This is a genomic window from Collinsella sp. CLA-ER-H3 (genome assembly GCF_040092425.1).
Taxonomy (GTDB): domain Bacteria; phylum Actinomycetota; class Coriobacteriia; order Coriobacteriales; family Coriobacteriaceae; genus Collinsella.
Genome location: NZ_JBBNLP010000007.1, coordinates 1 through 115343, shown reverse-complemented (window position 1 = coordinate 115343; position 115343 = coordinate 1). Strand labels below are relative to the sequence as shown.

At 59.7% G+C, this 115343-nt stretch carries 94 protein-coding genes, 1 tRNA gene, 1 rRNA gene and 1 other RNA gene (1 of these 97 running past the window's edge); 34 read left to right on the top strand and 63 right to left on the bottom strand.

The annotated features are described in order from the left end of the window. The 9 genes from AAAX32_RS07155 to AAAX32_RS07115 all read right to left on the bottom strand — a co-directional run. Nucleotides 1-6, bottom strand: partial view of a type II toxin-antitoxin system RelE/ParE family toxin gene (locus AAAX32_RS07155; RefSeq protein ID WP_022094268.1) — the start only. It extends 390 nt beyond the left edge of the window; the window shows 6 of its 396 coding nt (coding positions 1-6); the start codon lies at nucleotides 4-6; its stop codon lies beyond the left edge, outside the window. A gap of 75 nt (nucleotides 7-81) precedes the next feature. Next, nucleotides 82-1356 carry a HemK/PrmC family methyltransferase gene (locus AAAX32_RS07150; RefSeq protein ID WP_349100378.1) on the bottom strand — a complete coding sequence of 425 codons (1275 nt, stop codon included), beginning with the start codon at nucleotides 1354-1356 and terminating at the stop codon, nucleotides 82-84. A gap of 634 nt (nucleotides 1357-1990) precedes the next feature. Next, nucleotides 1991-3058, bottom strand: coding sequence for a peptide chain release factor 1 (gene prfA / locus AAAX32_RS07145; RefSeq protein WP_138340512.1), 1068 nt, complete (start codon nucleotides 3056-3058; stop codon nucleotides 1991-1993). A gap of 248 nt (nucleotides 3059-3306) precedes the next feature. Then, entirely contained in the window at nucleotides 3307-4722 is a 1416-nt protein-coding gene (locus AAAX32_RS07140; protein WP_138340511.1) for a M20/M25/M40 family metallo-hydrolase, read from the bottom strand. Nucleotides 4723-4794: 72 nt separating this feature from the next. Then, nucleotides 4795-5580 (bottom strand): amino acid ABC transporter ATP-binding protein, encoded by a 786-nt coding sequence (locus tag AAAX32_RS07135; protein WP_117821441.1) that lies wholly within the window; start codon nucleotides 5578-5580, stop codon nucleotides 4795-4797. A 22-nt stretch (nucleotides 5581-5602) separates the two neighbouring features. Further along, nucleotides 5603-6751 carry an amino acid ABC transporter permease gene (locus AAAX32_RS07130; RefSeq protein WP_171025215.1) on the bottom strand — a complete coding sequence of 383 codons (1149 nt, stop codon included), beginning with the start codon at nucleotides 6749-6751 and terminating at the stop codon, nucleotides 5603-5605. Nucleotides 6752-6760: 9 nt separating this feature from the next. Next, entirely contained in the window at nucleotides 6761-7687 is a 927-nt protein-coding gene (locus AAAX32_RS07125) for a transporter substrate-binding domain-containing protein (protein WP_349100377.1), read from the bottom strand. Between the two features lie 278 nt (nucleotides 7688-7965). Next, nucleotides 7966-8859, bottom strand: coding sequence for an aldose 1-epimerase family protein (locus tag AAAX32_RS07120; RefSeq protein ID WP_138340509.1), 894 nt, complete (start codon nucleotides 8857-8859; stop codon nucleotides 7966-7968). 113 nt (nucleotides 8860-8972) lie between these two features. After that, the gene (locus AAAX32_RS07115) at nucleotides 8973-9842 is read right to left on the bottom strand and encodes a hypothetical protein (protein WP_349100376.1); all 870 of its coding nucleotides are present in this window, start codon (nucleotides 9840-9842) and stop codon (nucleotides 8973-8975) included. A 261-nt stretch (nucleotides 9843-10103) separates the two neighbouring features. Here AAAX32_RS07115 and AAAX32_RS07110 point away from each other — a divergent pair, with 261 nt between their 5' ends. Both AAAX32_RS07110 and AAAX32_RS07105 read left to right on the top strand, forming a co-directional pair. Next, a complete protein-coding gene (locus AAAX32_RS07110) occupies nucleotides 10104-11345 on the top strand; it encodes an MFS transporter (protein ID WP_249934396.1) in 1242 nt (413 codons plus the stop codon). Between the two features lie 45 nt (nucleotides 11346-11390). Further along, the gene (locus AAAX32_RS07105; protein WP_271759400.1) at nucleotides 11391-11837 is read left to right on the top strand and encodes a low molecular weight protein-tyrosine-phosphatase; all 447 of its coding nucleotides are present in this window, start codon (nucleotides 11391-11393) and stop codon (nucleotides 11835-11837) included. A gap of 140 nt (nucleotides 11838-11977) precedes the next feature. Here the strand turns inward: AAAX32_RS07105 and AAAX32_RS07100 are convergent, their stop codons facing one another. Both AAAX32_RS07100 and AAAX32_RS07095 read right to left on the bottom strand, forming a co-directional pair. After that, on the bottom strand, nucleotides 11978-12307 hold the full coding sequence (locus AAAX32_RS07100; RefSeq protein WP_212746010.1) for a TIGR04076 family protein: 330 nt from the start codon (nucleotides 12305-12307) through the stop codon (nucleotides 11978-11980). Then, entirely contained in the window at nucleotides 12300-13124 is an 825-nt protein-coding gene (locus tag AAAX32_RS07095) for a PfkB family carbohydrate kinase (RefSeq protein ID WP_138340507.1), read from the bottom strand. Before AAAX32_RS07095 ends, AAAX32_RS07100 begins: the two co-directional genes overlap by 8 nt. A gap of 424 nt (nucleotides 13125-13548) precedes the next feature. Here AAAX32_RS07095 and AAAX32_RS07090 point away from each other — a divergent pair, with 424 nt between their 5' ends. The 4 genes from AAAX32_RS07090 (at nucleotide 13549) to AAAX32_RS07075 (ending at nucleotide 19398) form a co-directional block, all read left to right on the top strand. Beyond that, nucleotides 13549-14055, top strand: a complete 507-nt coding sequence (locus AAAX32_RS07090) for a MarR family winged helix-turn-helix transcriptional regulator (RefSeq protein WP_349100375.1) — start codon at nucleotides 13549-13551, stop codon at nucleotides 14053-14055. Further along, nucleotides 14048-15862: an ABC transporter ATP-binding protein gene (locus AAAX32_RS07085; RefSeq protein ID WP_349100374.1), complete on the top strand. Its 1815-nt coding sequence runs from the start codon at nucleotides 14048-14050 to the stop codon at nucleotides 15860-15862. Before AAAX32_RS07090 ends, AAAX32_RS07085 begins: the two co-directional genes overlap by 8 nt. Continuing rightward, on the top strand, nucleotides 15855-17774 hold the full coding sequence (locus AAAX32_RS07080) for an ABC transporter ATP-binding protein (protein WP_349100373.1): 1920 nt from the start codon (nucleotides 15855-15857) through the stop codon (nucleotides 17772-17774). Before AAAX32_RS07085 ends, AAAX32_RS07080 begins: the two co-directional genes overlap by 8 nt. Before the next feature lie 532 nt (nucleotides 17775-18306). After that, nucleotides 18307-19398: a GGDEF domain-containing protein gene (locus tag AAAX32_RS07075; protein WP_349100372.1), complete on the top strand. Its 1092-nt coding sequence runs from the start codon at nucleotides 18307-18309 to the stop codon at nucleotides 19396-19398. Nucleotides 19399-19441: 43 nt separating this feature from the next. Here the strand turns inward: AAAX32_RS07075 and AAAX32_RS07070 are convergent, their stop codons facing one another. Then, nucleotides 19442-20320, bottom strand: coding sequence for a LysR family transcriptional regulator (locus AAAX32_RS07070; protein WP_226790700.1), 879 nt, complete (start codon nucleotides 20318-20320; stop codon nucleotides 19442-19444). Between the two features lie 233 nt (nucleotides 20321-20553). Here AAAX32_RS07070 and AAAX32_RS07065 point away from each other — a divergent pair, with 233 nt between their 5' ends. The 4 genes from AAAX32_RS07065 (at nucleotide 20554) to AAAX32_RS07050 (ending at nucleotide 26435) form a co-directional block, all read left to right on the top strand. Then, on the top strand, nucleotides 20554-21435 hold the full coding sequence (locus AAAX32_RS07065; RefSeq protein ID WP_217108343.1) for an SDR family oxidoreductase: 882 nt from the start codon (nucleotides 20554-20556) through the stop codon (nucleotides 21433-21435). A gap of 65 nt (nucleotides 21436-21500) precedes the next feature. After that, on the top strand, nucleotides 21501-22757 hold the full coding sequence (locus AAAX32_RS07060; RefSeq protein ID WP_117646283.1) for an MFS transporter: 1257 nt from the start codon (nucleotides 21501-21503) through the stop codon (nucleotides 22755-22757). Nucleotides 22758-22826: 69 nt separating this feature from the next. After that, nucleotides 22827-23867, top strand: coding sequence for a Gfo/Idh/MocA family oxidoreductase (locus tag AAAX32_RS07055; protein WP_217108344.1), 1041 nt, complete (start codon nucleotides 22827-22829; stop codon nucleotides 23865-23867). A gap of 420 nt (nucleotides 23868-24287) precedes the next feature. After that, nucleotides 24288-26435 carry a Tex family protein gene (locus AAAX32_RS07050; protein ID WP_349100371.1) on the top strand — a complete coding sequence of 716 codons (2148 nt, stop codon included), beginning with the start codon at nucleotides 24288-24290 and terminating at the stop codon, nucleotides 26433-26435. Between the two features lie 381 nt (nucleotides 26436-26816). Here the strand turns inward: AAAX32_RS07050 and AAAX32_RS07045 are convergent, their stop codons facing one another. The 5 genes from AAAX32_RS07045 to AAAX32_RS07025 all read right to left on the bottom strand — a co-directional run bounded on the left by AAAX32_RS07045 (nucleotide 26817) and on the right by AAAX32_RS07025 (nucleotide 30826). Next, a complete protein-coding gene (locus tag AAAX32_RS07045) occupies nucleotides 26817-27521 on the bottom strand; it encodes a transaldolase (protein ID WP_349100370.1) in 705 nt (234 codons plus the stop codon). A 324-nt stretch (nucleotides 27522-27845) separates the two neighbouring features. Continuing rightward, nucleotides 27846-29237, bottom strand: a complete 1392-nt coding sequence (locus AAAX32_RS07040; protein WP_117635569.1) for a PTS ascorbate transporter subunit IIC — start codon at nucleotides 29235-29237, stop codon at nucleotides 27846-27848. Between the two features lie 71 nt (nucleotides 29238-29308). Beyond that, nucleotides 29309-29584 (bottom strand): PTS sugar transporter subunit IIB, encoded by a 276-nt coding sequence (locus tag AAAX32_RS07035; RefSeq protein ID WP_022094539.1) that lies wholly within the window; start codon nucleotides 29582-29584, stop codon nucleotides 29309-29311. 75 nt (nucleotides 29585-29659) lie between these two features. Continuing rightward, the gene (locus AAAX32_RS07030; protein ID WP_089573145.1) at nucleotides 29660-30106 is read right to left on the bottom strand and encodes a PTS sugar transporter subunit IIA; all 447 of its coding nucleotides are present in this window, start codon (nucleotides 30104-30106) and stop codon (nucleotides 29660-29662) included. 9 nt (nucleotides 30107-30115) lie between these two features. Then, nucleotides 30116-30826: a transaldolase gene (locus tag AAAX32_RS07025; RefSeq protein WP_349100369.1), complete on the bottom strand. Its 711-nt coding sequence runs from the start codon at nucleotides 30824-30826 to the stop codon at nucleotides 30116-30118. 348 nt (nucleotides 30827-31174) lie between these two features. On the opposite strand from AAAX32_RS07025, the gene AAAX32_RS07020 reads away from it, so the two are divergent. Continuing rightward, nucleotides 31175-31966 carry a DeoR/GlpR family DNA-binding transcription regulator gene (locus tag AAAX32_RS07020; protein ID WP_158548938.1) on the top strand — a complete coding sequence of 264 codons (792 nt, stop codon included), beginning with the start codon at nucleotides 31175-31177 and terminating at the stop codon, nucleotides 31964-31966. Nucleotides 31967-32011: 45 nt separating this feature from the next. Here the strand turns inward: AAAX32_RS07020 and AAAX32_RS07015 are convergent, their stop codons facing one another. Further along, nucleotides 32012-32839, bottom strand: a complete 828-nt coding sequence (locus AAAX32_RS07015; protein ID WP_349100368.1) for an HAD-IIB family hydrolase — start codon at nucleotides 32837-32839, stop codon at nucleotides 32012-32014. Nucleotides 32840-32914: 75 nt separating this feature from the next. Here AAAX32_RS07015 and rlmKL point away from each other — a divergent pair, with 75 nt between their 5' ends. Then, nucleotides 32915-35482, top strand: a complete 2568-nt coding sequence (gene rlmKL, locus AAAX32_RS07010; protein ID WP_349100367.1) for a bifunctional 23S rRNA (guanine(2069)-N(7))-methyltransferase RlmK/23S rRNA (guanine(2445)-N(2))-methyltransferase RlmL — start codon at nucleotides 32915-32917, stop codon at nucleotides 35480-35482. Nucleotides 35483-35577: 95 nt separating this feature from the next. Here rlmKL and AAAX32_RS07005 read toward each other — a convergent pair whose 3' ends face one another. The 5 genes from AAAX32_RS07005 to AAAX32_RS06985 form a co-directional block, all read right to left on the bottom strand. Further along, nucleotides 35578-36291, bottom strand: coding sequence for a response regulator transcription factor (locus AAAX32_RS07005; RefSeq protein ID WP_349100366.1), 714 nt, complete (start codon nucleotides 36289-36291; stop codon nucleotides 35578-35580). A 4-nt stretch (nucleotides 36292-36295) separates the two neighbouring features. Next, nucleotides 36296-37921 (bottom strand): ATP-binding protein, encoded by a 1626-nt coding sequence (locus AAAX32_RS07000; RefSeq protein WP_349100365.1) that lies wholly within the window; start codon nucleotides 37919-37921, stop codon nucleotides 36296-36298. 112 nt (nucleotides 37922-38033) lie between these two features. Further along, on the bottom strand, nucleotides 38034-38228 hold the full coding sequence (locus AAAX32_RS06995; protein WP_349100364.1) for a hypothetical protein: 195 nt from the start codon (nucleotides 38226-38228) through the stop codon (nucleotides 38034-38036). 69 nt (nucleotides 38229-38297) lie between these two features. Then, on the bottom strand, nucleotides 38298-40325 hold the full coding sequence (locus tag AAAX32_RS06990) for a KUP/HAK/KT family potassium transporter (RefSeq protein ID WP_349100363.1): 2028 nt from the start codon (nucleotides 40323-40325) through the stop codon (nucleotides 38298-38300). 159 nt (nucleotides 40326-40484) lie between these two features. After that, nucleotides 40485-41357: a nitroreductase family protein gene (locus AAAX32_RS06985; RefSeq protein WP_349100362.1), complete on the bottom strand. Its 873-nt coding sequence runs from the start codon at nucleotides 41355-41357 to the stop codon at nucleotides 40485-40487. 213 nt (nucleotides 41358-41570) lie between these two features. Between AAAX32_RS06985 and AAAX32_RS06980 the strand changes: the two genes are divergently transcribed. Further along, nucleotides 41571-43871: an LTA synthase family protein gene (locus AAAX32_RS06980; RefSeq protein WP_349100361.1), complete on the top strand. Its 2301-nt coding sequence runs from the start codon at nucleotides 41571-41573 to the stop codon at nucleotides 43869-43871. A 174-nt stretch (nucleotides 43872-44045) separates the two neighbouring features. On the opposite strand, the gene AAAX32_RS06975 is transcribed toward AAAX32_RS06980, so the two are convergent. From AAAX32_RS06975 to AAAX32_RS06930, 10 genes are all read right to left on the bottom strand, one after another. Then, the gene (locus AAAX32_RS06975) at nucleotides 44046-44744 is read right to left on the bottom strand and encodes a hypothetical protein (RefSeq protein WP_349100360.1); all 699 of its coding nucleotides are present in this window, start codon (nucleotides 44742-44744) and stop codon (nucleotides 44046-44048) included. Nucleotides 44745-44746: 2 nt separating this feature from the next. After that, nucleotides 44747-45316 (bottom strand): hypothetical protein, encoded by a 570-nt coding sequence (locus AAAX32_RS06970; protein WP_349100359.1) that lies wholly within the window; start codon nucleotides 45314-45316, stop codon nucleotides 44747-44749. After that, nucleotides 45309-50804: a hypothetical protein gene (locus tag AAAX32_RS06965; protein ID WP_349100358.1), complete on the bottom strand. Its 5496-nt coding sequence runs from the start codon at nucleotides 50802-50804 to the stop codon at nucleotides 45309-45311. The genes AAAX32_RS06970 and AAAX32_RS06965 overlap by 8 nt, the downstream gene beginning before the upstream one ends. A gap of 3 nt (nucleotides 50805-50807) precedes the next feature. Further along, a complete protein-coding gene (locus AAAX32_RS06960; RefSeq protein WP_349100357.1) occupies nucleotides 50808-51455 on the bottom strand; it encodes a hypothetical protein in 648 nt (215 codons plus the stop codon). Between the two features lie 92 nt (nucleotides 51456-51547). After that, nucleotides 51548-52261 (bottom strand): SipW-dependent-type signal peptide-containing protein, encoded by a 714-nt coding sequence (locus tag AAAX32_RS06955; protein ID WP_349100356.1) that lies wholly within the window; start codon nucleotides 52259-52261, stop codon nucleotides 51548-51550. Nucleotides 52262-52332: 71 nt separating this feature from the next. Then, entirely contained in the window at nucleotides 52333-52890 is a 558-nt protein-coding gene (locus tag AAAX32_RS06950) for a signal peptidase I (protein WP_349100355.1), read from the bottom strand. A gap of 883 nt (nucleotides 52891-53773) precedes the next feature. Then, the gene (locus AAAX32_RS06945; protein WP_349100354.1) at nucleotides 53774-54331 is read right to left on the bottom strand and encodes a TetR/AcrR family transcriptional regulator; all 558 of its coding nucleotides are present in this window, start codon (nucleotides 54329-54331) and stop codon (nucleotides 53774-53776) included. Nucleotides 54332-54456: 125 nt separating this feature from the next. Beyond that, nucleotides 54457-55008: a flavodoxin family protein BilS gene (gene bilS, locus AAAX32_RS06940; protein WP_349100353.1), complete on the bottom strand. Its 552-nt coding sequence runs from the start codon at nucleotides 55006-55008 to the stop codon at nucleotides 54457-54459. A gap of 299 nt (nucleotides 55009-55307) precedes the next feature. After that, the gene (locus tag AAAX32_RS06935) at nucleotides 55308-57167 is read right to left on the bottom strand and encodes an ABC transporter ATP-binding protein (protein ID WP_349100352.1); all 1860 of its coding nucleotides are present in this window, start codon (nucleotides 57165-57167) and stop codon (nucleotides 55308-55310) included. After that, entirely contained in the window at nucleotides 57168-59021 is a 1854-nt protein-coding gene (locus tag AAAX32_RS06930; protein WP_196033426.1) for an ABC transporter ATP-binding protein, read from the bottom strand. A 216-nt stretch (nucleotides 59022-59237) separates the two neighbouring features. On the opposite strand from AAAX32_RS06930, the gene AAAX32_RS06925 reads away from it, so the two are divergent. Both AAAX32_RS06925 and AAAX32_RS06920 read left to right on the top strand, forming a co-directional pair. Further along, nucleotides 59238-60305, top strand: coding sequence for a hypothetical protein (locus AAAX32_RS06925; RefSeq protein ID WP_117877194.1), 1068 nt, complete (start codon nucleotides 59238-59240; stop codon nucleotides 60303-60305). 300 nt (nucleotides 60306-60605) lie between these two features. Next, nucleotides 60606-61619, top strand: coding sequence for a hypothetical protein (locus AAAX32_RS06920; RefSeq protein WP_117877192.1), 1014 nt, complete (start codon nucleotides 60606-60608; stop codon nucleotides 61617-61619). A 350-nt stretch (nucleotides 61620-61969) separates the two neighbouring features. On the opposite strand, the gene ffs is transcribed toward AAAX32_RS06920, so the two are convergent. Next, an RNA gene (gene ffs / locus AAAX32_RS06915) (signal recognition particle sRNA small type) lies at nucleotides 61970-62065 on the bottom strand. 453 nt (nucleotides 62066-62518) lie between these two features. Further along, entirely contained in the window at nucleotides 62519-64300 is a 1782-nt protein-coding gene (tadA, locus tag AAAX32_RS06910) for a tRNA adenosine(34) deaminase TadA (RefSeq protein ID WP_196034067.1), read from the bottom strand. A 51-nt stretch (nucleotides 64301-64351) separates the two neighbouring features. On the opposite strand from tadA, the gene AAAX32_RS06905 reads away from it, so the two are divergent. Beyond that, nucleotides 64352-64441: transfer RNA gene (locus AAAX32_RS06905), tRNA-Ser, on the top strand. A gap of 3 nt (nucleotides 64442-64444) precedes the next feature. Here the strand turns inward: AAAX32_RS06905 and AAAX32_RS06900 are convergent. Next, nucleotides 64445-65029: a TetR/AcrR family transcriptional regulator gene (locus AAAX32_RS06900; protein ID WP_158557017.1), complete on the bottom strand. Its 585-nt coding sequence runs from the start codon at nucleotides 65027-65029 to the stop codon at nucleotides 64445-64447. A 211-nt stretch (nucleotides 65030-65240) separates the two neighbouring features. Here AAAX32_RS06900 and AAAX32_RS06895 point away from each other — a divergent pair, with 211 nt between their 5' ends. Then, nucleotides 65241-65792 carry a LemA family protein gene (locus tag AAAX32_RS06895; RefSeq protein ID WP_082421874.1) on the top strand — a complete coding sequence of 184 codons (552 nt, stop codon included), beginning with the start codon at nucleotides 65241-65243 and terminating at the stop codon, nucleotides 65790-65792. A gap of 325 nt (nucleotides 65793-66117) precedes the next feature. Here the strand turns inward: AAAX32_RS06895 and AAAX32_RS06890 are convergent, their stop codons facing one another. Continuing rightward, complete coding sequence (locus AAAX32_RS06890) at nucleotides 66118-67170, bottom strand: branched-chain amino acid aminotransferase (protein ID WP_035138743.1); 1053 nt, start codon at nucleotides 67168-67170, stop codon at nucleotides 66118-66120. 289 nt (nucleotides 67171-67459) lie between these two features. Next, entirely contained in the window at nucleotides 67460-68107 is a 648-nt protein-coding gene (locus tag AAAX32_RS06885; protein ID WP_117848562.1) for a VTT domain-containing protein, read from the bottom strand. Between the two features lie 223 nt (nucleotides 68108-68330). On the opposite strand from AAAX32_RS06885, the gene cysE reads away from it, so the two are divergent. Next, entirely contained in the window at nucleotides 68331-69035 is a 705-nt protein-coding gene (gene cysE / locus AAAX32_RS06880; RefSeq protein WP_035138740.1) for a serine O-acetyltransferase, read from the top strand. A gap of 110 nt (nucleotides 69036-69145) precedes the next feature. Here the strand turns inward: cysE and AAAX32_RS06875 are convergent, their stop codons facing one another. The 4 genes from AAAX32_RS06875 to AAAX32_RS06860 form a co-directional block, all read right to left on the bottom strand. Next, complete coding sequence (locus AAAX32_RS06875; RefSeq protein WP_117848563.1) at nucleotides 69146-71161, bottom strand: ABC transporter ATP-binding protein; 2016 nt, start codon at nucleotides 71159-71161, stop codon at nucleotides 69146-69148. Between the two features lies 1 nt (nucleotide 71162). After that, nucleotides 71163-72887 carry an ABC transporter ATP-binding protein gene (locus tag AAAX32_RS06870; RefSeq protein WP_117848564.1) on the bottom strand — a complete coding sequence of 575 codons (1725 nt, stop codon included), beginning with the start codon at nucleotides 72885-72887 and terminating at the stop codon, nucleotides 71163-71165. After that, nucleotides 72887-73387: a MarR family winged helix-turn-helix transcriptional regulator gene (locus AAAX32_RS06865; RefSeq protein WP_117848565.1), complete on the bottom strand. Its 501-nt coding sequence runs from the start codon at nucleotides 73385-73387 to the stop codon at nucleotides 72887-72889. The genes AAAX32_RS06870 and AAAX32_RS06865 overlap by 1 nt, the downstream gene beginning before the upstream one ends. A 180-nt stretch (nucleotides 73388-73567) precedes the next feature. Next, on the bottom strand, nucleotides 73568-73858 hold the full coding sequence (locus tag AAAX32_RS06860; protein ID WP_006235631.1) for a hypothetical protein: 291 nt from the start codon (nucleotides 73856-73858) through the stop codon (nucleotides 73568-73570). 294 nt (nucleotides 73859-74152) lie between these two features. Between AAAX32_RS06860 and AAAX32_RS06855 the strand changes: the two genes are divergently transcribed. Beyond that, on the top strand, nucleotides 74153-74674 hold the full coding sequence (locus AAAX32_RS06855) for a nitroreductase family protein (protein WP_349100351.1): 522 nt from the start codon (nucleotides 74153-74155) through the stop codon (nucleotides 74672-74674). Nucleotides 74675-74729: 55 nt separating this feature from the next. Here the strand turns inward: AAAX32_RS06855 and AAAX32_RS06850 are convergent, their stop codons facing one another. The 3 genes from AAAX32_RS06850 to AAAX32_RS06840 form a co-directional block, all read right to left on the bottom strand. Then, nucleotides 74730-75305: a hypothetical protein gene (locus tag AAAX32_RS06850; RefSeq protein WP_349100350.1), complete on the bottom strand. Its 576-nt coding sequence runs from the start codon at nucleotides 75303-75305 to the stop codon at nucleotides 74730-74732. An 84-nt stretch (nucleotides 75306-75389) separates the two neighbouring features. After that, nucleotides 75390-76607 (bottom strand): helix-turn-helix domain-containing protein, encoded by a 1218-nt coding sequence (locus AAAX32_RS06845; protein ID WP_349100349.1) that lies wholly within the window; start codon nucleotides 76605-76607, stop codon nucleotides 75390-75392. A gap of 266 nt (nucleotides 76608-76873) precedes the next feature. Then, complete coding sequence (locus AAAX32_RS06840) at nucleotides 76874-77908, bottom strand: YeiH family protein (protein WP_349100348.1); 1035 nt, start codon at nucleotides 77906-77908, stop codon at nucleotides 76874-76876. A gap of 193 nt (nucleotides 77909-78101) precedes the next feature. On the opposite strand from AAAX32_RS06840, the gene AAAX32_RS06835 reads away from it, so the two are divergent. Then, on the top strand, nucleotides 78102-78803 hold the full coding sequence (locus tag AAAX32_RS06835) for a GntR family transcriptional regulator (RefSeq protein ID WP_226790702.1): 702 nt from the start codon (nucleotides 78102-78104) through the stop codon (nucleotides 78801-78803). Nucleotides 78804-78918: 115 nt separating this feature from the next. On the opposite strand, the gene glmS is transcribed toward AAAX32_RS06835, so the two are convergent. Then, a complete protein-coding gene (gene glmS, locus AAAX32_RS06830) occupies nucleotides 78919-80766 on the bottom strand; it encodes a glutamine--fructose-6-phosphate transaminase (isomerizing) (RefSeq protein ID WP_349100347.1) in 1848 nt (615 codons plus the stop codon). 315 nt (nucleotides 80767-81081) lie between these two features. Here glmS and AAAX32_RS06825 point away from each other — a divergent pair, with 315 nt between their 5' ends. After that, nucleotides 81082-82194, top strand: coding sequence for a LacI family DNA-binding transcriptional regulator (locus tag AAAX32_RS06825; protein ID WP_035138733.1), 1113 nt, complete (start codon nucleotides 81082-81084; stop codon nucleotides 82192-82194). Between the two features lie 113 nt (nucleotides 82195-82307). Here AAAX32_RS06825 and AAAX32_RS06820 read toward each other — a convergent pair whose 3' ends face one another. Beyond that, nucleotides 82308-82958, bottom strand: coding sequence for an HAD family phosphatase (locus AAAX32_RS06820; protein WP_055286235.1), 651 nt, complete (start codon nucleotides 82956-82958; stop codon nucleotides 82308-82310). A gap of 173 nt (nucleotides 82959-83131) precedes the next feature. Between AAAX32_RS06820 and AAAX32_RS06815 the strand changes: the two genes are divergently transcribed. Then, nucleotides 83132-84010 carry an ATP-dependent sacrificial sulfur transferase LarE gene (locus tag AAAX32_RS06815; RefSeq protein WP_349100346.1) on the top strand — a complete coding sequence of 293 codons (879 nt, stop codon included), beginning with the start codon at nucleotides 83132-83134 and terminating at the stop codon, nucleotides 84008-84010. A 295-nt stretch (nucleotides 84011-84305) separates the two neighbouring features. On the opposite strand, the gene AAAX32_RS06810 is transcribed toward AAAX32_RS06815, so the two are convergent. Continuing rightward, a complete protein-coding gene (locus AAAX32_RS06810) occupies nucleotides 84306-86000 on the bottom strand; it encodes an ATP-binding protein (RefSeq protein ID WP_349100345.1) in 1695 nt (564 codons plus the stop codon). Between the two features lie 477 nt (nucleotides 86001-86477). Between AAAX32_RS06810 and AAAX32_RS06805 the strand changes: the two genes are divergently transcribed. Continuing rightward, nucleotides 86478-87461, top strand: a complete 984-nt coding sequence (locus tag AAAX32_RS06805; RefSeq protein WP_349100344.1) for a DNA/RNA non-specific endonuclease — start codon at nucleotides 86478-86480, stop codon at nucleotides 87459-87461. A 128-nt stretch (nucleotides 87462-87589) separates the two neighbouring features. Here the strand turns inward: AAAX32_RS06805 and AAAX32_RS06800 are convergent, their stop codons facing one another. The 4 genes from AAAX32_RS06800 to AAAX32_RS06785 form a co-directional block, all read right to left on the bottom strand. Then, entirely contained in the window at nucleotides 87590-89665 is a 2076-nt protein-coding gene (locus tag AAAX32_RS06800; RefSeq protein WP_349100343.1) for an elongation factor G, read from the bottom strand. A 310-nt stretch (nucleotides 89666-89975) separates the two neighbouring features. Then, nucleotides 89976-90740, bottom strand: coding sequence for an amino acid ABC transporter ATP-binding protein (locus tag AAAX32_RS06795; protein ID WP_349100342.1), 765 nt, complete (start codon nucleotides 90738-90740; stop codon nucleotides 89976-89978). Continuing rightward, nucleotides 90733-91371 (bottom strand): amino acid ABC transporter permease, encoded by a 639-nt coding sequence (locus tag AAAX32_RS06790; protein ID WP_118206397.1) that lies wholly within the window; start codon nucleotides 91369-91371, stop codon nucleotides 90733-90735. The genes AAAX32_RS06795 and AAAX32_RS06790 overlap by 8 nt, the downstream gene beginning before the upstream one ends. A 153-nt stretch (nucleotides 91372-91524) precedes the next feature. Next, on the bottom strand, nucleotides 91525-92385 hold the full coding sequence (locus AAAX32_RS06785; protein ID WP_349100341.1) for a transporter substrate-binding domain-containing protein: 861 nt from the start codon (nucleotides 92383-92385) through the stop codon (nucleotides 91525-91527). Between the two features lie 351 nt (nucleotides 92386-92736). Between AAAX32_RS06785 and rlmD the strand changes: the two genes are divergently transcribed. From rlmD to AAAX32_RS06755, 6 genes are all read left to right on the top strand, one after another. Continuing rightward, nucleotides 92737-94485: a 23S rRNA (uracil(1939)-C(5))-methyltransferase RlmD gene (gene rlmD, locus AAAX32_RS06780; protein WP_349100340.1), complete on the top strand. Its 1749-nt coding sequence runs from the start codon at nucleotides 92737-92739 to the stop codon at nucleotides 94483-94485. Between the two features lie 1043 nt (nucleotides 94486-95528). Continuing rightward, complete coding sequence (locus AAAX32_RS06775) at nucleotides 95529-95750, top strand: helix-turn-helix domain-containing protein (protein ID WP_349100339.1); 222 nt, start codon at nucleotides 95529-95531, stop codon at nucleotides 95748-95750. 12 nt (nucleotides 95751-95762) lie between these two features. After that, nucleotides 95763-97628, top strand: coding sequence for a phage/plasmid primase, P4 family (locus tag AAAX32_RS06770; protein WP_349100338.1), 1866 nt, complete (start codon nucleotides 95763-95765; stop codon nucleotides 97626-97628). A 3-nt stretch (nucleotides 97629-97631) separates the two neighbouring features. After that, complete coding sequence (locus AAAX32_RS06765; protein WP_349100337.1) at nucleotides 97632-97952, top strand: hypothetical protein; 321 nt, start codon at nucleotides 97632-97634, stop codon at nucleotides 97950-97952. 301 nt (nucleotides 97953-98253) lie between these two features. Next, on the top strand, nucleotides 98254-98712 hold the full coding sequence (gene mobC / locus AAAX32_RS06760) for a plasmid mobilization relaxosome protein MobC (protein ID WP_349100336.1): 459 nt from the start codon (nucleotides 98254-98256) through the stop codon (nucleotides 98710-98712). Further along, nucleotides 98712-100238: a hypothetical protein gene (locus AAAX32_RS06755; RefSeq protein ID WP_349100335.1), complete on the top strand. Its 1527-nt coding sequence runs from the start codon at nucleotides 98712-98714 to the stop codon at nucleotides 100236-100238. The genes mobC and AAAX32_RS06755 overlap by 1 nt, the downstream gene beginning before the upstream one ends. A gap of 39 nt (nucleotides 100239-100277) precedes the next feature. Here the strand turns inward: AAAX32_RS06755 and AAAX32_RS06750 are convergent, their stop codons facing one another. The 4 genes from AAAX32_RS06750 to AAAX32_RS06735 all read right to left on the bottom strand — a co-directional run bounded on the left by AAAX32_RS06750 (nucleotide 100278) and on the right by AAAX32_RS06735 (nucleotide 103392). After that, complete coding sequence (locus tag AAAX32_RS06750; RefSeq protein ID WP_349100334.1) at nucleotides 100278-100556, bottom strand: hypothetical protein; 279 nt, start codon at nucleotides 100554-100556, stop codon at nucleotides 100278-100280. Further along, on the bottom strand, nucleotides 100549-100902 hold the full coding sequence (locus tag AAAX32_RS06745; RefSeq protein ID WP_349100333.1) for a hypothetical protein: 354 nt from the start codon (nucleotides 100900-100902) through the stop codon (nucleotides 100549-100551). Before AAAX32_RS06745 ends, AAAX32_RS06750 begins: the two co-directional genes overlap by 8 nt. Before the next feature lie 390 nt (nucleotides 100903-101292). After that, entirely contained in the window at nucleotides 101293-102441 is a 1149-nt protein-coding gene (locus AAAX32_RS06740; RefSeq protein WP_349100332.1) for a hypothetical protein, read from the bottom strand. Next, nucleotides 102442-103392 carry a hypothetical protein gene (locus tag AAAX32_RS06735; protein ID WP_349100331.1) on the bottom strand — a complete coding sequence of 317 codons (951 nt, stop codon included), beginning with the start codon at nucleotides 103390-103392 and terminating at the stop codon, nucleotides 102442-102444. Between the two features lie 190 nt (nucleotides 103393-103582). On the opposite strand from AAAX32_RS06735, the gene AAAX32_RS06730 reads away from it, so the two are divergent. The 3 genes from AAAX32_RS06730 (at nucleotide 103583) to AAAX32_RS06720 (ending at nucleotide 106185) form a co-directional block, all read left to right on the top strand. Beyond that, nucleotides 103583-103921: a helix-turn-helix transcriptional regulator gene (locus AAAX32_RS06730; RefSeq protein ID WP_152067543.1), complete on the top strand. Its 339-nt coding sequence runs from the start codon at nucleotides 103583-103585 to the stop codon at nucleotides 103919-103921. A 158-nt stretch (nucleotides 103922-104079) separates the two neighbouring features. Then, a complete protein-coding gene (locus AAAX32_RS06725; RefSeq protein ID WP_349100330.1) occupies nucleotides 104080-104367 on the top strand; it encodes a helix-turn-helix domain-containing protein in 288 nt (95 codons plus the stop codon). Nucleotides 104368-104385: 18 nt separating this feature from the next. Next, nucleotides 104386-106185: a recombinase family protein gene (locus AAAX32_RS06720; protein WP_349100329.1), complete on the top strand. Its 1800-nt coding sequence runs from the start codon at nucleotides 104386-104388 to the stop codon at nucleotides 106183-106185. 82 nt (nucleotides 106186-106267) lie between these two features. On the opposite strand, the gene AAAX32_RS06715 is transcribed toward AAAX32_RS06720, so the two are convergent. The 5 genes from AAAX32_RS06715 to tilS form a co-directional block, all read right to left on the bottom strand. After that, nucleotides 106268-107089 (bottom strand): phosphatase, encoded by an 822-nt coding sequence (locus AAAX32_RS06715; RefSeq protein ID WP_349100328.1) that lies wholly within the window; start codon nucleotides 107087-107089, stop codon nucleotides 106268-106270. A 159-nt stretch (nucleotides 107090-107248) separates the two neighbouring features. After that, nucleotides 107249-108439, bottom strand: coding sequence for a pyridoxal phosphate-dependent aminotransferase (locus AAAX32_RS06710; RefSeq protein ID WP_349100327.1), 1191 nt, complete (start codon nucleotides 108437-108439; stop codon nucleotides 107249-107251). A gap of 189 nt (nucleotides 108440-108628) precedes the next feature. After that, on the bottom strand, nucleotides 108629-110704 hold the full coding sequence (ftsH, locus tag AAAX32_RS06705) for an ATP-dependent zinc metalloprotease FtsH (protein ID WP_349100326.1): 2076 nt from the start codon (nucleotides 110702-110704) through the stop codon (nucleotides 108629-108631). Between the two features lie 61 nt (nucleotides 110705-110765). Further along, nucleotides 110766-111314: a hypoxanthine phosphoribosyltransferase gene (gene hpt / locus AAAX32_RS06700; RefSeq protein ID WP_006235600.1), complete on the bottom strand. Its 549-nt coding sequence runs from the start codon at nucleotides 111312-111314 to the stop codon at nucleotides 110766-110768. Nucleotides 111315-111462: 148 nt separating this feature from the next. Next, on the bottom strand, nucleotides 111463-113001 hold the full coding sequence (gene tilS, locus AAAX32_RS06695; RefSeq protein WP_349100325.1) for a tRNA lysidine(34) synthetase TilS: 1539 nt from the start codon (nucleotides 112999-113001) through the stop codon (nucleotides 111463-111465). A gap of 48 nt (nucleotides 113002-113049) precedes the next feature. Here tilS and AAAX32_RS06690 point away from each other — a divergent pair, with 48 nt between their 5' ends. Further along, nucleotides 113050-113859, top strand: coding sequence for an MBL fold metallo-hydrolase (locus tag AAAX32_RS06690; RefSeq protein ID WP_195544770.1), 810 nt, complete (start codon nucleotides 113050-113052; stop codon nucleotides 113857-113859). Nucleotides 113860-113941: 82 nt separating this feature from the next. On the opposite strand, the gene AAAX32_RS06685 is transcribed toward AAAX32_RS06690, so the two are convergent. Beyond that, nucleotides 113942-114373, bottom strand: coding sequence for an Hsp20 family protein (locus tag AAAX32_RS06685; RefSeq protein WP_055310182.1), 432 nt, complete (start codon nucleotides 114371-114373; stop codon nucleotides 113942-113944). Between the two features lie 277 nt (nucleotides 114374-114650). Here AAAX32_RS06685 and AAAX32_RS06680 point away from each other — a divergent pair, with 277 nt between their 5' ends. Beyond that, entirely contained in the window at nucleotides 114651-115118 is a 468-nt protein-coding gene (locus AAAX32_RS06680; RefSeq protein WP_148331335.1) for a hypothetical protein, read from the top strand. A gap of 129 nt (nucleotides 115119-115247) precedes the next feature. Here the strand turns inward: AAAX32_RS06680 and rrf are convergent. After that, a 5S ribosomal RNA gene (gene rrf / locus AAAX32_RS06675) occupies nucleotides 115248-115343 on the bottom strand; the annotation flags it as partial.

The following is a 115343-nucleotide window of genomic DNA, read 5'->3' as shown; positions in this document are numbered from 1 at the left end:
TGACATACCTTTCTCCTTCTATAGTAGAAGTTTTACGGTATATTGCAAGGACAAACTTGCGCAAATGTCTATTTATTCAGCTTAAATACGCTGTTTGGGCTCGGTGACGATGGCTCGAACGATGCGGGGACGATCGGTGAGGTCGTGGACGATACGCACGTCCGAAAGGCCTGCTTGACGACAGAGCTCGGCCGCGGCGTCGAGCGCGCCCTCGTAGAGCTCGCAGGCAAACAGGCCGCCGGCACGCAGCATGTAGGGCGCCGCGTTGAGCAGGCGGCGGAAGATATCGAGACCGTCGGCACCGCCCTCGAGCGCCAGATCGGGCTCAAAGTCCTTGACCTCATGCGGCAGCGAGCGCATGACATCGGTGGGGATGTAGGGCGGGTTGGAGACGAGTACGTCAAAGGTGCCCCACTCTTCGCGGGGAATGGAGCTCACCAGGTTTGTGAGGCTGAAGGCGACCTCGTCGGACGTGAGGCCAAGCGCATCGCGGTTTTTGGTAGCAAGGTCGATGGCGCGCGGCTCGATATCGGTAGCAGTGCAGGTAACGTGCCCGCGGCGCTCCCAGGCAAGGGAGAGCGAAATGCAGCCCGTGCCGCAGCCGACCTCGAGAACGCGGGCAGTGCGGGGCTCGGCTGGGGCAGATACGTTGGCCTCGGCGGCATCTTGCGCGGGAGTCGCCTGTTGGTCGTTGTCCTCAATGGCGATGCCGTATTCGTCGAGCTCGGGCTCGGGGGTTTCCATGGCCTCTGCTTCTGCCGCTTCGGCTTCTGCTGCCTGCGCGGCGGCTTCCTCGGCCTCGCGGTCGGCCAGTTCCTCGGCATAGGCGCGGCTACCCAGTACGTCGCCGCCTAGCGCCGCCTCATCGGCAGCCGTCAGGTTAGCGGCGCGGCGCTCGGCGGTCGCCCGTTCGTCTGCCAGCGCGGCCTCGGCCTTGCGTGCCTCCTCGACCTCATCGTTCCAAGGCAGCTCCACGCGCTGGCGGGCAGCGGCCTCGGGGCTCAGCACCTCGGCATCCAGATAATTGAGGACTTCCTCGACGAGCATCTCGGTCTCGGGACGCGGAATGAGCACGCCGGGGGCGCACGCGACGTCAATCATGCGAAACTGCGTGCTGCCGGTGATGTACTGTAGCGGTTCACCTTTAGCGCGACGAACAACGGCCGCGTGCATGGTCTCGAGCTGGGCCGCGTTAAGCGTCTCGTCCATGCGCATATATAGGTCGATGCGTGTCAAACCCGTGGCAGCGCAGAGCAGCCACTCGGCAGAAAGACGGGGGTGCTCCTCGCCGCGCTCGGCCAGGTACTCCTTGGTCCACTCGAGACAACGCTTGATGGTCCAAATCTCGTTTGCCATGGGGCCCTCCCCTCTTAAGCGCCGGGCGGCGCGCGAATGTCGGAGCAGATTGTACGCGAGGCCAGCGCTTGGCAAGGGACGATTAAAGGCAATTATCGAGAATCAGCCCAGATTTTTGTACCGGGCTTGCTCAAAGTGTTCATTCGCTGACGTCTAAATTTGCATTCGTCAAGCTTTTGGCAAGGTTGACCCAAAACTGACCAATATCTAACCAAGAACTTGCCACATCGCTTGACGCACGACCCATCAAAAATCGCTCCGCGACTTCTTGAACGATATTCTGAGCAATATTTTCAATAGCAGATGCATGCTATTAATTACTTTGAGCAGGTAGACAGCTCAAATGCCATCACAGCTGATTGAATAACATCTCAAAGCAATGTGCCCAACCTAGTCATTTAAGAACGTCCCCAATGACTACCTCTAAGGCGCCGCAGGTTGAGCATACCGCATCCGGAGCAAGGCAACGCCGCAGGTAGAGAACGGACAGCGAGCGACGTCCAGAGCGAACAAGTTGGCATGAAAAAGGCAGGGCATAGACCTTCTGGTCATGCCTTGCCTTTTGAATGACAAATTGTCGCTCTGGGCGGCGCGCAGCGTCGAGCCGTTACGGCGTTTGGTAAAACGCCGTAACCTAAACCGCCTGTGCCAGCTTCTCGGCTCGCTCGGCGGCGGCGAGTGCCTCGATGACGGTGCCGAGCTGGTCGCCCAGGAGGACGCCGTTGTAGGTGGAGTTGAAGCCGATACGGTGATCGGTCACGCGGTCCTGGGGCTGGTTGTAGGTACGGATCTTCTCGGAACGGTTGCCGTGGCCGATCTGGCTCTGGCGCTCGGCACCGAGCTCGGCCTGCTGCTTCTCGAGTTCCATCTCGTACAGACGGGCGCGCAGCATCTGCATGCAGACCTCGCGGTTCTGGATCTGGGAACGCTGCTCCTGCGACTGCACCACGGTGTTGGTGGGCAGGTGGGTGATGCGCACGGCGGAGTAGGTGGTGTTAACGCACTGACCGCCAGGGCCGGAGGCGCAGTAGGTGTCGATGCGCAAGTCGGACTGGTTGATCTGGACGTCGATTTCCTCGGCCTCGGGAAGCACGGCGACGGTAGCCGTTGAAGTCTGGATGCGGCCCTGGGACTCGGTCTTGGGGACGCGCTGGACACGGTGCACGCCGGACTCGTACTTCATAACGGAGTAGACGCGGTCGCCCTCGACCTTGAACTCGATGGACTTGAAGCCGCCGGCCTCGCTGGGGCTGGAATCGAGCACGGTGGTCTTCCAGCCACGCGACTCGCAAAAGCGCTGATACATCTTGTACAGGTCGCCGGCGAAGATGGCCGCCTCGTCGCCACCGGCGGCGGAGCGAATCTCGACGATGGTGTTCTTGTCGTCGTTGGGGTCGCTCGGAATGAGCATGTACTTGATGTCTTCCTCGAGCTGGGGAAGCTTGTCCTCGTTCTCGGAGATGTCCATCTGGAGCATCTCTTTCTCGTCAGCATCGGTGGTATCGTGCAGCATTTCCTTGGCAGCCTCGATGTCATCGAGCGCGCCGATGTACTCGCGCGAGGCGGCGATGAGGTCGGACTGGTGCGCGTACTCCTTGTTGAGACGCGTGAACTCCTTGATATCGGAGGCGACGGCCGGGTCGGAAAGTTTCTTCTCGAGTTCCTCGTAGGCCTTGATGATCTTTTCGAGCTTGTCGCGCATGGCGGGACTCCTTTATATGCGTGAAGGTGAAAATCGGCAGAGTTGATGGGGCGCGGGGCGCCGCTGCGGGGGTAAGCCCGGCTAGAACATGTCGATCTTCAGATACATGCGCATCCCTTCGCGTATGGGGTACATAATTGCGGTCTAACCCATACATGATAGCGTGCGCAGGCAAACCTGCATATAACCCGCACGGAATGAGTGGACGTCCCCAACGGCTAACAAAGGGACTATCGCCTTGTCGCATTCTAGAGCGTATGGAGCAGGGCGATGAGGAAGCGGACACCCTGGAGGTAGGCGCGGCGGGTAATGCGCTCGTTGGTGCCGTGGACGCCGCGATCGCACTCGTCATCGTCGACCACAAAGGCCGAGAAGCGAATGCACTCGGAGCAAATGCGCTGGTAGTTGGCAGCGTCGGTCGCGCCGATCACGGTCGAGGGGACAATCGCCAACGGCTCGGATGATCCGTTTTCCTCCGTCCCCTTTGGATCACGGAAATAGCGGGCGGCGATGGAGCGAACCGCCTCGAGTCCCGGTCCGCCGATGCGCGGAGACGGCGAGGGTTCGGAGCTGCCAGGGCCGAGCTCGACCTCGACACGGTCGGCGAGCCCCGCCTCGGCAACGGCGACGCGGCAGCGGGCCACGACATCGGCCACGCTCGTGCCCTCGAGCATGCGGAAGTTGATATTGGCCCACATATCCTGCGGCATCACGTTGGCGCCGGTACTGCCGCCCTCGATTTGGGTCGGTGCACAGGTGGTCGTCACCAGCGGATAGAGCTTCTTGCTGGCGAGGCACTCGCGCACGATGGTGTCCTTGTTGGAGGCAATCTCGTCGGCCGTGTAAAGCCCCAGCTCGACGAGCTGTGCGGCAAGCAGGTCCGTGACGCGCGTCGGCCATTCGATATCGCAGATTGCGGTGATGGCACGGCTCAGCACCTCGAGCGATGTGCCGCCGTAGGGGTTGGACGAATGCCCGCCCTCACTCTTCGTCTTGAGCACAATATCGGCGTAGCCCTTCTCGGCAAGGTCGGCATGCATAAGCCAGCCCTCGCCCGCGCCGTACTCGGCAGCCGAAACGATGCGGTAGTCACCCTCGTCGATCAGGTACTCAAGCTCAATGCCGCGCTCCTCGAGCGCGCGGCCGATGGCGCCTGCGCCGTACTGCGTAGTCTCCTCGTCCTGGCCAAAGGCCAGGAGCAGCGTGCGCTCGTGCCGCCAACCGTGCGCCAGCGCATACTCAACCGCCTCGAGAATGCCTGCGACTTGGTCTTTCATGTCGATGGCGCCGCGGCCCCAAATGTAGGCATCGTCCACATGTCCGCCAAAGGGGGCGTGCGTCCAATCGTCCTCGGTGCCCGGCACCACGGGAACCACGTCCATGTGACCCATGAGCATAATGGGCTTGAGGGCAGGGTCGGAACCGCTAAGCGTCACCAATAGCGAATGATCGATAAGCTCGACCTCGCCCGCCGCGAACACGTGCGGCCAAGCCTGCTGCATATACGCGCGCAGGTCGTCGAACGGCTGCCAGTCCACCGCCTCGGCATCCATGCTCGAAATGGTCGGAAACGACAGCACACGGCCCAGGCGCTCGCATGCGCCGGCCTTGTCCAAATCGGCAAAATCATCCTCATGCGCAAAAAAGCGCCAAACCTCGGCCATGACATCCTTTCGATTGTGATGACGAGGGCCGCCCCACCGGAGCGGCCCTGCCACATAAGCGTTTGCGGTCGGTTATTTGTCCTCGAGATAACGCGAGAGGAACTCGCGGGTGCGCTGGTGTTTGGGATTGCCGAAGAGCTCCGCCGGCGCGGCATCCTCGAGCACTACGCCCTTGTCCATAAAGACCACGCGGTCGGACACCGTGCGGGCAAAGGCCATCTCGTGCGTGACGACGACCATGGTCATGCCGTCGGCAGCGAGCTTGCGCATGACCTCGAGCACCTCTCCCACGATCTCGGGGTCGAGTGCGGAGGTCGGCTCGTCGAACAGCATGATCTGCGGATTCATACATAGGGCACGAGCGATGGCCACGCGCTGTTTTTGACCACCGGACAGGCGACCCACGGCGGCGTGCGCGAACTTTTCGAGTCCCACGCTCGTCAGATGCTCCATCGCTATTTTTTCAGCCTCGGCCTTGCTCATCTTTTTGAGCGTGACGGGCGCGAGCGTGCAGTTGTCGAGCACATCCATGTTGTTGAACAGGTTAAAGCCCTGGAACACCATGCCGATGTCCTCGCGCAGCTTGTTGATGTTGCAGCGCTCGGCCGTGAGGTCCTGGCCGTGGAACCAGATGTGGCCCGCGTCCGGGGTCTCGAGCAGGTTGAGGCAGCGCAGGAAGGTCGACTTGCCCGAACCCGAGGCGCCGATAATGGTGACGACTTCGCCGGGGTTAACGGACAGGTCGATGCCCTTGAGTACCTCGAGCGAGCCAAAGCTCTTGCGCAGGCCCTCAACGCGGATGAGCGGCTCATTGGTCTGTGCGGCGGCCGCAACGCCGGTAATGGCGGTATCTGCCATGATAATTCTCCTCGTCTTGAGCCTAGTTGGAGCTGGGCAGCGTGACCGGAGCCTCGGCGCCGAGCTTTTTGCCAAAGGCCTCGAGCAGGCGGCTCGCCACGAGCGTCAGGATCAGGTAGACCACGAGCGCCACGCAGTAGACCTCCATCTGGCGGTAGTACACGCCGGCGACGGTGGTGGTGGCGTACATGAGGTCAAACACGCCGATGACCGAGAGCACCGACGAATCCTTGATGTTGATGATGAGCTCGTTGGTGAGCGCCGGAATCGCGTTTTTAATGCCCTGGGGGAACACGACCTTGCGCATAGCCTGCCACTGCGAAAGGCCCAGCGAGCGCGCCGCCTCGGCCTGACCGGGATCGATGGACTCGATGCCGCCGCGCAGGACCTCCATCATGTAGGCGGTGGAGTTGAGCGAGATGGTAACGAGGCCGGCGGTGAAGGTGCTCCAAATCTGGTTGGCCTGAGCGGTCTCGAAGCCCATGCCGCGCAAAACGGTGAAGCCCGCGTAATAGATGAGCAGGCCCTGGACCATCATGGGCGTGCCGCGCACGATGGTGGAGTAGATGGTCGCAAAGCCGCGGCCGATACTCTTAAAGAAGCGCACCAGGTCGTTATCCACGCGGTCGAAGGTCTGAATACGCAGGAACACAAAGAGCAGTGCCAGGAAGAATGCGATGACGGTGCCGAAGGTGGCAAGCGCGATGGTGATCTCGATACCGCGAATGAAGAAGTCGCCGCTCTTGTAGGTCATGTAGACCAGGCTCGACAAAAAGTCGCTGGGGTTGGAATCCGAGACAATGCTCACCTGCACCAGGTCGATAAACGACATGACGCAGCGGTCGATAAAGAAAACTGCCGCGATGGCGACCACGACGTAGCTGCCTAAACGTGCTCCACGACGGAAACGCTCGGATGCGAACGGCGACTTTTCGCGATAGTCGCTCCAGTGCATAAGCTTGGTGACCAGCGCCGCCGCCGACACGACGAGCCACGCCCACAGGATTGCCCAAAGGCAATCTTGAAACACGCCCGTGGGAGCCAAGAAGCTCAGCGGTGTGGGGTTGCGCTGGCTAAACGCCAGGCCGAGCGCCGCGATAACGCTCGTGCCCAGGTACACATAACGGTGGTCGGCCTTGATAAAGGAGGCCAGACGATTGATGGTTTTCATGCTGCCTCCCTATGCCGGCTGGCGGTCGAGGCACGCGTCCCACATTTGGTCGCGCTCCTCTTGTCTAATGCCCTTGAGTGTCTTGTCGATGAGCTTAAGGAGCTTGTCCGAGCCCTTGCGGCAGCCGACGTTTGCCGCGACCTCCTGCTTAAAGCCCTCGCCCTCGGCAAAATGAATGGGGACGATGCCCGGGTTTTGGGCCATATAGCCCTTCTCGTTCTCGGTGTTATAGGTCACGGCGTCGCACGTGCCCTGCAGCAGGTTCGAAAACACCGTGGGAACCGAATCGACCGGGTTCTTGTGGACAACGCCCGGAATCTCGTCGATGACGGTATCGAGCATGGTGTCCTTTTGCCCGAGGACCGTAGCGCCGCTAAAGTCGCTGAGCTTGGTCGCATTCTGGTAGGGCGAGCCCTCTTTTACGAACAGGCCAAAGTAACCGATAAAGTACGGGTCGGAAAAGCCGACAGACTCCTCGCGCTCGGGCGTGGCGCTCATACCGGCGATGATGAGGTCGATCTGGCCGTTGTTGAGCGAGTCGATAAGGCCCGAGAAGCTCTGTTTGACGGCAACGGGCTCGCCGCCGAGGGCCTTGCAGACGATCTTGGCGATCTGCACGTCGTAACCATCGGCATAGGCGCCCTGCACGTTGTCGATGGGGATGGTGTACTCGCTGGCTTCGGAGACCTGCCAGTTGTACGGGGCGTAGGCCGCCTCCATGCCGATACGGATCTTGTCCTTGCCGATCACGGAATCGGACAGGTCGTCGCGACCGCCGCCCGTCGTGGGCTGAACTACTTCCAGCGTGGAGGGACGCTGGCAACCGGCAAGTGCGCCGGCGACGACAGAAGCGCTCGCAGCGAGAGCGCTACCCAAAAAGATGCGACGGCTGCATACCGGCTGGACATGCGTGCCGTGTTGTTGTCGAGATTGCATCTGGTGCCTTCCCTATTTCGTTTTGCTGACAACAAGACAGGATATACGCCAGCGACCAGCAGCGCAGTACAAGCTCGAAAAATTAATAGACACACGGTAGTCATTGGGAGCGTCGATGTTTTGGCAATGCCAGCGAGCGCCGCCCAGAGCAAACAAGTTAGCATGAAAAAGGCAAGGCATAGACCTTCTGGTCATGCCATGCCTTTTGAATGACAAATTGTCGCTCTGGGCGGCGCGCAGCGTCGACCGGCCCGCCGTTCGTCAGAACGGCGGAACCTCTAGAGCAAGGTGACGCTAAAGCTACGTTTGTCGGTAGCGCCGGGAGCCAAGGTGATGGTGTTGACCTTGTGCTCAAAGACGTCGTCCTCGGTGTCCATGGTGGTATGACCGGTCCAGGGCTCGAGCGCCACAAACGGGGCATCGTTGGCGGCAGACCACACGCCAATGTACTTAAAGCCCTCAAAGTCGATCTTGACGCCGTGGCCCGACTTGCGGCCGCGCAGCGTGAGCGTGGAGCCCGGGGTATCGGTGAACATGATGGCGTCGTTATCGAAGCTGCGGTGCGTGATGGGCAGCACGTCCGAGTTATCAGGAGCCTTGTAACTACCCTCGAACGTCATAAGACCGTCGGGCGTGATGATGGGAGCCTCGTTCGTCCAAGCCTCGGTAAACGCCAGCTCGTAATCCTCGAATGCCTCGTCCTCGGCACCGGGAGCCGGTACGTTAAACGCGGGGTGGCCGCCCACCGAGAACGGCAGGTCCACGTCGCCGGTATTGGTGACGGCAAAGGTCTGCGTGAGGGTGGAATCGCCGGTCAAGGCATAGGTCATGTTGAGCTTAAAGTGGAACGGGAACGCCTTGAGCGACTCGGGCGTATCGGTGATCTCGTACGTTACCGAGGAGCCGTCCTCCGAAACCTCGACCAGCTTGTGCTCGACAATGCGCGCGAGTCCGTGGCGCGGCATCTCGCAGGTGCCGGCCGCAGACGTTGCCGTGTTGTTGCGCAGCGAGCCCACAATGGGGAACAGGATGGGCGCGTGCTTGCCCCAAAAGGCGGGGTCGCCCTGCCACAGATACTCGTTGCCGTTGAGGGCAAGGCTCGTGAGCTGGGCGCCCATGGAATCGATGGCCGCGGTGAGGCCGCCGCGCTTGATAGTAGTGACGGTAGACATGCTACTTCCTCCAAAGGTAAACAATAGTGTCGAGGGCTATTGTCCCACTCTTGGCGGCGGGACGGGACGGCAGGCGATTATTGAGTAGCCATAGCGGAATGAGCGGCGAGCGCCTACTGGGCATCTACGTAAAGGTCGAACCCGCCCTGCGGTGTGGTGTCGACCGTGTCGGGCGCCTGTGAGTTAAAGTTCACGGGGACCATGCGCTTTGAGGCACGGAAGCGCGTGCCGTCGGTGGCGACGGGCGGTTCATCGACGGTGAGCTCGTAGTCGCCGGGCTTGAGCTCGATGCCGTCACCAGCGGAATTGACGTATTGATACTCGTCAATCGTCTGCCCTTTGAGCGTGCGCCCCACGATATGGATGAGCATTTGGCTGTCGCCGCGCGCGGTGTCCCACGTCGCGCCGTCCTTGACCTCGACCGACACATGTACCGAGCGCGTGCGGCTGAGCGATTGCTCGACAGACATCTCGACCTTGGCGGCGTCTTTTCGCTGTTGTTCGACATGGCTCCAGACGTTTCCAATTACCGAGCATGCGATAACGCCGGCCATAAAGGCGATAAGGATGGGGCCAAGCGGCGAGCGACGTCCTGCATCTTCCTCGCGAGACAGATTGGGGCGACGTGTGGGTGCGGGCGCCTGAGCGCCCTGCGAGGGCACGTCGAGAATACTGAAGGATGCCGTGCTGTCGGGGTCGATAGTGTGACGCGGCTGCGGGGTCTTTGCCGGCGAGATCGACATGTCGGCTGGCTCGCCGAGCGTGGCCGTAGCGTCGGCCTTGGCCTCGTCTGCCTCGGCCTGGGCCCAGGCTTGTTCGAAGGTCAGAGGCTCGACGGGGTCGAGGGCGGCGTCCGAGTCGGCGGCGACGTCGTTGCCGGTCTCGTCCTCGTCGCTCGACACGTCACGCGGCGTGGGTTCGTCCCACTCCTCGTCCGGAGCCTCACCCTCGCTATACCACCATTCAAAGTTATCGATATCCATACGGGGCGCCCCTTAGGCCTCGCAAATAAACACTTGCTAGCCTTATACCCTCAGATGACGTGGAAGCTCACCCGCGCCAAACACGAAAACCGTCACAACATTCGACGCTTTTCTTCGATTTCGAGATTTTCATCGAATGTTGTGACGGTTTGGGCGACTGGCCGGCAGCGCAATGTGACAAAGGAACTGCCCCTTTGTCACATTCTGCTAGAGTTGCAGGGATTGAATCCCGCTTATTCATGCGACATTGGAGTGACAACCTTGACCGCCGCAACCACGCCTAAAAGAAAGTCAACCGCCGCCGCGCTCTCCCCCGCGCGCACCAAGCTCTGCCTGGCGCTGCTCGTGCTGTTGGGATTCTCGCTCGGCTGCTCCGAGTTCGTGGTCATCGGCATCGAAAGCGACTTGGCAACGGAACTCGGCGTATCACTTGCCACTGCGGGCCAGCTCATCAGCGTGTTCGCGCTCGTCTACGCCATCGCTACGCCGACGCTTGCGCTCAGCACGGGCCGTTTTCGCCGCTACCAGCTGCTCGTGTGCTATAGCATCGTCTTTGTGCTTGGCAATTTGTTTATGGCACTGGCGCCCAACTTCCAGGTGCTCTTTATCTCGCGCATTGTCCTGGGCTCTGTCTCGGGTGCGCTGCTCGCCGTGGGCGTGACGTACATCCCTGAGCTTCTGTCCCCACAGCAAACTTCGCTTGCCATCTCGGTAGTATATGGTGCGTTTTCCGTGGCGATGGTCTTTGTGACCTCGATCGGTAAGTTTGTGGCCGACACGCTCGACTGGCACGTTGCCATGTACGGCGCGCTGACCTTTGCCGTTTTGATCTGCGGAGCGCTCGTGGCGTTTATGCCGCGCGCTGGGCAAACCGACGAGCCCGCCACCTTTCGCGAGCAGGCGAGTCTGCTGCGCGAGCCGAGTATCATCACCGGCATGCTTATCTTTTTGTTTGGCGTGGGCTCGGTCTATGTGTTCTACGGCTACGTGACGCCTTATCTTGAGCAGGTGCTGGGCATGGGCACGGTCGAAGCCAGTACCACGCTTATGGCCTACGGCGTGTTCTGCCTGATCTCGAACATCCTGGGCGGATGGATCGATGCGCGCTTTGGCATGAAGGCGCTGCTTGTGACGTTTGTGCTGCAGGCGGTGGCATTGTTTGGGCTGTTTGCCGTAGGCGCTGCCATGCCGCTCGCACTTGTCTTTGTCTTTAGCCTGGCGATGCTCATGTACCTGTTCTCGGTGTCGTGCATCACGCACTTTATGGACGTGGCTCGCAGCCGCCATCCCAAATCGATGGTGCTCGCGAGCTCGGTAGAACCCATGGCGTTTAATGTCGGCATTTCGTTTGGCACCGCAGTGGGCGGCGCCGTGGTAAGCAGCATTGGTATTGCGTACGTGGGCGCAGTGGGCGCCGCGTTCTCGCTTGTGGCCTGGGCGCTCACGCTGGTGACGATTAAGTTGGCTCGCTGGGAGCGCAAGCGGGCGAGGGTGCAGGCGTAGATGCGATACTCGAGCTCGATGATGGCGATCGAAAGGAAACCACATATGCAACGTGTACTGTTTATCTGTTATGGAAATATCTGCCGCTCGACGATGGCTGAGTCCGTGTTTACCGAGCTCGTGCGCCGCGCTGGGCGCGAGGCGGAGTTTGCCATTGATTCCGCCGCGACATCGACCGAGGAGATCGGCAATCCGCCGCATCGTGGCACCGTTGCCAAGCTGCGTGAAGTCGGGATTCCCGTCGTTGCGCACCGCGCCCGCCAGGTGCATCGCGCAGAGTATGGTGACTGGGACCACATTGTCTATATGGATGCCGAGAACGCGCGAGGTCTGCGTCGCATTTTTGGCAGCGACCCCGATGGCAAGATCTCGCGTCTGCTCGATTGGACCGATCGCCCCGGCGACGTGGCCGATCCCTGGTACACCGGCAACTTCGATGCCACCTACCGCGATGTGCTCGCCGGCTGCATGGCCATGCTCGAGCAGTTATAGGCAAGCGAGCACGCGGACGCACGTGCCACGCCATCGGCATAAAACGAGCGTTGATAATCTCCCACTTTGAGCGTTCAAGCGCGCTCTAAACGGGAGATTATCCACGCTCGTTATCTTTGAGGGAGAAAAACCTCGCTCGATTACTCGTCGACGATCTCAGCAAGCCAGACGTTCAGCGTATCGACCTCGGGACAGCAGAACTTTGCCGTGCCGGGCTCGTTACCGGGCACGGTTCCGCCGTAGCGCAGGATGTCGATATAGGGAAAGCCCACGTGACATGCCATGGAACACATCTTGCCGCGGTCGCGGTCGAAGTCGAAGACGTCACCCGGCTTGTGCCCGTGATGGCAGCGGCATGTGCCCAGCTGGTCCACGCAGCTAATGCGAATACGTGGGCGCCTGCCGCGCGGGGCACCGAGCGGCTTGTTCTCGCCCGCCGCCTCGGTGCTGCTCTCGTCGGCGTTACTCATGGTCAACCACATCCAGGCAGGCCTCGATGGGAAGGCCGGCCGACTTGTCCTCTTGGTCGGCATTGCGCTCGATAAGCTCCGCCACCACGCGCATGGCATCGCCCGTCGCGCGCTGCAGGCTCCAACCGGCCATAACGCGGCCGACGAGCACCGCCGAAAACGTGTCGCCCGTGCCCGGGAAATACACCGGAATGAGCTCAAAGGGAATCGTGAAGTACTCCCCCGCTACATGGTCGTAACCGATAACCGCGTTCGTGCCATTGACCACGGCGCTCGTAATGACCACCGACTTGGCACCCAGCTCGCGCACGGCGTCCACAAGGGCGCGGGCCTCATCGGGCGTAATTTGCTCGGCGATAGGCCTATCGGCAAGCAGGCACGCCTCAGTATAGTTGGGCACCGCGTAGTCTGCGCACTCCAGCAGGTGCTGCATAAGGCCAATCGTGGACTCGGGCACACCCGCATAGAGCCTGCCGTTGTCGCCCATGATGGGGTCAACGAACACCTTGGTGCCCTTTTGCGCGCGACGGTGGCAAAAGTCCGAGATGACGCGCGTCTCTTCCTCGGTCACGATAAAGCCGGTCGAGATGGCGTCGAACTCAAAGCCGAGCTCCTCCCAGATGGCGAGGCTCTGGCGCACGTACTCGGTGGTGTCGTGGATGTAGAACTTGGGATAGTTGAGCGTATCGGAAACGAGGGCCGTCGGCAGGTTGTGGATGCGATAGCCCATGTGCGACAGCACCGGCAGCATGGCGGAAAGCGCAACCTTGCCGTAACCGCACATATCGTTGATCAGCAGCAGCTGAGTGTTCTTCATGAGAGTCTCCCTTGGTTCGGGCACGGCGCGGCGGCGCCACAATGCGACTAAGTGTAGCGCAGGGAGCGCTGCGGACGGAAGTTTGCACCAAAGCCTTGACAAGGAGTGTCCCTAGGTGCCGACAGAAAAGGAACGTCCCCAAGTGCCAACAAGGGCAACGCCGCAGGTTGAGGACGGACAGCGAAAGCGTTCCTAAGCGAGCAAGGTGGCGTGAAAGAGGAGGGCATAGGCCTTGTGGCCATGCCCGACGATTGAACGCCAGATTGCCGCCTAGGAACGTTTGCAGCGTCGAGCGGTTACGGCGTTTGATAAAACGCCGTAACTTAATAAGTTTGGTACCTTGACATTGATTTCTCACGCTCCTAAATTGGTTAGGCACAAAACAATTCCACTACCTAACTAAAGAAAGGAGCAACACTAATTCATGTGCGATGAACCTCTTAACCTTTGTTCGCACGAGCCCGGCGGTGACCCGTCGCAACCGGTAGACATACCCGAAGCGGTCAGCGCCGAAGACAAACTCGCCAAGCGCATCCTGAGCGGCCTGGGTTTTTGCGGCCATTACATGCATTTTCATGGCGGAGGCGTGTCCGGCAAGGCGCCCATCATCTGCCTGCTGGCCAAGCAGCCCGGCGGCGAGATGTCGCAGCAGGAACTCGGCATGCACTTTGACCTCAAGCCGGGGTCGCTTTCCGAGATCCTGTCCAAGCTCGAGGTCAACGGCCTCATCGAGCGCAGCCGTAACCCCAAGGATCGACGGCAACTCACCATTCGCCTGACCGAAACCGGCCGGGAAAACGCCCGCATCGACCAGGCGGCCCGCATCCGCTTTAGAGAACGGGCCTTTAGTGCCCTCACTCACGACGAGCGCGAGCAGCTCGCCGAAATGCTCGATAAAATCCGCGTAACCTGGGAGGAACTGGATGATTAAAACCCTCATGGGCAGCATCCGCGACTATATGAAGGTCACCGTTGCCACGCCGTTGCTCGTGCTTGGCGAGGTGCTCTGCGAGATGCTGATTCCATTTATCACCGCCAACTTAATCGACGCCATCAAAGACGGCGCCACCGTAGCCGAGATGCTTCCCACCGCAGGCTTTTTGGTGCTCATCGCGCTAACATCGCTTGCTTTTGGCGCCGCGGCCGGCGTCACCTGCAGCCATGCAAGCTGCGGGTTCGCCAAGAACCTGCGTCACGACCTGTTCTACAAGATCCAGACGTTCAGCTTTGCCAACATCGATGAGTTCTCGAGCTCCTCGCTCGTCACGCGCCTGACCACCGATATCAACAACGTGCAGCAGGCCTTTATGATGATCATCCGTATCGCCGTGCGCGCGCCGCTGGTATTGATCTTCGCCTTTACCATGGCGTTTATCATGGGCGGCAGCGTCGCCATGGTCTACCTGGTCATCATTCCGCTGCTGGGCTTTGGACTGTTCTTTATCATCTTTAAGGTGCGCCCCATCTTCTCGCGCGTGTTCCACAAGTACGATGCCCTTAACGAGTCCGTCGAGGAAAACGTCACCGGCATGCGCGTGGTCAAGAGCTACGTGCGCGAAGACTTTGAGAAGGAGAAGTTCGCCACCGCCGCGCGCGACGTCCAGATGGACTTCACCCGCGCCGAGAAGCTGCTCGCCTTTAACAACCCCATGATGAACATCTGCGTCAACGGCGCGTTTGTCGTCATCATCTACCTGGGCTCCAAGCTCATCATCACGAGCCAGGGCACGCTGTTCGACGTGGGCCAGCTCTCCTCGATCTTTACCTATGGCTTCCAAATCCTCATGAGTCTGATGCAGCTGTCGATGATCTTTGTCATGGTGACCATGGCCGACGAATCGGCGCACCGCATCACCGAGGTGCTGGCCGCCGAGCCCACGATCGCCGATCCCGCCGAGCCCGTGCTCGAGGTCGCCGATGGCTCCATCGACTTTGACCACGTGAGCTTTAAGTATTCCGCGCATGCGAAGCGCCAGGCGCTCGACGATATCGACCTGCACATTAAGAGCGGCGAGACCATCGGCATCATCGGCGGCACCGGCTCGGCCAAGTCCACGCTTGTAAACCTCATCGCCCGCCTGTACGACGCCACCGAAGGCACCGTGCGCGTGGGCGGCGTGGATGTGCGCGACTACGACTTGGACGCCCTGCGCCACCAAGTGGCCATGGTGCTGCAGAAAAACGTGCTGTTTAGCGGCACGATTGCCGAGAACCTGCGTTGGGGCGACCCGAACGCCACCGACGAAGAGGTCCGCGAGGCGGCACATCTGGCCTGCGCCGACGAGTTTGTCGATGGCTTCCCCAAGGGCTATGACACCTGGATCGAGCAGGGCGGCTCCAATGTTTCCGGCGGTCAGAAGCAGCGCCTGTGCATTGCGCGTGCCCTGCTGCGTCGCCCCAAGATCTTGATCCTGGACGACTCCACCAGCGCCGTCGACACCAAGACCGACGCCAAGATCCGCGCAGGGCTGGCAAGCTATCTGCCCAACACGACCAAGCTCATCATCGCCCAGCGCATTAGCTCCGTGCAGGATGCAGACCGCATCATCGTCATGGAGGGCGGCCGTATCGCTCAGATCGGCAGCCATGACGAGCTACTCAAGACGAGCGAGATCTACCGCGAGACCTTCACCTCGCAAAACAAGATGTCTGCCGAGGGCGAAGAGGCCGTCGAAGCCGACACCGAGGCATCCGCAACACAAGCTCAGACCCAGGAAGGAGGCGAGGCACATGAGTAAGGCAACGACCGCCGAGCGCGCGCTCAACCGCAAGGGTGGCACCATGTCGCGCCTCATCAAGACGCTCTTTGGCTTCTACCCCGTGCTTTTGCCCCTCGTCGTCGTCGGCGTGGTGCTCTGCGCCATCATCAACTCCATCGGCGCGACCTTCCTTCAGAGCGCCCTGCAGATTATTAGCGAATCGTGGCAGTCGGGCGATTGGGAAGCTGCACAGCCCAAGATCGCACAGCTCGTGACCACCCTCGCCTGCATCTACGGCGTCGGCATCCTGTCCTCGCTGTTCTGGAACCGCGCCATGGCCATCGTCACGCAGGGCTCGCTCGAGAAGCTTCGCGAGAAGATGTTCAACCGCATGCAGGACCTGCCGATCCGCTACTTCGACACGCACCAGCGCGGCGACATCATGAGCCACTACACCAACGACATCGACACGCTGCGCCAGATGATCAGCCAGTCGCTGCCCAACCTGCTCATGACGATCATCATCATCGTCACGGTGTTCTTTATCATGCTGTACTACAGCGTGTGGATGTGCCTGGTCATCATCGCCGGCGTCGCCTTTATGACCTTTATGACCAAGCTGCTCGGCTCCAACTCCGCGCGCTTCTTCATTGCGCAGCAGACCGAGCTCGGCGTGGTCGAGGGCCATATCGAGGAGGTCATGAACGGCCAGAAGGTCGTCAAGGCGTTCTGCCACGAGTCTGCCGCCGAGGCCGATTTTGACGAGCGCAACGAAAAGCTCTTCGAGGTCTCCCAGAAGGCCAACATGTACGCCAACATCCTCATGCCCATCCTTATGAACCTGGGCAACCTGCTCTACGTGCTGGTCGCACTGGCGGGCGGCATTTTCCTGGCGCTGGGCGTGCCCAACCTGAGCATCTCGGGCATGGCGCTGTCCATCGCCGTCGTGGTGCCGTTCCTCAACATGACCAAGCAGTTCTGCGGACAGATCGGCCAGATCTCGCAGCAGATCAACGCCGTGGTCATGGGCCTCGCCGGCGCCGACCGTATCTTTGAGCTTATCGACGAGGAGCCCGAAGCCGACGAAGGCTATGTGACGCTCGTCAACGCTCAGGTGAACCCCGACACCTGGCAGCTCGAGGAGGCCGACCACCACACCGGCATGTGGGCGTGGAAACATCCGCACCGCGCAACCGGCGAGATCGAGTACGTGCCGCTGCGCGGCGACCTGGTCATGGACAACGTCGACTTTGGCTACACGCCCGACCACGAGGTGTTGCACGGCGTGTCCGTGTTTGCCAAGCCGGGCCAGAAGGTCGCGTTTGTCGGCGCCACCGGTGCCGGTAAGACGACCATCACCAACCTCATCAACCGCTTCTACGACATCGCCGACGGCAAGATCCGCTACGACGGCATCAACGTCAACAAGATCCGCAAGGCCGACCTGCGCCGCTCGCTGGGCGTCGTGCTACAGGACGTGAACCTGTTCACCGGCACTGTGATGGATAACATCCGCTACGGCAACCTGGACGCTACCGACGAGGAGTGCATCGCGGCGGCCAAGCTCGCGGGCGCGGACGACTTTATCACCCGCCTGCCCGACGGCTACGACACCATGCTCACCGGCAACGGCGCGCAGCTGTCGCAGGGCCAGCGCCAGCTGATCTCGATCGCACGCGCCGCCGTCGCCGATCCGCCGGCGATGATTCTGGACGAGGCCACGTCGAGCATTGACACCCGCACCGAGGCCATCGTGCAGGCGGGCATGGACAAGCTCATGGAGGGCCGCACGACGTTTGTCATCGCGCACCGCCTGTCCACCGTGCGCAACTCCGACGCAATCATCTGTCTGGACCACGGCCGCATCATCGAGCGCGGCAACCACGACGAGCTGATCGCCAAGCGCGGGTATTACTACCAGCTCTATACCGGAGCGTTTGAGCTGGAGTAGTTCGGCTCGCCGAGATGGCCGATTTGCCGCTCATTCGTCGGGCATGACCCTAAGGTCAATGCCCTCCTCTTTCGGGGCAAATCGACTCATCTCAGCGACCCAAACACAATGCGCCGCAACGAATAAAGCCTCCGCAGCCACACGAGCTGCGGAGGCTTTTTCATGCCGGCCGGAAACCGTATCCCACTTTTCGGGCCCAAAATGGGATGCCGTTTCCCGCTGGACCCCCTCCGGGAAACGGCATCCCATTTCAAGGGGGTAAACCGGGATGTGATTTCCCCTAACGGCACCTTTGGGAAGCCGCATCCCACTCTAGACGCACAAAACGGGATGAGCTTTCCCATGGTGATCCAAGACCAGAAGCATGTCCGATAGCGCAGCCAGGTCAAGAACAACAAGGCAAGCGTCACGCCAATTTGGACGAGCGTCTGCTGCAGTTTGAGGCTGCTGGCCCATATGGTAGAGTTAACCACCCATGAATTTCAGCACACTGCGTGCTACCTGCTCTTTTGTCATTTAGGGGAGTGAACTTGTGAATACTTCTGTCGCCAAGAAGGCCAGCCAGGCGGTGCGCCTGCTCATGATGGTGCTCACGGCAGTTCTCATCTTCTTCTTCATCAATGTTATGCTGCTCGTCTCCGATATCCAGGGCACGGCGCGTGTGGTCAACTACGCCGGCCTGGTGCGCGGTACCACGCAGCGAATCGTTAAGCTCGAGGACGCGGGCCAGCCTCAAGATGACCTGCTCAAAGCCGTGGATTCATACATCAACGGTTTGCGTTACGGAAGTGACGACCTCAACCTCGTCCGTCTCGATGACGACGAGTATCAGGCAAAGATGACCGAGCTTGCAAATTATTTTGATGAGCTTTGCGCCGAGATCATCCGCGTGCGCGAAGTCGGCTATGAGAACACCGACATCATCCCTATGAGCGAGGAGTTCTTTGGCATTTGCGACGATGCTACGCGACTCGCAGAGGACTACTCTCAGGAGAAGGCGTCGGCGCTCAACTATCTCGAGGGCTTGGTGATCATCGACATCATGGGCTTGGTGGCGACCTTTGCGGTCGAACTTGTTCGCGCGGTGCGAACTGCCGCGCTCAATCGCGAACTGCAGAGCAAAGTCTATCTCGACGAAGCCACGGGACTGCCCAACAAGAACAAGTGCGAGGAGGTCTTGGGGCAGGAGCAGCCTGTCTCCGCGGAGGCGCCCGTTGCGATGTGCGTCTTCGACCTTAACAATCTGCATACGGTCAATAACAACTTCGGCCACGAGAAAGGCGACGAATACATCCGTTCTTTTGCCCAGCAGCTGGGGCGTGTGGCGTCCGAGACGTGCTTTGTGGGTCGCGACGGCGGCGATGAGTTTATCGCGGTGCTGCGGGATACCGATCGAGCTGCCGTGGAGTCCTGTCTCGCTCGGGTTCGTGCGAACGTGAACGAGTATTCCGAGGCTCACCCCGACATGCCCATCAGCTATGCGGTGGGCTATGCGCTTTCCAGTGATTTTGACGAGCCGCCTACCATGCGCGAACTCTTTTCCCAGGCCGACAAAAACATGTACATCGACAAGAACCGCGTAAAGGCAGCCGAGGCAGCCGGGCTGCCACGCGAGGAACGCTAAACCCGTAGCAAAGGGTAGCTAATTTGGGACGGGGCTCTTTTGGCTACTTGAGAAGCTGGGCCATGGCGTTGACGAATTTTTGGACTTGGAGGGTGGGCTCGAGCGGGTAGTGCAGAAAGACCGGCACCTCGCGGCCGCACAGGAACGGTACGCCCACAAAGGCCGGGTGCACCCCCGACCATGCGCCGCAGGTGAGCACCGCGTCGCCCTTTTCCTCCGCCTCGTTAAAGAGCGCAAAGTCGAAGCTATCCACATCGATCACGTCCACGCCGCCGTCGGCCAACAGGTCGATGCGCAGGCTGTCCATGGCATCGTTGCCGTGACGCAGCACGCGCAGACGCATGCCCTCCAAGTCGGCAACCGTGATGCGATTCTTGCGCGCCAACGTACTCGTGCGCGGCAGGTCGATATAAAACGGCACGTTAACGATGCGGAGCTTTTGGCAGGCGTCGCCCCAGCGTGGGGTAGAAAAACTCGACTGCACCACATCGACCTCGCGGCCCAAGCTGCGCATGACGGTCTCGCGCTCGTCGTAGAGGTCGCTTACCGGCACAATCTCAAATCGCAGCGACGGCTCCAGATCGTGGATGCCCGTCCACATCGAAAGCGTTTGGCGCCCCGGGCACATCATCGACACACCCAGGCGCACGGCACCGCCATCGCCCGCCGCGCGTCGGGCGCGGCGCAGCGCGTCCTCGGACTGCCGCATGATCGAGCGCGCGTCATCCACCAGCAGAGCGCCCGCCGGCGTCACCTTAACACCCGAATGCGAGCGCTCGAACAACGTGATACCAAATTCGGCCTCAAATCCCGACACCTGTTTGACGAGCGCCGGGGTCGACACGCGCAATTTTGCCGCCGCACGCGAGAAGCTTCCCAGCTCCGCGGCGGCCGATATGGCCTCAAGTCGTCGATCGTACACGTCAATCTCCCGTTTTCGCGCCCGTGGCCACATGGTGCCATAGGGGGTTGTTTTCGCAGGTCACGCGCTCAATTGAGAATAAACTGCATCGCACAGTGTAAACCTACGATTAACGCCATTCTAACAAATATGCAATTCACCTGCGCAAATGCAAAGCATACGATAACCAGCAAAAACCACGTGGGTCGGTTAACGGGAGCGACCCACCGGGAGGCACAAGAAGGGAAGTTCCTATGAGCAACTGGCTTAAGCTCGAGGGCGATGTCTGCGCCGTGACTGGCGCGCTCGGCGGTATGGGCGTCGAGATTTGCCGCGAGTTCGCCCGCAACGGCGCCAACGTCGTCCTGCTCGATCTGGACGAGGAAAAGGTCAAGGCCGCTGCCGCCGACCTCGCCGCCGAGTTTGGCATCCACGCCGAGGGCTACAAGATGAACGCTACCGACGAGGCCGAGGTTCAGGCCGCCGTCGACGCCACGATCCGCGACTTCGGCCGCATCGACGTTCTCGTCAACACCGCCGGCATCCTGCGCTTCGCCGCCATGGAAGACCTGCCGCTGAGCGACTGGGAGCAGGTGCTCAACGTCAACCTCACCGGTTACTTCATCACCTCGCAGCGCTTTGGTCGCGAGATGATCAAGGCCGGCCAGGGCCGCCTGGTGCACATCTCGACCGTTGCCAGCCACTCCCCCGAGACGTTCTCGGGCGTGTACAGCTCCACCAAGGCGGGCGTCAACATGATGTCCAAGATGCTCGCCGCCGAGTGGGGCCCCTACGGCGTCCGCTCCAACTGCGTCGAGCCTTGCTTCGTTAAGACCCCGATGTCGGCCAACTTCTACGCCGACCCCGAGGTCGAAAAGAGCCGCAGCCGTCTGATCGCCACGCGCCGCATCGGCGAGGTCAGCGATATCGCCAACGCCGTCATGTTCCTGGCGTCCAAGCGCTCGGACTTTACCACCGGCGACGCCATCAAAGTCGACGGTGGCTTCTCCAATATGATGGGCGACCTCACCGCCAAGCCCGGCGGCCGTCGCGCCTATGCCGACAACTACCTCAAGAACAAGGGTGTCGAGCTTTGGTCCGATGAGTCCGGCGTCGCCAAGCCGACTGACCAGTAAACCAACCTAACAGGGAGGTCCGCGAATACGCCCGCTCCTCCCCCGTATCGATCAGAAAGAGTCCAATGGCTTCCACCAACTCCAACAAGGGTCGCGCCGTCGTGCTTTCCGCCGCGTGCGTCACCATGTTCTTCATCAGCTCAATCGCGCTGTACTCCGTCGTGAGCAAGAACCTGCTCGCCGTCTACCCCGAGTGGTCCAGCGCCCTTACCTGGGCGTTCCCGGTCTTTCAGACCATCATGGCCGTGACGGGCATCTTCGCCGGCCGCATCTCCGATAAGATCGGCCCGCGCAACGTCGTGATCGCCGCCGCTGTGTGCTACGGCCTGGGCTGGTTCATGTCCGGCACCGTCACCGAGCCGTGGCAGTTCTACCTGTGGTTCTCGCTCGTCGCCGCCATCGGCAACGGCCTGGGCTACAACCCGGCACTCACCACCGGTCAAAAGTGGTTCATCGACAAAAAGGGCCTTGCCTCCGGCATCACCCTGGCCGCTTCGACCGCCGGCCCCGCCGTGCTCTCCCCGGTGCTCGCCTCGTTGCTCATCCCGAGCCTGGGCATCTTTGGCGCCCTTAAGGCGCTCGGCGTCATCTTCTTTGTGACGATTGCTGCCTCCGCCCTGTTCCTGAAGGCCCCCGAGGCCGGTTGGCTGCCCGAGGGCTTCGAGGCCCCCAAGGGCGGCGCGCACGCCGGCACCTTCGGCGACCTCACCCCGGGCGAGATGGTCAAGACCCCGCGCTTCTGGGTCCTCATCGTCACTTTCGCCTTTGCCGCCACCGCGGGCACCCTGCTCGTGGGCAAGGTTGCCTCCATCGCCGCCGTCCAGCTCTTCGCCGACCCCACGAGCGCCGCGGCCGTCGCCCTCGGCGGTGTGGTGGTCTCCGTCAACACCTGCGCCAACCTGGTCGGCCGCCTGTCCTTTGGCCAGATCATCGACAAGCTCGGCGCCTATAAGTCGCTGCTCATCAGCCTTGTCGTCACCATCGTCGCCCTCGTCATCATGTCGATGAGCTTTACGCAGAGCATGTTCTTTGTGGCGCTCGCCCTGCTCGGCTTTAGCTTTGGCGCTCTGCTCGTCATCTACCCGCCGCTCACCGGTGGCGCCTTTGGCACCAGCAACATCGGCGTCAACTACGGCATCATGTTTTTGGGCTACGCCGCTTCCACCTGGATCAGCCAGCCCATCACCGCCGTGCTGTATCACGCCGAGGCCGGCAGCGCCGCCTACCAGCAGTCCTTCTACGGCGCTATTGTGATCGCCGCCATCGCCGTCGTGCTCACCGTCTACATGATGGTCTCCGACAGCAAGAAGAAGTCCGCCTAGTTTTACCGATGCGACGAAGGGACAGCCCCTTTGTCGCATTCCACCGGTCACCGGTATTAAGGAGTCGAAATGTCTGAGCTCAACCCCGTCCGCATTGCCGTTATCGGCGCCGGCGCCATGGGCCGCAACCACATCCGCTTTGTCACCGAGGAGCCCGAGGCCGAGCTCGTCGCCATCGCCGACGCCTTTGAGGGCGCCCGCGCCACGGCCGAGGCCGCCGGCGTGCCGTTTTACACCGATCCCGCCCAGATGATGGACGAGATCAAGCCCGAGGCCGTCATTATCGCTACCCCCAACGACCTGCACCTAGGCGTTGCTCGCGAGGCTGTGAAGCGCAACATCGTGCCGCTGGTCGAAAAGCCGATCTCCAACGATCTCGAGGATGCCCAGGCCTTCGCCGCCGAGGCCGAAACCGCCGGCGTGCCCGTGCTCGTGGGTCAGCACCGTCGCCACAACCCCTTCGTCAACAAGGCCAAGGAGATCATCGAGTCCGGCGAGCTGGGCAAGCTCACCGTGTCGAGCTTCCACTACATGATCTATAAGAATGACGAGTATTTCGATGTCGAGTGGCGCCGCAAGAAGGGTGCCGGCCCGATCCTGGTCAACCTGGTGCACGACGTCGACCTGCTCCGCTACCTGCTGGGCGAGCCCGTTGCCGTCCAGGGCATGCAGTCCAGCGCCGCCCGCGGTTTTGAGACCGAGGACTCCGCCGTGGTCAACGTCCGTTTTGCCGACGGCGCGCTCGCGAGCATGACCATCTCTGACGCCACCGCCAGCCCCTGGAACTGGGAGGCGACCGCTCGCGAGGATCCGCAGTACCGCCCCTTCGACGCCGACGCCTACTTTATCGGCGGCACCAAGGGCGCCCTTTCGCTGCCCCGCCTGCACCAGTTCTCCTACGACGGCGCCTCTAACTGGCACAAGCCGCTGCAGATGGAGATTCCGGCCGTCGACCCGGCACTGCCGCACAAGATGCAGCTCAAGCACTTTGTGAAGGTTGTCCGCCGCGAGGTCGAGCCCGTCGTGACCCCCGCCGATAACGTCAAGACGCTCACGCTTCTCAACGCCATCAAGGAGGCCGCCGAGACCGGCCAGCTCGTTGAGCTGTAATGCCTTAAGAGCGGGCCGCGGCAAACTCCCCGCCGAGCGCCTCGGCCCGCCACCAACAAGCCCCTCTTCTTTGCCCCGCGAGCAGCCTCCTGCCCGCGGGGCATTTTGCTACTTCGCTGACGATTTTTCTGAGACGGGGGGGCTTTTTGCACCTCAGCTTGATTCGCTCGCCATGAAATGTGCCTATCTACTACGTTCAACCGATCACCCTCAACCATGCCAAATTTCCCGGAATAAAAACCGCAGGTAGACGGGTTGCGCATTTTCGGAAAACCGGGGGATGGTCGACCCACACGGTTCAAACGTAGTAGATAGGCCGCTTTCGTGCTTCCGCGCCAAAACAGTCTTTTTTGAGCGAAGTGGCAGGTGGTATCCTTGGTAGCTCTGTGCTGCAAACGCACCTTTACCGCAAGGAGTTCCATGGATCTTATCGCCCAGCTCGCCCACGAGCTCAACCTTAAGGCCGCCAACATCGAGGCGGCCGTCAAGCTCATCGACGAAGGCAACACCATCCCCTTTATCTCGCGCTACCGCAAGGAAGCCACGGGCGGCATGGATGACGTCGCCCTGCGCGCCCTCGACGAGCGCCTGTCATACCTGCGCAATCTTGAGCAGCGTAAAGAGGACGTCATTCTGCTCATCGACGCCCAGGGCAAGCTCACGCCCGAACTCGAGCAGCAGATTCGCGAGGCCACACAACTCCAGCGTGTCGAGGACCTCTACAAGCCCTACCGCAAAAAGCGCATGACCCGCGCGCAGAAGGCCCGCGAGGCAGGCCTGGAGCCGCTCGCCAACATGATCATCATGCAGGCCTCGGCCAAGGGCAGCGCGCTCGACGCCGCCGCGGCATACATCAACGAGGAAGCCGGCTTCGGCACGTCCGAGAAGGCGCTTGCCGGCGCCGCTGACATCGTGGCCGAGACGGTAGCCGAAGACCCCGAGAACGTCGCCGACCTGCGCGCCTTTACGCAAAACACCGCCGACATCGTCGTCGAGGCCACCGACCCCGCCGAGAAGACTCCCTACGAGCCGTACTACAGCTATGACGAGCCACTGCGCCGTATACCCAACCACCGCGTGCTGGCTATCGACCGCGGTGAGCGCGAGGGCAAGCTCCGCGTGCGCGTGAACGTCGACGGCGCCGCCGCCACGGCGCGCCTCGGCAGCCGTTGGCCCCGTCGCCAGGGCGTGTTCGCGCCCGTCTTCGATGCCGCTATTGCTGACGGCTACAAGCGCCTCATGGCTCCCTCGCTGGAGCGCGAGGCCCGCGCCAAGCTCACCGTCCGCGCGCAGACCGAGGCCATCAACGTCTTTGCTAAGAATCTTGAGGGCCTGCTCTCGGCCCGCCCCGTCCGCGGCGCCCGCGTGCTCGCGCTCGATCCGGGCTACCGCACCGGCTGCAAGGTCGCCGTCATGGACGAGACCGGAAAGCTGCTCGACCACGGCGTGGTCTACCCTACCAAGCCACGCCACGACGTCGCCGGCACCAAGCGCGAGCTCGCTCGCCTCGTCAAGAAGGATGGCGTCAACACCATCGTCATCGGCAATGGCACCGCTAGCCGCGAGACCGAGGAAGTCGTCTCGGAGTTCATCGCCGAGCAGGCGCCCGGCCTTCGATACACCATCGTCAACGAAGCCGGCGCGTCGGTGTACTCCGCCTCCGAGCTCGCAAGTCAGGAGTATCCCGACCTGGATGTCACCGTGCGCGGCGCCATGAGCCTGGGCCGCCGCCTGCAGGACCCGTTGGCAGAGCTCGTCAAGATTCCGCCCCAGTCCATCGGCGTCGGCCAGTACCAGCACGACCTTGACCAGGCCGAGCTCTCGCGAACCCTAGGCCACGTGGTGGAGGACGTCGTCAACCGCGTGGGCGTCGACGTAAACACCGCGAGCGCGAGCCTGCTGGGATACGTATCGGGCATCACGCCGAGCGTGGCCAAGAACATCGTGGCCTACCGCGAGGAAAACGGCGCCTTTACCGATCGTCGCCAGCTTAAGAAGGTCCCCAAGCTAGGACCCAAGGCATATCTCAACGCCGCGGGCTTTTTGCGCATCAGCGGCGGCAAGAACCCGCTCGACGCGACGAGCGTCCACCCCGAGAGCTACGAGGTAGCCACGGCCGTCCTGGAGCGCGCCGGCGTTGCGGCAAGCGAGCTCAGCCGTGGCGGCGTGCCCGATATCGAGCGCCGCCTGGGCAGCATCTCGACGCTGGCAAGCGACCTGGACTGCGGCACCCTGACGCTCATCGACATCGTCAACGAGCTCAAGAAGCCCGGCCGCGACCCGCGCGACGACGCGCCCGAGGTGGTCTTTAGCCGCTCGGCACTTTCCATCGACGACCTGGAACCCGGCATGGAGCTCAAGGGCACGGTGCGCAACGTCGTCGACTTTGGCGCCTTTGTCGACGTGGGCGTGCACCAGGACGGCCTCGTGCACATCTCCAAGCTGGCCAACCGCTTTATCAAGCACCCGAGCGACGTCGTGCGCGTCGGCGACACGGTCAAAGTGTGGGTCGAGAAGGTCGATCGCGACCGCAAGAAGATCTCGCTCACCATGGTGCAGGGAAAGTAAACCGCCAAAGCAAGGGTACCCCCTCTCGCGACGTGCAAAATCGCGAGTATTCTGCAAATTCCACCGTTCCGGATGCCCCTCAGAGACGAAAAAGTAAGAAACAGCCCCCGTTTTAGCGTTTTTAGAGACAAAACGGGGGCTGTTCCGTGCTTCAGCTAGCTGGTAAAAGCCTTTACCTTGCTGAATACTCTCAATTTTGCACGGCGCAGGCAGGGGTACCTTTGTCCACGGCAGAATATGGAAGCCAATCACCAACCTACCGGCAAGTTCGTGTCGGCAGCCCCGGCCTTTCCTTTGCCTAGCGCGACCCTCGCGAAGCGCGTGAGCGATAGGGAAAGGAAAAGCCGGGGCGAACAACCCGCGATGTAGCCAGCGTTCGCGTTACGGCAGGATGTGGAATCCGAGCGAGGCGATATCCTTGGCAAAGCCGCGGACGGTGTCGAGCGAGACCTCGTACGGATCGCGGCCGATGTTCTTGCGCTTGGCCAGGATGCTGTTGGGCACCGTAATGATCTGGCAACCGCATCCTTCCGCCTGGTAAATATTGATAAGCTCACGCGTGGACGCCCACAGGACCTCGCAGTTGGGCTTGGCGGCGGCCTTCTTGACCGACTCCGTCATAAACGGAATGGGGTCGACGCCGGTGTCGGCGATGCGGCCGGCAAAGAGCGAGATGATGGACGGCGTCTCGGCGTCAACGGCCTCGACCATCTCGTCGACCTGCGTAGGCGTAAAGATGGTAGTGATGTTGACCTTGATGCCATCGGCCGAAAGCTTGCGGACCAGCTCGGCGGTGGACTCGCCCTTGGTAGTCACGCACGGAATCTTGACATAGACGTTATCTGCCCAGGTAGCGATCTCGCGGGCCTCGACCTCCGTGGTCTCGACGTCGTCGGCAAAGACCTCAAACGACACGGACACATCGGTGATGCGGGTCAGGACCTCCTTGGCAAACGCGCGGTAATCCGTCACGCCGCCCTTCTTCATAAGGGACGGGTTGGTCGTGAAACCCTGAACGTTGCCGTTCTCGTACATGTCGAGCATGCCCTCGAGGTTTGCACCGTCAGCGAACACCTTGATTGCCATCTGCCTGATTCCTTTCGTTTGCACAAGGCCGGTAAACTGCTAAACACTTTACCTACGTTTATCAAGGCGTGAGCTGCGGTTTTTTATCTTCTCGGCGAACGGTTTTGCAGTTTTACCATTTTTATATCGGCACCCCAGCGGCAAAACGTTTTTGCTGATCATCGCGGTTGATTCCGTTCGCGGCGCAGAGACAGCACTTCACCGGTGCGTTTTCACAACCACTCCAAAACAAAAAGCGGTGACGCCTCATTTGAGACGTCACCGCTTCCGTGTAGGAGCCGGTTATCGGAGCTCCGCCCGATTAGGGCTTAACGTATGCCTGGATTACTCTTCCTCAACGTGATTGATCACAGCGCCCTTGGTGTGGATAAAGTTGGGGACGAAGGCGACGATCAGAAGGACAGCGAGAATCGCGTAGACACCGGTGGTACCGAAGGCCTCGGCAGCGCGGCCAAGCGTAATACCAATGACGGAGAAATCGAAGTCGCCGAACGTAGTGTTCTTGAAGCCAAAGACGTCAAGAACGGGAAGGAGCAGGGCCGGGGCGAAGGTGATGAGCAGGCCGTTGACGAAAGCGCCAAGAGCTGCGCCCTTGCGACCGCCGGTAGCATTGCCGTAGATGCCTGCGGTAGCACCGCAGAAGAAGTGGGGAACCATGCCCGGGATGATGAAGATGCCCAGGGTAGCGCCCACGATGAACATACCGACCACGCCACCGATAAAGGAAGCGACAAAGCCGAGGATGACGGCGGTGGGAGCATAGGGGAAGAATACGGCGCAGTCGACGGCGGGGATGGCACCGGGGATCAGCTTGTTGGAGATGCCCTGGAAAGCCGGGACCAGGTCGGCAAGGATCATACGAACGCCGTTATAGACGATGGTGACACCAACGGCGAAAGACAGAGCGCAGGTCAGGGCATAGACAATCACGTTGTCGCCGCCAGCGGTCTTGGTAACGACCGCAGGATCTGCGATGTAAGCGGCGAAAGCGGTAACCAGGTAGAAGAAGGCCATGGTAAGAGCCGTGGAGATGGTAGTGTCGCGCAGGAAGGCGAACTTCTCGGGAACCTCGATCTTCTCGGTGCTGTTCTCCTCGGCGTCCTTAGCAAAAAGCGTACCGACTGCAGCGGAGATGTAATAGGCGAGTGAACCGAAGTGGCCCATGGCGATTTCATCGCCATCGGTAACCTTCTCGGTGAAACGCTGACCAACGGCGGGAAGCATAGCGCTCACGAGGCCCAGGAACATACCGCCCACGATGACAAGCTGGACATCCTGGAAGCCAGATGCCTGCAGAACGGCAGACAGCAGGCAGGCCATAAACATGCTGTGGTGGCCCGTCAGGAAGATGTACTTAAACTTGGTAAAGCGGGCAATGATAATGTTCACGACATAGCCGAGAATCAGGATCATCATGGTCTGAACGCCGAGGACGCTCTGAGCCATCGAAACGACGACCTCGTTGTTGGGCACGACGCCGGTGATGTGGAAACCGGTCTCGATGAAGGTGCCCAGCGGAGCAAGGTTCTCCTGAACAACAGCGGCGCCGGCAGACAGCATGATGTAACCAAGAATGGGCTTCAGGGTGCCCGTCATCACCTTGTGGGCAGGACGCTTAAGCGCGACAAGGCCCACAAAGGCAAATAGACCCATAATCCACGCTGGCTTGGTCAGAATCGATTGGATAAACTCAAGTATGGGAAGGATGGCTTGCATCTGCGCTTCCTTTCTCTCTAACGTGGGCGCGTTTCCCTCTTCCACAGGGAACCGCCCTTTTTTGTGCCGCTTTAGGCGTTAGCGGCGGCCGCTTTGATTGCCTCGAGGGCGTCTTCGCGGATCTTCTTCTTGTTCACATAGCTGCGAACGATCACAACGTTGCCGTGGAGCTCGGGGGCGAGTTCCTTAACGGTGATGAACAGATCCGGATTTGCGGAAGAAGCACCGTTCAGGTCCATAGACTCAACGTCGGCCTTGATGCCCTCCTCCTCGCAAAGCTCCTCGACTTTGCCAGCGAGCATCAGGCTGGACCCGATGCCGTTTCCGCATACGGTGATGATATGCATGGCAACCTTCCTCTCCTACACGTGACGGTTTTCCGTCTATCCAAAAGCGGCGACGCATCGCCGTGCCATTAAGGCCTAAAAGAATGAACGCATGGTCTCCAAAACCTGCTCGGGCGTATCGCATGCGCTGAGCTTGGCAACGCAGTCCTCGTCCTCGAACATCTGCGAAAGCTCCGCCAAGCAGCCAAGATGAGCCTTGGGGTCGGGTGCGCAAATACCCACGAGCACGTGAACCGGATCGAAATCCTCGTGTCCAAACGCAATGGCAGGATCAAGCGTGACGATACAGATCCCCGCTTCACTCACATTGCCATCTGCCTGAGCGTGGGGCATGGCGATGCCCTCTTCCAAGACCATATAGGGGCCGAATTTGTGAACCGATGAAATCATGGCATCGACATAGCTCTGATCGCATTTGCCAGCGTCTACGAGCAACTTACCGCATGCCCTGATCGCTTCCTCCCAGTCGGAGGCCTCGACGTGGCAGGCAACAAGCTCGGGCTTAAGAAGATCGGTCAGCATGCTCGTCCCCTACTCCTCGGGCAGGATATGAAAACCAAGCGCCTGAATGTCGCGGGCAAAGCCTTTGACCGTATCAAGCGAGTACTCAAGCAAATCTTTCCCGAAATTCTTGCGCTTGGCAAGAAGGGCATTGGGGACCGTAATAATCTGGCATCCAACGGACTCCGCCTGGAAGATATTGAGGACCTCGCGCGTAGACGCCCAGAGAACCTCGGCAGCAGGCTTAACGGCAGCTTTCTTTACGGACTCCGCCATGAGGGGCAGCGGATCGACGCCGGTATCGGCAATGCGACCGGCAAAGATGGACAGAATAGAGGGGGTCTCGGCAGAGACGGCATCGACGAACTCGTCGACCTGCTCGGGCGTGAAGATAGTGGTGACATTCACCTTGATGCCGTCGGCAGAAAGGCGCTTGACCAGCGCGGCAGTGGACTCGCCCTTGGTGTTGAGCGCCGGGATCTTAACATAGACGTTGTCTGCCCAGGTTGCGATCTCGCGAGCCTCGGCTTCCATACCCGCCTCGTCGTCGGCGAATACCTCAAAAGAAACCGGCACATCGGTAATGTGCTCAAGAACCGTCTTGGCAAAAGCGCGGTAGTCAGTCACGCCACCGGCCTTCATAAGGGAAGGATTGGTCGTGAAGCCCTGAACGTTGCCATTGTCATGCATGTCAAGCATGCCTTCGAGGTTAGCGCCGTCGGCAAACACCTTAATCGCCATGTTCGGTCCTTTCTCATCTAGCACTATTGCTATCGAAAGCCTTCTTCTTTGTTTCAAAAGCTTTTCGGCTTTCTTTTATAAACTATTTCAAAAGCTATCGAAAGCTCAATTGTCAACTTTCCGTGAACGGTCAAATATCGGGCGTGAACGTACTTCTTTTGGGCGGCATCTTCAGAATGAGACTCTTTATAGCCCGTCTACGTGCGAATTATCTGCTACGCATGCATTTGTGACATGCCATTCCGTTCTTTTGATTCATTCGAATTCGCCTTGTTCTTTTCATATCGATACGTTATATTTCGATTACGAAAGGCGCATCTTTTACCTTTTGTTCAAAAGGAGCGGCATATGGCATCTACTTCAGACCTTTCACCGGCCGAGCGTCAGCGATTTATCATGAATTGGCTGGCCGAAAAGCCAAATATCTCGGTATCCGACATCGTTCGCCGTTTTTCGGTTTCGGAAGTCACCGCACGACACGACCTCATCTCGCTGGAATCCGAAGGCAAGCTGCGTCGCGTACGCGGCGGAGCGGTATCGCTTTCTCGCTCCAACGCAATCTCGTATCCCGAGGAGCGCATCAATGTCCAAGTCGAGGCCAAGGAGGCCATCGCCGCAACCGCAGCAACTCTTGTTGATGATGGCGATGTTCTGGTAATTGATATCGGCACCACAGGCTTTTACTTCGCTAAGGCCCTCATGGACAAGCGTGAGATCACCATTATCACCGGCGATCTTGCAATCGCGAACTACGCCAGCTTCAATCTCCCCAATGCTTCGGTAGTGCTGCTGGGCGGCTCTGTGCGCAAGGGCCACCTCTATCTCGCGGGCGCACTAACGCTCGACTGCATGAGCAAACTACATGCCGACAAGGCGTTTGTCAGTGCCGACGGATTCCACCCCGACCATGGTTTTACCGTCGAGCACGACTTCTCGGCCATGATCAAGCATATGTACCTGACCAACTCAAACCAGGGCTACATGATGGTTGACCAGGGAAAATTCAACAAGACCAGTTTTTATCAGTCCGCGCAGATCGATGACCTCGATGGCATCATCGTTGATGGAGACGACGAGGGCATCATGACGGCGGCGATCGAGAGCAGCCGCAGTCATCCCAAGCTCTATATTGCAAAATAGCTCAAATGGCCGGGTCGCCCCCACTGCGGGCGACCCGGCCATTTATTAAATCAACCCAAAGTGGCGCATCGCTGTGACGGTGCCATCGTGTGCGACATCGTCGGTCACGTAGTCGGCGAGCGCCTTGACCTCGGGCATGGCGTTGCCCATGGCGACAGCCGTCTCGACCGCAGCGAGCATGCCCAGATCGTTGCCCGAATCGCCAAAGCCAAAGGTGCGCGCATTTCCCTCGCGGCCCAGATACTCCAGCGCTCGCGCCACACCCACGCCTTTGTCAATACCCTTGGGGCTCAGCTCGCGATTCTGGCCACCGGTATTGCACAGCTCAAAGTTGCGGTCGATAAAGCCATCGTCGTTGGCCACGCGAGCCAAGCCGGGCGCGTTAAGGCACACCTTGCCCACGCGCAGACGACCGTCGATGCGCATTTCCTCGGCGCTGTGCACCGCAGCAGTGCCGATCAAAGACGACTGCTCAACGCCCGCGGGTTCCAGGGCAAAAGTAGCCACGTTGGTCTCGAAAAAGGCTTCAATCCCTGCCGCGGCCATACGGCGTGCAAGCTCCTCAATAACGTCCTCGTCAAAGCAGTCCTCATGCACCACGCAGCCCTCGACCTCGAGCGTCGCTCCCGCCATGGCAACGACACCCGCCGGGTTCAGCGCGCGCAGGCCATCGGCAATCAGCCACAAGGGACGACCCGTGCAGATAAATGCATGGTGTCCCGCGTCGCGCAGACGATGAAACGCCTCGACGACCGCCTGCGAGGGGTGAACCGCCGAAAAGTCCTTGTCGGTCATGTTGTCGGGATCGAACGACGTCAGCGTGCCGTCCACGTCAAAAAAGAGCACGGCGGAATCGGGGCACGCATCAATCATATGGGTTCCTTTCGGGGGCGAGAGTAAACGAAGTATCCATCATATAATGGAGCGACGCAACCAGAGAGGTCACCCATGGAATTTTACGCAAGCTGCCCCGAGGGCTTTGAGTCCGCACTCGCCGATGAGCTTAAACGCCTCGGGCTTTCGCATGTTCGCCGGCTGAAGGGCCGCGCTACATTTGAGGGCGAGCTCGAAGAAGGCTACCGCGCCTGTCTGTGGTCGCGCCTGGCGAGCCGTGTGTTCGTGGTACTCGGGCGCTTTGAGGCGCAGGATGCCGATGAACTGTACGATAGCGTTTACGACATCGCCTGGGAGACCATCATCCGCCCCGGCGCCACCATCGCCATCACCGCCCGCGGCGTGACCGAGCAGCTGCGCAACACGCGCTTCTCGGCCCTGCGCGCCAAAGACGCGCTGTGCGACCGTCTGGCCGAGACCACGGGCCGTCGCGCCGACGTCGATGCCGCCGACCCCGATGTTCACCTGTTGCTTTCGCTGCGTCAGCGCCGCGCGAGCATCAGCCTGGACCTTTCGGGCGACCCGCTGTTCAAGCGTCTGCCGCCCGCTGCGACTCGTGCCGGCGAGGGCGCACACGTGTTGCGCCCCGACTACGCCGCCCTGGTGCTGGCGCAGGTCGGCTGGACCGCACTATGCGAGCGCGAGCTGACGGCCGACGATTACGAAAACGAAGCCCTTCCCACGCTGATCGATGCCTCGTGCGCCGGCGGCGGTCTGCTGCTGGAGGCCGTGAACATTCTGACCGACCGCGCCCCGGGCGCCGCACGCGAGCGCTGGGGCTTTGAGGGCTGGCAGCTGCACGACGCTGTCCTGTGGGAGCAGCTGCTTGCCGAGGCGCGCGAGCGCGAGGCGGCAGCGCGCGAGCGCCAGGCGCGCATCGTGGCCGTAGACATCGACCCCGCCGCCCGCAAGACTGCCGAGCGCATGGTCAAGTGCGCCGGCTACAAGCGTTTTGTCGACTTTTGTGCCGCCAAGCCCGCCACCGTGCTGGACCATGCGGGCGCCGTCGCCGGTGCCGCCCTGGTCGCGGACACGACCGAGACCCCGCTTTCGCTCATGCACGATGCCATGACGCTCATCGGCGAGCTGCGCCGCGCCCCCGAGCTCGCTTCGGCGCCGGTCGCCGCTCTCACCCGCGACGGCTTGCTGGCCCGCGCGCTCCACGCCGAGCCCGAGCGCTCGATCGCCGTCATGCCCAATAACGAGGAGGCGGCTCTTGAGGTTTGGCCCTCACTCGACCACGCCGCTGCAGCGTTTGAGGCTGCGACCAGCGCGGATGCCGAGGCCGAGGTTGCGGATGCCAACGAAGCCAACGACGAAGCCGCCGCTTCCTCCATGCCCGAACCTGCCGCCACGCTCGACCTGGGCGACGGCAAACCGCTGCCCGTGCTCATCCCCGAGTCCGAGCAGTTCGCCAACCGCCTGCGCAAGAATGCCCGTCTGCGCCGCAAGTGGGCCAAGCGCGAGGGCGTGAGCTGCTACCGCGTCTACGATGCCGACCTACCCGACTACTCCGCCGCCATCGACCTGTACGAGGGCTGCCCGCAGACGCCGGGCCGCTGGCTCGTCATTGCCGAATACGCCGCGCCCAAGACCATCGACCCCGCGCTGGCCCAGGCCCGTATGCTCGACATTCTGGCCATCGCGCCGCGTATCCTTGATGTTCCGGCCGAGCATGTGCACGCCAAGGCCCGCATGCGTTCGCGCGGCGGCTCGCAGTACGGCAAACAGGGCGCCGGCAAGGGCGCATCGGGCGAGCGCGCCAATATCGCACGCCGCCGTCTGCCGCTCATCGAAGAGGGCGGACTCACCTTCGCCGTCAACTTTGACGACTACCTGGACGTCGGTATCTTCCTGGATCACCGCGTCACGCGCAACCTGGTGCGCGAGCACGCCAAGCAGGCGCGCCGCTTCCTCAACCTGTTTGCCTACACCGGCACCGCCACCTGCTACGCGGCCGATGGCGGCGTCGAGGAAACCGTGACGGTCGACCTCTCCAACACCTATCTGGACTGGGCCGAGCGCAATATGCGCCAGAACGGCTTTGTTGGTCCGCAGCATCATTTTGTGCGCGACGACGTGCTCGCCTGGATTCGCGACCAGCGCCAGACGCGCAACCGCTGGGACCTGATCTTTGTCGACCCGCCCACGTTTTCGAACTCGTCAAAGATGGGCCGCCGTACCTGGGATGTCCAGCGCGACCATGTTGAGCTGTTGGTCGGCGTATCGCGCCTGCTCGCACAGGGCGGCCACGCCATCTTTAGCTGCAACCTGCGCGGCTTCCGCCCCGAGACGCGCAAGCTCGCGCGCGCGGGCGTCGTGCTGGAGGACATTACGACGCAGACCATTCCCGAGGACTTCGCGCGCAACCAGAAGGTGCACCACTGCTATATCGTGCGCCGCCTGCCCATCGAGGACGCCATGGCCGAGGTCGGCTTTAGCGCCGAGGAGATTGCCGAGCGAACCGAGGAGCTGCGCAACCCCGAGGCCCGCAAGCCTCGCGCGGCAGCGCCCGCGCACGCGCAGGCCGGAGACCGAGGGCCGCGCGGCGACGGCAAACCCTCCCCCGCCGGCAAGCCCAAAAAGAAGAAGTTCTACGCCAGCAAACCCAGGGGCAAATAAACAAAGTTGCGGTGGAATATGGACTGTTTGGCCGCCAAATAGGCCATTTCCGTCCGTATTTCACCGCAACTCATATTGGGACGGTGGTTGGCGATCTAGCCTTGGGTGACCAATCGGTAACCGATGCCCACGTGTGTTTGGATGTAGCGCGGATGCGCGGGGTCGGACTCGATCTTCTTGCGCAGCGTGCCCATAAAGACACGCAGGCTCGCCAGGTCGCTCTTAGTTGCCGTGCCCCAAATCTCGTGCAGGATAAACTGGTGCGTTAGTACCTTGTCGGCGTTATGTGCCAGCAGGCACAAGAGCTTGTACTCAATCGGCGTCAGATGCAGCTCCTCGCCATCCATCGTGGCAATGCCGGCATCAAAGTCGATATGCAGCTCACCGGTATCGAACGAGCCCTCGGAGGCAACACCACCCGTTTGCGCATACGAAAGGCGCCTGAGCGTCGTGCGAATGCGTGCAAGCAGTTCCTCGACCGAAAACGGCTTGGTCAGGTAGTCATCGGCGCCGGCATCGAGCGCGCGAATCTTGTCCGCGTCCTCGCTGCGCGCCGAGACCACGATGATCGGCATGCCCGACCATGCGCGCACCGACTCCACCACCTTGACGCCGTCCATATCGGGCAGGCCCAGATCGAGCAGCACGATGCTCGGTGCCTGCGATGAGGCGGCGGCGATGGCGGCATGGGCGGTCTCCACGGCCATATGACGCAAGCCGTGCGCCTCGAGCGCGGCAACAATAAGGTTGCGGACGGCGGGATCGTCCTCAACGACCAGGATGAGCGATTTTACGGCAGAGTTCGGCACAGCGCTACTCCTTATCAAACGAAACGTCGGCGACGGGAAGCTCAATCGTAAAGACCGAGCCGTGCGGGTCCGCCGCGGCAACCTCTATGCTACCGCCATGCGCCAGCGCAATGGAGCGGCAGAGCGAAAGACCCAGGCCCACGCTGCGATGGCTGTCGGCAAGACCGTGGTTGGCGGTGTAGAACGACTCAAAGATTCGCTCGCGGTCCTCGGGCGCAATGCCCGGGCCGTCATCGGCCACCGAGCACGCCACGCGTCCATCGTCGACGCTAATCGAAATCATGATATGCGAGCCTGCGGGCGTATAGGTGATGGCGTTGTTCACCAGATTGACCACCAGCTGCACCATCAGGCGCGCATCGACGTTGACGAGCGCCGGCTCATCGCACGCCACCACCTTAAGGTCGTGCTCGCGCACGGCAGGGTTCACGTGGCGCAGCGCCTCCTCCACGATATCGTCCATGAGCTCGAGCGTGGTCGACAGACGCATACCGCCGCCCTCGAGCTTGGTGATGGCGAGCAGGTTCTCGACGGTGGCGTTGAGCCATTGCGCATCCGAGCGAATGGACAGGAGCAGGCCGCGGCGCGTCTGGGCGTCGAGCACGGCGGTGCCGGTCGAGCCCTGGTCGAGCAGCACATCGGCATTGCCCGAAATACTGGTGAGCGGCGTGCGCAGGTCATGCGAGATGGAGCGCAGCAGGTTGGCGCGCAGCTGCTCATTTTTGGCAAGCACCGCCGCCTCCTCGCGGGCCTCCATGGCGCGGGCGCGATCGAGCGCCAGCTCGCCTTCGCTCACGATGGCATCGGCAAGCGTCCGCTCCTCGTGCGTCAGCACGTCGGGCTCGGCAACGATAGCCAGCACGCCCACCACCGAGGTGGGGTCGCCCGAGCGCACGAAGCCGTCGCCTGTGCGAACCGTCAGGTAGATGCCATAAAACGCCGAGCCGCCATAGGTGGCATCGAGCGGCGTTCCCACATAGGCGGACGCCGAGAGCCGCGGCGGCATCTGCGGCGCCAGCTCGTGCACCGGGGCGGCATCGCCCACGGCTGTGTACGTCGCACGCGGCAGCAGGTCATCGCCCTCGGCGTCGGCGCTGTACCACACGACCGGACAGCCCGAAAGACGCGCCAGCTGCGTGGCCATGGCGTGAACGATCTGCTGCTGATCGGCGCACCGCTGCAACATGCGATTGGTCTCGAGCACCATATGCGTGCGGCGGTCGCTAGCGGCAGCCTGTGCCAAGGCGCGGCGCAGGGCCAACGCAATCGAGCTCGACACAAGCGAGACCACGAACATGATGAAGAACATGCCGGGATAGCCGCGGTCGATAAGCGACAGCGAGTAGCGCGGGTCGACAAACAAAAAGTTGTAGAGCGCCACGGCGGCAGCCGAGCTCAACAAGCAATACAGGCGACTCCAGGTAAAGAATGCGCACAGCTGAACGGCGAACACATAGACGATCATGATGCTCGGCGCGAGACCCGGATGGTCGAGCAGCGCGCCCACAATCGTCGCCGCGACCAGCAGCCCCACCGATACGCAGGCGTCATACAGAGGAGTGCGGCGCGTCAGCGTTGTGCGCCGCCACCAAAAGCTATCGGCAATATCGCCGTCCGTACGGACGTCCATCAGCGTCCCGCCCCTCTCTCAAAAACAAAAACCACCACAAAGGGGACAGGCACCTTTGTGGTGGTTTCCCTTGTGGTGGTTCCAAGTGTAAAGCCTTTGCAACCTGCGGTCGTTAGACAAACAGCACGTGCGCGAGCAGTGCGCACACGCACGCCGCGACAAGCACCGTCACCACGATCGAAATCACGCGGTCGGCCATGTCCATGTTGGCCCGATTCGTAAAGAACCGATCTTCGGCGGCGTCGACGCGCGCCTCACGCACCAGCTCGGTCGCAAAATCGCAACCGTCAAGCACCTTTGCATCCATGGTTTCCTCCCAGGACTCAATCCCCGTCAATACAAACCCGCCCGTTCGCAGGCAAACCTCAAGCGTCGACTACGGCCGCTCGTTGGGGGCAAGGCGCTGCATCTTGCTCACGGCCTTAAACTTGGTGAACAGCGGCACGTACTCAAAGCTCACGTTGGAGTTCTCCAGGCCGTACCAGCGCGCGGGCGTGCCGGCGGCGCGGCGGATGATGTACTTGAGCGTGATGGCCGTGCGCTCGCTCGGCTCCACGTCGCTTTCGGGCGCCAGCAGCTTGCGGATCATGACGAACTTGAACGTGCCAATGTTGCCCGGATCCTTATAGACCGAGTAGTCGTGCGTCTGCGACGGCAGCTCGCCGGTGGCAGCCAGGTCCTGAACAACTTGGCGCAGGTAGGCGTTGACGCGTTGGTTAATCTTGTAGCCCAGGTACAGATGCACGCGGAAAACATAGTCGGTGCCGAACGTCTCGACCGAATAGGCAAAGGTATGCGGCTCGTCCATGGTCTCGACGTTCACGAACCACCAGGCGCGAGCGCGCTTGGGATGCTTGTCCAAGATCGAGTAGACGATATCACGGTCGATGTAGTCGGTATGGGTGTCCTTGGTCAGGTACACGATGTTGTCGCTCATGCGCTCGTAACGGTCGTCGTCGCGCAGGCGCTTGAGCTGCGGCAGATAGCTGCGCAGCGGCAGCAGCGTAAACTGGCGCTGTTCGACCGCCGTGCCGTTGTACCAGCACACCATAATGCCCATGATGAGTGCAGCCATGAGGATAGTGAAGTAGCCGCCGTGGAAGAACTTGGTGAGCGAGCTCACGAAGAAGAAGCCCTCGAGCAAAAGGAAGAAGGCCGCGAAGATCCACGGAGCAACCTTGAGCTTGCGCTCCTCGTGCAGGTAGAAGAAGAGCAGCAGCGTGGTGCACATCATGGTCAGCGTAATGGCAAGGCCGTAGGCGGCTTCCATATGCGCCGAGTTCTGGAACAGCAGCACCACGATGACGCAGCCCACGAGCATGACGTTGTTGACCATGGGGATATAGAGCTGGCCCTTGGTCTCGGCAGGGTAGAAGACCTGCATGTGCGGCATGAGGTCCAGACGACTGGCCTCGGACACCAGCGAAAACGCGCCGGTAATGAGCGCCTGCGAGGCAATGATGGCCGCGATGGTGGAAAGGCCGACGGCAAACGGGCGCAGGCCCGGGGCGAGCATCTGGTAGAACGGGTTGAGGTCGGCAATGCCCATGAGCTCGGGGTTGGCAGCGTTGTTGATAAGCCAAGCGCCCTGGCCCATATAGGACAGCAGCAAGCAGCACTTAACGAACGGCCAGGTGGCGTAAATGTTGCCGCGACCCACATGGCCCATGTCGGAGTAGAGCGCCTCGGCACCGGTGGTGGCGAGGAAGCAGCTGCCCAGAATCATGATGCCCGCGTGGTTGTTGGGGCTCAGCAAAAAGGCGATGCCGCGCACCGGGTTGAGGCACAGCAGCACGGCGGGGTGCTGGAAGACAAAGAACAGACCCGTGCCGCCCAGGAACAGGAACCACAGCGTCATGATGGGGCCAAAGGCGTGACCGATCTTGGCCGTACCGATGCGCTGTACCAAAAAGAGAACGATGATGATGGCGAGCGTAATGGCGACGACGCGGCCCTGGTCATCGCCCAGCACGGCATGGACCGCCGGGATGGTGCGCAGGCCCTCGATGGCCGTGGTAACGGTAACGGCCGGCGTCAGGATGCCGTCAGCGAGCAGTGCGGCGCCGCCCAGCATGGCGGGGATGATAAGCCACTTGCCGCAGCGCTTGACCAGGCTGTACAGGGCAAAGATGCCGCCCTCACCATGGTTATCGGCGCGCAGCGAGATGAGCACATACTTGATGGTGGTTAGCAGCGTGACCGTCCACACGACAAGGGAGAGCGCGCCGAGCACGAACTCCTCCGTCACGCTTCCGATGCCGCCGTTGCCGGCAACGAGCGCCTTGGTTACATACATAGGGCTGGTGCCGATATCGCCGTACACCACGCCCAGCGTGACGAGCATCGCCGAGATGCTCACAGGAATCGCAGCGTGCGAGGCTGCCTCCTTGGCCTTTTGTTCCATAAGCCGGTTTCCTCCCAACTTTAATGTTCGAAGGAATTATAGGTAATCGGCCTGCACTTGCACGGCACCGTTTTCCCAGCTAGATAAACATTTATACGGCCTTTAGGCCACCACGGCGATATGGAATGTGGCAAAGGGACTGTCCCTTTGTCGCGTTCGTCATTTTCCGAGCCAGTTTTTGAACCACCACTCCATGGAGCGGCTCATCTCGGCCATAAAGGGGCTCGTGTGCTTGCGGGTGTAGATATCCACGACGCGCTCCCCCACCTCGCGGGCATGCGGGCGAAACATCTTGTCCATCTCGGCCACCTGCGCGTCCATGGTCGCGGCATCCGCACGGCAGTAGCGCTCCTCGTGTACCAGGTTCACCACGGGATGCGCAATGGCCGGGCGCTCCTTACGGGGCGTGCCGATGATGAGCATCGACAGAGGCATGGTATAGGGCGGCAGATCGAGCAGCTCGGCGACTTCCTCGGCATTCTCGACGATATCACCGATGTAGCAGCTCCCCAGCCCCAGGGCCTCGGCGGCAACCACGGCGTTTTGCGCAGCGATCACGGCGTCCTGGGCCGCGATGGCAAAGTCGCCCAAACCCGGCGCGCGGCGGGGCGCCTTGCCCGTGCGCTCGACAAACTCGGGCTCAAAGCAGCCCACGTGCTCAAACAGATCGATCCACTTGGCATAATCGACCACAAATATAAGTGCCCAGGGCGCCTTGGCGATCATGGGCTGGTGATCGCACAGGTCGGCCAGACGATCCAGCGTAGCTTGCTCGCGAATGCTCACGATGGAATACATCATCATGGCGCCCGCCGACGGCGCGCGACTCGCCGCATGCAAAATCGCCGCCCGCTGCTCGTCGGTCACCGCTGCGGGACGGTCGTTGTCATCACGCGCGAAGGCACGCGTGGAGGAACGGTGCTCCAAGATGTCCAGTACCGCGTTGCCCGTAGTCTCGACCGGATAGCCGTATGTATCCACGACCGCCGCTCCGTCGCCGCCCATGTCCGCCTTGCAAACCTGCTCGCTCATCGCCCTACCCTCGCCATTTCTTTAAGAAGCCTTTACGTTTCCGTGTAATTCCCGTCCATTATCGCGCAGGTCGCCGCTACATTGCGCAACACCGCCACGCACGCGCGTTATTATGGCTGGTTGTTGTGCGCAGTCACCAAATGCAGCGCATATCTTGGTAACAATCGGGTAAACCCCCGCTTTCGTAGGTTTTAGTTTGTGAGGAGTCTCAGCATGTTCGCTGCCGCCATCTCGCTCGTCGGTCTTGCGGCGACCGTCTACTTTGTCTTGCGCGAGGCCAAGGCCATTCGCGCACAGTCGGGCGCCGTCGCCAAAGGCGCCATCGCCTGGAGTGTCGCCTTCGGCCTGTTCCAGCTCTTTTTGACCGTCTGGGGCGCCGTGGGCCTCGTCGCCCAAAACGAGCCGCTCGCCTTTGTGATGCTCATCCTGACCAATGCCATCCTTACCGGATGCGCTTGGGCCAGCATCGCCCGCGACCGCATCGCCCCGCGCGTCTTTGCGTTCGCCGCGCCCGACGCCCCCGTCCCCACCGGCAAGCTCGCCCGCCTGCGCGGAGCCTTTGTGGGCAAACCGCTCGTCGCCGCCGTCCTGTGCCTGCTGCTCGCCGGCGTCTTTGCGCTGCTGGGCATGGAGGTCTCGTCCAACCACGACTTTACCTGGGTCTACCCCCTGTGCATCCTGCTCGAATGGGCCATTATCACCGTGCTCATGACCGGCTTGTTCTTCCTATTCCAGCGCCACGGCGCAGCTCCCGCGGTCCTGGCCTTTGCCCTCTTTGTCCTGGGCATTGCCGAGTTCTTCGTCATCACGTTTAAATCCATGCCCATCCAGCCGGGCGACCTTTCGGCCATCTCCACCGCCGCCGCAGTCGCCGGCACCGGCTACACCTTCTCGATCTCGCTGTTCTGCGTGCTATCCATGGGCTTTACCGCCATCGCCATGCTGCTGTGCGAGTACGCCGGCCTGGTCGCGCCGCACCGTCAGAAGGGCGCCGCCAACGCCAAGCGCATGCTGCTCACTAACCTGCTCGTGGCGGTGCTGTGCCTGGGCGGCGTGACCGCGCATGTCACGCTCATCGACTACTACAACACCCTCGGCATCACCGTCTACACCTGGCGTCCGCTCGAGAGCTACTGGCGCGAGGGCTATCTGCCTGCCTTTATTAGTGCAGCACAGTCCATCAAGCCGCCCAAACCCGCCGACTATTCTGTCGATGACGCCAAGGCCACGCTCAAAAAGTACGCCAAGGCCTACGACAAGTCCGACGCCGCCAAGAGTGACGAGCGCACCGCCGCAAAGGAGCAATTCGACAGCGAGAAGCCCACGGTCATCGCCATCATGAACGAGACGTTCTCGGATCTGTCGATCTACCAGAACATGCGCGCCGGCTACGAGGGCCCGCAGTACTTTAAGAGCCTGTCCAACTGCCTCAGCCGCGGCAAGCTCTATGTGAGCGCCTACGGCGGCGGTACCGCCAATACCGAGTTTGAGTTTATGACCGGCAACTCCATGGCCAACCTGGGCTCGGGCGTGTACCCCTACACCATCTACAACATGGAAACGACCGGGAACCTGGCAGAGCAGTTCAAGTCGCTCGGATATTCCACCACGGCCATGCACCCCAACCACGCGACCAACTGGAACCGCGAGAACGTCTACAAGGACTTTGGCTTTGACCAGTTCCTGTCCATCAACGATTTCCAGGGCGCCGATACCCTGCGCGGCATGGTGACCGATCAGGCGACCTACGACAAGATTCTGGAGCTGCTCGACCAGAACGCCGATCCGCAGTTCATCTTCGATGTGACCATGCAGAACCACTCGGGCTACGACACGGGCCTGCTGCCGGTCGACAAGCAGATGCACCTGAACATCGACACGACCGACCTGGACGCTAAGACCATCGAGGACGGCACACTCTCCGATGTCGACGAGTATGTCTCGTGCATCGAGCAGTCCGACCAGGCGCTGCGCTACTTCCTCAACGCCCTGAGCAAGCTCGACCGCAAGGTGGTCGTGGTGTTCTGGGGCGACCATCAGCCGTTCTTCCCGTCCAAGTTCAATGACAAGTGGTTTACCAACGAGGACGACGCCACCCACCAGGAACGTCTGTGGCAGACCGACTACATCATTTGGGCCAACTACGACGTTGCCGGCTGCGACCAGACGAGTGAGACCGACGACCTGTCCACCAACTACCTGTCCACTCAGCTGATGCAGCTGATCGGCGCCCCGCTGACCGACTACCAGAAAGCGCACATGACGCTGCGCGAGTCGCTGCCCGCCATCAACTCCGTCGGCTACGAGGACGCCAGTCTGCGCTGGGCGCTCTCCTCCAACGTCACCGGTGACGACGCCGCTGCCGCAGCCGCCACCAAGGCGCGCGAGGATTACGCCAAGATGCAGTACTACGAGATGTTCCGCGACGGCAAGAACGTCTATACGGAGCACTTCCAGACCGAGGCCAACGAGACCGACCCCAACCTGGCGCCGGGCACGACCAAGATCAAGTAGCGACTAGCTGCGAGTTCATAACTGAAACGTCTGTCCGGGCGGAGGCATATAAGGTTCATCGCGAGTTCCGCATGCAAAGAAGGCCACTTAATGTGGCCTTCGTCTTGCGCAGGACTGTAGAGCAGGGAACTTCGTGCCCGCCGCCCGGGAGGGCGTTGCGTTTAGAAGATGGACCTAGCGCTTATCCCTCCGGGACAAAAGCAACGCGGCAGTAAAAGCGACGATTGCAAGCGCCAGCAACACCAAGAGCAATGTGAGCGTGCTGTCGCCGGTTGCCGCCAGGCCAAACAGGCCGGGGCTCTTACTGCCAGCAGGTCGCACGGGAATCTTCTCGCCATCGTCCTCGGCGGTAATCTCCCAGCGAATGGTCTTGCTTGCGTCGGCAAGCTCGTTGCCCACCGACGTCGGAACACTCAGCTGCAGATTGAGCACCGTGCTGCCGTCGCTCGTAAACGTTGCGACCTGCGTGGGGTAAGCAAACACACTGCCCGGCGTTCCCGTCTGGAGCCAGCCTGCAGACGCATCGCCTACCGACGCCGTTAAGGTAATGGGCGACAGCAGGTGTGCCGTCTCGTGATCGACAACGGCCCGCACAAACACGCGTACCTGGGACTTTACGCCCGTGGCACGAACCTCGATCTGCTGCTCGCGCGCATCGCCGGGCATTAGATCTTTAAAGGCGGGAAACAGATCGGGCTCCCCCGAGGAGCCCGTCGCCCCCGTTACCGTCAGCTGGCGCGCATTTCCGTCATAGGCAATCGCGGGACTATCGGCAAACGCGCGGGCGGGAACGGAGAGCGCGACCACGCAGAGAATGGCCGCGACCACGCAACACACGGAGCGCGCAACGCCTTTGCGAATCGGGAACGCCATACTTACGCACCTCCGTGCGGCGGCACCAGCACGCCATCTTTGACCGTACAGTTCCATGCCTCGGTGACCGCATCGTCGGGCGTGGACTGAATCGCCTGGGTCGAAATGTCGACGACTAGGTTTTTACCATCTGCCTTCTTTTCGGACACGCTCTTGATGAGCACGCCCGTCTTGTCGAGCGGCTTAACAGAAGACGTCCAGTAGTAGAACCCGTCGCTCGCAAGAACCCAAGACGAAGGTCTGTTAGTGGCGGAGGCATCGCCTTTATCGCCCCACTCAATGGTGTAGTCGGTGCCGGCAACCGGCTCATCCCACAGGCGCGCGCCATCCTTATCCTGCCAGTAGATATCTACCGCGACACGCAGGTATGCCGGAGCCGAGCCCGTGTTTTTTACCGAGACATCCCTTTTCACGTTGTCCTTGAGCGTCTCGTCCACCGAAGGCGACACCGAGCCAAAGCCAAACTCGTTGACGAGCACGCCCGTAACCGAAAGCCACGCAAAAGTGCCGGCAGCGCCGGCCAAAAGGAGAACGCCGGCAAGGAGGGCGACGATCCGCTTGCGCTTAGTCATCCTTGTCCTCCCTCCTCAGCGTACCGTTTTCCCAAACATTCTTGGCACGCGAGCCGCCATCGACCCACTTGTCCTTCGCGCGCGCGTTGACGCACGTCACCACGGTGTCGCCCGCGCTCGAGGCGGACGAGATGGTCAGCTCGGCAGATTTACCGGGCGCCTTGCCCGGCGTGCTCAGCTCGCCCTCGTAGCGCCATGCCCAAGCCGTATCTTCCTCGACGGTATAGAAACCCGTCGGCGCGGCAAATTGCACGCTGCCGACATACCAGGTCTCGCCGTCTTCGTCGCGCCTCTCGCTAACTTTCACCTCGACCATGCGCGTCTCGGCAGGAGAATCCTCCGACGCCTTTCGCGTTACCTTAAAGCGGAACGTTTGTCCCATGGCGCTGGCGTCGGTAGTCTTTTTAACGATCGTCAGCGCATGAGTCTGGGCAAAGTTGAACACGGCATTACCGGGATCTTGCTCGCCTTCGCCTGTCTTCTTGGACTCCAGACGGTTGGCCAAGTCGAACGAACCGTTACCCGAGCCCAAGCTGTAGAGCGAGACATACTGGTCGTTAACGGGTTCCTCCGCCATGGACGCACCAGGACCGTAGCTCGCCCGCTTAACGGTAACAGTCAGCTGCGTCCCCATAAACGGCTCGGCGAAGCAGACCTTAAACGGCGCCTTGTCGGCACCGTCATCGACGGTGTTGGCGGCGGCGGGATCGAGCAGCCATTTAAGCTGCGCGGTCATAGTTACGGGGCTCGCGGGATCAGACGTATCGTTGGCAACCACGCGATACGTCACGGGATACAGGTCCATGTCACCCTTGACTGGCTCGCTCTTAAACTCATCCCAAGACTTCGCATTGCCATCCGCATCCACATATCGCCACTCCAAGAAGAGCTCACGCTTATCGCCATTGGCAGCAGCCTGTTCATCGAGCAGCGCGACGATCTTGGAGTGGGCGTCCGGATCGTACGCCACGGATTTTTGCTCCATCACAGGATTGCCGTCGTTGTCGTAGACAGGGTTGCCGCTCTCGTCCATTTTGGGAACATCGACCGTGTAGACAAAGCCAGGCTTACCGTCCTGCGCACGCTCGTCGCCCGAGTCGACCGTCGCCGTAAAGATGACCGCCCCGTCGACGCCGTGATAGCGCACCTTATACGGCGTGACCTTGTACACCGCGGTATACGTCGCGCCCTTAAAGGGTTCACTACCCTCGAGGGGATACTTATCGTCTTCGGTCATCAGAGTGTATTTACTATCGGATTCATAGTCACGCGACCAGCCGACAAAGTCGTACTTGGTGCCATCCTTGCCGACAACCTCAGCTGTAGCTCTTACTTCCAGCGAAATTTGATCGCCAGAGTCGGTGCGCGAAAGAAAACGCACGGAATCGGGGTTATCCAGTTTGGCATCGATATTCGATTGGACAATTACCGCGCTGGCACGGTAGACCGGGTACAGCTCCATGGGGGCGTTAACCACAGTGTTTGTATTCACCATGGGGAGGCCGTCCGACCAAACGACATAACCGTTGCCGGATGCCGGTTTAGTTTCCGTCCAGCCTACGAAGGCATTGTATGCGTTCGTTGCAGCATCGATGTCGCCAACGTTATACGTCGGCAGCGGGATGCCGTCCTTAAGGCTGCCGAGCGTATTGCCCTCCTGCGCGAGCTTGCCATCGATATCGGTATCGTTTAGGTGATACACCACCGCAATGGGCGTGTAGTAGGCCACAAACGTATAGGGTCTGCCCGGCTCCACCGGATAGGAATACGAGTTATTGCCGTCAGATTCGAGCTCCTTAACCTCACCGTTCGGGAGTTCGATTTCGACCTTATTCAGCTTGTATAACTCGCCGCCGGACTTGTATACCGTCGTTTCGATATCAGGAGTCACCGTTGCCGTAGCAGGATCGGTGTCCGCATTGAGATTAGGGGTGATGTCATACCTAGGAACATTCACCTCGGAAGTACCCTCAAAACCGGCGCGGTGCAGATTCGTTGTGTAGTTGACGTCGTACTTTACGTACACGGGATACGCATCCTGCCACCGCGTGACCACGGACTCTTTTGTCGCTAGATACGGCTTGGCCTTGTCCGGATCAGACGTAGTAAAGGAATCGCCCTTGACATCGTAGATATAGTCCCAGACGGCAGAGTCTTTCTGGACCTCAGCCGTAGAGATCCAGCCTAGGAACTTATAGCCCGGCACCGCCATCTCGGCATCGGTCGGAGAGGCTTCGAGCGTCAGATTGGGATTGACGTCACCATCCTTTCCGTCGTAGGGCTTTGTATTAACCGTCCTATCCTTATAGAGATGCGGATAGCAATACAGGAACGTCGGATCTTTACCTTCCGCCGTTTTCTGCTGAAGCAAGTTGCTTTCATAGCGTCGAGTAGCAGCCTGCTTGACGTTGCCACTCTTGTCATAGAAGTTGACGTCCGTGGTCACCATAGCACGGACATAATATTGCTCCGTCGTTTTAACAAAACTCGAAAAAGGATTCTTTATATAAGTCCAGGAACCGTCGTCGGGTCTTTCGAGCGTCCAAAAACTGAAGTGGTACCTATCATGCGCGGGGGTAAATTGAACTTTAATACTTGAGGCTTTCCACTCATCACTCAGTTTACCGGCTCCTGGAAAATCAGTGTCGGCAATCATATCCTTGATAGTATTTGCGCCAGTGTCGTTACGCACATTATGCGAGTAGGCGTTAATAGGCGCAACGATTTGCGTCGCATCAGAGAGAGCAGTAGTGCACTTGTCCGCTGGATTCTCATCGTTGTGTAACACGTGAGCGGAGTCATCCGTACCAGCACCCCAATGGACAATGTTTTCACGAACATATGTCGCACCAACGTTTTCCTCAAAGGGCGACTTGTACTTATTCCAAACCGAGCAGAGGAGCTCGCTGTTCGTTAGACCGCTATTTGTGAATGCCCGGACGTAATAATCCACGCGGTACTCAAAGCGCGCCGTATAGGTATGTGGGACGGTCAGATCGACGTTTGCGGGAAGCTTATAGCTGGGGTCACGGCTTACGCGGACCTCAACCGTGGACCCGTCGGCGGCCTGCTTGTTTTCATACCAACCTAGGAAGCGGTAGCCATCGGGCAGCGAGCCGCCTTCGGACAAGGGCTTGTTGTCCACGCCGCGCACCTGCACCGTGTAAACGCTGGCCCCATCCTCGGCAGTCTGGACATCGACATGAGTGTTGCCCACGTCTACGCGCTGGGTCACATCATCAAGCGAATCCTGCTCATTGCCTTCGAACACCGTCATGATGTTCGACACGTAGTCGCTGTACACGGGATAGAAGTCGGTTGGACGGACAACAGTGATCTCGCTACCCGCAGGATAAAAAGCTCCCTGATTTTTAAGCTCGGCTAACTGAGTCGAGGTGATGGCGGCATAGCCACCATTCATCCCCGCCTCGCTGCTAGGCTGCGTGGTCCAGCCGATAAATGTCGCGGTAGGCTTCAAGTTGCCGCGATCCACGGGGGCAGCGGGCGTCAAACCCACGCCGTAGCGGTACCAATCAGTGGACTTGTCGTGCGCAGCACCGGTTTTCCAATCAAGCGTCTTGCCCTTAACGTTATAGAACAGCACCTGCGCCTCGTATGAAGCGATAAAGAGGTCATTGCCCTTGAAGCCCTCACTCTCGGCATGATCCTTACCGTTGTCGGCAGTATAGGTCGACGTTTTGTCGTTTGCCTCGTTCTTCTGGACCTGCTTGCCAGCAGCCACAGCATCGGCATCGGTCTTGCCGTCAAACCAGCTGTTGTCTTGTCCAATTCGGTTCACACGCACATCGGGCTCGCGGAACCAGCCCATAAAGCGGTAGCCGCCGTTCGCCTCGCTCAGGTCGGCAGGCTTTGCAGAGGTCTCCTGCTTAAACGTTACCGAGGTATCGCCATGGGCCAAGCCCTGAGCAGTTCCCGCCAGCACGGCACTCACCGCAAAGGTGTACGGATCCGTGGTCGCCTGGTCTTTGCCAAGTTTGGTCTTCTCGATTGTTGCCGTACCCGCACCGGGAAAATCAATCGTCGCCTTAACGCTCTGGCCATGCACGGGGATATTCAGCCTGTAGTCCATCGCCCACTCGTTGGCATGCGGACCGCCCAGGGTCTCATCGTTATCGGTCGAGCGCATGGTGCCGGCACAGAAGTCGTAGTCGTGCTCCTCCCACAGCTCACGCGTGGTGTAGCGCTCGTCATCCCACGGACCGTAGCTGCCACCCGCGGTAGTGCCGTCGCCGCCAAACGAGGGGATCTTCTTTTTGGCAGGGTTACCCTGGCTGTTGCCAGAAAGGCTCACACTCGGTTTAAAGTAGCACTCGGTGACCGTGGCGTCGCCCTTGTTAGCGCGCGCAGCAATGCCGCCCAGGTTCACGTCGTTTTGGATGATGGGGATCACGGCGATGGGGTTGTACTGACGCGAGCTCAGATCGCCCGCAAAGTGGCTGCGGACGAGCTCGTTGCCCTTTTCAGTCAAAATACGGCCCGCCAGGCCGCCTGTCCACGCTCGCGTCACGGCGACAACTCCCACGTACGATGCGGCATAGCTGTAGCACTGCGCCGTCGAGAAGCAGTCGATAATCTTGGCGTTGCCCGCCATGCAGCCCACAAAGCCCGAAGCGTACACGTTGTTGCCGCCCAGGGCGCCGATGGCCACATCGTACTTATTGGTGACGTCGGTCATGCCATTCTCGGCAATCGAGCCATCCTTTTTGCGCGTAGGCGTCACGCGGCAGTACTCGATGGTCGAGTTCTTGACGTAGCCGGCAAACGCCGCCATGTACAGGCCCTCGCCACCGATTGCCTGTACGCCCGAAGTCGTGTTGTTGACGGCGCGGCCGCCACGGACCTCGCAGTTGTAGAGCGTGCAGCCGTTGAGCTCGCCGGCAATCAGGCCTCCCTCAAAGCCCGCGTTGGTAATCACATTGAGCATGTTGTTGGCACACGTAACGTGCAGGGTGCTCTCCATGACCATGACGTTTTCGAAGTGGGTGTTGACGGCCTTGCCCACGATAATGCCGCCGCGGAAGTCAGCCCAGATGTTGGCATCCTTGACCAGGAAGTTCTTAATGGTGGCGCCATCGGTCTCGGCAAAAAAGCCCGTATCGCGCTCGGGATCCAAGACCTTATTCTCGTAGTTCAGGCCCTTCACGGTATGGTTTTGACCGTCAAAGACGCCCTTAAAGGGATGTTCTTTGTTGCCAAAGGAGAGGTGCTTGACCGTATCCTCAACAATGGCGTTCATATCATCATCGTTAAGAACGATATCGTTATCGAGATAGACGCGCCACTGCGACGTGTCGCGCTGTCGCGACAGCGCGACACACGCCAGGAAGTCGTTCCTGTTTGTGATATGGAATTCGGTCTGATCCTCGGCATGCGCCACCGCCGGCAGCGCCACAACGCAGCAAAGGGCGATCGCCGCAACGGCGATCAGCCTGCCGAGCACGCCTCGGTTTCTGTTCTTGATCTCCATGGGCTAGTTCGCCTCCGGCCAGCCCACGACGTCGAGCACGTCGAGGACGGTATCGTTTGCCTGCTGGTTTTTGGCCTGCACGGCCTGGACGTCGATATCGAGCCTGTATGAGCCGCCGCGCGCGGCATCGTGGTAGTCGCCCACAAATCGCAGCGAGTCCATGAGGCTCTCCGTCATGGCGCCGGAATCGAGCACGCCCCCGCGTCCGGCCAATCCGCGGTAGTAGTACCACCCATCGCCGCCATCGATCCACGGGGACCCCTCGCCCGCGTTCACGTGAAAGGCGACGTTGCCCGAGGCGTCCGCACTCGTACCGTCGGGTGCCACCGACGTCATGCGCAGGCGAGCGCGAACGTACTCAGGCTGCGCGCCGGCGTTCTCCACGCGCACGATGCGGCTGATGTCAGAGCCCCCGGCCTCGGTGTCGGGATAGTCCCCGTGCTCGTCGGCCTCAAACGGAATCTCCTCGCCCCGCTCGTTTAGGGTGTATTCGCAGACTCGTACCTTCACGCTGCCAAACGATAGGACGTTGTTCGCCGGAACCATATCAACGGTAAAAGCCAGCGTGCCACACAGGCACGCCAGGGCCAACAGCGCCATCGCGGCAAGCGCCAAGGTGCGTTTCTGATTGTCGGAAAGATTGTTGAGCATTACGTTCGCCAATCGTCGATCAAAGGGGGACCGAGATCCCGACCCGAAAATGGGGATGGGGGCGGGCCGGGATCTCGGTGGGGGTGTGGCTACTACTGGTTCTTAATGGTATTAGCCCAAGTCTTGGCCTGAGTGACGGCGTTGTCAGCAGCGCTGGTGTTGCCGTCCGTCTGGTCGGCTCCGAAGATGTAGGCGGAAACCTTCATCGTGGGGTTCGTGGCGACCATGGAGCCCTCCAGGGTGCCCGGGAACACAACCTTGCTAAAGAGCTCGCCGGTGTAGACGTCATCAGTAGCGCTCTTGGCGGGGAGGGCAACAGGTTTGTCATCGGTAGCACCCTTGGCGTACATGAACAGACCGCTCAGGTACTGGCCGTCGGCAGAGGAGGTCACCTGTCCATCAACCGGCTTCCAGTTGCTGTTGAGGGCGAAGTACGGGGTGTTCTCGGCAGCGGTGCCATCCTTGACCATGGCGTTCTTCACGTAGATGAACACGTAGGCGTCGTCTGAGCCCTTCGCGATGCCAACGTTCGGGTTCTTATCGGTGCTGGAGCCGGGAACAATCTTGGAGCTGTCTTTCCACTTGGTCTCGAACAGATAGGCTTTGTCGGTATTATCATCGGTGCCAGGCTTATCGGGCTGGCCGGGATCGGGCTTCTTTTCGGGAATGTTGATGCGGCCCACCGTAAACACGTTGTTCAGCGTCTGCGTGGCTGTCAGCCATGCATAGGTGCCCACGCCGGCAGCCAGCACCAGCAGCAGCAAGGCGGCAACGATGCCGTAGCGCTTTTTCTTCTTGTTTTCCATCGTTCTCTTCCTTTCGAGAATCGTCTTCCCCGACGGCAGCCCCAACTGCCGCCGACACCTCTCCCCTGCCGCTATGAACGCCGCTCCCTCGCATGCGCGCGGGTATGCTTGCCCGCAGGCTCGTCGGAAACCATCCGATCGAGCACTATCGACGCCGCGACCAGCAGCGCCAGAACGGCCCCCACAACAAGCAAACCGGGCATCGTCGTGCAATATGCGTTAACGAAGCCCAGATAAGGGACACAAAAAGAGACGACGCCGATCACGCGTGAAAAAGGCGTCTGCTCGGCGTCGTGCACGATGGTTCCATCTGCATTTTTGTTTGCGATTCCCTGCGTGCTGATCGTCTGCGCCACAGGGTCGACCTCGTACACCTGGTGGGTCACTACGGCGCCGTCCGATCGGTAAAAAGTTGCATTGTCGCCCACGGCAATATCCGATGGCTCAACCTGGCGAACAAACACCATGGAGCCAACGGGAAGCTCGGGCTCCATAGAGCCCGAAAGCACTGCATAGGGCGTGTATCCAAATGCACGAGGGGCAAAAGAAACGACGGCAAGGGCCATGACGAGCACAAGCACCAAGCTACTAAGAAGCGCAATAAATCGTTTGAGTCCGCGCGCCGCCATAATGATTAATTCATCCCCATCGAGGCCTTATTCGATCCCCTGAAGGGTCAGTCGCTTTCCTCGGGCACCGCAAGGCACTAAAAAGTGAGTTCGAAAAAAAGCCAATTTGAATTCTTTTCGTAACAAAAACGTTAGCGATGTCCTGCATTTTTATCAAGCTCTCAGCGCCAAACGCTACCAATTTAGGCGTAAGCGGTCATTTATCCCCATACCGGACCGCCATATCCAATATCTACTACTAACCCCCTACGCATCTTCTTCATAGGGGGTCTGTTTTTTTGAATATCTAAAAGAATGTGCCCCCCCCCAACATTAAAACATACTGCCCTATGTCTCATTTATTTTTACCCCCCCCTTGCGGGTTTAAGGCAGCCCAATGTAGTTCGCAGCCCATACCTTCTGGAAGGCGTGACCCGATCTTCAGGTCCGGAGTGGGATGCGGTTTCCGCTTGTGGCCCCGTTGGGAAACTTCATCCCACTCCGATCACAAATTCCGGGTCGCATTTTCCGCCAAGGCCTTCAACTGGAAACTGCATCCCATTCCAAAGGCAAATTCCGGGACGGGCTTTCCGAAACCCCGCCCATCCGGAAAGCCCATCCCACCGTGCCTACATCCGGGCATGAAGCTATCAGCCCTCTTGCTAGGCCTAGGTTCTGCAACGTGGCGCCTGCCCGGCGGCGGAATATAAGGTTCATCGCGAGTTCCGCACGAGCCGGAGAGCACTTAATGCGCTCTCCGTGCGAGCAGGACTGTTCGAACAGGGAACCTTATATTCCGCCAACGGGCAGGCGTTACATGCGCACCGAGCGCCCAGCACTATCTCCATAACATGAACGCTGTTCACTTTCTTACCGTAAAAATCCCCGCCTTGCGCGGGGACCGTTAGTAGAGGGTTCGACGCGTGATCTCGAGCACGGCGCTCGGATCAAAATCTTGCCGGATCACGGCAGAGAGCATGAGCGAGAACAGGACCTCGGCAAATTGCTCGGCAGAAAACTGATCGGTAAAGGCGTCCGGGCGCACCCGAGAATCACGCTTGAGCACCACGCACAGCTGGTCGAGAATGTGCTGCCAGGCATGATGCATGCGGCGCTTACCGTCGGCAGCATCCTGCTGCATGAATCCCAGCGAATGGTGCGTAAAGAAGCCCGGATACGTTTGGCAGCCGTACTCCATCTGGCGATACATCCAGCGAATGCACGCGAGCGTGTCGTCCAGAACGGCCTCGTCATCGGGGTGATGGAAAATGTCGCCCCACACGCTTACCACGGTCGCACCCACGAGCGCTGTTTTGGAATCAAAGTAGTTGTAGATGCATCCGACCGACACGCCGCATGCCGCAGCAACTGAGCGAATGTTGACGCCGGTCCAACCGTTTTCCTGGATGAGCTTGCGGCTCGTCTTCAGGATTTCCTCCTTAGACGTCGCTGTGTTATTCATGCCCTCACCTCCAATGTGAACACTGCTCATTTTGCCACGGCGCGGTCGCCAGTCATGAAAAAGCCTCGAGAATCTCGAGGCTTTCACACTTGTATTATGGGGCGCTCGGCACCGCGAGCAGCGAGCTACTCGCCCAGCACGGCCTTCTTGGCCGCTGCCGCCATATGGTCCAGATCATCCTTGGTGGGGTGATCCTTTGCGGCAACCCAGTTGTCGAGCAGCAACTTAGCGCGGGCGTTGTCGGGATCTTGCTCGAGCATGGCCTCGTAGCGCTGTTTGACCGCGGGGCCCATCTTGCCCTGGCACATTGCCCAGCCCACCAGCTCGGCATCCCCAGCCAAATTGGAAGTTACGCGGTCGATAATCTGCTGGTAATAGCTCTGGTCGGCGCCAAAACCGCAGGTGCCAAACAGGAACACGCGCTTGCCGTGCAAGGCGGAGAGCAACGCCGCGACCGAAGGGGTACACGCGCCCTTGTCGCACCAAAAGCCAACGAGCACCGTATCGGCAGCGCAGGCACCCTGCGCCTCGAGCGCAACCTGATCTGCATCTGCATCGTCACTCAACGCCGCGGCATGGACAAACTCAACGCCCGCAGCCTGCAGAGTGCGCTTGATCGCACCCGAAACCATCCTGGTATTACCGCTCTTGCTGTTGACCACCAAAGAGCATGTCATAGTCACGTTGCTCGTTTCCCCCAAAACTAAAGCCACTAATGCAATTTATTAGATGAATATCTTAGTACTAACGTGACAGATGTAAACCACCTTCTGTCGATTGGCGACGCAGACGACATCTTTGGACAGATTTCGAACAGTATGTACTTCGGATTGAAACCGCCGCAGAGCGTTTCACGAATGGCCGAAAAACTGTTTCACAAAACGCCGTCAAATTGTTTCACGCGCTGGTAGAACGCTATATAACACGATCGCTCTGTGGGACAAACAAACCTGATTAATTTGCCCCACGGGCTTGCTTACTGGGCGAATTGGCTGCGGTAGAGCTCGGCATAAAAGCCGTCTGCCGCCAGCAGCTCGTCGTGTGTGCCACGCTCGATAATCTGGCCGTCGCGCATGACCAGGATGCAATCGGCGTTGCGAATCGTCGACAGGCGGTGTGCCACGACAAAGCTCGTGCGGCCAGCCATGAGCTCGTCGAATGCCGTCTGCACCTGCAGCTCGGTACGCGTATCGATGCTCGACGTCGCCTCGTCCAGCAGCAGAATCGCCGGATCGGTGAGCATGACGCGCGCGATGCACAGCAGCTGTTTTTGACCCTGGCTAAACGTGCCGCCGTCCTCGCCGATCACCGTATCGTAGCCGCCTGGCAGCTGCACGATAAACTTATGCGCATGAGCGCGCTTGGCGGCCTCGACAATCTGCTCGCGCGTGGCATCGGGGCAACCGTAGGCAATGTTTTCGGCCACCGTGCCCTCAAACAGCCAAGTGTCCTGCAGCACCATGCCAAAGGCACGGCGCAGGCTTGCGCGCGTGTAGTCACGCGAGGAGCGACCATCCACCATGATGTGCCCGGCATCGATATCGTAAAAGCGCAGCAGCAGGTTGATGAGCGTCGTCTTGCCACAGCCCGTGGGACCGACGAGGGCAAAGCGCATGCCGGGTTTGGCGTCAATGCAAATGTCCTGCAGCAGCTTGCGGTCGGGCACGTAGCTAAAGTCCACATGCTCAAAGGCGACCTCGCCCTGCGGGGCAGTGAGCTCAATGGCATCCACAGCGTCGGGCTCCTGCTCGCGCGCATCGAGCAACGCGAACATGCGGCGCGCCGAGGCGTACGCGGTCTGGATTTGCGTGATGACGTTCGTGACCTCGTTGAACGGCTTAGTGTACTGGTTAGCGTAGGACAGGAAGATCTGCACGCCGCCCACCGTGAGCGCCGCAGGCACGCCCGTGATCACGCCCGCGCAGCCGATCACGGCGACCACGGCGTAGATGATGTTATTGATAAAGCGCGTGCCGGGGTTAGAAAGCGAACCCATAAACTGCGCGCGCTCGCCCGCCGTATAGAGCTCGGCGTTGAGGGCATCGAAGCGCTGTTGAGCGTGCGGGCCGTAGGCGAAGGCGTCGACAAGTTTCTGCTCGCCTACGTACTCCTCGATATGACCACCGAGCTGCCCTTGAATACGCTGCTGCGCCGTAAAGCTTTTGTTGGAAAGCTTGGCGATAGCACCGGCTGCAAAAATGGAAAGCGGCGTGACGAGTACCACCACGAGCGTCATGGTCAGGTTGATGGAAAGCATAAACGCGAGCGTACCCACGATGGTAATAACACCGGTGAAGAGCTGTGTGAAGCCCTGCAGCAGACCGTCGCCCACCTGATCGACGTCGTTGACCACGCGACTCATGAGGTCGCCGTGGGCATGGCCGTCGATAAAGCTGAGCGGCATGCGGCTGAGCTTGTCGCTCGCCTCCACGCGCATGTCGCGCACCGTCTCGTAGGACAGACGGTTAACGCAGTAGCCCTGCAGCCACTGGAAGGCCGCAGCACCTACGACGACAATCGCGAGCTTGGTGACAAGCGGCAGCAACGCATCGAAGTCCACCTGTCCGGCGGCGACGATAAGGTCGATGCCCTCGCCAATGAGGATGGGCGTATAGAGTTGCAAGATCACCGAGATTGCGGCGCTCACAAACGATGCCGTAAACGAGACGCGGTGCGGGCGAACATAGCCCAGCAGGCGGCGGGTCACCGCACCCACGGGATAGCGCTCGGGGTCGCCAGGCTGGCGCGGGCCGTCGCCCAGGTCGTTGAGGTTATCGTTACCGGACACGTTGGCCGTCATCGTGGCGACCGAACCGGAGGAAGTGTACGGATTCATTTAGCAGCCCTCCTTTGCGCAGACGGATGCGGGGGCGGTCGGGGCACCTGGGGCGAGCGCGGGCGCTGTGCTCCCCCGCTGGCCCTCAAGCTCCTCGCGGCGCAGCTGCGACTGGCAAATCTCGCGATAGAGCTGACAGGTCGCATAGAGCTCGTCATGTGTGCCCAGGCCGGCAACCGAGCCGTGGTCGAGCACGCAGATCACGTCGGCATCGCGCACGGTCGAGACGCGCTGGCTCACAATCACCGTGGTCAGCGGCAGCCCGCCCTTGGCGGCACCGCGCATGCTGCGCTCGCGAATGGCATGGCGAAGCGCCGCGTCGGTCTTAAAGTCGAGCGCCGACGCGGAGTCATCCATGATCAATATCTGAGGCGAACCAACCAAGGCACGCGCGATAGTCAGGCGCTGACGCTGGCCACCGCTAAAGTTCTTGCCGCCCGCCTCGACCGGGGCGTCTAAGCCCTGCGGCTTGTTGCGCACGAACTCGCTGGCCTGCGCCATGTCGAGTGCCGCCCAGAGCTCCTCGTCGGTCGCAGCTTCATCGCGCCAGGTCAGGTTGCTGCGGATGGAGCCGCTCACCAGCGATGCGCGCTGCGGAACGGTCGCGACCACACGGCGCAGCTGGTCGAGCGGCCAGGTGCGCACGTCGGCGCCCATCACGCTCACGCTGCCGGTGCTCGCATCGTACAGGCGCGGGATGAGCGAGACGAGCGTGGACTTGCCGCTACCCGTACCGCCGATAATGCCGAGCGTCTTGCCCAGCGGGAGTTCCAGCGTCACATCGTTGACAGCATTGGCCGCGCCAGCGCCAAACGAGAAGCTCGCATGGCTCAAGCTCAGCGCGGGAACTGAAGCGACATTGCCCGGCTTGGGCAGCGCGACCGGCTGGTTGCCCTCGTCGGTGATGCCCGGCACGCAATTGAGCACCTCGTTGATACGCGACGCGCTGGCGCTCGCCTTGGTAAAGACCACGACCAGGTTGGCGACGTACACGATGGAGGTCAGGGTCTGCGTCATGTAGTTCACAAACGCCATGACCTGGCCCTGCGTAAGCTCGCCCACGCTGACCTGGATGCCGCCCACCCACAGGATGGCGCACACGCCCAGGTTCATCACCAAAAACGTGACGGGGTTGAGAATCGACGAGAGCTTGCCCACCGCGATGGCAGTATTGGCCTGGTCGTCGGCGGCCTGCGCAAAGCGCTCGCGCTCGTGATCTTCGCGCACGAAGGCGCGAACCACGCGGGCGCCCGAAAGGCCCTCGCGGCAGATAAGCGCGATGCGGTCGAGCTTTGCCTGCAGCTGCTTGTAGTACGGAATGCAGCGCGCCATGACAACCCAGAACACCAGGCCAATGGCGGGCGTGCAGATCAAAAAGATGATGCCGAGCTTAAGGTCGATGGCAAGGGCCGCGCACATGGAGCCCACCGCTAGAAAGGGCCAGCGGATGAGCATGCGCACGCCCAGCGCCACAGCGAGCTGGACCTGGTTAACGTCGTTGGTAATGCGCGTGATGAGCGACGGCGTGCCAAAGCGGTCGAGCTCGGCATAGCTCAGCTTGTTGATGTGCTTGTAGAGCGCGCCGCGAATGTCGGTGCCCATGCCCTGCGATGTCAGCGCCGCCATCTTTTGGCAGACAAGCGTAAACGAGATGCCAATCACAGCCATGGCGCCAAGTACCATGCCGTAGTGGATAACGGCGCTGACATCGTGTGCGCCAATACCCTTATCGATCATCTGGGCAATCACGAGCGGTGTAAGCAGGTCAAAGATCACTTCGATCAGCTTGCACGCAGGGCCAATCACCATATAGCGGCGAAACTTGCCACCAAAACGCCTGAGCAGCTCAATCATGTATAGGCGCTCCCTATCATCATTCACACTCAATTCGAATCATGATAGTACGGTGAGCCCAAAAGAAGCGTAAACAACTCGTCATTTCTAATGGGATTCGGTTTCCAAAGAAGCGGAAAGGCATGCGCACACCCAGCCAGTGTCGGGTCAACTAGCATGGTATATTTACATTAGTGCTACCAAGTTAGTCGCCGACCCTTGAAATGAGGTGCCGAGATGAACGACATTCTCGCAAGAAGAGCAAGACGAGCAACTGTGGGCATCGCCCTTTCCGCGGCACTTGTCGCGGGAATCGCCCCCGCAACGGCGATCGCGGCAGAAACCAGTTCCCCCACCGGTGCGGCCGTTTCGCAGACGAGCGCCACCAACGGCAATTCGGGCGCCCCGCAGACAGAAGACGCGGCCGCCGCAAAAGAAAAAGCGTATGCAGCCATGCAGGAAGCGCTCAAAAACCTCGAGGCCGCAAAAAACGCCGCAAGTCCCGAGAAAATTGCGAGATTCAATGATGACATTACCCGTTTTCAAGAGTACCGCGAAAAGATGGCGGCGCAAGCCGCCGAAGGGAGGGAACTCCTTCCCACCATGCAAGCGGACGTCGATGCTGCCCAAGCCAAATACGACGGGGCCATCAACCGGGTAAGCGAGCTCCAGGCAGAATTAGAGAAGAAACATGAGATGCTTAAGACACTCGAAGCACTCGGCTACGAGGAGTTTGTCGAAACTACTAAACAGCAAATAAAGCAGTTGCACAGTGAGATCATATCGGCAAAAACGCACGTAAACTATTGCGAAACGGAGCTCCGCGAGTTCCAGTACCGCCTCAGAAGAGAGGAAAGACGAGTTAATGACTGTGAACGTGCTGTAGAGAAATATAAAGCCGATATCGACCGGTTCACAGCCTGGCGAGATGCGCTCCTCGACAATTTGAAAAAAGCGCAAACGGCCTATGACGACGCCTGCAAGGCATACGAAGAGGCAAAGGCCGCGGCAGACAAGGCCGCCTCGCCCGAGATAACGAAACCGACCGAGACAGTGCCTCCCTCCGGCTCGACGCAACCCGCCGAGGCGACACCGCCCGTTGCCTCACCTGCAACCGGCAAAGACGCCCCATCGAGCTCCACCAAGCAGGCGAACACGAGCAGCGGCAAGCAAGCAGATACGACCGCCGGCAAGCTCGCGAACACGGGCGATGCAGCGCCGAGCGCAATCGCACTCGCAGCAGTCGCCGCCGCAGGACTCGGAATAACCGCCACGGCCACACGCCGCCTCAGGAACCCAAAATAGCTGCCAGCGGTTATTGTCTTCGCCAATCCACAAGCCAAGAGACAAAAAGAGGTCCGTTTCCCCAACCCAGGGAAACGGACCTCTTTACTTGTAAAAACAGATGGTAATGCCGCCGTCTCTTGAACCACGTAGCCATCAATGCCCAGACAACACTAGCAAGCCGCGTTCCTTAAGGGATAGATTTAATGGCTGTTAATCAAGGGGTATACGCGCACGCCCGATCAATGGCGGGCAAACCGCCTGATATACTTACAGTAGTGCTACCAAGTTAGTCGCCGACCCTTGAAATGAGGTGCCGAGATGAACGACATTCTCGCAAGAAGAGCAAGACGAGCAACCGTGGGCATCGCCCTTTCCGCGGCACTTGTCGCGGGAATCGCCCCCGTAACGGCAATTGCGGCAGAAACCAGTTCCCCCACCGGTGCAGTTGCCTTGCAGACGGAAGATGCGGCCGCCGCAAAAGAAAAAGCGTATGCAGCCATGCAGGAAGCGCTCAAAACCCTCGAGGCCGCAAAAGTTGCCGCAAGTCCCGAGAAACTTGCGGCAATCGATGATGACATTGCCGCTTTTCAAGAGATCTACGACATGGTGGTGACGGAAGCCGCCAAACGGAGGGAACGCCTTCCCGCCATGCAAGCGAACGTCGATGCAGCCCAAGCCAAATACGATGAGGCCCACAGCCGGACAAGCGGCCTTCAGGCAGAATTAGATAAGGCACTTGAAGCACTCGGCGACGAGGAGCCCAGCACAGCTACTAAAGAGCATATTAAGCAGTTGCGACGTGAGATCATGTCGGCAGAAAGGCGAGAGAAATCTTGTGAAGATGATCTTCACTCCTACCGACGCCGGCTCGAAAGCCAGGAAAGACAGGTTCAGGATTCCGAAAGTGAGGCGGAGGAAGCTAAAGCCCACATCGATGAGGACATAGCCAAGCGAGATGCGCTCCTCGACGATTTGAAAAAGGCGCAAACGGCCTATGACGATGCCTGCAAGGCATACGAAGAGGCAAAAGCCGCAGCAGATAAGGCCGCCTCACCCGAGATAACAAAACCCACCGAGACAACACCTCCCTCCGGCTCAGCGCAACCGACCGAGACGACACAGCCCACCGGCTCGTCCGCGACCGGCAAAAATACCCCGCCAAGCTCCACCAAGCAGGCGAACTCGAGCAGCGGCAAGCAAGCAGATACGACCGCCGGCAAGCTCGCGAACACGGGCGATGCAGCGCCGAGCGCAATCGCACTCGCAGCAGTCGCCGCCGCAGGCCTCGGAATAACCGCCACAGCCACACGCCGCCTCAAGAACTCAAAATAGCCGCCAAAGCATACTACCTTCGCCAATCCACAAACCCAGAGACAAAAAGAGGCCCGTTTCCCCAACCCAGGGAAACGGGCCTCTTTAACTGTAAAAATTCAAGCAACAGCACCGCCGCCTCTTGAACCACATAGCCTTCAATGCCCAGACAACACCAGCAAGCCGCATTCCGCAAGGGATAGATTTAATTAGATAAACGCGCCTTTACGGGTGATTTTTGAACGACGGGGCCCGACCGGCGGCGAGGTGTTTGGTAGTCGAGCGATCCCGCAGGCGAAGCCGAGGACCAGCGAGACACCAAATACCTCGCCGCCGGCCGGGCCATGTCGCGGCACCAAAAAACGCCCGTGCGCTCGATGGATTCGGATGCCCGACAGAGGCTCCTTATGGCTGCTTCCTTCCGGACCTGACCAGATTCGGAACATGTCGTCATCCGAACCCATCGAACGCGCTAGGCGCTCGGTATATCTTACCTGCTCCCGCCCGCCAGAGCAAGGTAGCTAATTTGGGACGGAGCTTTTTTGACTACTTTTGCAGCCCGATTGCCAGAGCAGCCAATGAGTAGTCAAAATAGTCCCATCCCAAAATGACCGGCTTGGTGCCGCACCACAGAAAGGGCCCATCTACTACGTTTAGGCCACAGGGGTCAACCATAGCCGACTTTTTCGAAAATCGGCAAGCTTTCTACCTGCGGTTTTGTTTTGCAAATTCCGGAATGGTCGAGGGTGGCCGGTTTAACGTAGTAGATGGCCACGTTTCGTGGCAGGCGGTCCGACCCAAGGCACAAGGCAGCCAACCTCGAATGGACATTCTCGAAGTTGCGGTGGAATACGGACTGAATTGGCACCTTAAAAACAAAAACACTCCGTATTTCACCGCAACTTATAGGGAGATAGGCCTTAGAGGCGAGCGAGGTCGTAGGATTGGGCGGCTGCCTCGCCGGCACAGATGAGGTTGGTTGTGGCTTCTTGCGAATCGAGTGCCCGTTCCAGGTCCATGGGCTTGCGGCAAATCGGCAAAACCAAGTCAATACCCTGCCCATATACCGCGTCCAGGTTGACGGCGCGACCGCCCACGACGGCGACCACCGGCTTGCCATATCGCTTCGCACGACGAGCCACACCCACCGGTGCCTTACCGGCGGCGGATTGCTCGTCCATATTGCCCTCGCCCGTTATGACCAGGTCGACATCGCGCACGCGCTCGTCAAACCCCACGAGGTCGAGCACCGTCTCCACACCCGAGCGTAGCTCCGCGCCGAGCGCCAGCAACGCCGCGCCCAAGCCACCGGCAGCGCCCGCGCCGGGTACACCGAGCACCGAGCCAAATGTCCGTGCGCCCTCGGGTGTGCGCAACAACCCCTGGGCTCGAGCTCTGGCAATCGCCGCATCGAGCAAGCGACCGTAGCCGACCATCCAGCCGTCGTATCTGCGCAGCACCTCGACATCATCCGCCGGCAGGCCCTTCTGCCCGCCAAACACCGCCAGTGCGCCTCGACGCCCCACGAGCGGATTCTCGACATCCGAAAGCACAACGATGCGAGCATCATCCAAAGCCTGCAGCGCGGGCGCCAAATCAACGCTCGCCACCTGCTCAAGGCCGGCAAGACCGGGGGCGACATCGCAGTCCTGATCATCGACCACACGCGCGCCCAGCGCCTGCAGCATGCCGGCGCCACCGTCGTTGGTGGCGCTGCCGCCCAGACCAATATAGAGTGTCTTTGCGCCCATGCGAACCGCGCGAAGCATGAGCTCGCCCACGCCATAGGTTGTGGCCGCCAACGCCGCCGACTCCGTACAAGGCGAATACCCAATGCCGGCCGCCTCGGCCATCTCGATGACCGCGGACTTGTGCTCGACATCAACCAGCATCCGGGCAGACACGCGGTCGCCCAAGGGCCCTGCGACCTCGCAGGTTGAGAGCTCGCCACCGCAGGCGGCAACGGCATCGAGCGTTCCCTCGCCACCATCTGCCAGCGGCAATGCGCGCACCTCGGCATCGGGCCAAACGCGGCGCACGCCTTCGGCAACCGCCGCCTCCGCCTGCGCGCTCGAAACGCTGCCCTTAAAGGAGTCGATCGCCAACAGCACACGGCGGGGTCGGCGGCACGCAGGACCAAAGTCAACCGCCGTGCCAGCATCCTCACCGGCACCTGCAAGCGCTGCGGCGTGAGCGGCGTGTGCTTCAAGATCGGCCCCACAACCGCAATCAGCGCCGCCCGCTCCGCGCAGACCGCCAAAATAGCTACTCAGCAGCTCGCGGCATTCATCCGCCAGGACCCCAGCCGTCACGTTAAACCGATGATTCAGGCGCGAGTCGGCATTCAGGTCATACAGCGAACCCAGCGCGCCCGCCTTGGCATCACTCGCGCCATACACGCAGCGCCCCACGCGCGCGTTGACCATAAGGCCCGCGCACATGCAGCAGGGTTCCAACGTCACATAAACCGTACAGTCGAAAAGGCGCCAGCGGCCAAGCGCCTGGGCAGCGGCGCACACGGCCGCAAACTCGGCATGAGCCGAAGGGTCCTGGTCGAGTTCGCGCCGATTGTGCGCCCTCGCGACGATCTCACCGTCGCGCACCACTACGGCTCCGATGGGCACCTCGCCCACCGCAGCAGCGGCGCGCGCCTCCGCCAACGCCTCGCGCATGAACTTCTCGTCGATTTCGGTGATCGTCATCGTTCGCCTTCCCTGTTGCAAATTCAAAACGATGCTATCATTACGACTCACGGAGAGATGGCAGAGCGGTTGAATGCGGCGGTCTTGAAAACCGTTGAGCGCGAGAGCGTTCCGGGGGTTCGAATCCCCCTCTCTCCGCCACTCCTAGTGATGCACCGGTGTCATGGTCCGCTCAAACAACGCATCGACCACGTCGGCTATCTCAGGTCGACGCTCAAGATCGTGGCCCGATTCCCACCATATCGTGAAAAGTCGAATAATACCGCCGGCGACAAACTCAGACGTCGTCTCGAGTGACACGGGGGCCAGGGCATCCTCGGCAAGCACGTTCATCACACGCTCGCGGATGGAGCGGGCAATGCGGTCGCAAATAACGTTGGTCAACATGCCCGACATGCTGCTTGCCAAAATGTTATCCATGAGCCGCTCGTGCGTCAGAATCAAATCCATGGCATCGTCCAAAATCGCGTGGCGAAGCGCGCGCACGTCCTCGGCAGACACTGCGCCGGCCTCATCGGGCTGTTTTTGCGGCAAGCCCGACATGAGCTCATCGATATAAAAGGCAAAGTAATCGTTCTTGTCGCGAAAGTGCTTGTAGAACGTCGTGCGGCGAATCATGGCCCGGTCGCACAGCATGGCAACCGTCAGGTCCTCAAAACGATGCTCCTCGAGAAGCTCGGTGAAGGCATCGAAAAGGGCGCGGTAGGTTTTCTTAATGCGAAGGTCCACTGGTATCGCCATCCTCAGGGCAAAGACAACACTCGTCAATCTGTCGCATATCTTACACCTGTACCTCGCGCGCTTTGCCCCGGTGCCGGCCCCGCCGAAAACACAACGCTTACCGGAAAGTTCGGCACGGCAAAACGTTGCGGGTATACTAGTAGCGTTATACCAACGGCAGCTGGCGCATGCCGCCGCGGCCATTCGAAACGGAGACATCATGATTACCGTCATCATCGGCATCGTTGTTGTCATTGTGATTGTCTGCGCCATCGCCGGCATCTACAACAACATGGTCACCAAGCGTAACCGCATCGATAACGCCTGGCAGAACATCGATACGCAGCTGCAGCGCCGCAACGACCTGATCCCCAACCTGGTCGAGACCGTCAAGGGCTACGCCAAGCACGAGCAGGAGACGCTCTCCGCCGTGATCAGCGCGCGTAACACCGCCGTCAAGGCCACCACGCCCGAGGCCAAGATGGAAGCCGACAACGTGCTGACCGGTGCGCTGCGCCAGCTCTTCGCCGTAGCCGAGGCCTATCCCGATCTTAAGGCAAACACCAACTTTACGCAGCTGCAGGCATCGCTCGAGGATACCGAGAACAAGATTAGCTATGCACGCCAGAGCTACAACGACTGCGTGCTCAGCTACAACAACGCCATTCAGACGTTCCCGGCTGTCATCTTTGCCGGCATCTTCCAGTTTAAGGAGCGCCAGGGCTTCGAGGCCGCCGAAGCAGCCCGCCAGGCCCCGACCGTCAAGTTCTAACAATCACGGCCGAGTCTTAAGCCAGTTCATCAACCCTTTAGGGTCCAAGGCACAAACCTTGGGCCCTTTTCTTATCCACGCACAACGCGCGGCCAATAGACCGCGCACCATCTTTTTTCAGATTAATCATTGCCCGTTGTGACATCGCCGAACCCGTAGGGCAGAGAGCAAGTTCCCCCCCCCCCCCCCCCCCCCCCCCCCCCCCCCGGCGCACTCCGCAGGACGCAAGAAGCCCTCGCCGCACGAAGTGCGCAGCGAGGGCTTCTTGCATGTCCGAGGACGCGCCGGGGGGGAACTTGCTCTCTGCCCGGATAGGTAAGACAGCTTACGCGACGGTGTAAACCCAGTTGTGCTTATCCTCGACAGCACCAGACTGGATACCAGTCAGGGTCTCGCGGAGCTTCTTCATCACAGGGCCAATCTCGGTGTAGCCAGCCGGGAAGGTCACAGTCTCGTCGGCGCCGTAAACCTTGTTGTCGATCTCGCCAACCGGGGAGATGACGGCAGCGGTGCCGCACAGGCCGCACTCCACAAAGGTGCCGGCCTTGACCTCGGCCCACTCGACGGGACGCTGGTCAACGGTCATGCCCAGGTCCTGAGCAACCTGAACGAGCGAACGACGGGTGATAGAGGGCAGGATGGAGTCAGTGTGCGACTGCGGAACGACGAGCGTGCCGTCCTCCTTCACGAACAGGACGTTGGCACCGCCGGTCTCCTCGACATAGGTGCGGGACTCGGAGTCGAGATACAGGTTCTCGGCATAGCCCTCGCGGTGAGCCTCCATCGTGGGCTTGAGGGACATGGCGTAGTTCAGGCCGGCCTTGATGTTGCCGGTGCCGTGCGGCGCGGCGCGGTCGTACTCGGAAACGCGCAGTTTAACGGGCTTGAGGCCACCCTTAAAGTACGGACCGACCGGGGTCACGAGAATGCGGAACGTGTACTCAGGAGCGGGAGCCACGCCGATCACGTCACCGGAGCCGATCATAAACGGACGCACGTACAGGGTCGCGCCGGAACCGAAGGGCGGAACCCAGGCGGCGTTGGCAGAAACGACCTGCTTGACGGCCTCAACGAACTTGTCCTTGGGGAACGGGGGCATCTCGAGGCGCTGCGCAGAGTTGTACATACGCTCGGCGTTCATATCGGGGCGGAAGCAGACGATGCTGCCGTCCTCGGCGGTGTAGGCCTTCAGGCCCTCAAAGACCTCCTGGCAGTAATGGAAGATGCCGCCGCACTCGGAGACATGCAGGGTGTGGTCGGTGGTCAGGCCGCCTTCGTCCCACTCGCCGTCCTTCCAATGGGCCTCGTAGCTGTAATCGGTCTTCATGTAGCCAAAGCCGAGGCTACCCCAATCGATATCCTTCTTCTCGACAGTCATATGTCGCTCCTTACATACACAGTTGCAAACTCGCGAACCCGCACGCAAGGACCGAGGCCGGCCGCGTCGCAACGTCGCACGCCCGGAGCGTAGAGCCGGACGGGACACGCGAACAGCGCCAAAGCCGATGGCACGTCGATTCGCATGCACGAGATTGTACTCCCCGTACGCGTCTGATAAAACGCTTTTCTTTAACTAAGTAAAGTATTTTCATTTGACCGAAGCTGAAGAGGCCCGCCACCGTAAACGGGGACGGGCCTCAACTGCACGGTTTGCGCGTTGGCTCGAGCTATGCGTTCTTTTTGCCCAGCTTAGCCTTGACCAGACCGACCACGGTCGGGATGATCGACACGGCAACGATGCCAACGATTAGCAGCTCAAAGTGCTCCTGTACAAAGGGAATGCCACCAAAGAAGTAGCCCAGCAGTGTAAAGAGCGTTGACCAGGTAATGCCACCCAGCACGTTAAAGATGACAAAGTTGCGCCAGTGCATGCCGCCCATACCGGCAATAAAGGGCACAAAGGTGCGGATAAACGGGAAGAAGCGACCCAGGAAGATGGCCAGGTGGCCCCACTTGTCCAAGAAATCCTCGGACTTTTTGATGCGCTCGGGCGTCATAGCCTTGACCTTGCCCGAAGCGATGATCTTTTTGCCAAAGAAGTGACCGATCATAAAGTTGCACTGATCGCCCAAAATGGCAGCGGCCCATGCGGTGGCCAGAAGCGCCACAATGTTAAAGCCGCCATTGTGGGCAAAGAAACCCGAGGCGAACAGCAGCGAATCACCGGGAAGGAACGGGAAGAACACCACGCCCGTCTCGATAAAGATGATCAGGAACACGCAGCCGTAGGCCATAAGCGGGCCGGCGGCGATCCAGCTGGCGATCGCGGTGCGCGGGTCCTTAAGCAGCTCGGCAATAAAATTGATGAAACCCATGAAGTAAAACCTCTCAGTTGTGGGCGCGGATACGTCCAAGTTGACCAGTATACGGTTGCGGTGCCCCCTCGTGCGCAACCCCACAAAAGCATGACTCCATTACCAGCAAGTTTGCATAACTGACACCTGTCGCGCAATGCCGCCAAGATTGTCCTTCCTAATCCCTAGCGAATCGCTATACTTTATTGAATCGCATTGCCATGGCGCTAAGGGAGGGCGGCCGGTGAGCTTTATCAATACCATTCGCGAGGACATCAAGACCGTCCAAGCGCAGGACCCCGCCGCGCAAAACGGTCTGGTCATCTTCCTTTCCTATCCTGGCCTGCACGCCAAGTGGAACCACGTGCCCGAGCACTGGCTGTGGGAGCATGGACATCGCTCGCTCGCCCGCGTGCTCTCGCAAATCACCCGCCACATCACCGGCGTCGAGATTCACCCCGCGGCACAGATCGGCAAGCATTTCTTTATCGACCACGCCATGGGCGTCGTCATCGGCGAGACCACCATTGTGGGCGACAACTGTGTGCTCTACCAGGGCGTCACGCTCGGCGGCACCGGCAACGAGACCGGCAAGCGTCACCCCACCCTGGGCAACAATGTCACGGTGGGCACGGGCGCCAAGGTGCTCGGCAACATCCGCATCGGCAACAACGTCAAGATCGGCGGCAACTCGGTCGTCGTTAAGGACGTCCCCGACAACTGCACCGTCGTGGGCGTGCCGGGACGCATCATCAAGCGCAACGGCTGCCGTGTGTTCGAGGAGAGTTTCGACGCCAAGCAGCATCGCGAGTACATGCCCGATGACGCCGCCGAGCAGTCCGCCCTCAACCGCCAGGGCATCACCGAGAATGCCCGCCGCGTCAAGGAACTCGAGCGAGAGGTGGCCGAGCTCAAGGCCCTCGTCGCCAAGCTCGTGGACGAACGCTAGGAACGCAAGCGGCACAAAACGACATCGGCATCAACGCAAAGGCGCGCCAGGGAATTCACCCCCGGCGCGCCTTATTTGTGATGTGGCAAAGAGACTGTCCCTTTGTCACATTATGCGAACTGGCTCAGATAGAGGTCGGCGTAGGCACCCTCGGCTGCGAGCAGCTCCTTATGCGTGCCCTGCTCGATGATGTTGCCGTGGTCCATGACCAAGATCAGGTCGGCGTCCACGATCGTCGACAGGCGATGCGCGATCACAAAGCTGGTGCGCCCGCGCATGAGCGCGTCCATGGCGCGGCCGATGGCAAGCTCGGTGCGCGTGTCCACGCTTGAGGTCGCCTCGTCCAGGATGAGAATCGCCGGGTTATTGAGCAGCACGCGTGCGATGGTCAGCAGCTGACGCTGGCCCTGGCTGATGCTCTCGGCATCGTTGGCCACGCGCGTGTCGTAGCCCTGCGGCATGGTGCGCACAAAGAAGTCGACCTGCGCGGCACGAGCGGCCGCGACAATCTCCTCGCGCGTCGCCTCGGGGCAGCCGTAGGCGATGTTTTCGGCAATCGTGCCATCGAACAGCCAGGCGTCCTGCAGCACCATGCCAAACTGCTGCCGTAGCTCGCCGCGGTCCATGCGGCTCGTATCCACGCCGTCGAGCGTAATACGCCCGCCGTCAATCTCGTAGAAGCGCATGAGCAGGTTGATGAGCGTCGTCTTGCCTGCGCCCGTGGTTCCCACCACGGCAATCTTCTGGCCCGGCTCGGCGGTAAACGACACGTCGCGCATGAGCGGCTTGTCGGGCGCGTAGCCAAAGCGCACATGCTCAAAGGCGACGTGGCCCTCCACCTTGCCCGGCAGCTTGGCGGCGACCGCCGGCAACGGATCGGCTTCCATCTCGGACTCGTCGAGCAGGTCGAACACGCGCTCCGCGCTTGCCAGCGCGCTCTGCAGCGAGTTAAAGGTAAACGACAGCTGCGTCATGGGCTCGGATGCCTCGTAGATAAACTGGAAGAACGCCTGGAACACGCCGACGGTCATATGTCCGGCAACCAACATGCTGCAGCCCACAAGCGCAATCACGATTTGCGCCAAACGGCCGATAAAGCGCACCGCAGGGCCGACGGCATTGATCATAAAGTCGGCCTTGGTGCTCACGCGCGCCAGCTCCTTCGAAGCCTCGTGCACCTCGGCAGAGCTCTGGCGCTCGCGGTTGAACGCACGGATTACCAGACGGCCCGAGTAGCCTTCCTCGACCGCGCTCGTAATCTTGGACACCCACTCCTGGCGCTCGCCCGTCACATCGTGCGTGCGGCGCGAAACGACCTTCGTCACCAGCAGCGAAAGCGCCGTAAAGAACAAAAAGACGAGCGTGAGCGGCACGCTAAACACGAACATCACGCTCACGGCACCCACCACGGTACCGATCGACACCAGAAGCTGCAGCAAGCCGCGCTGCATGCTCTCGGACATCTTGTCCAAGTCGTTGGTCGCACGGCTGACGACCTCACCGGGACGATGTGCGTCAAAAAAGGCAAGCGGCAGACGGTTGAGCTTTTGTGCGATGCGGTTGCGTAGGCGCAGGTTGAGGCGCTCGGCAACGCTCGACATCAAAAAGCTCTGGAGTGCGTAGAACGAGGCGGCGGCCGTCCAAATCATAAAGTAGATGAAGATGGTCCTGCCGCAGTTCTCCCAGGTGATGCTGAAGGTGGTATCGTTGGCAAACGCCACCTGAATGTGGCCCCACAGCTCATCGATCACACGGGCGCTATATGCCGGCGCAGCGGTGTTAAAGATGGCATAGAACACAATGCTCGCGAACACGATATAGAAGCGCCAATGGTCGCCGGCAGCCTCGCTCCACAGGCGGCGCACCGTCGCCCAGGTGTCGCGGGGTTTCTCGTCCTCGTCCTCGTCGTCCACATCGCGCATGCGCTCTGCCTCAGCGCGGGCGCGCTCGTCCTCGGCGCGCTCGTTTTCCTCGTAGAGCGCTTGGCGGCGAGCCTCGCGCTCGGCTGCAGCCTTGGCGGCGTCATCCAGCTCGGTCGACATGGCAGCCCGCTCGACCGCTTCCTCGGCAGCGTCCGCAGCGGCGGCATCGACAAGGCCGCCCTGCTTCTTGAGCTCCTCGGTCATGCTACTCACCTCCCTTCATCTGCGATTCCGCGATGGCGCGGTACACCTCGCAGGTTTCCATAAGCTCGCCATGCGTGCCCAAGCCCACAACCTCGCCATCCTTGAGCACGACAATCTGGTCGGCATGCAGAATCGTCGAGATGCGCTGCGCGATGATGAGCACCGCGGCATCGCGCGTCTCGTCTTGCAATGCATGGCGCAGGGCCGCATCGGTCTTAAAGTCCAGGGCCGAAAAACTGTCATCGAAGATGTACAAATCGGCCTGCTTCATGAGCGCGCGAGCTATGGCCAGGCGCTGGCGCTGGCCGCCCGAAAAGTTCGTACCGCCCTGGGCAACCGGGGTATCGAGCCCCTGCGGTTGGTCGAGTACAAAGGTGCTCTGGGCAACCTCAAGCGCGTGAAGCATGTCGCCCTCGGTCGCGCCTTCGTTACCAAAGCGAAGGTTGCTCGCTACCGTGCCCGAGAACAGCCACGCCTTCTGCGGCACATAGGCAATGCGCCCGCGGATTTCGTCTTGCGTAAGCTCGCGCAGGTCCACACCATTCAGGCGAATGGAGCCCTTGGTGGCATCGTGGAAGCGCAGCAGAAGCTTTGCCACCGTCGATTTGCCCGAGCCTGTCGAGCCAACGATCGCAGTCGTCTGACCGCGACGGCAGGCAAAGCTCAGGTCGCACAGGGTGTCCTCGTCGGCATCGTCAAAGCGAAACGACATGTGGTCGAACACGGCCACCGCATCGGCTTCGTCTTGGGGCTCGCGCGCCCCGTCATCCAGCGTGCGCTCGCCATCGACGATGCTCGGCTCAATCTCCAACACCTGCTGCGCACGGTTCAGGCACGCGGCAGCACGCGGAAGCGTCAGCACCACCATCTGGGCCATCATCACAAAGAACAGGATCAGAATTGCATACTCCAGCACCGCCGAGATACTCGCAATCTGCATGGCGTGGGCGCCTACGCGGTTGCCGCCCACCCACAGCACCGCCACCTCGGCGATGTTCATCAAAAAGAAGCTTGAGCTGTCGAGGCCCACAAACAGGTGGTTGACTTTGATGGCGTTGGCGGCGTATTCGCTAAACACCTCGTCCAGACGCCGTTCCTCGTGGCGCTCCTTGTTAAACGCACGGATGACGCGCACGCCCACAATATTCTCGCGCAGCACCACGTTCATGCGGTCGATAAAGCCCTGTAGGCGCATAAAAATCGGCGCCGCGTTGGCAACCGTAAAGACCGCCGCCACCAGCACAATCGCAACGACTACGCCCAGAAGCGTGCCCATGGCGGGATCGATAAACCAGGCGAAGATGATGCCCGCCACAGCCAAAAACGGCACGGGCAGCACCAGCTGAATCGTCTGCAGAATCGCCTGCTGAATCACGTTGATGTCGTTGAGCGAGCGCGTGATCATCGATCCGGTGCCAAAGCGCTCAAAATCGCTGGCCGCGAGCTCGAGCGATTTGTCGTACACGGCATTGCGAATATCGCAAGCCACGTTGGCGGCCAGGCGCGCCGAAAGATAGCAGCCCAGCACCGTGCCGCCGCTAGCCATGCTGGTTGCGATAAACATGTATAGGCCGTTGCGTAAAATGTAGTCGACATCGCCCGTGGTAATACCGGTGTTGACCATGTTCGCCAGCATCGTGGGAACCAACAGCGTACCGACGTTATCCACCAGCAGCACCAGCAGCGTCACTGCGACAAGCCCTCGATATGGCTTTAGAAACCTCATTAACAGTCGCACGACTCCCCCTCACCTTGATTCTCGGCTTGGCTCTCGGCAGCGATATGCTGCTTAAAGGCATCGCACTCATCGCCGAGCACCTGAGAGAATTTGCCGATCAAGCGCATAATCTCGCGCTGCTCACATGGCTCAAGCGCGCCAAAGGCTCGCTGTTCGGCCTTGAGTGCCGGCAACGCATAACGCTCGGCAAATCGCCTGCCCTCTTCGGTCAGGCTCACAACCTTGCTCTTACGACTGCCTTCGGCAAACTCCAACGTTGCGAAGCCCCGCGCCGTCAAGGTTTTAATTGCCGAGTTGATGGTCTGCTTGCTGTAGAACCATTCGCTTGTCAGACGGCTTACGGCAATACTGCCGCCCGCCGTGCTGGTGTCGACGAGCATCCAATAGGCGCAGTCCGAAAGGCCGCAGGCGCGCGAGAACTCCGAATAGATATGGTCGAGTCCATTGAGCAACCGATCGAAGTCGACCAGCGTAACCGCACTATTCATCTATCCCACCATTCGATTGTCCGATTTTTGACCAATTTTGTGTCTCTAGATTAGTCCGAGTTTTGACTATCGTCAACAGGCTCTCCGCAAATGCGCGCATTTTATGGCCTATCGGCAGAAAAAGACCGCCGGCGCGGGGGCGGCGCCAGCGGTCACGTGAAAATCGGGTTTTATTGCCTGTTAAGCGGCGACGGCCTCATAGACCGTAGCACCCGAGAAGCTGTCATGCAGGCTTTTGCCGGCAATCCACGGCAGCTCGACGACCTCGCAGACCGTGTTGACCAGCTCGGAGCAGTCAGTAAAGTGGCCCTTGTCGTTGAGGGCCTCGCAATCCTGAACACGCCAATAGCCATCGGTGTGCGTGATGTAGTACTCGTGATCGTTGATCGACACGAAAGCGCGCGTCTTGGAACGCAGCAGCTTCAGAAATCCTTCGAAATCGGTCTCGACGACATCTCCAGCCTGGAACATGATGTTACCTCCTGGCCCGGCGCCACCACGGCGCATTGATAAACGTTGGTACTCCTTTAGTAAAACCTTTATCAAAGGTTATGCGTTCGTCATTTAGGCAAGTGGTAAAAAACCGCAGGGTAGACGGGATAAAACGTTTAACCATCCCATTTGTTTGTCACATTCTGAAGGTACTTTTATGCAAACCTACTTTCCCAATTGGAATCTATCCTTTTGGCTGGGTAATTGACCGTCTATCGTTTAAGCCCGACGGGTATGAACGGGGCATCTGCAACGCCACCGCAAGGAGACACCATGGAGACTATCGAAGCACTCATTCACCGTCGCAGCTGCCGCAACTACAGCGATCGTCCCGTCGAGGCCGAAAAGCTTGCACGTATTATCGAAGCCGGCCAATATGCACCGAGCGGCATGGGCCGCCAACCGGTAACGTTTGTCGCCGTCACCGACCCCGCGACCGTCGAGCGTCTTTCACAGCTCAACGCCCAGGTCATGGGCAGCAACAGCGACCCCTTCTATGGCGCCAAGACCGTTGTGGTGGTGCTGGTTGACCGCAGCGTGCCCACACATCTGGAAGACGGCTCGCTCGCTATGGGCAACTTGCTCAACGCCGCCTATGCACTGGGTGTCGATTCGTGCTGGATTCACCGCGCGCATGAGGTCTTTGACTCGCCCGAGGGCCTGGAGCTGCTGGCCAGCTGGGGACTGCCCGCCGACGGCAGCCTGCGCGGTGTCGGTAACTGCATTCTTGGCTACGCCGAGGACACGCTACCCGAGCCCAAACCCCGCCGCGACAACGTGGTATACGTCAAGTAGCGCAGGAGTGTCCCAAACTGCCGGCAGAAAAGGAACGTCCCCTTCTGCCGGCAAGCTATGTTGATATTTGAGTAGTCGTCGTTTCGTTCGTCTGGGCCGTTTCGGCGTCGTCGCCTTGCTTATCTTCGTCCTTTTGCGCGTCGGCGATGGTGGAGGCCGCCGCGACGATACCGCGCTGGGGTGCGACGCCCGTCTGGGTCTGAGCGCCCTCGACAACTTCTGTGCCTGCATGCGCGAGCTCGGGCGATTTAAACACTGCGTCCAAGTTGGCGCCACCGCCGGCGTAGCCGAGCGCGGCGAGTGCGATGACGATCACTGCAACGGCGGCCACGATCGGCACGTAGCGATGCCAGCCGGCGGGATTGAGCCCGCTGCGGCGAGCCGCCCCGCGGCTGATGTAGCCGAGCGTTCCGTCGTGCTTGAGCTTTGAGCCCACCACGCGTTTGCGGCCCCACAGCGAGGACTCTGCCTGCATTGCCAAGCGGGCGCTTGCCGAAGGATAGCCGTATTTAGTGCGCTTGAACGAGCCATCAAACCCCGAGGCGTGTTTGCCCCACGTCACCGATGTTGTGCGTCGGTTGACCGGCGCGGCACTCCGCCTTCTGCGGCTCGGTTTTGAAGTCTCAGCCATATGCCCTCGCACGCCGTAACCAAATCGAAACAATAACGCTTTGGACTGTAGCACACGCGTCGCGTGCGGTCACGGGCGCCTCGCTCAACGGTCATCGTCCTTCAGCAAGCGCCACAGCGTTGTACGGCTTATGCCCAGCACCTCCGCCGCACGGGTTCGGTTGCCGTGGAGATGGTCTACAACCAGATGCGCGATATCTCGCTCGGTATCGGCCAGCGGTCGCAGGATATACAGGTCACTTTCAAGCGTCGGGGCGCCAAAGGTTGCGGTCTTAATCACGTCCTCTTGGGCGAGCACTTCCTCCGCCACAGCGCGGTCCACCGTGCCCGTCCCCACCAATATATACAGTCGTTCCGAGACCTCGCGGAGCTGCAGATAGTTGCGCGGCCAGCGGTAAGCATCGAGCGTCTTCGTCGCCGCGGCAGACAGTGTGGGCGCTGCCGTCCCAAATGCGTCAGCGAGATATTCCAAATAGCGCGCAACCTTCGTCGACGCGGCTCCCTGCTCGGCGATTGCCGGCGCCACGCTCACCGCACAGGCGAAGCGCTCGGTCACAAAGGCGGCTTGATCACTTTCGCTGCCGCCCGGCATGTCATCCGCCGTCAGCACCACATGACAGCGCGTCGCCAACGCGGTGTCGGCCATCGTGGAAACCAGCTCGCGGAGGCGCTGGGGGCCAACCGCATTCCAGCCCTCAATGCAAAGTGTCAGCCCCGTTTGGAACAGCGGCGATTCGGAGCTTTTGAGCACATGGCGCCAACCGCGATCGGTGAGTTCATCGAGCGCGACGGAAACAAAGGGCTGATCGGCAAAAGGACCGTCCAGATAGAGGCGCTTGGCGATCTCAACCTGACCCGCTCCCAGCTCACCCTCGAGCATAAGGGGCACGCCGCGCGCATAGCTCTCGGCAACCGGTGCAGCCACCGCAGCGGCACCCTCAACGATGCCGTACGCGCTCGATTCATAGCGGGCCTCAACTTCGTCGGCGTTGAGCCACTCGATGCCCGCATGCGCCGCGGCGCCGCGCACCTCGCGGACCACGACGACCCAAAGGCCCCCGCCCTCTTTGTCGGTGGAGCGAACGGTCAGGCTCAGACGCGTACCCGCACGCCCCATAACCAGACGCGCGCCATCTCCTATACGGTCGAGGCGCTCGGCAACAAAAGCTGCCACATCCCGCTCAAGCGCCGCGTCATTCATGGTCGAGATCGCGACGTCCCCACGCGCATCGATTGCCAATGCCGAAGCCCCGGCAGCAGCTAGGGCCTCGGTCAAGATGTTCAGCTTGGCATCGCTATCCATGATTTGCCCCCGTCTGCAGCGACGTGCAACCGCCGACGGTCGCACGACCAAGTGTTTCAAAATTGAACGATATTGCTCACCAAACACTATAGGGCAGAAAGCGCCGTCCTGCGAGTATAGGTGTTGCCCCGCATCGCCATCCTGGCGGGGCGATAAGAGCTCTTCGGGACTTATAAACCTGCGGACAAGCCATACCCGCAAGAGCTCCTATCGCTCCACCGTGAGAATGCGCTCACCAGCATGCAGCACGCAAATAAGCTACTTCTCTACCAGATTCCCAGCACGTGTTGCATTCCCAAACTCATGCACGCAATGCCAATCCAGCAGCAAAAGCCCAGCGCGATGGGCTTGCCGCCCTTTTTGACCAGCTCGACGATATCGGTATTAAAACCAATAGCCGCCATGGCCATCACAATAAAGAACTTCGATAGCTCCTTGATGGGCGCCGTAATGGGCGCGGGAAGCTGAAGCACCGTGGTGATCACGCTCGCCAGCACAAAGAACAGCACAAACATGGGAAACGCGCGTTTAAGGGAGAACGTGCTTTTGGCGTCGCCGCCAGCCTTGCGCGCCAGATGCATCTGCCAGCATGCGAGGACCAACGTGATGGGGATGATGGCCAGCGTTCTGGTGAGCTTGACCACCGTGGCGCTCTCGAGCACATTGGCGCCGGGATGCATGCTGTCCCAGGCGCTCGCCGCAGCCGTTACGGACGAGGTGTCGTTGATGGCGGTGCCGGCAAACAGGCCAAAGCCCTCGTTGGTCAGCCCGAGCATGCCGCCGAGCGTTGGAAACACGAGCGCCGCGATAACGTTAAACAGGAAGATGACCGAAATAGCCTGGGCAATCTCGCGATCGTCGGCATCGATGACGGGTGCGGTCGCGGCGATAGCAGAACCGCCACAAATCGACGAACCCACACCCACAAGCGTCGCGATCTTACCCGGCACGTTCATAACGCGACAGAGCACAAAGGCGATGACAAGCGAGGTCGAGATTGTCGCCACGATAATGGGCAGCGACTGGGCGCCCTTGGACAGAATCTGGGAGAGGTTCATGCCAAAGCCAAGCAGGATAACCGCGTACTGCAAGACTTTTTTGGACGTATAGGTAACGCCGGCGGCGAGCTGTTCGCGACGTTTCTTGGGAAAGACGAGCGCCAGGACCATGCCAAAGAGAATGGCAAACACCGGCCCGCCGACCACCTCAACCTGTTTGCCGAGCAACGTCGCGGGAATGGCGATGATCAGGCAGAACAAGACGCCTTTCCAGCGCTCGCGTACGATATTTGCCAGTTGCATATGGGATTCCTTCTTTCTATTTCACGTTTGCGACGGCTTATGATACGGCAACATTGAGCGCAGCCTTGCGCAAACACAGACTAAGATGCCGCAATAGTTCTCAGGCAACAGCCGAATTACCCACCGCGGAGAGCTGATTCGCGGCATAATTAACAACTGACATATGAGTTTGATAGAACAGTTGCGAGGCGCTATGGAAGAATCGATGCACGTCGGCGAGCAGGAAACGAGCCTACAGGACCAGTCCTACCACACCATTCGACGCAAAATCGTCTACCTGGACTACAAGCCGGGCGAAAAGCTGGGCGTCAAGCAGCTTTGCGATGACCTGGACATGGGTCGCACGCCCGTGCGCGAGGCTTTGGTTCGCTTGGCGCAGGAAGGCCTGGTGCGCACCGTGCCCCAGAGCGGCACCTACGTCTCACCCATCAACCTCACCCTTGCCGAGAGCGCCTGTTACATCCGCGAGCATCTGGAAAAGCAGGTGATTGTGGAGTGCTGTGCGCGCGCCACGTCGGCTGGCATCGAGCAGCTCGACCGCGCCATCGCGCTGCAGGAAAAGGCCATGGCCGAAGAGGATCGCATCGGCTTCTTTTTGAGCGACAACCTCATGCATCACATGATTTTTAGCATCGCATGTCGCAGCACAGTGTGGTCGTGGCTCGAAGAGACCAATGCCGACCTGGAGCGCTTCCGCTGGCTGCGCGCTGCCACGCAGGTTCTCGACAATCAGGACATCGTGAACGAACACAAGCAGATTCGCCGCGCTATCGCCGGTCGCGACCCCATCGAAGCGAGCTTTTTGGTTAGCAAGCACCTGCATATGATGTTCCGCAACCAGACCGAGGTTCTGGACCAGTTCCCCGAGTACTTCGAGACCAGCAAGCTCCGCTAACCTGCCAAAAAGGGACAGGTTCATTTTGGCAGGTTTTACCATGGAAAATGCAACAAGGCCCGGCTCCGTCTTGATGCGGAGCCGGGCCTTAGTTGTTAGAACGGCGGAACAACAATTATTCGACCGTGACGCTTTTCGCCAGGTTACGGGGCTGGTCGACGTCGCAGCCGCGCAGGATGGCGACCTCGCGGGCGAGCAGCTGCAGCGGGACACTCGCCGTGATGGGGCTGAACACGTCGCGGACTGCCGGCACGCGGATAATGCAGTCGGCGATCTTGTTGATCTCCTCGTCGCCCTCGGTGGCAACGACGATGACTTTGGCACCGCGCGCCTTGCACTCCATAAGGTTCGACACGGTCTTGTCGTAGGTGGCACTCTTGGTGGCCACAGCGATGACAGGGAAGCCCGGGTCGATCAGGGCAATGGGGCCATGCTTCATCTCACCGGCGGCATATGCCTCGGCGTGCAGGTAGCTGACCTCCTTGAGCTTGAGCGCACCCTCGTAGGAAATAGCGGCACCCATGCCACGGCCCACGAACAGCGCCGACTGCGCGTCCTTGCACAGCAGGGCAGCCTCATGAACGGCCTCGGTTTGGGTATCCAAAATCCACTGGATCTGCTCGGCCGTATCGGAAAGCTCGCGGAACAGCATGCGCGCCTGCTTAGTGGTCAAGCGGTACTTGACCTGCGCCAGCAGCAGGGCCAAAAGCGTAAGGCTCACGACCTGGCCGATGAAGCTCTTGGTCGAGGCGACCGCGATCTCCTTGTTGGCCTTGGTGTAGATGACGCCGTCGCTCTCACGCGCCACGGGGCTGCCCACCACGTTGGTGATGCCGAAGACCTTGGCACCCTTGATGCGCGCATCGCGAATGGCGGCAAGGGTATCGGCCGTCTCGCCCGACTGGGACACGGCAACGACAAGCGTCGTCGGCGTAATGATGGGGTTGCGATAACGGAACTCGCTGGCCGCCTCCACCTCGGTGGGGATGCGAGCCCAGCCCTCAATGAGATTCTTGGCAATGAGGCCAGCGTGATAGCTGGTGCCGCAAGCGATCACGTAGACGCGGTCGATGTCGTTGAGCTCCTCGAGCGAAAGGCCCAGCTCGTCGATGTCGAGCTCGCCGGCCGGCGTCATGCGGCCCACCAGCGTGTCGCGCACGACGCGCGGCTGCTCGTGGATCTCCTTGAGCATAAAGTCGGGATAACCGCCCTTTTCTGCCATGTCCAGGTCCCAGTCGATGTGGGTGACCTTGGGCTCGATAACGTTGCCGGCCTCGTCGGTGTACTCGACGCCTGCGGGCGTAAGCTTGGCAAACTGACCGTCCTCGAGCACCACGACATCGCGGGTGGCGTCGATGAGCGCGATGACGTCGGAGGCGACATAGGCGCCGGTCTCGCCCGTGCCGACCACGATCGGGGAATCCTTGCGGGCCACGGCGATCACGCCGGGCTCGTCAGCGCACACGACGGCCAGACCATAGGCACCGACCACGTGGGCGCAAGCCTCGCGCACGGAGGCCATCAGGTCGTGCGTCTCGGCATAAGCCTCTTCGATCAGATGCGCGAAGACCTCGGTATCGGTCTCGCTCTTAAAGTGGTGGCCGCGGCCCTCCAGCTCTTCGCGCAGCTCGGCGAAGTTCTCGATGATGCCGTTGTGGACGATGGCGATACGACCGTCGCAGCTGGTGTGGGGGTGAGCGTTAACGACGGAGGGCTTGCCGTGGGTGGCCCAACGGGTGTGGCCGATACCGCAGGTAGCGTCGCTGTCGATGTTGGAAAGCTCGCTCTCCAAGCCCGCGACCTTGCCCACGCGGCGGATGACGTCGAGGTGCGCCGCGGCGCCCTCGCCCACCTCGAGCGCGACGCCCGAGGAGTCATAGCCGCGATACTCCATACGCTTGAGGCCTGTGACCAGGATGTTCTTTGCAATATCAGAGCCGGTGTAGCCGACAATTCCGCACATAGGATAAATCCCTTCGTCCGCTTGACTGCAAAACGTCCACGCACAGGGGGCGCTGAGACGCATAACGTTCGAGTATTGTACTCACGCAAACGCAAGCTGATATACCAGAAGTGGTATCTCAACTTGAATACCACTCGATACACACACCCCGCCCCGAAGGGGGCAGGCACCTTCGTGGTGGTTTGGTCTGACAGCATCGTTTGCCCAGATAAAACCTGCCAAAATAAACCTGTCCCTAATAGGCGGGTTTTGACACCTCAGGGGCGGGCGATGCTACAATCTGGCTTGTACTTGAAACGCATCAAAGGGGCCGCTATGGCAAAGGTAAAAATCAGCGACGTCGCGCGCGAGGCCGGGGTTTCGTTGGGCACGGTTTCCAACGCGCTCAACCACCCCGAAAAGCTGCGTCCCGAGACCCTCAAGCTCATTAACGAAACCATCAATCGACTGGGCTACCTGCCCAACCAAAGCGCTCGTCAGCTCGCGGGCGGCGCCACCAAGTCCTTTGGCCTGGTGCTCCCCCGTCTCGACCACGGCTTTTCACTCCAAATCGCCAGCGGCGCCCACAACGAGGCCCGCAAGCACGGCTACGACCTGCTCATCGCCAACGCCGATAACGACGATATTCTCGAGGACCATTACCTGCGCTACTTTATGGGCACCCAGATGTCCGGCGTCATGGTTCAGCCCATGGCATCCCCCGACTGGCACCCCGCCCTGACCAAGATGCCCGTGCCGATCGTCCATCTGGACATCCATTGCTCCGAGCCCGGCTACTACGTGGCCGCCGACAACGAGGCACAAGGCCGCATCATCGCCGAGCTCGCCATCGCCCGCGGCGCGCACCATATTGTCGTCGTCGGCCGAGCAGCATTTATGCAACTCACCCTGCGCGTCCTTGGCATTCATAAGGCGCTCGCCCTACATCCCGATATCAAGATCGAAGTCATCGACGCCGGCGAATGGAATACCGCCGCCGACGGCTACGGCATCGGCACCCAAATCGCCGCGCGCCCCGCCGACGAACGCCCCGATTTTGTCGTCGGCCTGACCGACGTGCTGGCCTCGGGCGTCATCTCGGCGCTGGTCGACAAAGGCATCGCCGTCCCCGGGCAAGTACGCGTAGCAGGTTGCGATGGCAACCCGCTCGCTTGGAGCGGATCGGTCCCGCTCACTACGGTAGCGCCCCCGGGCTACGAGATTGGCCGCAAGGGCGTTCAATTGCTCATGGAGCAAATCGAGAACAAGGCCCCAGCAAAGACCAAGCATATCCGCGTCGGCTCTACAGCGCGCACCGTCACCGCAGTCACCGCCGCCGAGGACATCAACCGCCAAGAACTGGTACGTCCGTTCCTGCTGGAACGCGCCAGCACCCAGGCAAGCAGCCAGACCGACGCCACGGCCATCAACCTCGGTGCGTATCTATAGCACGCCCGCAAGTATGCTAAGTCGCCGCTCAAGCAAAAGAGGCCCGACCATTGCCGGACCCCTTTTGTTTAAGCGCAAACGTAAGCAATTGCTCGTTTCAACGCCGCAATTGTCTAGCGCACGGCCTTGACCGCCGCCGCCAGATCGAACAACGTATCGAGCACGGCCTCGCAGCCATCCACCACGTCCTGCGGCAGCGGCACGATATCGGGGACGGCAAAGACGTGGCAGCCAGCCGTAATGCCCGAGACGCAGCCGTTGCGCGAATCCTCGACCACGGCACATTCCTCGGGAGTAAAGCCCGCGCGCTCGCAGGCGAGCAGATACATCTCGGGGTCGGGCTTGCCATGCACGACGTCCTCGCCACACGTTACCGTTTCAAACTTGTCAAAAAGACCGAATGCTTTAAGGTTGCGCTCGGCCGTAACATGGCGCGATGACGTTGCAAGGCCTACGTGATAGCCCGCAGCCAACAGCTCGTCTATGCACTCGGCAGCGCCGGCCTTAAGCTCCAGATCGGTCTTGACCATCTCGTCGCGAATCTCCTTGTGGCGGACATAGATCGCCTCGGCGGTCTCGTGGCTGCCGTAATGCTTATCGAGGATGTTCATGACATCGGGTAGCGTGCGACCGATAAACTGATGGATCAGCGCTTCATCAATCGCGAGCCCCAACTCAGCGGCGCCTGCCTTCCAGGCCCTAATCCCCAAACGCTCGGTATCGACCAGCGTTCCATCCATGTCAAAAATAACAGCCTTGATCATATCGGTCCCCCATCGACTCTCGCTGTCGCATTGCCGCAACTCTACCGCATTTGACAACTTGTATATAACGTATATACCATATTGCACTTTCGTTACACAGATAGAAGTCTTATGGCAAGTAACGCATTAGGATTATAGTTTTCAATCGAGTACTCAACGATAAGGATCGTTTCATGATTTTAGACACCACGGCACCCGCAGAGGAGCTTCAAGACAAGCTATCGGCGCTCGAACAGCTGCTTTTGGCATACGGGCGCGTGGCTATCGGGTTTTCCGGTGGCGTCGACAGCAGCTTTTTGGCCGCCGTATGCGCCCGCATCATGCCTACCAATACCCTCCTCGTCCATCTCACCACGCCGCTCATCGGCACGCCCGAGCAGGCTTCGTTTGAGCGGTCCGTTGATGGACAAGCCAATGAAGGACCGCATTTTAAACTCCCCGTGCTCAATCTTTCGGTGGATCAGCTGCAGCTCCCCCAGGTAGCCTGCAACGATGCCAATCGCTGCTACCACTGCAAGCACGCCGGCTTTACCGCCATCGTCAACCACGCCAAGTCGCTCGGCTTTCCCACCGTCATCGATGGCAGCAATGCAAGCGATCGCGGTGACTACCGCCCCGGCATGCGTGCGGCAAAAGAGCTCGGCGTACGCTCCCCTCTCATGGAGGTCGGCTTTACCAAGGACGAAGAGCGCGAGCTGCTGCGCGCATGGGGCTATCCCGTTTGGAACCTGCCGGCGGGAGCATGTCTTGCCACCCGCGTCCCCACGGGCGAGGAGCTTACGCGCGAGAAGGTCGATTTAATCCGCGCCTGCGAGGATTACCTGCACGATCTTGATCTGGCACAGGTACGCGCGCGCTTGATCGGCGGCTGCATGCATATCGAGGCCGCACCCGCAGATGTCGCCAAGATTGCTACCCTCGGTGGCAACGCCGTTGACGCCGAGGGCAAAACCCCGCTGCCCGCCGCCATCGAGTCCGCGCTGCGCGAGCTGGGCTGCGACCATATCTCCCCCGAGGTCACCCCCTACATTCACGGCAACATGAACCTTTAGGTTACGCCGTTTTACAAACGGCGTAACTGCTCGGCGCTGCGCAGGCCCCGGGCACGGCAATCTGACGTTCAACTTCACGGGCGCGACCAAAAGGTCAGCGCCCGCTTGTTTCACGTCACCTTACCGCACCCGGAGCCCGCTCGCTCGCATATGCTCAACCTGCACTGCGTTAACTGACCTGCCAATAAGGGACAGGTTTATTTTGGCAGGTTTTATCTGGGGAAATATCGCGAGGCAGTCGCCCCCCTAGCACCCATCTACTTCGAGAGACACAAGAGGGGCGACTCGGCTGCATCTACTTCTTCCGATAGCGGCGGTTGCGGCTCGTCGATGAACCCATTACTTCGATGAGTCCTTTATCCGCCATTTTTGGCAGATGGTAGCGGACGGACGAAATTTTGACCCCCGATGCAACCGCTATTTCTCGCGCCGTCATATCCACTTCGGCTCTGAGAGCCTCCAGGATCCTATCCGCTGTCGAAGCTGACGATTCTCTGCTCATATCGATAATCTCAAACGTGTCTTTGCCACATTTTGACAGGACATGTTTATCGACAAGATTCCCGCAGATCAGGCGAATGTCATCCGAATCCCACTTCAGGGCCTCTCGTATTTTTTGAACATCGCATACGCACCCATGCTCCCGCATAAACATGAGCAATGTTTCCTCGCGATCCGTCAGCTCGGTGCCCACATGGCTCTGAATCCACGTGCGGTTTTCAGCAAGCTCCGCCCCGTGCCGGGAAAGCAGCACCGTAAACGAATCGGCCTTAACGATAAATTTCGGCCTTCCAAGCGAACGAGACTCCATCTCGCGAATCATAGCCGGGATACCAGATCCCTGGCTTTCTGCAACGGCCCCCTCGGCATGCTCTAACGGCGTCGCCCCCATTAGGCTCATGAGCTTTGGGTTTCGGCAGCGCGATTCCCCGTCTGCAAGATTGTCCACCGTCTTTCCGCCCCAAAGCCCACCGGGGTTTTTGATCTCTATTCTGTCTGGATAGATATCGACACTCACGGCCTGCCCCACAAACATGGGCGAATATTCTCGATGGATGCAGGCGTTTGCCAAGGCCTCGCGCAAAACCTCCTGGGGAACTTCCCAATCCTCCCTTCTGCCAGCGCCTTGCACTATCGCCGCTTTGCGCAAGTTCCGTCCAATCGCGACAAGGGCATCTTCGATGCAAGCCGGAATCGGGCCATCGCACAACTGGCGGTCAATAAACCGGGGTTGCCCGGGTGCAGATTTTTCCACATCGGAATGAACGGCGACATCAATCATGAGTTTGGGATAGAACTGCTGGGGGTAAATTCCCGCCGACAGAAGCCCTGCGAGCTTCACCGCACCATCCTTTGTAGTGATATTGAGTCTGACCAGCTGCTTTTCCAGCGTATCGGCCCCGCGCAAAACGCGGGGGGTCTGCAGCCGGCGATTTGCGATAATAGACCGCACGACATCTGGATCCAAATCCTCGACTGTTGCCTCCGAAACCACCGTGCCGTCTGCATCGCTCGGAAGCAACGCACTCTGCAGCTCATATAGCTCAGCGGGTGACATCTTGATATCTTTATCATCCACGCGCTTGTAGCTACCGTTCTGCACGCCGCGCGCGCCGATATAGCAAGGCTTCGCTTTAAGCTCAAGTTCAAAGATGCGCACCAGAAGCACCTGGAGCCCGTCGACCTCGCCTCGATCAAGCTCGTACCGCGGCGCATGGGTCACCACTGCCGCTGAGCCTCCGTCTCCGATACCCGAAACAAACTGATCGCGCACCCTATCGATAGCGAAGTTAGCCGAAGGAACAAATCCTTCGGCTTCGTTTAGGCCCAAAATAATGAGCCCACCCGCAGTGTTCGCAAAAGCGCTCACTGTCTCCCATACGTCTGCGCTCAATTTATTCGTGCAGGCTTTAACTTCTACCGATGCGTCATCAGTCCCCCGCCTGCGAAGGCGCTCAACGATAAGGCCAAGAGGTTCATCCAGCAGCATTGGCATTCCGTCTCTCTAAAACGATAGATTTATCTCTCTAAAGTATAGTATATCTCTCTAACTTTAGAGAGATAAGCACCTTATTTTAGAGAGACATTTAGAGAGATGTATCGAATTCACTGTTAGATAGCCCAATGTTATCTCTTTAACTGGCTTTCTCTTTAGAGAGACAATTAGAGAGACGAGCGCGACCTCTCTAATCAAGGGCACCACTCTTTAAGGTGCACACTCCCTAACCGTGCCCTAAGTTGCGGTGAAATAGTCCCCCGATTAACCTGCCAAAAAGGGACAGGTTTATTTTGGCAGGTTTTATCTGGGGAAACGCTGAATAGCCCCACATTCACAACCGCCGCAGCTCCATATGAGGCAAATGAATCCGTAGCATTTATCCCAAATCTTAAGTATTTGTTCGACAGAACGGCCCCTGCTGGCTCCTGCTAGACTGGTAGACTCCCAACCGTCCATCCAGGAGCCTCCATGTCGCGCAAGTCCGCCTACAAGCAAGTACTTTCCATCGGCACCGCCGTGGTGCTCGGGTTTGCGCTGTTTACGGGATCGCTCGACGGAGCGCCCAAGTTACTGTCGCCGCAAAGCGATGAGCAGGCGGCGGCTCTGGCCGAAAAACAAAACGAGAGTCCCAGCCGCACCGACGACGAGGCAGACCTGGTCGCTCGGCTCGAATCGGGAACGGCGAGCTCCCCGGACCCTCAAAACAGCCAGGACTCTGGCGATGGCTCCGATTCCGCCGCACCCGACACCGATGACGACGCTTCCGCGGACAGCGCCGCCGCCCCCATCGACGAGGTCGAAAACCCCGATCTTGACCGCGCCCGCGGCGTATACCTCAGCAGCATTCCCGACTACGCCGGCAACCCCTACGTTGCCCTTCGCGCCGACAGCATGCACCCGCTCGGCACGCCATCATTCACACTCGATGAATACGATCGCGCCACCGAAGAGGGCTGCTTTAAGAAATTCTCCAAGCTCGACAGCCTGGGCCGCACTCGCAAGGCGCTCGCCTGCGTGGGCCCCGAGTCACTCGGTCAAGGCAAGCGCGGCGATATCTCGCGTATCCATCCTGCCGGTTGGCACCAGCAGCGCTACGACTTTATTCCGGGCCAGAGCCTCTACAACCGCTGCCACCTTATCGCCTGGTCACTCTGCGGCGAGAACGCCAATCGCAAGAATCTCCTCACCGGCACGCGTTATCTCAACGAGACGGGTATGCTGCCGTTTGAAGAGCAGATTCTCAACTATATTCGCGATACGGGCAACCACGTGCTCTATCGCGTCACGCCCATGTATAACGAAGAGGAGCTTGTCTGCCGCGGCGTGCGCCTTGAGGCGCAATCGGTCGAGGACCACGGCAAGACCCTGTGCTTCCATGTGTACTGCTACAACCTGCAGCCGCACGTGCAGATCGACTACGCCACCGGCCGCAACCAGGCATCCGGAGACTAGCGCCGACCAAGCTGCCCAAAACCTAAAATGATCCGTTTTCCTCCGTCCCCCAAGGATCAAAAAGGGCCGCCCTGGATTGCCCAGAGCGGCCCTTGCACCGGCATGCATGTTGCAGGCAACGCCACACGCTACTTGGCGCGGCCCTCCTCATAGCGCTCGACCAGCTTGGCCTGAACGTCATAGGGAACCTGCTCGTAGCCGGCGGGCTTCATGGTAAAGTCGCCCGTGCCGCGCGTGATGGAGCGCAGGCGCGTCGAGTAATCCGTCAACTCGGCCAGCGGCGCCTGGGCAATGACCACGGTGTCTCCGCGCTCATCGGTCTCCATACCTGTCACGCGACCGCGCGAGGCCGAGATGTCGCCCATCACGGCGCCGGCGTAGCTCTCGGGGATCGTCACCGTGATTTCCTCGATAGGCTCCAGCACCACCGGATCGGCATCGGCGCATGCCTTGCGCAGGCCGATGCGAGCCGCCGCGCGAAACGCCATCTCGTTGGAGTCGACGCTGTGATACGAACCGTCGTACACCGCGACGCGAATGCCCGTGAGCGGGTAGCCGGCAATAATACCGTCCTTCATGGTCTCCTGGACGCCCTTGTCCACGGCGGGAATCAGCGAGCGCGGGATGCGGCCACCCACGACCTCGTCAACAAACTCATAGCCGTCGCTCGTGCCGTCGGGCCCAATGAGCGGCTCCACGCGCAGCCAGCAGTCGCCGTACTGACCGGCGCCGCCGGTCTGCTTCTTGTGGCGACCCTGGGCGCTCGCCGTGCGGCGGATGGTCTCGCGATACGGAATGCGGATCGGCACGCTCTTGGCGGCGACCTTGGTGCGGTCCTCCAGACGGTTGAGCAGCACCGAAACCTGCGCCTCACCAACGGCGGAGATAATGGTCTGGCCAGTCTCCTCGTCGCGGTCGATGCTCATGGTCGGGTCTGCCTTGCAGGCCTTCTCGATAAACGTGTAGAGCTTCTCTTCGTCGCCGCGATTCTCGGCCTCAATGGCGATGCGGTACTGCGAGTTGGGGAACTTAAACGCCGCAGCCTCGACCTTGCCGGTAATCGAGAGCGTATCGCCCGTCTCGGCCGCCAGCTTGGGCGCCACGATAATGTCGCCGGCATAGGCGTGACCGACCTCAGTCATGTCGCGGCCACACATCACATACAGGTGAGCCAGACGGTCGCTCTTGCGCGTACGGGCGTTGACCAGCTCAAGACCCGGCTCAAGCGTGCCCGTCAGCACCTTGATAAAGCTGATACGACCCTGCTGCGGGTCGGCCAGCGTCTTAAACACAAACGCCACCGGACGGTCGTCATCACTCGAGATCTTGAGCGAATCGCCGTCGATGAGCGGCATCTCGCCGTAGTCGGTCGGCGCCGGGAAGTACGTGGCGATGTCGTCCATCAGCGAGTTGACGCCCTGCTCCTTAATGCAATCGCCCGCAAAGACCGGCACAAAGATGCGCTCGGCAATCGCCTTCGACAGCAGGCCCTCAAGCTCCTCCTGCGTCAGCGTCTCCTCGCCTTCCAGGTACTTCATCATCAGCTCATCGTCAGCCTCGGCCACCAGCTCGCACAGATGGTCATGGGCTTCCTCGGCCTGGGCACGATACTCCTCGGGAATCTCCGACTCAACGGCTTCGGTGCCGTTGCAGTGGCGCGCCTTCATGCGCACCAGGTCGATGATGCCGTCAAAGTCCTCGCCCTCGCCCCAGGGAAGGGTCACGGCGCCCAAGCGCGTGCCAAAGCGCTCTTGCAGCAGGTCCATCGTGGTCGCAAAGCTGGCCTCGGAGCGCGACAGGCGGTTTACGAACACTGCACGCGCCAGGCGCAGGTCCTCGGCGGCATACCAGAGCTTAACCGTCGTAGGCTGTGGGCCGGCCTCGGCGTCGACCACAAACAGAGCCGTCTCGCAGACGCTCATCGCGGCAAAGGCGTCGCCGATAAAATCGGGGTAGCACGGGGCATCGAGCACATTGATGCGCGCGCCCTTCCAGTCGATCGGCGCAATGGTCGTCGAGATGGAAAACGCACGCTTGACCTCTTCGGGGTCATAGTCGAGCGTGGGCTTGGTGCCGTCGTGGCCGCCCAGGCGGGCGGTCTTGCCGGAAAGGTGGAGCATGGCTTCGGCGAGTGAAGTCTTGCCCACCCCGCCTTGGCCTACGAGCACCACGTTCCTTACGTTACCGGTCTTGGGAGCACCCATGATGACCTCCTTGCAGGGCCGCGCGCATTGCGCGACGCCAACGGGGAGAGTTCGCGGTCGGTGCCATCCCGGGAGCAGCATGGTCGGCAGCCGAGCCGACTCACCCTCCAAATGTCCTATGCCACCACCCTACCCTCACGGGCGACCGTCCATGCACACCTTTCGGCACACGTATGAATACAGGCGGCGAGAGGAAGAGACAAGCTTGTGAGGCGATTATTGAACCCCGTCGATGCAAACAAAAAGCCGCCACAGACCGTAAGACCTGCGGCGGCTTCGCCTTAATTAATAGTTGAGTAAATACCTGAGCCTATCCCTCGATACGGCTCAAGAACTCACGGGTGCGCTGCTCGCGCGGATGGTCGATGACCTGCTCGGCAGGACCCTCCTCGACAATACGACCGCCATCCATAAAGACCACGCGGTCGGCAACATCGCGCGCAAACTGCATTGCGTGGGTCACGATCACCATCGTCATATTCTGCGCGGCAAGGTCTTTAATGACACGCAGCACCTCGGCCGTCAGCTCGGGATCGAGCGCCGAGGTCGGCTCGTCAAAGAACAGGATCTCCGGGTCGAGCGCTAGGGCGCGGGCAATACTCACGCGCTGCTGCTGACCGCCCGAAAGCTCACACGGAACCTTATTCTCGTTGCCCACAAGCCCCATCTGAGCAATCAATTCATACGCACGAGCTTCCGCCTGCTCGCGCGGGCGCTTAAGCACGCGGATCGGCGCGTCGATGATGTTTTTCATCACGGTATAGTGCGGGAACAGGTTGTAATTTTGGAACACCAGGCCGAATCGCGAGCGCGCCTGCTTGGGAACATCTCCCTTCGCATAGACCGCGCCCGATCCCACATCCGTCGCAACCGCAAGGTCGCCAAACGAAAGCGAGCCGCCGTCGAGTGTCTCGAGCAGCGTAGCGCAGCGCAACAGCGTTGACTTACCGCCACCCGAGGGTCCGATAATCGCCACGACCTCGCCACGCTTTACCTCGAGTGAGATATCCTTGAGCACCTCATTGCCGCCAAACGCCTTACGCGCGCTTTCGATTTTCATCACTGAGTTAGTCATGATAATAGTCCAGCTTCTTTTCGGCAGCGCCCAGCAGCATCTCGACGACGAAGTTAAAGACCCAGTAAATCAGCGCCGCAATCGCAAACGGCACCATGCTCACCTGCGAGGCGACCAGCGCCTTGGCCGTCGAGAACATCTCGCCCACGCCGATGGCGAACGCCAGCGACGTGTCCTTGACCAGTGTGATGATCTCGTTGCCCATCGCCGGCAGAATACGCTTGGCGACCTGCGGCATCACGATATACAGAAACGTCTGCAGACGCGAGTAGCCCAGCACCTCGGCGGCCTCATATTGACCGCGCGGAATCGACTGCAGGCCCGAGCGATAGATCTCGGCAAAGTAGCCGGCGTAGTTGATGATGAACGCCACGACGCACGCCGTCCATTTGGAATCGGGCGTGAGCGAGATGCCAAACACGTAGTACGGGGCAAAGTAGATCGCAAACATCTGCAGCATAAGCGGCGTGCCGCGCATCACCGAAATATAGATGCGCGCAATCCAACGCAGCGGCGCGACCTTGCTCATGCGCATAAACGCCACGGGGATTCCCAGCGGAATCGACCCGAGCAACGTCAGCACAAACAGCTGCAAGCTGACCAAGAATCCCTGGCCAAGCATCTGCATCATGACCTGAATAGACAACCCAAGCTCTCTTTCACAGTAACGGAACAGCGGGCGTTAATTGAAATAGGCACAGTGCCCAAGATTGCGAGCGACAAGCCCGACGAAGCGTACTTTGGTACGCGAGGAAGGTTGGAGCCGCAAGGTTGGGTGCTGTGGCTATTTCAAAACCCAGTTGTCGAAGGATAGACCATAGCTTGAATACTTATCGCACAGGTCCTTGACCGTGCCGTCCTCGTAGAGCGCCTTGAGCGACTCGGTTACAGCATCGGCCGACTTGGTGTCGCCCTTCTTAAAGCCGACGGCGTAGTGCTCGCTGGACAGCGGCTTGTCGAGCTGCGTATAGGCATCGGGCTTGGCGGCCAGCTGATACTGAGCAATCGAAAGGTCACAGGCGACGGCATCGACCGCACCACTCTCGAGCTGCATAAACGCCGTGTTGTACTCACCGATGGTATCGAGCGTGGCAAACGTTGCGGCCAGATCCTTCCGGTCGCCCTCGAGCACATCCTGCGCAGCGGAATCAGTCTGGGTAATCACGGTCTTGCCGGCAAGATCGTCCCAGCTCTTGATACCCGCGTCCTTCTTGACCACCAGCACCTGTTCATTGAGCATGTACGGCTCGGAGAACGCGTAATCGTCCTCGCGGCCCTCCTTGGTAAAACCGTTCCAGATGCAGTTGATGGCGCCTGAGTTAAGCAGCGTATCCTTGGCGTCCCAGTCGATGGCCTCGTATTTGACCTCCCAGCCCTGCTTATCGGCAACAGCCTTGGCAAGGTCGAGGTCAAAGCCGGTGTACTCGCCATCGTCGCCCACAAAGCCATACGGAGGATAGGACTTGTCAAAGCCCACCACGAGCTTCTTGGACTCCGCAGCACCCTTCACGTCCTTGGCTGCGGCAGAGCCCGCAGCGGAGCCCTTGCCGGCACCACCACCGCAGCCGACAAGACCAAGGCCAAGCACCGTGGCAAGCGAGCCGGCTAGACCAACAAACTGACGACGAGACATATCGGTATTCATGGTATTCCCCCTTGATGGCACTTTAGTTAAGTAAAGTGAGTCATGTAACGTTCAGAATCATACACTTTAGTGGGATAGAGTACAAGGGAGGGCTTGCCCGGCGCGGGCGGGGAGCGGCGCGGAATTAAGTTTCCTGCTCTACAGTCCTGCGCAAGACGGAAAGCACATTTAGTGCTTTCCTTTGCGTGCGGAACTCGCGATAAACTTAATTCCGCGCCGCTCCCCGCCCGCGCCGGGCAAACGTCGTTGGACTTATCGCTGACATGAAATGGCCGCTTGCATATCGTCCACTAGCTTGGCACGGTACAATTGCTTCGGACTTTTCTTTTTCTTTAATAGTGGAGTTAATTCATGGCAGAATCTCGTGCGGAGCGTAAGGCTCGTCGTGCTTTGATCGAGGCGGCTGAGGGGTCGGAGGAGAAAAAATCTTCTACGAAATCCGAGTCGTCTCAGGATGCGAAGGGTAAGTCGGCCAAGGGCAAGGCTAAGGCCAAGCGTTCTGGCTCTCGTCGGGGCGGGGATAAGGCGCCTCAGGCTCGCCCCAAGCGCCCGCTTAACGATTCGGTTCCGTCCTCGCGAAAGGTCGTGGATCCCAAGTCGCCTTGTTCCATCATGCGGGCTTGTGGTGGGTGTACGGCGCTCAATCGTCCTTATAAGAAGCAGTTGGCGGCCAAGCAGGCTGCTATGGAGGAGCTGTTTGCTGAGCTCTGTGAGCGCGAGGGCATCGCCGTTGATTACATTCGCGGTATGGGTGTTACTCTGGGCGACCCGGGTAAATATCCTGCGCCGCGTGGTTTTCGTCATAAGGCTGCTACCCCCTTTGCTCCCGGTAAGGAGGGCACTGTCCGTTGCGGTTTCTTTGAGCGCGGCACGCACAAGATCGTTGCCGTACCCGAGTGTCCTGTCGAGGCGCCGGGTGCCCGTCAGATTCTCAACGGCATCGCACGCGAAGCTGAGCGGCTGCATATTCCCGCCTTTAATGAGGACAAACATCTTGGTTTGCTTCGCTATGCCGTCGTTCGCTGCGGCTGGCGCACCGACCAGATTATGGTCACCCTCGTGACCGCTCAGCGCGACCTGCCGCATGCGCAGGAGTTCTTTGAGGCTGTCGCCGCACTCGATCCGCATATCGTCACCGTCGCTCAGAACATCAACGGTCGCCCCGGCAATGCCATCTTGGGTGAGGAGACTCGTATCGTCTATGGCGCCGAATGCATGCGCGACCAGCTGCTCGGCTGCGAGTTCGATATCTCCCCCACCGCGTTCTATCAGACCAATCCGCAGCAGACCGAGCTGCTCTATCAGCTCGCGATTGACGGCATGAATTTGCAGCAGGGCGACGTACTCATGGACGCTTACTGCGGCAGCGGCACCATCGGTCTGTGCGCAGCTAAAGAAGCCCAGAACAAGGGTATCGGCATTATGCTGCTCGGCGTGGAGCGCAACCCGGCGGGCATTGCCGACGCACGTCGCAATGCCGAGCTCAACGGCCTCACCCGCAGCGCTTGGTTTATGGCCGACGACGCCACCGATTACATCCTGGACGCCGCCGACAACAATGAGCGGATCGATGTCCTTTCCATCGACCCGCCGCGCGCCGGCTCCACCCCCGAGTTCCTCGAAGCCGCCTGCGCACTCAAGCCGCGCCGCATCACCTATATCAGCTGCAACCCCGTGACCCAAGAGCGCGACCTGCACCAGCTCCTCGACGGAGGCTATCGCCTGCTCAAGATCACGCCCGTCGACATGTTCCCTCATACCGACCACACCGAGACGGTAGCAGTCTTAACCCGAGAAAAATCGGTCAAGAGCTATGCCTATGTGAACATCTCTCCGTCCGAGCTTGGTATGGGCGGCAAGGTAAAGAAGCCGACGTATAAGCAGATTCAAGAATACGTTCTGAAGAATCATGGCTTGAAGGTCTCGTCGCTGTACATCGCAAACCTCAAGGACGAGCTTGGCTTGGATAAGCAGTTCTCCTACGAAGAGGCGGAAATGTCAGCCGAGAAGAGACCGAAGTGCCCACCTGAAAAGCGCGAGGCGATTCTGGATGCGTTCCGTCATTTCGGACTTATAGGAGAAGACGAGACGGAGAAGTAGAACACTGTATTTTGCGTTCTAAGATGTTATAAGCCCGTTGGGGTACTCCGTGTACCCCAACGGGCTTTTTTCGTGCCTTAAAACGCCTCTGAAGCGGTTTGAGGGATGTTCGAGCGCCCATGTGCATCTCGCATCCGCTCGATGCAAGGGTGGCCGCCCTGCGGGCGGCAGTTGGATGCGGGTGAACGTACAGAAGGGATGCGGCATGGGCCTCGTTCATTAAAGCCTATTAACGTATAGAAGGTTTGTTCCAGTTTTGAAATTCGATTTTATTCTCATTTATGAGGGTTTTTTCCTGAAAACTGCCCATTTGTTCCAGTTGTTCCAATTCGCAAAATCGGAGTTGGAACAAGTTTTTCCCGTATTTACCAGGCATTTCTAGTGAATGTTCCATTTGTTCCAATTATTTTCAAACCTAAAGCGCGAGAAAAAGAATACAGGAAGGGGTCTTATATATGTATTCACATATATAAGACTTGTTGAAAACTGGAACAATTGGAACAAACGCGCAAAACCGCAGGTAAACGCGGAAAAATCCTGTTCCAATTCGAAAAACGGAGTTGGAACAGGATTCAGCGAATCGCGCAAAGACGCAGGTAAACACGGAAAAGTCTTGTTCCGGCTTTTTTGGAACAAACTGGAACAGACCCCGCAATCCTTGGCGTACGTCTTCTTCCCCTGCCGATGCGTTCGGGGCGCGGGCAGAAGATTTTTTGAGCCTATTTCTGCCCATAAATGAGCGGAAATAGGCTCTGACCTGCGGCGACGGGAAAATTGATATTGCTTTAATTGCCCTAATGGCGTATAATGAAACATATATAGATAAATGGCTCAGCACCCGTCCCGTCCTCGATGCGGGGTTGCTATCGGGAATAGGAGCCGAGCGCTCGGTCGAATAGGCCGTGCGTCACGGGCGAAACAACGAACACGAAGCTCCCGTGGAAACCGAGATAGGCAAGGCTTTGCGCCTCTGTCCTTCTTTGGTTTCCACGGGAGCTTTTTTTGTTTCGCGAAAAGGACTTTGAACATGGAGGTGGCTGGTTATGGCTAAAGGAAAGAAGCAGGTAAAAGAGGTAAATCCCCTGTACAAGACGACGCGTGAGGTGGCGGCGTTCCTCGGTTTGAGCGCGGGGACGCTCTGTGTCTGGCGCTCTCAGGGCAAGGGTCCGAGCTACTACAAGGTCGGAAACGCGGTTCGCTACAAGATTGACGACGTCGAGGCGTGGAAGAACGAGAACGTGAAGCGCGTCGAGCTGACGAATTAAGGAGGTGAAAGCATGGAGGCAAAAGAAAACCGCCCCGATGCCTGCACAGCTTCCGGGACGGCCGAATCTATATATAAATATTTTAGCACAGACGCGCCTGATATTCAAGAGGAACAGGGCTGGCTGTGCCTGCCCGAGGATTGTGCAGCGGACATCGTGTCGTTCTGCTCCGAGCAGACTATCGCGTACGACAATCTTCTCGCGTACGCCGCCCTGTCCTACCTTCAGGACATCGACCCCGAGAAACCGCCTTCGCGCGATACGCTCAAGTTCGAGCTTCTGACGCTGACGAACCGCTGCATCGACGCGTATAACTTAGGTAAACGCGACCCGAACGCGGCGCCCGGGGCGAAGCGCAAGGACGCCTACCCGGATGAGAAGCAGGGCGCGGAGCGTTACAAGCGCCTGTCGGGTCTCCATTTCTTGCAGATTGCCATTGTCCTGCGCGAGCTGCATCACGCTATCGGGATACCCTGCAACAGGGCTGACGACGACGGCAACTTCGACATAGGCGTCTATCAGGAGAGCGGTCCGAACAAGGGGTGCTATGACACGACCGAAGAGACCCTGACGCGCCTGATTCGCAGCTACAACATGGCAATCACCACGAAGGGCGTCACCGAGACGGTCGCCACCCTTCGCGACATCTGCGAGAAGAAGAGAGCGTGCACGGACAAAGACCTCGTTGCCGTGAACAACGGCATTTACGATTACGGCAACAAGATTTTGATGGGTTTTGACCCCGAGCTGGTCTTTCTGGCGAAATCCCATATTGATTTCGTCGACCATGCGCCGAATCCCGTCATCCATAACGGCGATGACGGCACCGATTGGGACGTCGTCTCTTGGATGAGCGAGCTTTCCGACGACCCGGAAATCGTCAAGCTCCTATGGCAAATCATCGGAGCCGTCATCCGCCCGAACGTGAGCTGGAACAAGAGCGCATGGTTCTATTCGACGCTGGGCAACAACGGCAAGGGCACGCTGTGCGTCCTGCTGCGCAACCTATGCGGGTCGGGGGCTTGGGCATCCATTCCCCTGAAGAACTTCTCGGAGCCGTTCATGTTGGAGCCTCTGACCCGCGTGTCCGCCGTCATTACCGACGAGAACGACACGGGGACGTTCGTGGACGACGCGGCGGCGCTCAAGAGCGTCATCACGGGCGACCCCTTCCAGCTGAATCGCAAGTTCAAGGCACCCCGCAACGTGCTCTTTCGCGGGTTCATGATTCAGTGCGTCAACGAGTTGCCGAAGCTCCGCGACAAGTCCGAATCCATGTACCGCCGCCTGCTGGTGATTCCGTTCGACAAGCGATTTCAGGGATGCGAGCGCAAGTACATCAAGGACGACTACCTGAACCGTCAGGACGTTCTTGAGTACGTGCTCTACCGCGTGCTCGCCGAGACCGACTATTACGAGCTTGCCGAACCGGATGCCTGCTCGGCGCTTCTGGATGATTTCCGCGTGGCGAACGACCCCCTGCGCCAGTTCGCCGATGAGATTTTCCCCGCGGCGTCTTGGCATCTGCTCCCCTGCAAGTTCCTGTACGACCTGTACCGCCATTGGTTCCAGCGCAATCAGCCCTCCGGTCGCATGCTCGGCCGAAACGCTTTCTATGAATCAATCGAGGGCCTTGCCGAGGAACAGGGCTGGCAGTTGCAGGAACGCGTCCGTGTGGACGGGCGTATGGATTTCCCCGAGCCGCTGATTCTCGAATATGACGTGACGGAATGGATGAACAAGACCTATCGCGGCTCCAACACCGACCGTCTGTGCATGCCGGAACTCAAGGACAGCTACCGCGGATACGTGCGTATCTCGACCGCCTTCTTCGACGGCGGTTATGACATAGACGATTCAACGATTAAGGAGGAATAGATTATGGCAACGAAGAGGTTTGATGACGTGGCCGAGAAGGCACGTGCGTTGGAAGCTCAGGCGAAGAAGCTGCGCCGCGAGGCGCAGGCCGCGAGGACGAAGGCTTACGCCGACGCGCTCGTGACGGTTTTCCCGGAAGTGAAGGACATGGGTTCGGCGGAAGAGGTCCTTGACTTCGTCAAGGGACTGAAGCCGGGTACCGGACACGGAACGCCGGATGCGCGCGCCGCTGGCGCTGCGGATTTCGGTCATGTTCCTACCGCAGAAGCTGGAGAGTCGTCGGAAGCGCACGGCGGTTTTTCCGGCGCGGCCTACCAAGGGTAGCCGTGCCGGGTTCCACCGAGGGATTCGGGTTCCATGTCGGACAGGGGAAGTCGTTCCCGTGTCCGACATGGACGGGCGAGGCTCGGTGGACAAAAGGCGGGGGTTCGAAGGGGACGGCGCAGCCGCCCCCTCGCAAGCTGACGGAGTAGGGCAAATTGCGAGAATCGCAATTTGTACGTACGAAGTCAATGCTTGCTCTTTTCCCCTTTGCGCAGAGACGTTGTGAGATTAGCCGAAAACGGCATTTCGGATTGTCCGCCGCAGGCGGGCGTTTCGGATAGCAGCAAAGGAGGTGTTCCGCATGGCGGAAACGTATGAAAAAAGAAGCGGGAAGGCGACGCGCCAGAAGTACGTGAAAGACCGCCGTGACAAGGTGGTTCAGGTGCGTATGAGCGACGCGGAGCTTTCCCTGCTGGACGAGCAGCGCAAGACGCGCTCGCGTTCCAACTTTCTTCGCGGCGCGCTGTACTCGAGTCGGTACGCGCCGTCCAGCCGCGAGGTGGTTCTGGACGTCCCGGCCCTGGACCGTGTCCGTGTCGAGCTGAACCGCATCGGCGTCAACATGAATCAGATTGCACGCGCGCGCAACCGGCGCTTGAGCGGCATGGGAATGCTCGACGCGACGCGTGAGGAAATGAGGACGAAGGACGAGGCGGAAGCGTTCCGCGATTTCCGCGATTCGGTGGACAAGCTCCGGGCGCAAGTCGAGGGACTGCGTGCGGATTTGCAGGCGTACGCCGAGACGGGAGGCGATGTCTGATGTCAACGACGCATGTGCAGTCGCTTCCGAACGTGCGCGGGCGCATGTCGTACACCGAGTTCGGCGAGGGAAAGCGCAGACGCGCTCATCTGGAAAACGGCACGGACCGCATCGCCGCGCAGATGGGTGACGCCGCCTCGAGAGGGGACTTCATTGTCTACTGCGAGGGGCAGAGGCATCGCCACCCGAACGCGGTCAACGAGGGCTACGAGCTGCGCATCTCATGGGCGACCGACGAGCTTGACCCAAGCAAGGCCGACGACATCCAGCGTGGCATGGAGTACGCGTACACGCTGTGCCACGAGCTTGCCCCCGACTCCATGTGCTGGGTCACCATGCACGTGGACGGCGAGGGAGGCTGCGTGCACGCGCACGCGACAATTGCGAATCACGATGCCCGTACCGGTCAGGTCATCAACAAGGGGGACACGAGCCTCTACGCTCCGCGCGTGAAGGCGGTCAATGACGAGCTGAGCCGTGCGTGCGGCTTTCAGGTGCTGGGAGCGGACAGGGAGATGTCCCTCTGGGAGCAGAAGCGCGAGACGTTCCAGCCGGATTCCTTCGACAGAAGGCTCGGCGACAGGGTGGCGGGTGCCCGCGACCGCTCCGGCACGCTGGACGAGTTCAGGCGCAATCTCGGGCTGAGCGGCGTGACGCTGAAGGAGACCTCGAAGACCGACAGGAAGACCGGCGAGGTCACGACGGGATGGTCCTACAAGGCCGTGGACGAGTGGGGACCGAAGCGCCGCACCCGCAAGCGCCGTGCCTCCAACCTCGCCGACGACCTGACCCGCGAGGGCATCGAGGCGTACTTCGAGGCGAAGCAGCACGAGCTTGAGGCACAGCAGCAGGACGCCCCGGCACCGGAGGTCCTTCCCGACGTGCCCGAGACGGTAGCGCCGGAGGAGCGGCCCTCTACGGATTCCGCTATCGACGTGTACGACCTCGACCGGGCGTACGTGTCGGAGATGGCGTCCGACCTTCAGAAGGCGCACATCCACCGCTCACGCGAGGAGGGCAAGCCCTTCATGGACGAGCGCTATCGGCAGATTGTTGAGGCGCGCAAACACCCGGACGAGCAGCTGGCGAAGCTGCGCGAGGACGTGGACGCTGCAAGGCGCGGGTTCCATGCCTCCAAGGAGGCACGCGACACCCTGCAACACCCGTGTCCGGGGCTTCTGGCCGGCATGCACGTGTTCGCCAAGGCGGGGTGCAACGCCCGTGACCCCGTGTCCCGCATGATGGCCGACATGACCGCCATGATGCTGCGCATGATGATTCAGGAGGCGCTCGCGGAGGAGCGTCGCAGGCAGCGCGAGGAGGCGGAGAGGCGCGTCTACGAGTCCCGCAAGAGCATGTGGGACGCCGAGAAGCGCCTCAAGGCGGCGGAGAAGGCATTGTCCGACGAGGACGAGCGCGAGGTCAAGGCACATGCCAAGACCATGCAGGCGCGCTATGCCAGGGCGCGAAGTGTCAGCCCAAGTACGCCGAGGTCGGCGGACAAGGGCAAGCAGTTCGGCGAGTAGCCGAAAAGATAAGGGAGCAGCGTCAGGCTGCTCCCTTTTTCAATGGATTTCAGGTGCCGGCACGTAGTCCCAGCTGGTCCCGAAGTGCGTGATTCCCCACACGTACAGGTCAAGCTCCTCGTCGTGGAACACCGGCTCGTCGGTGTGCTCCATGATAAACGACGGGTCCTGCACGATGTACCACTGGAAAATCTCCTCCCACGGTGCCCAGTCCCCGCTCACAGGTTCGAGCGGGCGGTTGGCAATCTCGTTCGCGAGCACCATCCCGCTGCACGTCTCGGCAAGGTCGGCGTAGGTCTTGATGCCGTAGTCACTCATCGCTTTTCCCCTCCGCTTCCCGCTCCTCGATTCGCTTGAGGTATTCCGCCACGCAGTAGCGCATGGTGCGCAGGGTCTCGCAGTCGATGCTCTCCATGAGGATGTCCCCGTCGAGGACGACCTCGCCCAGCGCGTTCACGAACCGCCACTCCATCACGTTGTCGATGCGCTTGAGCACGTCCTTCAGGGTGCCGCTGTCGCGCATGGGGGTGTTCCCGTCCACCTTCGACATGCGCTCAAGCTCCTTGGCCTTCGCCGAGCAGATGCGGGCGGTGCGCCTGAGCACCTGCGCCCTCCACATGGCCTCCTCCTGGGGGCTGTTGGGTTCAAGACGCTCCTTGTCCATCGTGTACCTCCTTATCTTCGTTTCAGAGGCACCCGACGCCGCAGGCGTCTTTCACGCATGCCCATCCAAAGCCCAGCGAAAGACCTCCGAAAGACCTTCGCGGGGGCTCTGTTCGGGCAGGGGCGCGAAATGGGCTCAGCACAGCCCACCGAAAGACCTTCGCAGGGGCTTTGTTCGGGCAGGGGCGCGAAAAGGTCTCAGAACAGCCCACCGAAAGACCTCGAAAAGCCCTTCAAAGGTCGGTGCGCTGTTGCTGATCCTGTTTCGCGGTATTCCGGAGCATCTGGGCAAAAAACAAGGGGAGCACCCGTTATGCGGATGCTCCCCTTGTTCGGAAAACGGACGTACGTGCCGTGATGATGCTGTCTTTACTGGTGGTTACGTCACCCGTTACTGACGAGCACCGCACGAACTGCAATACACGTAGTCCACGTAGGTTTCGGTTTGCCAGGTGCCGTGGTCTTCCTTGTGGGAACCAGTCTGAACCGTCTGGTTCTCGTAGACAGGCTCGGTGTGATAGTTACCCATACAACCCTGCTTAACGAGTGCTACAGCGTGCGCCTTGGCATCGCTAAGACTGGTCGTGGCGTAACCGTCCTCGGGGAATACCCAGCGAGTTCCAGTCTGAACCTGCTGAGTGCCGTAGTCGGGCACGTCGACCCAGTTGCTCACCCAGACGTTACGGGTAGCCGTATGGTTCACCCAGGTGTGCGTATGGGCGGGCTTGGAAGGCTGGCTGGATTGAGAAGGCTTGCTGGAAGTCGAACCGGAATTGCCAGAGTTCGAAGAACCAGTGTTGGAAGACTGGGAACCAGCGTTGCTCTTGTTGCTGTCAGCCTTGGCGTCGTCATTCTTGGCAGACGGCGTCGTCTGTGCAGGCTTGTCGTTGACATCGACGTCCTTGTCGGCGTCAGTCGCCTCCTGCTTGGTCTTGTCGCTCGCGTTCGGGTTCTTGGCGACGTTGCCGTCGAGCTTGTCGAGGATGCCAGTGCCGGCATCGCCCTTCAAGGTCTCGTCACCCTTCTTGATGGCGTCCTTGGTCTTGTCGACGATGTCGGCGAGCATATCGTCGGTGACCTTGTCGGCGGGAATCTGCGCCATAGGGCAGTTGACGGCGGGTGCGGTCTTCGCGTCGGCGTCGACGGTGATGTCGACGGGAGCGCCCGTGTCGTAGATGTCGAATGCGGAACCGTCGGAGTTGACGGGGCTGACGAAGCTCACGGTGTAGTCGCCCTCGGCGAGTTCGACCGTGGAAGTGCCCTTGTTGCCCTCGGCATCGGGGGTCACCGCGTGGTAGAAGTCCACGTCGTTGCCCTCGATATGGGCGATGGCGGGCGTGGAGTTCTCGTCCCAGCCGTGGTCGGCCGTGACGCTGAGGGTCACATCGACGGTCTTTTGTTCGTCGGTATCGGTCTTGTCTTGCTGTGTGAAAGCGCCTGATGCTGCGGCAATCGACACGGCTATGACGGCAACGACTACGATTGCTATGGCCGCTGTATGTGGCTTGTGGCTTTTAACCCATTCGATTGCCTTTTCCATTTAGTCCACCTCTATCCCTTTTGTGTCAGGGGTGTCTAACACGAAGCCGGCGTGGTTTTCGTTGACTATTGTGGCAAGCCCGCTGAAGCCGGCGAATGTCGTGTCGTAGACGGTCTGCTTATTGACAGGCGAAAAAAGCTCGATGCGCTCGTTGCGAGTTGCCTTCCCGGCTTCGATATAGCTTACGTTTATACCCCAATTGAGTACATCGGCAGGGGTTTGCTCTTCGTAGTCTGACTCCCCAATGTGGCCTAACTGCGCTTTGTAGAAGGAATACGAAGGGGCGTCGAAGGATATCGTCTCGCTCTGCGTGTTGTTTCCGGTGCCGTCTGTCTCAATGCGAAGCGTGTACGGCTGAGCCTTCGGTTCCTGATACGTAGCCGACTTAGTTGCGGCCTGACCGTCTTTCGCCGCGTTCAGTAGAGCTTCCAATTCGGAGAGCGTTTGGTTGTAAATAGACTTCGTCTGTTCTAAATCAGCGTCGGTTAGGTCTGACAGTGCGCTTCCGCCAAGCCAGGACGTGTACGTGCCGCTGTCGGACTCATCTTTCAGAGCATCGTAGGCGCTTTGAATGTGCTCAATAGCCGGAGCTGTACTGTCGAGGGCGTCCTTACGTTCTGCGTCGAACGCCTTCTTGTCTTGCTCCTTTGCCATTTCAACAATTTCATCGTCAGACTTACCGTTCAAGTCTGCGAATGTCGCTCCATCGCATTGGTATGCGGTGACGTTGCCCTTTCCGTCAAAGACAAGAATGCGGTCAATTTCTCCGTCTTTCTCTATTGCGTCATTCTTGTTGTACTGCACCCATACGCTTTTCTGCCCGAAAGCCTGAGATACAGCAAGCGGCTCACTCGCACTCTTCACATCGTTTGCACCCCCACAGCCTGCGAGTGTGAGTGTGAGCAGGCATGCAGTGGCTACCGCAGCTGCGGTAAGTCTTCTCTTCTTCATCCTATGTACCTCCAAATGATTAAGATTTTTAGCCTCACCCGCCGCATCGAAGCGGATGCGGGTCTAATGATATGTCGGGGCCAGAAGAATATGAAGTGTATGGGCTGAAAAAGGCCTATACAGATTATTAAATTGTACACACATTCTCCATACGATTCAAAAGTAGATGAATTGTATGGGCGGTTAGAGGATGAAATACTACGAAATAGGACAGCGCATACGCCGCTATCGCAAGGCATGCGGTCTGTCGCAGGAGGCTCTTGCCGAGAAGGCGGGCATTTCTGCAACGCATATGAGCCACATCGAGACCGGGAACACCAAGCTGAGCCTTCCGGTTCTCGTAAACATTGCTGAGGCTCTTTCGGTGCAGACGGATGCTCTGCTTTACGACACCCCACGATTTTCCAAGACGGTTGCGTCGGAACACATACAGAATCTGCTTGATTCATGCACGACGGAACAGCTCTATGTGATTATTGATACGCTCGAAGCTCTCAAGGTTTCACTGGACAAGCACGTGGGTGATTGAATTGATTCACGGCCTCAACTTGTGAAAGCCCGGTACGAATAGGTGCCGGGCTTTTTTCGTGCGCCCATAGGTCGCTTATGTTGCCTATATACACCCACAGGCTATTGACAAAATACACGTTTGGGCGCATAATACCTACATAAATGGGGGTGATTTCAATGGATGAGAACACAGACAGCATGACTCCAGCCGAGGAGCTTAAACACATGCGCGAGCTGTACGGTATGAAGCGCTCCGAGTTCTGCGAGCATTTTGGAATCCCTATACGCTCGCTGCAACATTGGGAGATTGGAGACCGCAAGCCGGCTCCATTTCTGATTTTCCTCATTCGCAAGGTGTACGACCTCGAACAGGAGAATAAATACTTGCAAGAGTGCATCGACACACTCGACCGTCAAAACGATGAGCTGAAAGCACTTATTAAGTCTCAGGCAAATACACAGTAATAACCGAGGTGGATTTTCATGAGTACAAATAAAGAATTACGCGAGGGGGTGGCCGACAAGGCAAAAACCTGCTTCCTGTATGTTCGCGTCTCCACGAAGATGCAGGTGGAGAATGGGGAATCAATCGAGGCGCAGCTGTACGACCTGCGCGACTATGCAAAGCGAAATAACCTCCGCATCTTGCACGAATATATTGACGATGGATATTCAGGTAAGAACATCACCGGGCGTCCCCACTTCCAAGAGATGATGGAAGAGATAAAATCCGGTGTTCGCGTGAACTATGTTCTTGTGTTCAAGCTGAGCCGTTTCGGGCGTAACGCAGCAGACGCACTTTCGTCGCTTCAGCTTATGCAGGATTACGGAACAAACCTCGTCTGCGTCAAGGATGGCATCAACAGCGAAGCCCAGATGGGCAAGATGATGATTGCGTTCATGTCGGCGTTCGCAGAAATGGAACGTGAAAACATCCTTGTTCAGACGATGGCTGGGCGCGAGCAGAAGGCCCGCGAGGGAAAGTGGAATGGCGGACAAGCCCCCTATGGCTATAAGCTCGTCAAGGACGAAAAGGGCAAGGGGCATCTGGAAATCGACGAAGACGAGGCGGAAATCGTTCGCATCATATTCCGCGAGTACACCAAGAACGGCAAGGGCGTTATGGCGCTCGCATCTTGGCTTAATGCGCAGGGATACCGTAAGAATGTCCGTGGGAACGGCAAGTACGAGCACTTTGTCCCGACGTTTCTAAAGAACGTACTGTGCAACCCTGTATATATTGGAAAAATCGCTTACGGACGTCGCAGGACGACACCCGTCAAGGGCAAGCGCAACGAATACCGCATGATTAAGCAGTCCGATTATGACGTGTACGATGGAGAACACGAGGCCATCATTGACGAGGCTACATGGAACGCGGCACAGGAGCGCATGGCCGAGGAGTCTCATCCGTTCCCGGAAGCAAAGACTGGCGAGCACGTGCATCTTCTCACGGGAATGCTCATCTGCCCGGTATGCGGGCGCAAGATGATTGCCAACGTCTCACACGGAAAGCGAAAGAAGGACGGGACTGTAGGCAAGTCCACCTACGCGTACGCCTGCAAATACAGCAAGAAACAGTTCGGGCCAAGTTGCACGTTTACCCGCCAGTTCAAGCAAGAGTACATCGACAGAGAAGTAATCGAGGTCATAGCACGTGCCGCCTACTCCGATGTATTCGAAGAGCGTGTGCGCGACGAGCTTGATGCCGCTGTGGATATTGAGAAGCTGGAAGCGGACGTGGAACGCATAGGCAAGGCACTGGACAACAACAAGGCGGCAAGGCGCATGCTGTCCCGCAAGCTCGATTCTTTGGACGTGTCCGACCGTAGCTATGAGCGTAAGTACGAGGATATGCAGGCGCGGCTCGATAAGCTATATGACGAGTACGCAGACATCGAGACTGCGTTCGATGACGCAAAGTCGAAGCTGGAGAGCGCCAAGGAGAAGCAAGTGACGACTGCTCGCATATACGAGATGCTTGACGAGTTTCGTGAGCATTTCGACGAGTATGACCCTGTGCGTAAGAAGGAGATTCTGCGGCAGGTAGTGGATAGCGTTGAGATAAATCCTGACGCAAACCCGAAGAAGGGTGACACGATTGTGACGCGCGTGCGCTTCAAGTGCCCCGTATCCTTTTATCCTACGTTGCCCGAAGAGGCTTATGATGCACTCGGCGTCAAGGAGTTCAACCGCTTGGAAACGACAGAATATGTTTCCGAGAAAAATTCTCGGGTTGGCGAAGATACCGTTGAAACAGTAGCGGTCCTAGAGCGCCGCTAACCAACCCCGGTAGATTTTTGGGACAAGAAAGGGGGCGGCCCGTCTGGACCGCCCCCCCCCTTCGTTGGGCATATGAGCCTCGTTACATCCCCTTGCGCAAATCGCACACGCCGGCTGCCGCCATCTCGCGCAGCAGCGTCTCGCGGTCACGCGTCACGATCAAATCCAACGGGAAGTGAATCTCGTCGAGCATCTTGCGCGCCTGGTCAAGCTTGCCAATGGCCATACCAATGTGCGCATCAGTCGACACGCCAATGCCCACGCCCAGCTCGGCGCAGCGCTCGGCGATCTTGCGACACACGTTCCAATGCTCGGCATCCGTGCCATGCTCAAGGCTATGGTTGTTGATCTCGATAATCTTGTGCTTGGCCTTGGCCGCCAACAGCACCTCATCGATATCGAACGGCACGCCCGAGCGCCCCGTATGCCCCAGCATGAACACCTTGGGGTGCTCCAGGGCATTGATGTACATCTGGGTCGTTTGGGCGAGCGTCGCGCCTTCGGCAAACTGCGGGTTATGCACGCTTGCCACCAAATAATCCAAATTACGCGTCACCAAATTGAACAGCGAATGCTGGTGACTGTACGAATCGCCAGCAATATCGAACGACACGGGAATGTCCTCGCCAAACAAGCTTCCGTCCAGCGAAACGATATCGGCCTCGGCACCGCGAAGCACCAGCACGCCACTCCAAATGCGCGGCCAGATGTCCTGGTTGATAAAGAACTGGAAACTGCGCAGGTCATTGGGGCAAGGCGTAACCATCGAGCTTAAATGGTCGGCAGATCCAAGTACCTGCAGGCCACGCTCTGCCGCCCAATATATGTTCTCCTCGATGGTTGAATACGCATGCGCGGAGAACATCGTATGAGTATGGATATCACAAGAAAGCAGGTAGGGCATCGGGTCTCCTTATCCGGTATGGCCGTCGCGTATATTCATTGTACGCATAGCATTCGATGGTCGTAAAACCGCTCCATCCCAACGACACAACGTCCATGACAACGGGGTCTGGTTTAAAACCAAACCCCGTTTCACGTAAAACATTGTAAGCAGAGCGCTTTACTTTTGACGATACTCGTCGGCCAGCTGCTTCCAGGCAGGCAGTGAGTTGACGATAGTCTCGTAGCTCACGCAGTAGCCCAAGCGGAACCAGCCCGGCATGCCAAAGCTGTCCGAGGGCACTGCGAGCAGTTCGTACTTCTTCGCGCGCTCGCAGAAGGCGTTCGCATCGGGCTCCAGCGCTTTCACCCATAGGTAGAACGCGCCATCCGGCTCAACATAGGTGTAGCCGTACTCCGCTAGCGCATCGGTAAGCGCCGTGCGGTTGCGTGCATAGGCCTCAACGTCACTCGGCTCATCGATGCAATCGATAATCACGCGCTGGAAGAGCGCCGGTGCGCACACGAAGCCCAGCGTACGGGCAGCACCCGCAACAGCCGGCATCAGACGGGCAGCCTGCGGATTGGTGTTGGGAACCAAGATCCACCCCACGCGCTCGCCCGGCAGCGACAGCGACTTGGAATACGAGTAGCACACGATGGTGTGCTCGTAGATCGAGGGCACCCAAGGTACCTCGGCACCGTACACAATCTCGCGGTACGGCTCATCCGAGATGAGCATAATCGGATTCTCGGGATCGCGCTGAGCGTTGGCCTCGCGCAGAACATTGGCCAGTCGCGTCAGCGTGTCGCATGTATATACGGCACCGGTCGGATTGTTGGGAGAGTCAATGATGACGGCCGCCGTCTTATCGCTGATCGCCTTGAGCACGTTGTCCACGCTCAGCTGGAACGTATCTTCATCGGCGAGCGCCTCAACACACGTACAGCCGGCCTTCTCAATCCAAACGCGATACTCCGGAAAGTACGGGGCGATAACAATAACCTCGTCGCCCGGGTTCGTAACGGCGTTGAGCGTGCAGGTGAGCGAAGCCGCGGCACCCACCGTCATAAATACGTCTTTGCCCTCATAGCTCGTGCCAAAGCGGCGGTTGAGCGATTCGGCCACAGCGGCACGACATTGCGGCAGGCCCGGTGCGGGCGTGTAGCCGTGCAGCTGGTCGCTCGGCAGCTCCAGGGCCTTCTTAATCGACTCAGCCACAGCAGCGGGCGCCGGAACGCTCGGATTGCCCAGCGAAAAATCGAATACGTTTTCCGCACCGATCTGCGCCTTGCGCTCAAGGCCATAGCTAAAAATCTCACGGATGATGGAGCTTTCCGCGCCGCGAGCATACATAGTTTCGTTGATCATCTGTTCCCCTTTCGCATAGGCGCTATTGTACGCTTTAGCCGAGCAAAGTGCCGCAGCAATGTTAATTGGGGACAGACTTAAATGCGTGAAAACGCTCATTTAAGTCTGTCCCCAATCAACAGACGGCCCCATATCGCTCAAAAGAAAAAGCCTCCGCAGGTTTCCCCGCGGAGGCTTTCGCCACAAAGACTATTTGTCGGCGTCGGCGTCGGCATCGACGACGGCATGGTCATCGCCAGCATCATCGGATGCGACTTCGGCATCCTCCTGCATGGCCGCCTGCGCAAAGGCCGCGGCATCAGCCGCCAGCTCTTCCTCGCTCATACGGGGCGTGCGCTTCTTGGTCGGCATGCCGGCCGCCTTGGCATTGCGCTCCTCCTTGGCCGCCAGGATATCGCCCTCGCGCTCAAGGTAGGCGTCCCACTCGTTGTCGAGCAGGGCGTTCACGGCGTCACCCTCGACGGTCTCGCGCTCGAGCAGCACCTTGGCCATCAGGTCGAGCTGATCGCGACGGGCATCCAGGATCTCGACCGCACGACGATGGGCCTCACGCATAATGCGCTGGACCTCAATGTCGATGCGACGCGCCGTCTCCTCAGAGTAGTCCTGATGATCGGCATAGTCGCGGCCCAGGAATACCTGATGCTGCGCCTCACCAAACACCTGCGTTCCAAGCTCCTCGCTCATGCCCAGGCGCGTGACCATCTCGCGCGCCATCTTGGTCGCGCGCTCCAGATCGTTGCTCGCGCCCGACGTGATGTCGTCGCACATGAGTTCCTCGGCAACGCGGCCACCCAAGAACACGGCGAGCTCGTCGAGCATCTCGTTCTTGGTCTTGAGGAAGTGGTCCTCCTGCGGAAGCTGCAGCGTGTAACCCAAAGCCTGGCCGCGGCTGACGATCGAGATCTTGTGGACCGGATCGGAGTGCTCCAGGATGTGACCCACCAGGGCGTGACCGCTCTCGTGGTAGGCAATCGTGGTGCGCTCGGCCTCGGTCATCACGCGACCCTTGCGCTGCGGTCCGGCAATCACGCGCTCCATCGATTCCTCGACCTCGTCCATCGAGATCACGGAACGATGGCGGCGGGCAGCCAACAGCGCAGACTCGTTGAGCAGATTTGCCAGATCGGCACCAGTGAAGCCAACGGTCATCTGGGCGAGCTTCTCAAACTTAACGTCCTCGTCCATCGGCTTGTTCTCGGCATGCACGCGCAAGATCTGCTCGCGGCCCTTCACATCCGGACGGTCGACCGTAACCTGACGGTCAAAACGACCGGGACGCAGCAGCGCCGGATCCAGAATGTCGGGGCGGTTGGTGGCGGCGATCAGGATGACCGACTCGCTTTCCTCAAAGCCGTCCATCTCGACCAGCAGCTGGTTGAGCGTCTGCTCGCGCTCGTCGTGACCGCCGCCCAAGCCAGCTCCGCGCTGACGTCCCACGGCATCGATCTCATCGATGAAGATGATCGACGGGGCCTGGGACTTGGCCTCCTTAAAGAGGTCACGCACACGGCTGGCGCCGACACCTACGAACATCTCGACAAAGTCGGAACCCGAGATGCTAAAGAACGGCACGCCCGCCTCGCCGGCAACGGCCTTGGCCAGCAGCGTTTTACCGGTGCCCGGAGGGCCAACCAGCAACACGCCACGCGGGATCTTGGCGCCCAGCTTGCGATAGCGATCCGGATCGCTCAAAAAGTCACGGATCTCCTCGAGCTCCTCGACTGCCTCGTCCACTCCGGCAACGTCTTCAAACTTGACCTTGGGGCGTGTGGCCTCGTTGGTCTTGGCGTTGGTCTTGCCAAACTGCATGTTCCTGTTGTTGGCGCCCATCATCTGGCGCATAAAGTAGAACATGATGGCGATAAGGGCGATCGTCGGAAGCACACTCATCGCCAAGTCGCCCCAAAAATCGGGATCGTTGGTGTTGACGATGTACTTGGTATCGGGGTGCTCCGCCATGAGCTCGGCAAGCGAATCGGAGCCGACATAGGTCGAAGAGAAGCTCTTGAGCTCGCTCGTATCGCCCTTGTCCTTTTTTGTCTTCCAGTAATGACCCGTCACGCTTCCGTCTTGAACCGTATAGGTCAGATCTTCGACGCAATCCTGCTTGATGGCGCTGACCATCTCGCTCGTCGCGAGCTTAACGGTATTGCTGGAGCTGGCAAAGCCGGAACCCATATTAAAGAAGGCATAGCCCAGAAGCGCGCAAGCCAAAAGAAAATACAGCCAGCCCGTACGCGTGGGCTTCTTGCCTCCGGGCATCCCCGGGATCTTAGGCTCCCGGGGAGTCTGGGAATTGTTATCGTTATGGTCGTCGGGCATCTTACGAATAAACCTCCGGTTTCAAAATGCCCAGATACGGAAGGTTACGATAGCGCTCGGCATAGTCGAGGCCGTAGCCCACCACAAAGGCATCGGGGCAATGGGTTCCAACATACTTGGGCGTGATGGCCGAGGTGCGGTCCTCAACGTCCTTCCACAGGAAGGCAGCGACCTCCAGCGAAGCGGGCTTGCGGCTCTCGAGGTTCTTCATCAGGTACTTGAGGGTCAGGCCCGAGTCCAGAATGTCCTCGACGATCAGCACGTCGCGACCACGGATGTCGATATCCAGATCCTTAATGATACGCACGATGCCCGAAGACTTCACACCGTCGCCATAGCTCGAAACAGCCATGAAATCGATGTTGGTCGGTAGCTCAATCTTGCGCATCAGGTCGCCCATAAAGACAACGGCACCGCGCAGAACCGCGATCAGCACCAGATCCTTACCCGCGTAGTCGCGAGTGATCTCCTCGCCCAGGCGAGAAACGATGCCGTCGATATCCTCCTGCGTAAACAGAACCTTCTCGATATCCGGATGTTGAGAAGCCATGACAACCCTTTCTTGTGCTTAATCGCCCACACACCGCCGTATGGACGCGAACTACACATTCTAGCAGCGCACGGGGTATATTTTCCAGCCCGCGCACCATCAGCGCGGGAATACCGTCAACGCCGCACAGAATAGCTGGCGTAGGACGCTATTCCGCATCGACCACACGAAGCAGATATGCCACGCGCGTTGCGGCCGTGCACTTAAAACGCTCGTCCGCGCGAACTCCGGCGACCCACACCACGGCACCTCCCGGCGCCGTCCTCACCATGGGCACGCCGGCGCGCTCGGAAACGGGAATGCGAGCCTCGCCTAGCAAGTCGGATACTTTCTTGCTTCGGCCACTCATCCCTAACGGGCACATCACGTCTCCCGGTGCGGGACCGTCCACCCACAGGCGCGCCAATCGCGCCTCGACAGGGATCTTGCCACGCGAGCCCACCAGGATCCGCTCACTATCGCTGTCGGCAAAACCCAGGGCAGCCGCGTCTACCAAAGCTGTCACTTCCCCGGCAGCCGCAAGCTCACGGGCGCGACGCACGATATCGCATCCCGGCTCAACGGCCATCGGTTCTGTGACCAGCATACGTCCCCCGCCCAACGGCAAACGACCGGGTACGGTAACCCAGTCCGCGACCAGGCCCTCGCGAGCCGCCGGCGCCTTAAACGCCAGCATGCCAAACTCAATGCGTGCGTCAATCCCCGCCGGAAGCGTGACCGAGCCGGCGCCCTCGGCAACGCAGGAAAGGACTCGCTCCACATGTCGCATCTCTGGACGAGCGTCCGGATCGATGCGCTTAATCGCCAGTCGCACGATGCGCCGCGCGATTACCACCTCGGCCGCAGCAAGGCGTCTGGCATCGAGCACTAGCGCGCCCGCCGCCTCCTTGCGCAGGCAGCTTCGAAACGCCTGCGCCGACAGCTGGGATAGAAACGCGTCTTCGTCACCCAAGATCTCACAGGCGGCGCCAATCGTCTTGCACACGCTCGCATTACGCTGTGCCACCACTGGCATTACCCGATGGCGCACGTAGTTTCGCAGATACGAGATATCCTCATTGCTCTCGTCTTCACGCCACGGCTGACCATGTACCTGTAGATAGCCCACAAGCTCGCCATGAGTTAGGTCGAGCAAGGGACGCACCACGATATTCCTCCGGCGAGGAATGCTCGATAGACCAGCGGGCCCCGAACCCTTAATCGCGTTCATCAAAAACGTTTCCGCGCGATCCGAAGACGTGTGCGCGGTGCAGATACGAGCCGCCGTTCGCGGCACCCCCGTCTGGGCGCAGAGTTCGCGAACATACCTCCGCGCCGCGGCATAGCGCACCTCGCGGGCCGCGGCCTCAATATTGCCCGACTCCCCATCAAAATAAGCGTGCTCCACACACAGCGGTAAACCATATTGCGCGCAGAGCTCACGCACAAAGGCCTCGTCGCCATCGGACGCCTTGCCGCGCAGATGATGGTTTACATGCAGCACATGCAGGCGCTCGCGAGCAATGGGGGCAACACCGCGTCCGTCTTGGATATCCAGCTTTGATGTGCACGCCATAAGAAGCAGTGCCGTCGAGTCCGCGCCGCCTGATACCATGAGCACGACAGGAGCTGCCTGCTGCCTCGTCCGGGTCTCATCGACTGCCCCAGGCACGGCATGGTGTCCGTAATGCTGTGATACCGTTGGCATTCGCTTCCTCCTTTATTCGTCCGCACCCATTGTATCCTTTGGAATCTTATGTCTTGCCTGCACCTTCATATCCTCGGCAGTGGCTCTAAAGGCAACTGCGCACTCATCGAGGGCCCGCAGGGGCTCATTATGGTCGATGACGGACTGTCTCCCCGCGAGACATTAAAGCGCATGGCAGAACTGAGGCTCTCGGCAGACAACGTCTCGGCTCTTCTCATTACTCATGAGCATAGCGATCACATCAAGGGCCTCGATGTCTGGTGCAAGCACTGGCACGGCCCCCTCTTTGCCAGCAGGGGCACTCTTTCGAGCAAAGAAAATCTTTCGCATCTGCCTGTCGAGGAATTCGATCCCGGTGACACCCTATCCATTGCCGGCATCCACGTGCAAACCTACTCAACGTCACACGATGTCATCAATCCAGTCGGCTATCGATTCGACACCCTCGATGATTCCATCGGCTTTGCCACCGACACCGGAGAGCTATCGAGCCAAGCCATGAACACCCTCAAAGATTGTCGAGTCCTCGCACTCGAAAGCAACCACGATGTGACCATGCTGCGCGAGGGAGAATATCCCCGCTTTCTTCAGGAGCGCATCCTGTCTGAAAGGGGACACCTCTCCAATGGCCAAGCCGCCGAAGCCGCGCGCGAACTTGTTACCGATCGCACCGAACAGCTCATTGCCATGCATATCAGCCAAGATAACAATCGTCCGAGCCTTACCGTCAAAAGCTATGCCAAAGCTCTGGCCGCAACCCTGGATGACGAGGTCGGCAGCTCCGCAACCCTTCTCCAAGGATCGCGAAAACTCTCGATACGCCCTGCGAGTCAGTATCAACCGGCAACCATTCAATAGACTGTCCTAAACAACAAAAGGGGCCGGGAATCGCTTCCCAGCCCCTTTTGTTGTCTTTTAATAGCGAAGAACACCAACGAAGTTATTCGATGGAGATCTTCGTAACGTTCTTCTTCTCGACGATCTTGGGAACCGTAACGGTCAGGATGCCGTCAGCGTACTTAGCCGAGAGGCCCTCGCTCGAAGCGTCCTTAAGATACACGCCACGCGTCGCGCTGTACGAGCTGAACTCCTTCTGCAGGAAGTTCTTGCCCTCGTTCTCCTCGTCTTCCTCGACATTCACGCTAATGGACAGACGGCCCTCGTTAAGCTCGACATCGATATCGTCCTTGGCGACGCCGGTCAGATAAGCCTTGACCTCATAGCCATCGCCCTTATCCTCAACGTCAACGGGGAACGCCTTAGAGGCAATCGAGCTGTTCGCTAGGTCGCTCATATCATCAAACAGATCGAACAGCGAGCTTGCAGAGGGACGAACGCCAAAAACCGAACGATAAGGAACCATGCTTGCCATGTTTACCACTCCTTTATAGGACTGCCGAGTCATCTTCCAGGTGACTGGGACTTCTTTTGACGCTCTTATATATGCCCACCCAGTGCTCATATATACATCGACTATAAAGTTTTTTGAGTCCAGTACTATAAGCATATCTAAGTGCGTATGACTTAGGTTTTAGGAAGGTTAAGGTTCTTTGAACCAGAGCTTAAATACCGAGTATGTCCCCAGCTACAAATAACAAGGGGCTTACAATGAGCGCGTACACGTTGTTGGTAACGAGCTAAAGGGCATCATGGACGACCAAAACCAGAACAAAATGTTTATGCCGACGCAGGGGGAAGATACTTCCACGCAGCCGCCACGGTTCCATCGCCCCCACATCTCGCAAGAGCCCATTAATGATCCGGAGCCCGAGTATGTGACGAGAAATCGATATCAAACACTCGAGGATGCCCAAACGGGGCGTAAACATATGGGCGTCGCCTCGGGAGACCCTGTATATCTGAAAGACGCACCATTATCTAAAAACAGCGCAGCTAGTGATGAGCCGATGAAAGCATCCGCCACTCATCAACAAAGAGGTCCTCGACCAAAGCAAACCTTGACGCATTCGGCTCGCTATCTCGAAACGCCAAAACAGGGAAAATCAATCTTCGTTTCATCAAGTAAACGACGCAAGCAGCATCGACTGACAATCCTGCTTTTGATCATTGTGGCCATAGCAGTTGCCCTTGTTATTCGATTTATCTTCTTTAAATAAAGGCTCAATACCAAAAACGATAAGATCGTCTGGTGTAATAGAGTCATTTACGCCCCATAAACGCAAAAAGGGGGAGGCCGCGAGGCCTCCCCCTTCTCAGTTCAAGCGTACGGCTCGGTGCCGTCCACCGGTCAGCGGCGCCCTGGCCTCCCACGGGCTGACCCCGCAGTACTCTCGGCGCGATGGGGCTTAGCTTCCGGGTTCGGAACGGGACCGGGCGTGCCC

What these genes read in the sequence shown, in the direction of transcription:
- AAAX32_RS07150 (WP_349100378.1), bottom strand. Translation starts at nt 1,356, where the DNA reads ATGGCAAACGAGATTTGGACCATCAAGCGTTGTCTCGAGTGGACCAAG.
- prfA (WP_138340512.1), bottom strand. Translation starts at nt 3,058, where the DNA reads ATGCGCGACAAGCTCGAAAAGATCATCAAGGCCTACGAGGAACTCGAG.
- AAAX32_RS07140 (WP_138340511.1), bottom strand. Translation starts at nt 4,722, where the DNA reads ATGGCCGAGGTTTGGCGCTTTTTTGCGCATGAGGATGATTTTGCCGAT.
- AAAX32_RS07135 (WP_117821441.1), bottom strand. Translation starts at nt 5,580, where the DNA reads ATGGCAGATACCGCCATTACCGGCGTTGCGGCCGCCGCACAGACCAAT.
- AAAX32_RS07130 (WP_171025215.1), bottom strand. Translation starts at nt 6,751, where the DNA reads ATGAAAACCATCAATCGTCTGGCCTCCTTTATCAAGGCCGACCACCGT.
- AAAX32_RS07125 (WP_349100377.1), bottom strand. Translation starts at nt 7,687, where the DNA reads ATGCAATCTCGACAACAACACGGCACGCATGTCCAGCCGGTATGCAGC.
- AAAX32_RS07120 (WP_138340509.1), bottom strand. Translation starts at nt 8,859, where the DNA reads ATGTCTACCGTCACTACTATCAAGCGCGGCGGCCTCACCGCGGCCATC.
- AAAX32_RS07115 (WP_349100376.1), bottom strand. Translation starts at nt 9,842, where the DNA reads ATGGATATCGATAACTTTGAATGGTGGTATAGCGAGGGTGAGGCTCCG.
- AAAX32_RS07105 (WP_271759400.1), top strand. Translation starts at nt 11,391, where the DNA reads ATGCAACGTGTACTGTTTATCTGTTATGGAAATATCTGCCGCTCGACG.
- AAAX32_RS07100 (WP_212746010.1), bottom strand. Translation starts at nt 12,307, where the DNA reads ATGAGTAACGCCGACGAGAGCAGCACCGAGGCGGCGGGCGAGAACAAG.
- AAAX32_RS07095 (WP_138340507.1), bottom strand. Translation starts at nt 13,124, where the DNA reads ATGAAGAACACTCAGCTGCTGCTGATCAACGATATGTGCGGTTACGGC.
- AAAX32_RS07090 (WP_349100375.1), top strand. Translation starts at nt 13,549, where the DNA reads ATGTGCGATGAACCTCTTAACCTTTGTTCGCACGAGCCCGGCGGTGAC.
- AAAX32_RS07085 (WP_349100374.1), top strand. Translation starts at nt 14,048, where the DNA reads ATGATTAAAACCCTCATGGGCAGCATCCGCGACTATATGAAGGTCACC.
- AAAX32_RS07080 (WP_349100373.1), top strand. Translation starts at nt 15,855, where the DNA reads ATGAGTAAGGCAACGACCGCCGAGCGCGCGCTCAACCGCAAGGGTGGC.
- AAAX32_RS07065 (WP_217108343.1), top strand. Translation starts at nt 20,554, where the DNA reads ATGAGCAACTGGCTTAAGCTCGAGGGCGATGTCTGCGCCGTGACTGGC.
- AAAX32_RS07060 (WP_117646283.1), top strand. Translation starts at nt 21,501, where the DNA reads ATGGCTTCCACCAACTCCAACAAGGGTCGCGCCGTCGTGCTTTCCGCC.
- AAAX32_RS07055 (WP_217108344.1), top strand. Translation starts at nt 22,827, where the DNA reads ATGTCTGAGCTCAACCCCGTCCGCATTGCCGTTATCGGCGCCGGCGCC.
- AAAX32_RS07050 (WP_349100371.1), top strand. Translation starts at nt 24,288, where the DNA reads ATGGATCTTATCGCCCAGCTCGCCCACGAGCTCAACCTTAAGGCCGCC.
- AAAX32_RS07045 (WP_349100370.1), bottom strand. Translation starts at nt 27,521, where the DNA reads ATGGCAATCAAGGTGTTCGCTGACGGTGCAAACCTCGAGGGCATGCTC.
- AAAX32_RS07040 (WP_117635569.1), bottom strand. Translation starts at nt 29,237, where the DNA reads ATGCAAGCCATCCTTCCCATACTTGAGTTTATCCAATCGATTCTGACC.
- AAAX32_RS07035 (WP_022094539.1), bottom strand. Translation starts at nt 29,584, where the DNA reads ATGCATATCATCACCGTATGCGGAAACGGCATCGGGTCCAGCCTGATG.
- AAAX32_RS07030 (WP_089573145.1), bottom strand. Translation starts at nt 30,106, where the DNA reads ATGCTGACCGATCTTCTTAAGCCCGAGCTTGTTGCCTGCCACGTCGAG.
- AAAX32_RS07025 (WP_349100369.1), bottom strand. Translation starts at nt 30,826, where the DNA reads ATGGCGATTAAGGTGTTTGCCGACGGCGCTAACCTCGAAGGCATGCTT.
- AAAX32_RS07020 (WP_158548938.1), top strand. Translation starts at nt 31,175, where the DNA reads ATGGCATCTACTTCAGACCTTTCACCGGCCGAGCGTCAGCGATTTATC.
- AAAX32_RS07015 (WP_349100368.1), bottom strand. Translation starts at nt 32,839, where the DNA reads ATGATTGATGCGTGCCCCGATTCCGCCGTGCTCTTTTTTGACGTGGAC.
- rlmKL (WP_349100367.1), top strand. Translation starts at nt 32,915, where the DNA reads ATGGAATTTTACGCAAGCTGCCCCGAGGGCTTTGAGTCCGCACTCGCC.
- AAAX32_RS07000 (WP_349100365.1), bottom strand. Translation starts at nt 37,921, where the DNA reads ATGGACGTCCGTACGGACGGCGATATTGCCGATAGCTTTTGGTGGCGG.
- AAAX32_RS06995 (WP_349100364.1), bottom strand. Translation starts at nt 38,228, where the DNA reads ATGGATGCAAAGGTGCTTGACGGTTGCGATTTTGCGACCGAGCTGGTG.
- AAAX32_RS06990 (WP_349100363.1), bottom strand. Translation starts at nt 40,325, where the DNA reads ATGGAACAAAAGGCCAAGGAGGCAGCCTCGCACGCTGCGATTCCTGTG.
- AAAX32_RS06985 (WP_349100362.1), bottom strand. Translation starts at nt 41,357, where the DNA reads ATGAGCGAGCAGGTTTGCAAGGCGGACATGGGCGGCGACGGAGCGGCG.
- AAAX32_RS06980 (WP_349100361.1), top strand. Translation starts at nt 41,571, where the DNA reads ATGTTCGCTGCCGCCATCTCGCTCGTCGGTCTTGCGGCGACCGTCTAC.
- AAAX32_RS06975 (WP_349100360.1), bottom strand. Translation starts at nt 44,744, where the DNA reads ATGGCGTTCCCGATTCGCAAAGGCGTTGCGCGCTCCGTGTGTTGCGTG.
- AAAX32_RS06970 (WP_349100359.1), bottom strand. Translation starts at nt 45,316, where the DNA reads ATGACTAAGCGCAAGCGGATCGTCGCCCTCCTTGCCGGCGTTCTCCTT.
- AAAX32_RS06965 (WP_349100358.1), bottom strand. Translation starts at nt 50,804, where the DNA reads ATGGAGATCAAGAACAGAAACCGAGGCGTGCTCGGCAGGCTGATCGCC.
- AAAX32_RS06960 (WP_349100357.1), bottom strand. Translation starts at nt 51,455, where the DNA reads ATGCTCAACAATCTTTCCGACAATCAGAAACGCACCTTGGCGCTTGCC.
- AAAX32_RS06955 (WP_349100356.1), bottom strand. Translation starts at nt 52,261, where the DNA reads ATGGAAAACAAGAAGAAAAAGCGCTACGGCATCGTTGCCGCCTTGCTG.
- AAAX32_RS06950 (WP_349100355.1), bottom strand. Translation starts at nt 52,890, where the DNA reads ATGGCGGCGCGCGGACTCAAACGATTTATTGCGCTTCTTAGTAGCTTG.
- AAAX32_RS06945 (WP_349100354.1), bottom strand. Translation starts at nt 54,331, where the DNA reads ATGAATAACACAGCGACGTCTAAGGAGGAAATCCTGAAGACGAGCCGC.
- bilS (WP_349100353.1), bottom strand. Translation starts at nt 55,008, where the DNA reads ATGACATGCTCTTTGGTGGTCAACAGCAAGAGCGGTAATACCAGGATG.
- AAAX32_RS06935 (WP_349100352.1), bottom strand. Translation starts at nt 57,167, where the DNA reads ATGAATCCGTACACTTCCTCCGGTTCGGTCGCCACGATGACGGCCAAC.
- AAAX32_RS06930 (WP_196033426.1), bottom strand. Translation starts at nt 59,021, where the DNA reads ATGATTGAGCTGCTCAGGCGTTTTGGTGGCAAGTTTCGCCGCTATATG.
- AAAX32_RS06925 (WP_117877194.1), top strand. Translation starts at nt 59,238, where the DNA reads ATGAACGACATTCTCGCAAGAAGAGCAAGACGAGCAACTGTGGGCATC.
- AAAX32_RS06920 (WP_117877192.1), top strand. Translation starts at nt 60,606, where the DNA reads ATGAACGACATTCTCGCAAGAAGAGCAAGACGAGCAACCGTGGGCATC.
- tadA (WP_196034067.1), bottom strand. Translation starts at nt 64,300, where the DNA reads ATGACGATCACCGAAATCGACGAGAAGTTCATGCGCGAGGCGTTGGCG.
- AAAX32_RS06895 (WP_082421874.1), top strand. Translation starts at nt 65,241, where the DNA reads ATGATTACCGTCATCATCGGCATCGTTGTTGTCATTGTGATTGTCTGC.
- AAAX32_RS06890 (WP_035138743.1), bottom strand. Translation starts at nt 67,170, where the DNA reads ATGACTGTCGAGAAGAAGGATATCGATTGGGGTAGCCTCGGCTTTGGC.
- AAAX32_RS06885 (WP_117848562.1), bottom strand. Translation starts at nt 68,107, where the DNA reads ATGGGTTTCATCAATTTTATTGCCGAGCTGCTTAAGGACCCGCGCACC.
- AAAX32_RS06875 (WP_117848563.1), bottom strand. Translation starts at nt 71,161, where the DNA reads ATGACCGAGGAGCTCAAGAAGCAGGGCGGCCTTGTCGATGCCGCCGCT.
- AAAX32_RS06870 (WP_117848564.1), bottom strand. Translation starts at nt 72,887, where the DNA reads ATGAGGTTTCTAAAGCCATATCGAGGGCTTGTCGCAGTGACGCTGCTG.
- AAAX32_RS06865 (WP_117848565.1), bottom strand. Translation starts at nt 73,387, where the DNA reads ATGAATAGTGCGGTTACGCTGGTCGACTTCGATCGGTTGCTCAATGGA.
- AAAX32_RS06860 (WP_006235631.1), bottom strand. Translation starts at nt 73,858, where the DNA reads ATGTTCCAGGCTGGAGATGTCGTCGAGACCGATTTCGAAGGATTTCTG.
- AAAX32_RS06855 (WP_349100351.1), top strand. Translation starts at nt 74,153, where the DNA reads ATGGAGACTATCGAAGCACTCATTCACCGTCGCAGCTGCCGCAACTAC.
- AAAX32_RS06850 (WP_349100350.1), bottom strand. Translation starts at nt 75,305, where the DNA reads ATGGCTGAGACTTCAAAACCGAGCCGCAGAAGGCGGAGTGCCGCGCCG.
- AAAX32_RS06845 (WP_349100349.1), bottom strand. Translation starts at nt 76,607, where the DNA reads ATGGATAGCGATGCCAAGCTGAACATCTTGACCGAGGCCCTAGCTGCT.
- AAAX32_RS06840 (WP_349100348.1), bottom strand. Translation starts at nt 77,908, where the DNA reads ATGCAACTGGCAAATATCGTACGCGAGCGCTGGAAAGGCGTCTTGTTC.
- AAAX32_RS06835 (WP_226790702.1), top strand. Translation starts at nt 78,102, where the DNA reads ATGGAAGAATCGATGCACGTCGGCGAGCAGGAAACGAGCCTACAGGAC.
- glmS (WP_349100347.1), bottom strand. Translation starts at nt 80,766, where the DNA reads ATGTGCGGAATTGTCGGCTACACCGGCTCTGATATTGCAAAGAACATC.
- AAAX32_RS06825 (WP_035138733.1), top strand. Translation starts at nt 81,082, where the DNA reads ATGGCAAAGGTAAAAATCAGCGACGTCGCGCGCGAGGCCGGGGTTTCG.
- AAAX32_RS06820 (WP_055286235.1), bottom strand. Translation starts at nt 82,958, where the DNA reads ATGATCAAGGCTGTTATTTTTGACATGGATGGAACGCTGGTCGATACC.
- AAAX32_RS06815 (WP_349100346.1), top strand. Translation starts at nt 83,132, where the DNA reads ATGATTTTAGACACCACGGCACCCGCAGAGGAGCTTCAAGACAAGCTA.
- AAAX32_RS06810 (WP_349100345.1), bottom strand. Translation starts at nt 86,000, where the DNA reads ATGCTGCTGGATGAACCTCTTGGCCTTATCGTTGAGCGCCTTCGCAGG.
- AAAX32_RS06805 (WP_349100344.1), top strand. Translation starts at nt 86,478, where the DNA reads ATGTCGCGCAAGTCCGCCTACAAGCAAGTACTTTCCATCGGCACCGCC.
- AAAX32_RS06800 (WP_349100343.1), bottom strand. Translation starts at nt 89,665, where the DNA reads ATGGGTGCTCCCAAGACCGGTAACGTAAGGAACGTGGTGCTCGTAGGC.
- AAAX32_RS06795 (WP_349100342.1), bottom strand. Translation starts at nt 90,740, where the DNA reads ATGACTAACTCAGTGATGAAAATCGAAAGCGCGCGTAAGGCGTTTGGC.
- AAAX32_RS06790 (WP_118206397.1), bottom strand. Translation starts at nt 91,371, where the DNA reads ATGATGCAGATGCTTGGCCAGGGATTCTTGGTCAGCTTGCAGCTGTTT.
- AAAX32_RS06785 (WP_349100341.1), bottom strand. Translation starts at nt 92,385, where the DNA reads ATGAATACCGATATGTCTCGTCGTCAGTTTGTTGGTCTAGCCGGCTCG.
- rlmD (WP_349100340.1), top strand. Translation starts at nt 92,737, where the DNA reads ATGGCAGAATCTCGTGCGGAGCGTAAGGCTCGTCGTGCTTTGATCGAG.
- AAAX32_RS06775 (WP_349100339.1), top strand. Translation starts at nt 95,529, where the DNA reads ATGGCTAAAGGAAAGAAGCAGGTAAAAGAGGTAAATCCCCTGTACAAG.
- AAAX32_RS06770 (WP_349100338.1), top strand. Translation starts at nt 95,763, where the DNA reads ATGGAGGCAAAAGAAAACCGCCCCGATGCCTGCACAGCTTCCGGGACG.
- AAAX32_RS06765 (WP_349100337.1), top strand. Translation starts at nt 97,632, where the DNA reads ATGGCAACGAAGAGGTTTGATGACGTGGCCGAGAAGGCACGTGCGTTG.
- mobC (WP_349100336.1), top strand. Translation starts at nt 98,254, where the DNA reads ATGGCGGAAACGTATGAAAAAAGAAGCGGGAAGGCGACGCGCCAGAAG.
- AAAX32_RS06755 (WP_349100335.1), top strand. Translation starts at nt 98,712, where the DNA reads ATGTCAACGACGCATGTGCAGTCGCTTCCGAACGTGCGCGGGCGCATG.
- AAAX32_RS06750 (WP_349100334.1), bottom strand. Translation starts at nt 100,556, where the DNA reads ATGAGTGACTACGGCATCAAGACCTACGCCGACCTTGCCGAGACGTGC.
- AAAX32_RS06745 (WP_349100333.1), bottom strand. Translation starts at nt 100,902, where the DNA reads ATGGACAAGGAGCGTCTTGAACCCAACAGCCCCCAGGAGGAGGCCATG.
- AAAX32_RS06740 (WP_349100332.1), bottom strand. Translation starts at nt 102,441, where the DNA reads ATGGAAAAGGCAATCGAATGGGTTAAAAGCCACAAGCCACATACAGCG.
- AAAX32_RS06735 (WP_349100331.1), bottom strand. Translation starts at nt 103,392, where the DNA reads ATGAAGAAGAGAAGACTTACCGCAGCTGCGGTAGCCACTGCATGCCTG.
- AAAX32_RS06730 (WP_152067543.1), top strand. Translation starts at nt 103,583, where the DNA reads ATGAAATACTACGAAATAGGACAGCGCATACGCCGCTATCGCAAGGCA.
- AAAX32_RS06725 (WP_349100330.1), top strand. Translation starts at nt 104,080, where the DNA reads ATGGATGAGAACACAGACAGCATGACTCCAGCCGAGGAGCTTAAACAC.
- AAAX32_RS06720 (WP_349100329.1), top strand. Translation starts at nt 104,386, where the DNA reads ATGAGTACAAATAAAGAATTACGCGAGGGGGTGGCCGACAAGGCAAAA.
- AAAX32_RS06715 (WP_349100328.1), bottom strand. Translation starts at nt 107,089, where the DNA reads ATGCCCTACCTGCTTTCTTGTGATATCCATACTCATACGATGTTCTCC.
- AAAX32_RS06710 (WP_349100327.1), bottom strand. Translation starts at nt 108,439, where the DNA reads ATGATCAACGAAACTATGTATGCTCGCGGCGCGGAAAGCTCCATCATC.
- ftsH (WP_349100326.1), bottom strand. Translation starts at nt 110,704, where the DNA reads ATGCCCGGAGGCAAGAAGCCCACGCGTACGGGCTGGCTGTATTTTCTT.
- hpt (WP_006235600.1), bottom strand. Translation starts at nt 111,314, where the DNA reads ATGGCTTCTCAACATCCGGATATCGAGAAGGTTCTGTTTACGCAGGAG.
- tilS (WP_349100325.1), bottom strand. Translation starts at nt 113,001, where the DNA reads ATGCCAACGGTATCACAGCATTACGGACACCATGCCGTGCCTGGGGCA.
- AAAX32_RS06690 (WP_195544770.1), top strand. Translation starts at nt 113,050, where the DNA reads ATGTCTTGCCTGCACCTTCATATCCTCGGCAGTGGCTCTAAAGGCAAC.
- AAAX32_RS06685 (WP_055310182.1), bottom strand. Translation starts at nt 114,373, where the DNA reads ATGGCAAGCATGGTTCCTTATCGTTCGGTTTTTGGCGTTCGTCCCTCT.
- AAAX32_RS06680 (WP_148331335.1), top strand. Translation starts at nt 114,651, where the DNA reads ATGGACGACCAAAACCAGAACAAAATGTTTATGCCGACGCAGGGGGAA.